Origin of the sequence: Sphingomicrobium lutaoense (assembly GCF_014195685.1) — a bacterium.
GTDB lineage: Bacteria > Pseudomonadota > Alphaproteobacteria > Sphingomonadales > Sphingomonadaceae > Sphingomicrobium > Sphingomicrobium lutaoense.
This window is the reverse complement of record NZ_JACICF010000001.1, coordinates 734041-846683: the sequence shown is the minus strand read 5'-3', so window position 1 is coordinate 846683 and position 112643 is coordinate 734041. Positions and strand designations below refer to the sequence as shown.

Genomic DNA, 112643 nt, shown 5'->3' with positions numbered 1-112643 from the left:
CGGTTCGGCAGCAAGCGCGTGGCGAAGCAGAACCTTGGCCCCGTCCCAGTCGCCCGCCATGTCACGCTGGGTGGCTTCGAGGAACAGGAGCGTCCAGTCGGACAGATTGCCCGCCCGCTCCCGTGCATAGGCCTGCGCGGCTTCTTCATGCCGTTCCATCGCGGCATAGACATCGCCGATACGCGCCTGCGCGCCCGGGCCCGAGCCGCTCTTGCGTGCCGCAACCAGCGCTTCGTCGAGCCGGTCGGCCGCCAGCAGCGCCTGCACTTCGGCATCGCGCGCCTGCGCAGCGAGTGGATCCTTGCGCCCCACGCCCGCCAGCAGCGCCAGCGCATCGTCGGGCCGGTCGAGCGCGTCGAGGAGGAGCGAGGCGATGATCGTCGCCTGGCTGTTGGCGGGGTCGGCCACCCGGGCGACTTGCGCCAGCGCAAGCGGCAGGTCGCGCCGGTTGCCGCGGTTCACATCGACCGCGAGCGCCGCGAGCAGATCGGAAAGACCCTCTGCGGGCGTATCGATACGCGCCCCGATCCCCCGCCCGCTTTCCAGTTGGCGGCGAGCGGCCAGGAGAATGGGATCGTTCCCCGCAACAAGGGCGAGCGCGTCCTCGCGCGATCCGGCGGCAAATAGGCCGTCGGCAAAGGTCAGCCGCATCCGCGCTTCGCGCCCACCGGCATCGGCCAGCGCGGTCTCGATATAGTCGAGCGCCTCGTCGGGCTGCCCGTTGGCAAGCAGGAGAAAAGCCGCCTGTTCATCCATATAGGATGCCATCGGCCCCGCCTTGTCCATCCCGGTCACGAGGCGGATCGCGGCCTGGCGGCGTTCGGGCGAGCCTTCCGACAGACCGATCCATGCACGAACGAATGGCGCCGCGAAATCGAGGCTCGCTCCCGCCTTGTCGCTCGACAGGAGAGAAAGCGCCCGTTCGGTCCGGCCATCGCGCAAGGCATCGGCAAGCAGGAAGAGCCGTCCATCGAGATTGAAGCGCTCGGCCGGTGCCGCAGCGCCGATCTGGCGAGCAAGATCGAAACGTCCGGCGATGATCGCCGAGGACATGGCATCGGCAGCCAGCGCATCATCCTTCACGCCCTGCGCCGTGACCCGGCTGTAATAGGTCGCGGCCCGGTCATGGTCGCCCAGCAGCTCGGCGGCGCGGGCATGAACGAACAGCGACAGGCGCTGCGCCTCGATATCCGCGGCCTGCGCGGGACTCGCGGCAAGCGCGGCGCCTGCCAACGCCAGCGCGAACGTCTTGCTACATGTTCGGATAATTGGGACCACCTCCGCCTTCCGGCACCACCCAGTTGATGTTCTGCGTCATGTCCTTGATGTCGCAGGTCTTGCAGTGGACGCAATTCTGGGCGTTGATCTGCAACTTGGGTTCGCCTTCCTCTTCGCCCACGATCTCGTAGACACCCGCCGGACAATAGCGCGTTTCGGGACTGGCGTAGATATCATAATTGACCGTGATCGGGATCGACGCGTCTTTCAGGGTGAGGTGGACGGGCTGGTCCTCCTCATGGTTCGTATTCGAAAGATAGACCGACGACAGCCGGTCGAAGGTCAGGACGCCGTCGGGCTTGGGATATTGGATCCGCTCGGCATGCTCCTTGCGGTGCATCTGGGTATGATCGGCATGATGCTTCATCGTCCAGGGCGTGGTCAGCCCCAGATTGTTGAGCCACATGTCGATCCCCGCGACCACCGTGCCCAGGGCGCCGCCGAACTTGGCGACCGCGGGCTGCGCATTGCGCACGATCTTCAATTCCTTGCCGATCCAGCCATTGCGAACCGACGGCTCATAATCCTCGAGGACATCGCGCGCCCGCTGCTGGCCCAGCGCGGCGAAAGCCGCTTCCGCGGCGAGCATTCCCGATTTCATCGCGGTATGGGTGCCCTTGATGCGCGGCACGTTGACGAACCCCGCCGAGCAGCCGATCAGCGCGCCGCCCGGGAAAGCGAGCTTGGGAATGGCCTGCCAGCCCCCCTCGTTGATTGCCCGTGCGCCATAGGATACGCGCTTACCGCCCTCGATCTCGGCGCGGATATCGGGATGGGTCTTCCAGCGCTGCATTTCCTCGAAGGGCGAAAGCCAGGGATTCTTGTAATCGAGCGCCACCACGAAGCCCAGAGCGACCTGTCCATTGTCCTGGTGGTAGAGAAAACCCCCGCCCCAGGCATCGTCGAGCGGCCAGCCCTGCGTATGGATGACGCGTCCCGGCTTGTGCTTCTCCGCCGGAACGTCCCACAATTCCTTGATGCCGATGCCATAGACCTGCGGCCCGCTTTCCTCGCGAAGCGAAAAGGTCTCGGTGAGCTGCTTGGTCAGATGGCCGCGTGCGCCTTCGCCAAGCAGGGTATATTTGGCATGCAACTCCATACCGGGCTGATAGTCGGGACGCTTGGTGCCATCGCGCGCGATGCCCATGTCGCCGGTCGCCACGCCCTTGACCGATCCATCCTCGTCATAAAGCACTTCGGCGGCGGCAAAGCCCGGGAAGATTTCGACACCCAGCGCCTCGGCCTGCCCCGCGAGCCAGCGGCAAAGATTGCCGAGGCTGCCGGTATAGGTGCCCTTGTTATGCATGAAACCCGGCAGGAAGAGATGGGGGATCGAGAATTGCCCCGAAGCCGACAGCACCCAATGATTATTGTCGCTCACCTCGACCTTCAGCGGGCAATCCTGCTCGCGCCAGTCGGGGATGAGTTCGTCGAGAGCCTTGGGATCGATGACCGCGCCCGACAGGATGTGCGCGCCGACTTCGCTGCCCTTTTCGAGGATGCAGACCGAGACATCGCGGCCCTCTTCCTGGGCCAGCTGCTTCAATCGGATCGCCGCCGACAGGCCGGCCGGACCGGCCCCGACGATCACGACATCATATTCCATCGATTCCCGGTCGCTCATCAATCTTCCCTTGATCGTATTTTTCTTGCCTTTCGGCTCCATACAGCCCTGCCAATGAATTGACCGCGCCGTCAACATGAAGGAACGATGCCCTATGGCGGGAATCGAACGGGACGCAGCCGGGGCGCTGCTCGAATATTATGCGCTTTCGGGCGTCGATGTCGCGACGCGCGGCGATGCGCCGGCATGGAGCGAGGTGCAGGCGCTCATGCGCAAAACCACCGCGCCGCCGCCCGAACCGCCCCGCGTCAGTGCCGCTCGCCTTCCCTCCGATCCCCAGGACGCGGCGGCATTCCTGGAAATGCGAAGCAATGCGATGAAGGCGCGCCATGTCCGCGCCGAAGGTCCGCAGGATGCACCGCTGATGCTGCTCGGCGACCGGCCCGACCGCATCGATGCCGCCGACGGCAAGCCCTTCGGTGGGAAAACGGGCGAATTGCTCGATCGGATGCTCGGCGCCATCGGGCTGGAACGCAGCGCCTGTGCCCGTTCGCTACTCGAACCCGCGCATCGTCCGGGCGAGAAGATCGTCGACGACCAGCTCAAGGATCTCGCGGCGCTGGCCCGCCTGCAGATCGCTTTCTACCGCCCCAAACGGCTCCTCCTCTTCGGAGACGCACCGGCACGAGCGCTTCTTGACGCGCCTTTGCCCCGCGCCCGTGGGCGGCTCCACCATGTCGAAGGGGTTCGTACCGTGGTCACTTTCCATCCCCGCTGGCTGCTCCAGCGACCGCAGGACAAGGCCAAGGCATGGGCGGACCTGCTCCTACTTACCGCGGAGGGTGAATGAGCCTTACATTTCTGTTGGCTGCGCTGGGCGTTCAGGCGCAGGATCCCCTTGCCCCGCTGCCGCAACCCGCTCCCCCGCCCGCGCAGGAGCGGCAAGTCGTCGCGCCGCCCGCCTATCAATTGCCCGAGCCCACGGCTCCCAACGTCCTCGGTGCGATCGCGCAGAAGCGCTGGGACATCGCCCGCGCGCTGGTGGACCGGATGGACCGGCGCGACCCGATGGAAAGCTATGTGCGCGCCGAACTCTATCTGGCCGCCGGATCGCCCGAGGTAAGCGCTGCCGAGCTCGTCTCTCTCATCGAGCGCGGACGCGACCTGCCCCAGGCCGCGCAGCTCGCTCGCCTCGCTCAACGGCGCGGCGCGGGTCCACAGCCGGTCGCCGCGCAGCAGCCGATCGTCAGCCTCGGAAGTGCGCCACGCCGCGTGCGCGCCCGCCCGGTCGATGATCCCGGCACAGAGGAAGTCCGCACCGCGATCCGTCCCTATATCGAAGCGGACGATCCCGAGCCCGCCGAAGCCATCTATCGCGATGCCCGCGACCGGTTGAGCCGCGATGCACTCGCCGAGATCGCGCAGAAAGTGGCCTTCATCTATTATGTCGTGGGCCGCGACCAGGACGCACGGAGGATCGCCGCCGACGGACGCGCCAACGGCAGCGGCGAATGGGCCGCACGCGCATCCTATCTCGAAGGGCTGGCGGCATGGCGCGCCGGCGATTGCGATGGCGCATCCTCGGCTTTCCGTTGGGCCGCACTGGCGACCGGCAACCGCGAGATCGCGGCAGGCGGCCATTACTGGTCCGCCCGCGCCGAACAGGCCTGCCGCCGCCCGCACCAGGTCGCGGCGCGGATGCGTGCCGCCGCCGAGGATGTTGAGACTTTCTACGGGCAGGTCGCCCGGCTCACGCTGGGCATGGACCGGCGCCCGCCCGAACGGGTCGAAGCGCCCCGACCCGACCATATCCGCCGCGTCGAGGATCTGCCCAATGTGCGGCGCGCGATTGCCTTCGCGGGGATCGGCTATCGCGGCCATGCCGAGGATCTGCTCAAGCATCAGGCCCGGATCGGTTCGCCCGAAGATCATCGCGCGCTGCTCGAAATCGCCAAGCGCCACTCGCTCGCCGGTGCGCAATATTGGCTCGCCACCAATGGACCGCGCGGCGCCAAAACCGACGTGGCCGACCGCTATCCCGCGCCTTCCTGGAATCCCGAAAATGGATGGCGCATCGATCCCTACATGGCCTACGCCCACATCATCCAGGAAAGCGATTTCCGCGAATGGGTGGTCAGCCCGGCCGATGCCGTGGGCTTGATGCAGGTCCGCCCCGGAACCGCGCGCGATACCGCGCGGCGGCGTGGACAGACGGTCAGCGTCGATATGCTCAAGCGCGCCGAGACCAATATCGATCATGGGCAGGAATTCATCGCCCTCACTCGCTCGGACCGCTATTTCCAGGACCAGTTGCCGCGCATCATCGCGGCCTATAATGCCGGGCCGGTGCCGGTGCGCCGCTGGAACGGCATCCGCGACAATGGCGATCCGCTCTTGTGGATGGAAAGCCTGCCTTATTGGGAAACGCGGGGATATGTCCCGGCCGTGCTACGCAATTATTTCGTCTATCATGCGCTGGCAGGCAATGAACCGTCCGCGCTGAAAGGCCTGGCGGAGCATCGCTGGCCCACCTATCCCACGCGATAAGTTCTTTTTTTGTTCACGGTGTGCGACTAGCCTGTCGCCATGCCCGTCGAATCGATTCATGGCAGGGCGGCGACCCGCAACGACACGCCCCTTCGCTTCAATCTCATGGAGCGGGTGGTCGATGGCGACTGGCTGGACAGCGTCGAGGAACTGGATGGCATTCCCAAGCGCCGGACCAGCGTGACGATCGAGCGCCCGAAGACCGTCCTTACCCGCAACCATTCGCCTGACATCGGGTTCGACCGCTCGGTCAATCCCTATCGCGGCTGCGAACATGGCTGCATCTATTGTTTCGCCCGGCCGACCCATGCCTATCACGACCTCTCGCCCGGTGTGGATTTCGAAAGCCGCCTGTTCGCAAAGCCCGACGCCGCGGGCCTGCTTCATGCCGAACTGTCGAAAAAGGGCTATGAGGCCGCGCCGATCGCGCTGGGTACCAACACCGATCCCTATCAACCGATCGAAGGCCGCTACAAGATCACGCGCAGCATCCTCCAGACGCTTTTCGAGGTGAAGCATCCCTTCACCATCACCACCAAGTCCGACCGCGTGCTGCGCGATCTCGACATCATCGCTCCTGCGGCACGCATGGGCATCGCGGCGGTCGCTATCTCGGTCACTTCGCTCGATCCCAAGGTGCATCGCACGCTCGAACCCCGCGCGCCCGCTCCGCGAAAGCGCATCGCGGCGATCCGCCAGCTCACCGAGGCGGGCGTCCCCGTCTATCTCTCGGTTTCGCCCGTCGTTCCGCACATCACCGACATGGAAATGGAAGCGATTGTCCAGGCAGGTGCCGAAGCAGGTGCCACCAACGGTTTCTTCCTTCCGGTCCGGCTTCCGCATGAAGTCGCGCCGCTCTTCAAGGCATGGCTTCAGGAAAACTATCCCGAGCGCGCGCGAAAGGTGATGGCGACGATCCGTGACCTGCGCGGCGGAAAGGACAATGACCCCCGCTTCTTCAGCAGGCTGCGCGGACAGGGCGTCTGGGCCGAACTCTTTCGCAAGCGCTTCGACAAGGCCTGCCGCGACCATGGCCTCGGGCGCCGGAAGGCCAGGCTCAACAGCGAGCTTTTCACCCCTCCGCAGGGCAAGCAATTGCGGCTCTTCTAGTTGGACGGTGACAGGCCCCTGACAATTGGCTAGCACACTCGCCCATGTTGAACATTTCCGTGCGCGCCGCGCTCCTCGCTTTCGCTTCCCCCGCCCTTCTCGCCGCTGCCCAGCCCTCGGCCGTTTCCGATGAAAAGATCGCCGAACTCCGCGAGGCCGCGCTCGAGGACGACATCGCCTATGGCATCGTCGCCGACCTCACCACCGAGATCGGACCGCGCCTTGCCGGGACCGAAGCCGAAGCACGCGCCCGCCAATGGGCGGTCCAGCGCCTCGGCGCGATGGGCTTCTCCAACGTCCGGGTCGAGGAGTTCGACATGCCGACCTGGGTGCGGGGCAAGGAAAGCGCGCATATCGTCGCGCCCTTCCCGCAGGAACTGATCGTCACCGCTTTCGGCAATTCGGGTTCGACCGGCGATGCCGGGCTCGTCGCGGAGGTGGTGGGCTTCAAGGATTATGCCGCATTCCTCGCCGCTCCGGCCAGTAGCATCGCAGGCAAGATCGTCTTCATCAGCCATGCCATGCCCGCCAACCAGGACGGGTCGGGATATGGCAATTACGGGACGCCGCGCTTCTTCGGCCCGAAAAGCGCCAGCGAACGCGGCGCCGCCGCCATCTTCGTCAAATCGATCGGCACCGACAGCGACCGCCTGCCCCATACCGGCACCATCAATTTCGGCGAGGCCGATCCCATTCCCGCCGGCGCCCTGTCGGTCCCCGACGCGCAGCAGCTCGAAAGGGTGCTCGCCCGCGGCCGCCCGGTGACGCTCAAGCTTGTCATGACTCCGCGCCAGATCGGCATCCAGAAATCCGGCAATGTCATCGCGGAAGTGCCGGGCCGCAATCCCGATGCTAAGAAGCTGCTCGTCAGCTGCCATATCGACAGCTGGGACAATAGCCCGGGCGTTTTCGACGATGGCGCGGGCTGCGGCATCGTTGCTGCGGCCGCCAAGCGGATCATGGACGCGGGCCAGCCTTATCGCACCATCGAAATCGTCTGGTTCGGTGCCGAGGAAGTGGGCATTCACGGCGGGCGCGCCTTTGCCGAAACCCGCGGCGGCGAAGACTATCATCTCGTCGCCGAAAGTGACTTTGGCGCCGATCGCGTCTGGCGCGTCGACACCAATCTCGGGGAAGATCGCAAGGAAGAGGCCGACGCCCTGCGCCTCGCTCTCTATCCCCTGTCCATCGTTCCGGGCCGTTACGACGAGGCGGGCGGCGCCGACATCGGGCCGATCATGCAGAAAGGCGCGCCTGGCGTCTCGCTGCGCCAGGACGGCAGCCGCTATTTCGACCTCCATCACACCGCCAACGACACGCTCGACAAGCTCGACAAGGAGCAGCTCGCCCAGAATGTCGCGGCCTGGACCACGATGCTGGCGGTAATGTCGGGCGGGATCGCCGAATAGCGCCGATAAAAGCTAGGCGAAAAGCCAATCTGCTGGTAGGGGCGCTCCCCTGACCTTCGGGGAGTGGCGCAGCCTGGTAGCGCATCTGCTTTGGGAGCAGAGGGTCGCAGGTTCGAATCCTGTCTCCCCGACCATCTTCTCCATGTCGCGCGTTTTTTCGCCTTTTCCAAAGGCTGGTAGGCCCGGCAGGACTCGAACCTGCAACCTAACCGTTATGAGCGGTCAGCTCTAACCATTGAGCTACGGGCCCCCGCCCCTGCCCTAACCATGGGTCAGGCAGGCTGGCAAGCCGGATCAGTCCAGTTGGGGAATGTCGAGCAGGATGGCTTCGGCATCGACGATCAGGTCGCCGCCCGCCACGCGGGCAAGACCACGCACCAGTCGCAGCGAAAAGCCGAGGCCGAGCAGCGCCTGCCCCTCGCTCTCCAGCGTCAGCGCCGGATCGAGCAGGCTCGTCGCATCGCGCCCGTTGAGAGCACGCGGCCGGCGAATGACGAAGCGGACGATGCCATCGCGTTTCGACAGGCGGACCCCGATCACTTCCCCCTTGTTCGCGGCCAGCAGGAGAGCCGAAAGAATTCGCCGGAGCAGCCGTCCCGCGATCATCCGGTCGACGGTCGGCATGTCATCCGAACCCTCGACCTCGACCTGGAGGGCAGTGCCATGGCGGTCGGCGACAGCTCGCAGATCGGGCACCATCTCCTTGAGGAGTTCGCCCGCCGCGACGGGCGCGGCCCTGTCCTCCTTCGAACCGCTACGCAGGCGTGCCGCGAAATCCAGATCGTCGATCGCGCCGAGCAGGATGCGCGCCTGCGCCACGATCTCGGCGGCGCGCTCGCGATATTTCTCGTTCGCAGGCCCCAGATACTGGCCGTCGATGATCTCGGCAAAGCCGATGATGGCGTTAAGCGGCGTGCGGATTTCATGCGCCAACTCGCGCAGCGCCTTGGGATCCGATGTCTCGGGCCGGACAAGCACATCCGGGTCATCGGGCGCAGGTGCAGGAGGCGGCGACGGCTTGGGCACGGGTTCCTGCCGCGTGGCGGGAGGCGAGACGGGCGGCGTTTCTGCGACGGGCGCCTCGACGGGCCGGGGCTCGGGCGTCGGCACGGGGCGCGGGCGGCGCGGCGGCAAGGTCGTGACTTCCGCCTCGCCATTTTCCTCCACTTCCTCGCGGCGCTTCTCGACCCGCGATACAACATCATGGAGCGACGGCTCGTTACCCGAAGGCTTGGCCAGTTGGGGGTAAAGCGTTTCGAGAAAACGGCGGCTGTCGGCATCGGCCAGGTCATAAAGTCGGCGCAGCAGCGGCTGACGGTCGGGCAACGCGGCAAGCAGAGGCGCATTCACCGCCAGGCGGTCGGCTGCGAAGACCTCGAGCAGCGCGGGGGGCACCGGACGCCCCGCGATCGCGCGCGCGGCGGCGGCACGGAGCGCCAGCGGAATGCGCGGTGCATCGGCCTTGATGACCGCGACCGCCGCGATGAAGGGAGCGCTATTCTCCTCCTCCTCGCCCGCGCGCGCGGCAACGTCGACCAGCTGCCGCCAGCGGACGGCAGTGTCATGCTCGTCCGTGCCGGGCAAGGTCAACAAGGTCGCGATGCGATCGTCGAAACGCAATTCAATCTCCGCCTCTAGGGACTTTCGATCTGACCATTTCCAGACGCGATAAGTAGGTCGACCATGTTAACCATCCCATATCGGGACAGGCGGTGCAGCGCGGAAAATTGCGCCTGATATGGTAAAGGGGCGCCAGGCTTTCGCCCGACGCCCCTCAACCTTTGGAGATGATCGGAAGATCAGCCGCGCGTATCGGCGTAGATCATCCAATATTTCGCCAGTTCGGCCTGCGCGCCGCCGACCTTGGCCAGCGCTTCCTTGGCACCGGCCTTGTCGCCCGCACGGGCGAGAGCCATGCCGAGGCGAAGCTGCGTGATGTCGCGATCGACATCCGACTTCGTCAGGGCGATGCGATACATGTCCGCGGCCTTCTGGAACTCGCCATAGCCATAATAGGCATTGCCGATGTTGAAGGCGGCACGGGCCGAATCGCGGCTGCCGGCGCGCGAGGCGTCGGTGTCGAGCGTCGCGCGCTCGGCTGCCGCGTCACCCTTCTTGGCCGCTGCGAACAGTTCCTTGTTCCGCAGGCTGTCGGGCTCGATGAGACCGGCGGCCTGGCCTTCGTTCAGCACGACGAGCGCTTCGCTCGGGCTGTTGGCAAGGATCAGGAGACCCGCGAAATCGGCATAGTCCTGGCTCCGCTTGAGCGCGCCCACGGCGTGACGAAGGCGGTAGAGATCCAGATAGACCGGGTCGGGATGGTTGGCCGAATTGTGGTAGATCGCCAGCGCCTCGCCCCAGTTGGCATCGGTCGGATAGGCGACCAGCCATTCGCGAGTGAGGTTCGCGGTTTCACGGCGACCGGCGTCATAGGCGATGCCCACGGCGCGGCGATACCAGTTTTCCTCGATCGCATTGCCGCTGGCCTTCTGGGTGGCGATTGCCTGCCCGTAATAACGCAGCGCACCATCGACATCGTCGAGCATGTTCGAGGTCTCGGCGAGGAGATACATGGCGTTGCTGTCGTCCGGCTTGATTTCGAGCGCCTTGAGGAACTGCGCCTTGGCACCGGCATAGTCGCCGTCATTGTAGCGCATCGAACCGAGCTTCACGTAGAGGTCCTGCACGACCATCGGATCGCCGGCACCCGAAGCGCGCATCATGTCGGCAGCCGCGACCATTGCGTCGGCATCGCCGGTATCGACGGCATACTTCAGCTTGAGCTGGGCAAGCGTGTATTTGTCGCCGGAGGTCGAGGCGTTGGCTTCGGCTTCGGCCATCAGCTTGGGCAGCTCGCTATAATCCTTGGCGTTGAGCGCATTCTGCAGCGGCGCGAGCGCCTTGCGGCCCTTCTTCGACAGTTCGATTGCGGGCGCGGCCTGCTCTTCGGCATCCTGGGCCATCGCGGGGGCGGCCGTCATGGTCGTACCGGCCAGCGCCAGCGCAATCGCGGTCATCGTGAACTTCATAATCAACGTCTCCTCGACAGGAATGAGGTGGAAAATCAATCGCGCAGGGCTTTACCGTCCCGCGCGTCTCTTCGCCAGTGTTGATAGGACATAGGGCCTGAATAGTGATTGAATAAAGCGGTCAGACTGCATTCCAAAACCGTTTTGACGCCGCGCGGGCGGGCCGTTAGCGATAGGCGCCATGTTGATCCTGCTTTCGCCCGCCAAGTCGCTCGATGAGACCAGCGACTATCCCGAAACCCCTACCCGCCCCCGTTTCGAGGTGCAGGCCGCGCAGATCGCCGAGGCGGCCGCGAAGCTGTCGGCGAAGGATTTGAAGAAGATCATGGGCATTTCCGACAAGCTCGCCACCTTGAACGAGGAACGCTACGCCCGCTTCGACAAGGCAAAGACGCGCCCCGCGATCCGCACCTTCATCGGAGATGTCTACCGCGGCTTCGATGCGGCGAGCGCCGAACCCGAGGTCATCGACTATGCGCAGGATCATGTCCGCATCCTCTCGGGCCTCTACGGCGTGCTTCGCCCCAAGGACCGGATGAAGCCCTACCGCCTCGAAATGGGCACCCGCTGGTCGCCCGGGAAAGGCTCCAAAGGCAAGCTCACCGACCATTGGGGCGACAGCGTCGCCAAGGCGATTGCCAAAGATCTCGAGGAAGAAGGCTCGAACATCGTCCTCAACCTCGCTTCGAACGAATATTATGAAGTGGTGAAGGGTCAACTGCCCGAAGACACCAAGGTCATCGCACCCGACTTCCGCGTGGAGACCGCCAAGGGCCTCCAGTTCCAGAGCTTCGCCGCGAAGGTCGCGCGCGGAGCGATGGCGCGCTGGGTGTGCGATGAACGGGTCGAAAAGCCCGAGGGCTTGCGGCATTTCGACCGCGATGGCTGGCGCTACCGCGAGGACGGCTCCATTCCGGAAAAGCCGCTGTTCGTCCGCGAGGGCTGACCGGAGAGCGAACCCACTTTCCGTTAACGTAAAGCGCAGTCGATTTTTTCGGCTTCCATGAGGCCTATGGGGTGGCACCCTGCTCTGTCAGCGGCTAGTCTCGCTGGCAGAGAATCGGTGCGATCCTCGCACCCTGTGCATTCGTTCATCGAAATAGGATAATTCGTGGCTTCCGAACCCCCGGTGCAAACCCCGCAAGACGATTCCATCGACCCCATCTCGATCGTCGACGAGATGAAGACCAGCTATCTCGATTACGCGATGAGCGTGATCGTGGCGCGTGCGCTTCCCGACGTGCGCGACGGCTTGAAACCGGTGCATCGCCGTATCCTCTACGCCTGTCAGGAAGCGGGCTACGTCGCGGGCCGCCCCTACCGCAAGTCGAGCCGCATCGTCGGTGACGTCATGGGTAAATATCACCCCCATGGCGACAGCGCGATTTACGATGCCCTCGCGCGCATGACGCAGGACTGGTCGATGAGTGTTCCGCTCATCGACGGTCAGGGCAACTTCGGTTCGATGGATCCCGATCCCCCCGCCGCGATGCGTTATACCGAGGCGCGCCTGGCAAAGGTGGCCGGAAGCCTGCTTGGCGACATCGACAAGGAAACCGTCGCCTTCCAGCCCAACTATGACGGTAGCGAAAGCGAGCCGCAGGTCCTGCCCGCGCGCTTCCCCAACCTGCTCGTCAATGGCGCGGGCGGCATCGCGGTCGGCATGGCAACCAACATCCCGCCGCACAATCTGGGCGAAGTGCTCGCCGCCTGCCGCGCCTATATCGAAGATCCCGCCATCAGCACCGAAGGGCTGATGGAATATGTGAAGGGCCCCGACTTCCCCACCGGCGCGCAGATCCTGGGGTCGAGCGGCATCCGCGCCGCCTACACCACCGGGCGCGGCTCGATGATGATGCGCTCGCGCGCCCACATCGAGGAAAAGGCGGGCGAGAAGCGCGCCATCGTTCTCACCGAAATCCCCTATCAGGTCGGCAAGTCCGGCCTCGTCGAGAAGATCGCCGAAGCCGCCAAGGACAAGCGCATCGAGGGCGTTTCGGACATTCGCGACGAATCGAACCGCGAAGGCGTGCGGATCGTCATCGACCTCAAGCGCGATGCCACGCCTGAAGTCGTGCTCAACCAGTTGTGGCGCCACACTCCGGCACAGAGCAGCTTCCCGGCGAACATGCTCGCCATCCGTGGCGGGCGCCCCGAAACGCTCGACTTGCGCTCGATTATCGAGAGCTTCGTGAAGTTCCGCGAAGAGGTCATCACCAACCGCACCAAGTTCGAGCTGTTCAAGGCGCGCGAACGCGCCCACATCCTGCTCGGTCTCGTGGTGGCGGTCTCCAACCTCGACGATGTCGTGGTGATGATCCGCGGCTCCAAGACCCCGCAGGAGGCCCGCGAAAAGCTGCTTTCGAAGGAATGGCCGGGCGACGAAATCCGCCCCTATATCCGCTTGGTCGAAGCGATGGATCCGGCCGCCGAAGGCACCACCTACCGCCTCTCCGAAGCGCAGGTGAAGGCGATCCTCGAACTGCGGCTTCACCGCCTCACCGCGCTGGGCCGCGACGAGATCGGCGGCGAGCTGGAGGAACTGGCCAAGACCATCGGCGAACTGCTCGAGATCCTCTCGAACCGCAAACGCCTTTATGAAGTCATGGTCGAGGAATTCGACGCGGTCGAGGCCGAGTTCGCGGTCCCGCGCCGCACCGAACTCGCCCCGGCGGTGGACGGCATCGACGATGAGGATCTCATCGCGGTCGAAGACATGGTCGTCACCGTCACCCACACGGGCTATATCAAGCGCACTCCGCTCGCTCTGTTCCGCGAACAGAAGCGCGGCGGCAAGGGCCGCGCGGGCATGAGCACCAAGGATGAGGATATCGTCACCAACCTGTTCGTCACAACGACGCACAATCCGGTGCTTTTCTTCTCCACGACCGGGCGGGTCTATCGCATGAAGGTCTGGAAACTTCCCGAAGGCGGGCCGACCGCCAAGGGCCGCCCGATGGTTAACCTGCTCCCCCTCGCCGAGGGAGAGACGATCGCCACCGTCCTCCCGCTCCCGCAGGACGAGGAGGAATGGGCCGGCCTGTCGATCATGTTCGCGACGCGCGGCGGCACGGTTCGCCGCAACAGCATGGATGCCTTCACCAACGTTCCCTCGAACGGCAAGATCGCGATGAAGTTCGACGAGGACGAGGATGGCAATCCGGCCGATCGCCTGGTCGGGGTGAACCTCCTCACCGAGGATGACGATGTCCTCCTCGCCACCCGCAACGGCAAGGCGATCCGCTTCTCCGCTACCGCGGTCCGCGAATTCACGGGCCGCAGTTCGATGGGCGTGCGCGGCATCCGCCTGCTCGACGGCGATGAGGTGATTTCGATGTCGATCCTCGGCTCGACCGGTTCGACCCGCGAGGAACGCGACGCCTATCTCAAGTCGCCCGTGTGGCGCGACAATGACGGCGCCGAAGGCTTGACCCCCGAACGCTATGCCCAGCTGGCCGAGAAGGAGCAGTTCCTCCTGACCGTCACCGAAAATGGCTATGGCAAGCGCACCAGCACCTTCGAATATCGCGTCACCAATCGCGGCGGTCAGGGCGTGGCGAACATCGTCACCTCCGAACGCAATGGCGCGGTGGTCGCCAGCTTCCCGGTCACCCAGGGCGAACAGCTCATGCTCGTCACCGACCAGGGCAAGATGATCCGCACCACCGTGGGGGATATCCGTATAGCCGGTCGCAACACGCAGGGCGTAACCATCTTCAACGTTGCCAAGAACGAACATGTGGTTTCGGTCGCGCGCATCGACGAGGACGAGGATGCCGAAAACGAAGCCGAGGAAGCGGTGGAGGCCGACCTGCAGGGCGATGACAAGACCATCGCACCCGAGGCGAACGGCGACACCGGCGAAGACGGCGCGGCGGGGCCGGAAGGCGGTAAATAGCGGAACGGCCCCCGCCTCCGGTTTGTTGGTGGCACAAGTACCAACACGTCAAAGGAGGCCTCATGGGTATCGCAAACGAAACGCTGGTCCTGGTAACCGATGGGCGCAAGATGCTGTTCTTGCGCAACGAGGGCGACGAGGAACATATGAACCTGGTCGTGGAAAAGAAGCGCGCCCGCGAGGATGCGCCTGACCGCGAACTGTCCACCGATGGTCCGGGTTCGGTTTTCTCGTCGGGTTCGCCCACGCGTTCGTCCTATGAGGAAACCGACTTCCACCAGCTCGAGGAGGATCGCTGGGCGCATGACGCGGCCGAGCGCATCAACAGCCGGGCGCTGTCCAACGATTTCGAGAAAGCGGTGGTGATCGCTGCCCCGCGCACCCTCGGCGAATTGCGCAAGAAGCTCCACAAGGAAGCCGAGAGGCGGATCGTTCTCGAAATCGACAAGGAAATGACCAATCAGCCCGTCGCCGCGATCGAGGAACTGATTGCCGAGGAAACGAAGGAAGAAGCCCCTCCCGAGATCCTTACCTGAGAATTGGGCTCCACGAAAAGGAAAGGCGGCATTCCGGTGCCGCCTTTTTTTGTGCCGCGCATCGGGCTAGAGGGCGCGGCCATGGGACATGATGTGCATATTATCGGCGGCGGCCTCGCCGGATCGGAAGCGGCCTGGCAGTTGGCCGAAGCAGGACTTCGCGTGCGGCTCTCGGAGATGCGCGGCGGCGGCGACACCACGCCCGCGCATGAAAGCGACCGGCTTGCCGAAATGGTCTGCTCGAACAGCTTCCGCTCGGACGATGCCAGCAGCAATGCCGTGGGCCTTCTCCACCAGGAAATGCGCCGCCTCGGCTCGCTCATCATGCAATGCGCCGATGCGCACCGTGTGCCTGCGGGCTCGGCGCTCGCCGTCGATCGCGAGAATTTTGCGCAGGAAGTCACCGACCGCGTTCAGAAACATCCATTGATTGAAGTGGTGCGCGAACGGATCGACCGCCTCCCCGAGGACGGCCTGACGATCGTCGCCACCGGGCCGCTCACCGGCTCCGCTCTTGCCGAAAGCATCGCCGAAAAGACCGGAAGCGACGCCCTCGCCTTCTTCGATGCCATCGCGCCCATCGTCCACAGGGAATCGATCGACTTCGACATCTGCTGGTTCCAGTCGCGCTGGGACAAGGGGGACGGCAAGGATTACATCAACTGCCCGATGGACAAGGCGCAGTATGAAGCCTTTGTCGATGCGCTCAACAAGGGCGAGAAGACCGAATTCAAGGAATGGGAAAAGGACACGCCCTATTTCGAAGGCTGCATGCCGATCGAGGTCATGGCCGAACGCGGCGTCGACACTCTCCGGCATGGCCCGATGAAGCCCGTCGGCCTCGATGACCCTCGCACCGGCCGCTGGCCATATGCGGTGGTGCAGCTCCGCCAGGACAATGCGCTCGGCACGCTGTGGAACATGGTCGGCTTCCAGACCAAGCTCAAATATGGCGCGCAGAAAGAGATTTTCCGCATGATCCCGGGGCTGGAAAAGGCCGAATTCGCCCGGCTCGGCGGGATCCATCGCAACAGCTTCATCCGCTCGCCCGAACTGCTCGATGGCGAACTGCGCCTCAAGGCACAGCCCAACATCCGTTTCGCCGGACAGATCACGGGCTGCGAAGGCTATCTGGAATCGGCGGCGGTCGGCCTGATGGCTGCGCGCTTCGCCGCCGCCGAGGCCAAGGGCGAAAGCTTTACCAGCCCGCCTCCCGAAACCGCTTTCGGCGCGCTGCTCGGCCATATCACCGGCGGCGCCGAAGCCTCGACCTATCAGCCGATGAACATCAATTTCGGCTTGATGCCGCCGATCCCGGGCAAGATGAAAAAGGCCAATCGCCGCCTCAAATATACCGAGCGGGCACGCCAGGCATTCGATGAATGGGCCAAGCGCGAAGCGGTCGAGATCGAGGCACTCGAACCCGCCGGTTGATCAGCATTTGCAGGCGGGCTTCTTCTTTCGGGGCTTGGGGGCGCTCGTCGCATATTCCTCGCGGGTCAGCAGCCCGTCGCCATTGGCATCGGCACCCTCGAACTTCTCGATGGTGCGGATCGCCCATTCCTCGAAGCGCAATTCGCCGTTGCCGTCGCGGTCGAGCTGGGCAAAGGCCTTGCGTCGCGGATGCACGATCTCGGAAAGGGTGATCTTGTCGTCGCGATCCTTGTCCACCCGGTTGAAGCGCTTCTCTTCCTTGCTCAGAGGATCGGCCTCGGGCGGCTCGGGGATTTCGGGAATGACCGGCAGTGGCTCCGGTTCGGGCGCGACCGGTACTGGCGTATCCTCGATGCGATTGTCGACTTGCTGCGCGCTTCCCTTCGAAATCAGGAAAGCACCGGCGGCGAGAAACAGGATGGCGGCGATGCCGGCGGCGATACGGGCCGTTCAAGGCTCCTCATAGTCATCGATCCGGCCCGGCCTGCCTAGCGGTTCGTCACCGCGCTGTCACCACCCCGCTCAACCGATGGCTCAACATCGCGAAAGCCCGCCCGGGAGTGGCCTCGGCTTCCACGACGCGGCGCAGGAAATCGCGCGCCGCCAGCCTCGCAAGTATGGTCAACGGGCGAAGCGGCGCGGCAAAGCGATGTCCCCGCAAGGCCCGCATTTTCTCCAGCGCCGCAGGCTTCACATCCTCGCTCGACAGCCCGCGCACCCGCGCCAGCATGGCAAGCGCACCCGCATCGGCAAGTTTCGGGTCCTCGGCGTCCAACAGGAGGGCAATCGCACCGAACAGTGCGGCGCCGCTCCGCGAAATGCGGTCAAGGTCGGGTTCGGGATCGAGAAGCGTGGCATAGCCATCCTCGATCTCGCTGAGCATCGCGCCGCTCACGCCGCGCGGAAGGCATTCGGCCGCAATCGCCGACAGGCGCGGTTCGGCGGGCGGGTCCGAATGGTCGAGCTTTTTGAGCGCCTCCCTCCACCAGGCGAGGCGGATCGCTCCCACCGCAGGCTCGGTCGTGCTCGCGACCACTTCGGCCAGCGTCGCATCGATGCGCCAGATCGCCTCGACCGCAGGGCGCAGCGCGCCGGCAAAATGGGTCAGCGCCAGCGCCCGGTCAGGCGTCAGGTCGCCTTCAGCGATAGCTCACCTTCCGCGCCGCCTCGACCACCGCTTCGGGCTTGACCAGCGCGAGCTTCTCGAGATTGGCGGCATAGGGCAAGGGCACGTCCTCGTTGGTGACGCGAAGCACCGGCGCATCGAGATCGTCGAAGCCCTCTTCCATCGCCACGGCCATGATTTCCGAGGCGATCGAGCAGGCCGGCCAGCCTTCCTCGACCACGACCATGCGATTGGTCTTGGAAAGGCTGTTGAGCACCGTCGCGGTATCGAGCGGACGAAGCGTGCGAAGATCGATCACCTCGGCTTCGATTCCATCCTCGGCCAGCGTCTCGGCGGCTTCCAGGGCTACGCCCACCCCGATCGAATAGGAAACGAGCGTCACGTCGCTGCCTTCACGGGCGATGCGCGCCTTGCCGATCGGCAGGACATAATCCTCCACGTCGGGCACGTCGAACTTCTCGCCATAAAGCAGTTCGTTTTCGAGGAAGACCACCGGATCCTCGGACCGGATCGCTGCCTTGAGCAAGCCCTTGGCATCCGCCGCGGTATAAGGCGAAATGACGACCAGGCCCGGAACGCTGGCATACCAGGGCCCGTAATTCTGGCTGTGCTGCGCCGCCACGCGGCTCGCTGCGCCATTGGGACCGCGGAACACGATCGGACAGCGCATCTGGCCGCCCGACATATAATTGGTCTTGGCCGCCGAATTGATGATGTGGTCGATCGCCTGCATGGCGAAGTTGAAGGTCATGAATTCGATGACCGGGCGCAGTCCGCCCATCGCCGCGCCCGAACCAACGCCGGCAAAGCCATATTCGGTAATCGGCGTGTCGATGACGCGTTTTTCGCCAAATTCGTCAAGCAGGCCCTGGGTCACCTTGTAGGCGCCCTGATATTGCGCGACTTCCTCGCCCATCACGAAGACGCGCTCGTCCTTGCGCATTTCCTCGGCCATGGCATCGCGCAATGCTTCGCGAACGCTGGTCGAGACCATTTGGGTGCCTTCGGGAAGGTCGGCATCGACATGGGTGACGCGCGGCTTGGCATCGACCTTGGTCAGCTCGGCCTCGCTTTCCTCGCGGCCGACATCCTTGCCTTCGCCCGGTACGTCCTCGACCGGCTCGGCTTCGGGCGCTGCAGATTCGACATCGCCCGCATCTTCGCCCTCTTCGCCGATGATCGCGATGGCGCTGCCCACGGCGACATTGTCGGTGCCTTCATCGACAAGGATCTTCAGAAGAACCCCTTCGTCAACGGCTTCAAATTCCATCGTCGCCTTGTCGGTCTCGATCTCGGCAAGAATGTCACCGGCGTTGATCTGGTCGCCTTCCTTGACGAGCCACTTGGCCAGCGTGCCCTCTTCCATCGTGGGCGACAGCGCCGGCATCTTCAGTTCGCTCGCCATCAATATTCCTCCACCAGAACATCGGTGTAGAGTTCGGAGGGATCAGGCTCCGGCGTTTCTTCGGCAAACTTGGCAGCTTCGACCATGATGTCCTTGATTTCCTTGTCGGTTGCCTTGAGCTCTTCCTCGGCAACCCCGGCCTTTTCGAGTTCGGCCTTGATCCGCTCGATCGGATCCTTTTCCTTCTTGTAGCTGTCGACTTCCTCGCGGGTGCGATATTTGGCCGGATCGCTCATCGAATGGCCGCGATAGCGATAGGTCTTGAGCTCGAGGATGATCGGCCCCTTGCCCGAGCGAGTCCATTCGAGCGCGACTTCGGCCGCACCGCGCACCGCCAGCACGTCCATGCCATCGACCTGGATGCCGGGAATCTGGAAGCTTTCGCCGCGCTTGTAAAAATCGGGCTCCGATGCCGATCGCTCGACGCTGGTGCCCATCGCATAATGGTTGTTCTCGATGGCGTAGATGATCGGCAGGTTCCAGAGCTCCGCCATGTTGAAGCTTTCATAGACCTGGCCCTGGTTCGCCGCACCATCGCCGAAATAGGCGAGGTTCACTCCGCCGTCGTCGGCATATTTATGCTTGAAGGCGAGACCGGTGCCGAGCGACACCTGCGCCCCCACGATGCCATGACCGCCGTAAAAGCCATGCTCGACGCTGAACATGTGCATCGAGCCGCCCTTGCCGCGCGAAATGCCTGCTTCGCGGCCCGTCAGTTCGGCCATGATGACCTTGGGATCGATGCCATAGGCCAGCATGTGCCCATGGTCGCGATAGCCTGTGATGACGCTGTCCTTGCCGACGGTCATCGCGCTCTGCAGGCCCACCGCGACCGCTTCCTGCCCGATGTAGAGATGGCAGAAACCACCGATGAGGCCGAGACCGTAAAGCTGCCCTGCCCGCTCCTCGAAGCGACGAATGAGAAGCATCTGCTTGTAGAAATCGAGCAGTTCTTCTTTCGACGCCTTGTAGCGTTTGGGTTCGGGCGGACGCTCCTTGTTTCCGAGCGGCGGCTGCGCCTTTTTCGAGGACGTCTTTTGCTTCGCGGTACGCGCCACGGTGACCTGTCTCCTGTTGTGCGAGCCGCTCTATAAGGGTGACGTTACGGAATTGGCAATCCGCCGATTTGACTTTGGCCGACTTCAGTCGAGCGGGATGATGATTTCGTCGTCGCGCACCAGGCCCAGGTCCTTGCGCACCAGTTCCTCGGCCATGTCGGGATCGGCCTTGCGCGGATCGAGAAGCGCCGAGCGATGCTTGAGCCGGTCGCGTTCTTCCTTGAGCGCATCGAGTTCGGCCTGCCGCTCCTCATGGTCCCGGTAATAGCCGCCCCAGGCAAGGAGGCCATTATCGCCCGCCACCGCATAACCGGCAAAATTGCCGATCACGACCGTCGCCAGCGCGGGCACCATTGCCCGGCGAAGCATCCCGATTGTCTTGCGCCCCATTCCCATGAATTCCATAGAATCAGAAAGCCCGCGCCCACGCAAGCGATTTCGCCTTATTTCCCGACTTTTAGCGCCGAACGACCGGCGTAGCGCGCCGTGCTGCCCAGCTCTTCCTCGATGCGCAGGAGCTGGTTGTATTTGGCGGTCCGGTCCGAACGGGCCAGGCTGCCGGTCTTGATCTGTCCGCAATCGAGCGCGACCGCGAGATCGGCGATGGTCGAATCCTCGGTCTCGCCCGACCGGTGGCTCATCACCGCGGTATAGCCCGCGCCCTGCGCCATCCGCACCGCCTCGATCGTTTCGCTCAATGTCCCGATCTGGTTGACCTTCACGAGGATCGAATTGGCGAGCCCGTCATCGATCCCCTTGGCAAGCCGCTTGGGATTGGTGACGAACAGGTCGTCGCCGACCAGCTGCACGGTGTCACCGATCATGTCGGTGAGGAGCTTCCAGCCCGCGAAATCGTCTTCGCCCATGCCATCCTCGATCGAGGCGATCGGATAGGCCTTGCACAGCGCTGCCAGTTCCTCGGCCATCTCTTCGGGCAACAGGCTTCGCCCCTCGCCTTCAAGCACATATTTTCCGTCCTTGAAGAATTCGGTCGAAGCGCAATCGAGCGCGATCATGACGTCATCGCCCAGCGAATAGCCTGCCTCGCGGGTCGCTTCGCCAATGAGGTCGAGCGCTTCGCGCGACGATCCGATCGCCGGGGCAAAGCCGCCTTCGTCACCCACTGCGGTCGACAGCCCCTTGGCCGACAGCGCCGACTTCAATGCATGGAAAATCTCGGTGCCGCAGCGCAGCCCTTCGGAAAAGCTCGACGCACCCACCGGCATGACCATGAATTCCTGGAAATCGATGGGATTGTCGGCATGGGCGCCGCCATTCAGAATGTTCATCATCGGCACCGGAAGCAGGCTCGCCCCCACTCCGCCGACATAGCGGTAAAGCGGAAGCGCCCGGGCTTCGGCCGCCGCTCGCGCGATTGCCAGGCTCACGCCCAGAATGGCGTTGGCGCCCAGCTTGCCCTTGTTGTCGCTGCCATCCAGTTCGATCATCGCGGCGTCGAGACCGGCCTGGTCCTCGGCCTCATAGCCAAGGAGCTCATCGGCAATCCGGCCATTGACCGCGGCCACTGCCTTGGACACGCCTTTGCCCATCCAGCGCGCACCATCGCCATCGCGAAGTTCGACCGCTTCATGCGCGCCCGTCGAAGCGCCCGACGGCACCGCGGCCCGGCCCATCGACCCATCCTCGAGCGTCACATCGACCTCGACCGTGGGATTGCCCCGGCTGTCGAGGATCTGGCGGGCATGGATGTCGACGATTGCAGTCATGGAATCGAGGCCTTTTTCTACGAATGACATGGTAGCTTCGCCCATGCCCCTAGAAGGACGCGTCAGGACGTGCAACTTTCCATCTGAAGGACCGGAACGACTGCGGGTATATTGGGTTGGTGGGATAAGAATGGAGGAAAGCGAATGGTTACCGAAAAAACGAAACTGCCGGAAGGCACCGACCAGATCGTTCCGGGGGCATCGACCACGGGCAACATGACGGACACCACCGGCACCACCGCCACCACCGGCAGCGGCACGACGACATCCCAATCGGAAGTCGTCCAGCCCACCGCCAAGGACAAGGCAGTCGCCAAGATCAAGGAAGGCCAGAAGAAGGTCGCGACCGAGGCCGCCGGAAAGGCGCGCGGAATGGTCGGCGACGGCCTCGTCAAATCAAGCGAAGCGGTCGGCAATATCGCCAAGCTGGTGAGCGACACGGCTTCGGGCCTCGATGAAAATCTGGGTGCCGAATATGGCGACTATGCCCGCAAGGCCGCGAGCTATCTCGACGATACCTCGCGCAAGCTGGCGACCAAGGATCCCGACGAGCTGATCGACGACACCCGCGAATTCGTCCGCAAGAGCCCAGGCGTTGCCCTCGCTGGCGCGGCCATCGTCGGCTTCGCGATCGCCCGACTGATCCAGTCGGGTCTCGACGCCGAAAAGACCAGCGATCGCTAGTCGAGGCCGGATGCTGGACAAGAGCGAGGATCCGCAGCAGTTCGATGCCGACAAGGGCATCGGCGACATGCTGGGCAAGGTGGTGGCAGACGCCCGCGAACTGGCCGAGGCCGAGGTAGAACTCGCCAAGGTCAAGGCGCTCAGCCATGCCAACCGCTATCGCCGGCCCGCGATCCTGTTGGGCGCGGCGCTGCTGTTCGCGATCGCGGGCGTCGTTGCGCTCATACTCACGATCGGTGCGGCATTGGCAACGCTGATCGGCCCGCTTGGCGGCGGGCTGATCGCCACTCTCATCGCCCTCGCAATTGCGGGCGGACTGGCCATGTGGGCCAAGTCTTCACTGGAGAATATCGAATGAAGACCGATCCCCGAGTGATCGCCGCCCAGAACAATGTGGAGGCCAAGCGCGCGCAGCTGATGCACAGCACCAAGCTCGCGATCGGCGAAGCCAAGCGCCGGCTCGCCCCCGATCTGGTCGCCGACCAGGTCTGGGAAGCGACCAAGAACAAGGCCGAACGCATCGCGCAGGAAGCCACCGTCGCGGCGCGCAACCGGCCCTGGCTGGTCGGCGGGGCGATTGCCGCCGCGACGCTGTTCATGGCGCGCAAGCCCGTCTCCCGCCTCGCCAGCAATGCCTATCAGCGCGTGACGTCGGACCATGACGAAAAGGCCGCGAGGCTCGCCGATGAAAAGCTCGAGATGAGTGCCCCCGAAAGCCCCGTCGCGGTGGCCCGCATGGCCAAGCGCGTCACCCCCAAGCAAGAGAAAAGGAAAGTGGAGAAGGTCAAATGAGCGTCAAGGACAAAGCCAAGCAGGCACAGGAAAAGATGAGCGAAACCGCACGCGCGGCACGCGAAAAGATGGGCGATGCCTATGACGGTGCCCGCGACAAGACCGCGGCGGCCTATGGCACCGCCCGTGAAAAGGCGATTGCCGCTTATGACTCGAGCCGTTCGAGCGCGCGTAATGCAAAAGCGAAGACCGGCGAAGGCATCCAGGAATCCCCGCTCCTCGCCCTGGGTGGCGGCCTTGCGCTGGGGATGATCCTCGGCGCGCTCCTGCCCCGCAGCGAACGCGAGAAAAAGGCCCTGTCTGACGTCGGCACCAAGCTCAACCAGCGCGCCCACAGCGCCTATGATGCAGCTCGCGACGCCGGCAAATCGACCCTCGAGGAAAAGGGCATCACCACCAGCGCGGCCGAGAATGTGGTTCGCGACGTCGTGAAGGGCCTTGGCAGCGCCGCTCGCCGTTCGGCCGACGCGGCGACGCAGGCCGTCAAGAAGTGACGCGTCTCATGGCGGCTTCGCAAAACGGCAAAATGCTGCTAGCGGGCCGCCCATGAGCAAGCTTCATTTGGTTTTCGGCGGCCGGGTGAAAGACCCGCGTGGCCTTGAATTCACCGACCTCGAATCGATCGATCTCGTGGGTCTCTACGACAATTATGCCGCCGCCGAAGAGGCTTGGCGCGGCTGTGCGCAGCGCACCGTCGACGATGCCGAGATGAAATATGTGGTGGTCCATCTGCACCGCCTCCTCGAACCCGAGGTGGACGTCGAGGCCGAACAGCCCGCCGACTAACGGCGCACCGCAGGAATGATGCCGCTGCGCCTGTCGTCAGGCGCGGCGGTATTTCCAGATTAAAAGCGGTGTGAACATCGCCATCCCCGCGACGAACCCGCCGACATGGGCGGCAGTCGCGATCTGCGGCCCCCCGCTATTCCCCAACAGGTCGATCGCCCACTGGAGAAACACCCAGAAGGCCAGCAGCCATGCCGCATTGATGAGGCGATTGAGCGCGGGCGAACGGGTGAAGGCCTTGGGCGCGCTGAACGCCAGCGCATAGGCCCCCAGCACCGCACTCACCGCGCCCGAGGCACCCACCATCGGCACGAGCCCTTCAGGCTCGGTGAGCCATTGCGCGACCCCCGACGCATAAGCCCCGACGAGATAGATGAGAACAAGGTGGAGCTTGCCGAGGATCCGCTCGACCGACATCCCGCACCATAGGAGGATGAGCAGGTTGGAGATGAGGTGCACATAATCGCCGTGCAACAGCGTCGCCGACAAGGGCGTGAGCCAGGCGGGAAGCGCGCCCGGCAGGTCAGCCAACCCCGAAAGCCGGACAGGGATCATCCCCCCGCGCATCGCGGCTTCGGGAAGAAGGCCGGCAGCCAGCACCAGGACGCTGGCGAGGACGGTCAGGACCGCGATCCAGAAAGTGACCGTCCGGGTGGCGCCGGCCCACATGCCTATTTGAATTCCACCTTGGCGATTTCGTAATAGCGGTCGCCCGCAGGGGTGGTGACTTCGACTTCGTCACCGACCGTGCGCCCGATAAGCGCGCGGGCCAGCGGCGAATTATAGCTGATCCGGCCCGCCGAAGCGTCGGCCTCGGTTTCGCCGACCAGCTGATAGACCTTCTTGTTGTCGTCCTCGTCGAGAAGCTGGACAGTCGCGCCGAACACGACCTTGTCGCCCGACAGTTCGGCGGGGTCGATCACCATCGCGCGGCTCAGCCGGTCCTCGATGTCGGCGATCATTGCCTCGATCTGGCCCTGCCGCTCCTTGGCGGCGTGATATTCGGCATTTTCCGACAGGTCGCCATGCGCCCGCGCTTCCTCGATCGCGTCGATGACCGCGGGGCGTTCGATTGTCTTCAGTCGGCGCACTTCATCCGACAATTTGCGGTGGCCTTCTGCCAGCATGGGCACTTTTTCGGTTGCCATCGCCAATAATTCCTTTGTCAAAACCTGCCCACCGCCCCCTTATGGGAGCGCATGGCGGACCGGTTGTGGTGGATAGTTCAGGTGCCGGAATAATAGGACTGAAGCGACCGAACTTCAAGAGTCTCCGGATCGGCCTTGCCGATGATCCTCGCCACCACCGCACTTGCGCCCACGGTCGTGAAATAAGGCACATGGTTCTTGAGCGCGGCTTCGCGGATCGCCTGGCTGTCCTTCAGTGACTGCCAACCCTCGGTGGTGTTGAAGACCAGCTGCACCGCCCCGTCCTTGATCTTGTCGACGATATGGGGGCGGCCTTGCGCGACCTTGTTCACCGCCTCGACGCGCACGCCGTGATCGGACAGGAAGGCCGCCGTGCCATCGGTGGCGATGATCTTGAACCCCTCGGCATCCAGCATCTGGGCGGGCGCGAGAATCTGGTCCTTGTCGCTTTCCTTGACCGAGATGAAGACGCATCCCGACTTGGGTAGCCGCGTTCCCTCGCCAAGCTGCGCCTTGGCAAAGGCAGCATCGAAACTGGCTGCGATTCCCATGACTTCGCCGGTGGACTTCATTTCCGGTCCCAAGACCGGATCGGTGCCCGGGAAGCGCGCGAAGGGGAACACCGGCTCCTTAATCGCGAAATGGTCGATCCTGCGGTCGATGGGTTCGAACTCGGCCAGCTTCGCCCCCGCCATCACCTTGGCGGCGATCTTGGCGATGGGCCGGCCGATCGCCTTGGCGACGAAGGGCACCGTGCGGCTCGCGCGCGGATTGACCTCGATGAGGTAGATGACGTCACCCTTCACCGCATATTGGACGTTCATCAGCCCCCTCACCTTGAGCGCCTTGCCCAGCGCTTCGGTCTGGCGCTCAATCTCGGCGATTGTGCGCGGCGGCAGGCTGAACGGCGGAATCGAACAGGCGCTGTCGCCCGAATGGACGCCCGCTTCCTCGATATGCTGGAGAATGCCGGTCACCGCGACATTATCCCCGTCGCAGATTGCATCGACATCGACTTCGATGGCGTCGCGCAGATAGCGGTCGATCAGCACGGGCGACGACCCCGAGACCTGCACTGCGGTATTGATATAATGGTCAAGCTGCGCGGGGCCATCGACCACTTCCATCGCGCGCCCGCCCAGCACATAGCTCGGCCGCAGGAGCACCGGATATCCGATCTTCTCGGCCACCGCGACCGCTTCATCGCGGCTGCGCGCAATGCCATTCTCGGGCTGAGTGAGGCCCAGCTTGTTCACCAGTGCGGCAAAGCGCTCGCGATCCTCGGCCAGATCGATGCTGTCGGGATCGGTGCCCAGGATGGGAACGCCATCCTCCTCTAGGTCTGCCGCCAGCTTGAGCGGGGTCTGCCCGCCCAGCTGCACGATCACGCCCTTCAGGCTGCCTGCCTCGCGCTCGGTCTCGATGATCTCGAGGACATCCTCGGCGGTCAGCGGCTCGAAATAGAGGCGGTCAGAGGTGTCGGGGTCGGTCGAGACGGTCTCGGGATTGCAGTTGACCATGATGACTTCATGGCCCTCGCCCTGGTCCTCGCCGGCCTCCTCACCGCGCATCCGCCCGAGGGCGTAAGCGGCATGGACGCAACAATAGTCGAACTCAATCCCCTGCCCGATACGGTTGGGCCCGCCGCCGAGGATCACGATCTTCTCGCGGTCCGAGACATTGGCCTCGTCCTCGGGCTCGCCGAACAGCGGCGCTTCATAGGTCGAATACATGTAGGGCGTGACCGCATCGAACTCGGCGGCACAGCTGTCGATGCGCTTGAACACCGGGCGCACGCCCAGCTTGCGGCGATGGGCGCGCACTTCGCGCTCGTTCACCCCGCCCGCCATGGCGCGCATTGCATCATGGACGACGCCCGAACCTTCCTTCTTGGTCTCGCCAAGGCTGGCATGGAGCGAATGCGCCGCCAGTTCGGCAAGCCGCGCATCGGAAAAGCCCATCGCCTTCAAGCGGCGCATGTTCGCCGCGCTCTGCGGCAGGCCATTCTCGCGCACCTCGTTCTCGGCCGCGACAATCTCCGCGAACCGCTCGAGGAACCAGGGATCGAAATGGCTGATCTGGTGGACCCGTTCGACGCTGAAACCCTGCCTGAGCGCCTCGGCAGCAGCAAGGATGCGGAAGGGCGTCGCCCGCCCCAGCGCATTCTCGATTTCGGCTTCGCTCGCACCATCCAGCTCGGGCACGCGGTCGAGGCCGGTCAGCCCCGTTTCGGTGCCGCGCAATGCCTTCTGGAGGCTCTCGGCGAAGTTGCGCCCGATCGCCATGACTTCACCCACCGACTTCATCGCGGTGGAAAGCAGCGGCGGCGTGCCCGCGAACTTCTCGAAGGCGAAGCGCGGGATCTTGGTGACGACATAATCGATCGTCGGCTCGAAGCTCGCGGGCGTCGCGCCGCCGGTGATGTCGTTGGAAATCTCGTCGAGCGTATAGCCTACCGCCAGCTTGGCTGCGACGCGCGCGATCGGGAATCCCGTCGCCTTGGACGCCAGCGCCGAGGAACGCGACACGCGCGGGTTCATCTCGATCACCACCATGCGGCCATCCTTAGGATTGACCGCGAACTGGACGTTCGACCCGCCGGTCTCGACCCCGATTTCGCGCAGCACCGCGATCGAGGCCGACCGCATCCGCTGATATTCCTTGTCGGTGAGCGTCAGCGCCGGGGCGACGGTGATGCTGTCGCCGGTATGGACGCCCATCGGATCGACATTCTCGATCGAGCAGACGATGATGGCATTGTCGGCGCGGTCGCGCACGACTTCCATCTCATATTCCTTCCAGCCGAGAACGCTTTCCTCGATCAGCACTTCGTCGGTCGGCGAGGCGTCGAGCCCGCCCTTGACGATGTTCTCGAATTCCTCGCGGTTATAGGCAACGCCCCCGCCGGTGCCGCCCAGCGTGAAGCTCGGCCGGATGATCGCGGGAAGCCCGATATCCTCGAGCACCTCCCACGCCTCGTCCATCGTATGGGCGATCGCGCTACGCGGGCTTTCCAGCCCGATCTTGTCCATCGCCGCCTTGAACTTCTCGCGGTCCTCGGCCTTGTCGATCGCCTCGGCCTGCGCGCCGATCAGCTTGACGTTGTGCTTCTCGAGGATGCCCAGCTTGTTGAGCGAGAGCGCGCAGTTAAGCGCAGTCTGGCCGCCCATGGTGGGCAACACCGCATCGGGCTTTTCCTTCTCGATGATTTTTTCGACCACCCGCGGCGTGATTGGCTCGACATAGGTGGCATCGGCCATGCCCGGGTCGGTCATGATGGTCGCCGGGTTGGAGTTGACCACGATGACGCGATAGCCCTCTTCCTGGAGCGCCTTGATCGCCTGGCTACCCGAATAATCGAACTCCGCCGCCTGCCCGATGACAATGGGACCGGCGCCGATGACGAGGATGGAGGAAATGTCAGTGCGTGCGGGCATTTATTTCATCATCCCAACAAATTTTTCAAAGAGATAGAAGCTATCCATCGGCCCCGGGCTCGCCTCGGGATGATATTGGACGCTGAAGGCGGGACGGTCGGTCAGCTCGATGCCGCAATTGCTGTCGTCGAACAGGCTGACATGCGTTTCCCGGACCGTGTTCGGCAGGCCTTCGCGCATCACGGCAAAGCCATGGTTCATGCTGGTGATCTCGACCGCGCCGTCCTCGCAGCGCTGCACCGGATGGTTGGCCCCGCGATGCCCCTGGAACATCTTCGCGGTCTTGCCCCCCACCGCGAGCGCAAGCAGCTGGTGCCCGAGGCAGATGCCGAACAGTGGCTTGCCCGTTTCCAATAGCTGCCGGATCACCGGAATGGCATATTCGCCCGTCGCCGCCGGATCGCCCGGCCCGTTCGACAGGAAGAAGCCGTCGGGTTCATGCTTCATGATGTCCTCGAAGCTCGCATCGGCGGGCACCACCGTCACCCGCGCCCCCGCTTCGACGAGATTACGGAAGATGTTGCGCTTGGCACCATAATCGATGGCGACCACATGCGGCGCCTTGGGATCGGCATGGTCGAGCCGATAGCCCTCGCCCAATTCCCAACCCCCGTCGGACCATTGGAAAAGCTGCTTGGCCGACACTTCCTTGGCAAGGTCCATGCCTTCCAGTCCCGGCCAGTCGGCGGCCATCTTCTGCAGCTTGTCGAGGTCGAATTCGCCCTTCTCGTCATGCGCGATGGCGATGGTCGGCGGCCCTTCGCGGCGCACCAGCTGGGTCAGCGCGCGGGTGTCGATCCCGGCGATGCCGATGCGGTCGTTCTCGGCCATCCAGTCGGGGAAATCGACGGTCGAGCGAAAGTTGGACGGGCTCGTCACTGGCTCGCGCACGATCGCGCCCAGCGCATGGGCGACGCTTGCCTCGACATCTTCCTCGTTCGATCCGACATTGCCGATATGGGGGAAGGTGAAGGCGATCACCTGCCGCGCATAGGAAGGGTCGGTCATCACTTCCTGGTATCCGGTCATCGAGGTGTTGAAGCAAAGCTCGCCCACCGCTTCGCCGGTGGCGCCGAAGCCCTGGCCCCAGATGGTTCGCCCGTCGGCAAAAACAATGACTCCGGTTGCGCCCTGGGGACGGGGTGCGCGCGCGTGGGTCGGCTCGGCCATGAGGGGCTGCTCCTGAAGGGGTTCGGCAATGTCGCTAAGCCGCAGCGGCTACGCGGGTTTTCAGCCAAGGTCAACGCTGTGAAATCATTGAAATTGCGGCTAGACTGAAATCTTTCCTGAAATGAGCGGAGGCGACATGATTCGCGATACGTTGAAAGCGGCGCAAATCGAGGCAATGAAGACCAAGGCGATGGAAGCCTTGCAGACCATCCGGCTCATTCAATCCGAGATCAAGAACAAGGACATCGAACTGCGCGGCAAGGAAATCGCCGACGACGATGCCCATGTCACCGCGGTCCTCCAGAAAATGGTCAAGCAGCGCCGCGAATCGGCGGAGATGTTTCGAAAAGGCGGAGCCGACGACCGCGCCGCACAGGAAGAAGCCGAAATCGCGGTCATCGAACGCTACCTTCCCAAGCAGTTGGGCGACGAGGAAGCCGATGCCGCGGTCCGCGCGGTCATCGCCGACACCGGCGCCACCTCGATGAAGGACATGGGCAAGGTGATGGCCGAAATCCGCGCGCGTCACGGCGCGGCAATCGAACCGGCAAAGGCCAGCGCGATGGCCAAGGCGGCTCTTTCAGGCCAATAAGAGGCGATGAGCCTCTCGCCTGCCTTTCTCGATGAACTGCGCGCCCGCACGCGCATCAGCCAGGTCATCGGGCAGGACGTGAAGCTCATCCGCGCGGGCAAGGAATATAAGGCCTGCTGCCCCTTCCATAACGAGAAAACGCCCAGCTTCACTGTCAATGACGAGAAGCAGTTCTACCATTGCTTCGGTTGCGGCGCGCATGGCGACGCGATCCGCTATCTTACCGATGCGCGCGGCCTCGGCTTTATGGACGCGGTCAAGGAATTGGCGGGCAAGGCGGGCATGGAGGTCCCCGCCCCCGATCCGCGAGCGCAGGAACGCGCCGAACGCCGCGCCGGACTGGTCGACGTCACCGAAGCCGCCGCCACCTGGTTCCGCGAGCAGCTGGGCGGAATCGAAGGTGCGGGTGCCCGCGCCTATCTCGACCGGCGCGGCCTCACGAAGGAAACCATCGCCAAGTTCGGTCTCGGCTTCGCACCCGACACGCGCGGCAAGCTGAAAGCAGCGCTCTCCCGTTTCGGCAATGACAAGCTCATCGAAAGCGGGATGCTCATCCGGCCCGACGACCGCGAGCCCTACGACCGCTTTCGCGGACGGCTGATGATCCCGATCCGCGATCCGCGCGGCCGCACCATCGCTTTCGGCGGCCGCATCATCGGCGAAGGCGAACCCAAATATCTCAACAGCCCCGAGACCCCGCTCTTCGACAAGGGGCGGCAACTCTACAATCTCGACCTCGCCGCCGCGGCGTGCCGCAAATCGGGGCGCATCCTCGTCGTCGAGGGCTATATGGATGTCATCGCTCTCGACCAGGCGGGGATCGGCGAAGCGGTCGCTCCGCTCGGCACCGCTCTTACCGAGGGGCAGCTCCAACTTCTCTGGCGACTGAGCGATGCGCCCATTCTCTGTTTCGACGGCGATGCCGCCGGACGGAACGCCGCGATCCGTGCCGCCGAACGCGCCCTCCCCATGCTCGGCCCGCAGCGCAGCCTCGCTTTCGTCGAACTACCCACGGGCAAGGATCCCGACGACCTCGTCAAGGAAGGCGGCAAGGAAGCCTTCGAAGCCTTGCTCGCCAAGGCCGAACCGCTGGTCGAGAGGCTGTGGCGCCACGAACGCGATGCGGCGCCGCTCACCACGCCCGAAGCGCGCGCCGGCCTCAAGCAACGTCTCTTCCAGCACGCCAAGTCGATCGAGGACGGCAGCCTCTCGCAACTTTACCGAGAAGAATGGCTCGCCCGCTTCGATGCGCTGCTCGGGCGCGGGCAAGGCGCAGCGACACCACGCTGGCAGAAGAAAGGCGGGCGCTGGACGCCCCCTCCCCCGCCCGCAAGCGCGGCGGTCAAGGACATCAGCCGGGTGGGCATCGGCGGTCCGCAGGTCGCCGCATTGCTCCGTGGTTATGCACTCTATCCCGAGGCGATTGCCGAAAGTGTCGAGACGCTGGCAGCGCTTCCGATCGCCGATCCGCTGCTCGCGCGGACCCGCGACCGGCTCGTCGATGCGGCTTTTTCCGGCGAGTCGCTTGATCGCGAGGCCATTGCCACCATATTGGCAGCCGATGGCTTGGGCGGACCGCCCAGACCGTCGATGGGATTCAGTTTCACGCGTCCCGAATCCGATGCCCCGACGGCGCGGAGGGACCTGGGCCTGGCTCTCGAGGCGATCGCTGCAACCGCGGAGATCGAATTGGCATTGGACGAGGCAACGAAACGACTGGCAGGCGGCGATGCGGACGCCTTTGCCGAGCAGCAAAAATATCATGCCGCTCGCGCAGAGATGAACGACAGGCTGGCATCACTGGCAATAGGCGACTAAGCGGCACAAGATGGCAAAAAAAGACAACGCAAAAGCGGACGACGGCGACCAACCGCTGATCGACCTCAACGACGCGAAGATCAAGAAACTCATTGCCCGTGGCAAACGCCGCGGCATCCTCACCTATGACGAGGTCAACGAGGCGCTGCCCTCCGACCAGATGAGCCCCGACCAGATCGAGGACATCATGTCGGCCATCTCCGAGATGGGCGTCAACATCGTCGACAGCGACGAGGAGGACGAGGAAGAAGTCGAGGCCATCGACGAGAAGGACGGCGCCAAGAAAGACCCCAAAGCGGTCAAGGCGACCACCAACACCAAGGAACGCGCCGACCGCACCGATGACCCGGTGCGCATGTATCTGCGCGAAATGGGCGCGGTCGAACTGCTTTCGCGCGAAGGCGAAATCGCCATCGCCAAGCGAATCGAGGCAGGCCGCGACACGATGATCTGGGGCCTTTGCGAAAGCCCCATCACCTTTAACGCCATTATCGAATGGTCGAACGCCCTCAACGAGGAAACCATGCAGCTGCGCGAGATCCTCGATCTCGAAGCGATGATTTCCAAGGGCCCCAGCGCCGAGCAGCTCGCCAAGTCCGAAGAAGAGGATGACGACGGAGAGATCAGCGAGGAAAATGCCGGTCCGACCATCACCGACGATGACGACGACAGCGACGAAGAAGAAGGCGAAGAAGGCGAAGAAGGCAAGACCGACGCCAGCGGCCGCCCCAAGCGCGAGGAAGAAGAAGAGGATAACACCCTCTCGCTCGCGCAGATGGAAGAAGCGCTCAAGCCCGTCGCTCTCGAAAAGTTCGCGGAAATCACCGCGCTTTACAAGAAATTCTCCAAGCTGCAGCGCGAACGGCTGGCGGCTCTCGAGGCCGGGGACGAATTCCCCAAGGCCAAGGAAACCCGCTACCAGAATCTGTCGGGCGAACTCACCGCGCTCGTCGAAAGCGTGCAGTTCCACAATGCCAAGATCGAATATCTGGTCGATCAGCTCTACGGCTATAACCGCCGCCTGATGGCGCTGGGCGGCCAGATGCTGCGCCTCGCCGAACGGCACAAGGTCAAGCGCGCCGACTTCCTCAAGCAGTATGAAGGCAACGAGCTCGACGACCAGTGGCTCAAGACGGTCGCCAAGATCGACGCCAAGTGGAAGAAGTTCGCCACCAGCGAAGCCGAGACGGTCGAGCGCATCCGCGGCGAGATCGCCGAGATCAGCCAGCTTACCGGCATGAGCCTGCCCGAGTTCCGCCGTATCGTGAACCAGGTCCAGAAGGCCGAACGCGAAGCGCGCATCGCCAAGAAGGAAATGGTCGAGGCGAACCTGCGTCTCGTGATTTCGATCGCCAAGAAATACACCAATCGCGGCCTGCAGTTCCTCGACCTCATCCAGGAAGGCAATATCGGCCTGATGAAGGCGGTCGATAAGTTCGAATATCGCCGCGGCTACAAATTCTCGACCTATGCGACCTGGTGGATCCGCCAGGCGATCACCCGCTCGATCGCCGACCAGGCGCGCACCATCCGCATCCCCGTGCACATGATCGAAACGATCAACAAGCTGGTACGCACCTCGCGCCAGTTCCTGCACGAAACGGGTCGCGAACCCACGCCCGAAGAACTGGCCGAACGGCTCTCGATGCCGCTCGAAAAGGTTCGCAAGGTGATGAAGATCGCCAAGGAACCGATCAGCCTCGAAACCCCGATCGGCGACGAGGAAGATTCGCATCTCGGCGATTTCATCGAAGACAAGAATGCGGTCATCCCGGTCGATGCCGCGATCCAGTCGAACCTCAAGGAAACGGTCACCCGCGTCCTCGCCAGCCTTACGCCACGCGAAGAACGTGTGCTGCGTATGCGCTTCGGGATCGGCATGAACACCGACCATACCCTCGAAGAGGTCGGCCAGCAGTTCAGCGTGACCCGCGAACGCATCCGCCAGATCGAGGCCAAGGCGCTCCGCAAGCTCAAGCATCCGAGCCGCAGCCGGAAGATGCGCAGCTTCCTCGACCAGTAATCGACCCAACGTCACGACAGGGCCGGTCATTCCTCACGGGAGTGGCCGGCCTTTTCTTCGCCGTCGACGATTGGCGTAATTCCCCAACCCGATTGGGGAACCTCCCCAATCCCCGATAGTTAGGTTTCGACTTGAAACGGGGATTATCGCTCTTATCTGCGCTTTTCGCCGCTTGGCACGTGCTATGCATCATCCTCGCCATGGCCAGCGTCATGGCATGAGGAAAAGGGATCGTTCGATGAAAGAGAATTTGCTGACCCGCAACGACACGCTGCTCGGTATCTGCCAGGGCCTTGGCGAGGATTTCGGCTTCAACCCCCTGTGGCTGCGCCTTGCCTTCATCGCGCCGCTCTTCTGGTTCCCCGCGCAGATGGTCGCGCTCTATCTCGGGCTCGGGCTTGTCGTTCTGGTTAGCCGTCTTCTCTTCCCGGCGCGTCGCGATGCCGCCGAGACAGGACCGCTGCTCGTCGCATCCAATCCCGCCGATCCGTCGGCCGACGCCGACGAGCCGACCGAGGTTTCCGAAGCCGCCTGAACGGGTCGCAGGTCAAGCGGTCGGCTCCAGGCGGGTCGACCGCGCAAAAATGTCCCGATCTGGGCCAGAAATTAACTTGCCTCACCAAATAGTGAACGGCGCATAAACCCCGTCTTTACGCGCCTTGGGTAAGGACTGTGGCTTAGAGCGATGGCGATCATCGGAAGTCACCAGGAAGGAGCAGGTTTGATGGCGGGAAATGCGGCAGTCGATCAGAGCGCGCCGGGCGTTGCCGACACCCAACTGGCACGCATTGCCGCGGACGGAAGCCGCGTCCATGACCATGCCCTCCACCTCCAGGCCGCCGACGGCCCCAGCGCCGCCCGCGACCTCGCCGACGCAGTGCATCTCCTGTGCAGCATCTATGGCCGTCATCCCGGCATGATCGAGCTGGCGCTGGCGACCACGCCCGCCGGTCCGATCCGCGAATGGATGATGGGCGCCGCCGACGCGTTCGAGCGCGAACGGCTGTTCCTCGTCCGGCTGACCGCCGCGGTCGGCCCCCTGCCCTCGACGCCAGGGGCGCATGAAACCGAAGCGGTGCTGCGCGCCCAGCGCCGCGCCGTCGAAACGCTCGCCCAGTCCGAACGCCAGGGCTGCGCATTGGGCGCCGCCACCGCGCTCACGGGCGACTGGCCCGTCATCCGCGCAATCCTCGACCGCTGCGCCGCGCGCGTCGGCGTGGACGCCCCCGAATCGATCCTGCCCGGCGACGATGACAGCGCCGCGCTCATCCGCGAACATATCGTCGGCCCCGGCCCGGAACGGGCGCTGGCTTTCGGCGCCGAACAATTGCTGCTCCAGCACCGCGGCCTGTTCGACCTGCTCGAAGCCCGCGCCGGCGCGCGCGACAAGGCCGACGGCATCGGCTGACTTGCCTATCGCCCGCCCGCATCTTAGGGCGGCAGACATGAAATTCGATGGAACGTCCGACTATGTCGCCACCGAGGACCTGAAGGTCGCGGTGAATGCTGCCGTGGCGCTACGCCGCCCGCTTCTCGTCAAGGGGGAGCCCGGCACCGGAAAGACCGTGCTGGCCCATGAGATCGCCAAGGCGATCGACGCCCCGCTCATCGAATGGCACGTCAAGTCGACGACGCGCGCGGTGCAGGGCCTCTACGAATATGACGCGGTCGCACGCCTGCGCGACGGCCAACTGGGCGAAGAGCGGGTCCATGACATTTCCAACTATATCCGCAAGGGAAAGCTGTGGGAGGCCTTCACATCGGAAAGGCTGCCCGTCCTCCTCATCGACGAGATCGACAAGGCCGACATCGAATTTCCGAACGACCTTCTCCAGGAACTCGATCGCATGGAATTCCATGTCTACGAGACCGGCGAGACGGTGAAGGCCAAGGACCGGCCGGTGGTGGTGATCACCTCCAACAACGAAAAGGATCTGCCCGACGCTTTCCTGCGCCGCTGCTTCTTCCACTATATCGCCTTCCCCGGCCGCGAGACGATGGAAGCGATCATCGACGTGCATTTCCCGGGCATCCAGAAGATGCTGGTCCGCAAGGCGCTCGACATATTCTACGCCGTGCGCGACGTGCCAGGCATCAAGAAAAAGCCCTCGACCAGCGAACTGCTCGACTGGCTCAAGCTCATCCTGCACGAAGACATGCCGATGGAGGTCCTCGCCGACGCCGATCCGCGCAAGGCGATCCCGCCTCTTCACGGCGCTCTTCTCAAGAATGAACAGGACGTGATGCTGTTCGAGAAGCTCGCCTTCATGTCGCGGCGCGACCGCTGATCCGATGGGCGGGGGTCGGCGAAAAACCGAAACGCGCCTCATCCATCCGGACGCCCATGCGTCGCGCGACTTCGAGGCGGTCCCGACGCCCATCTACCGCGCCTCGACGGTCTTTTTCGACAGCCTCGCCGAAGCCTTCGATCATGGCGAGGACCATTACCGTTATGGCGTCAACGGCACCCCCACCACGCGCGAGCTTGAGCTGCGCATGGCAGGTATCGAGGGTGCTGCCGGTTGCATCCTCGCGCCCAGCGGTCTCGCCGCGATCGCCCTCACCTATATCGCCTGCTGCCGCCCCGGTGATCATGCGCTGCTGCCTGCCTCGGCCTATGCCCCCAACAGCCGGATCGCCCGCTTCCTCGCCGATTTCGGGATCGACGTTCAGATCTACGACCCTTGCATCGGCGCCGGCATCGAAAGCCTCGTGACCGACCGCACCCGCCTCATCTGGTGCGAAAGTCCGGGCTCGATCAGCATGGAAGTGCAGGACATCCCCGCGATCTGCAAAATCGCGGCACGGCACGACATCCTGGTGGCGGTCGACAATAGTTATGCCGCGGGCCTGCTTTTCAATCCGCTGACCCATGGCGCAGATCTGTCGGTCCATGCCCTCACCAAATATCCGGGCGGCCATGGCGATGTGCTGATGGGCTGCATCAATGCTCGCAGCGATCGGATGGCGAAAAAGATGCGCGATACCGCGCGCCTCCTCGGCATTTGCGTCTCGCCCGACGATGCGGCGCTGGTGCTGCGCGGCCTGCCAAGCATGGCAATGCGCATCGCCCATGTCGAACGCCAAGCGCTCGATCTCGCTCGTTGGATGCGTGATCAGCCATGCGTCGAAAAAGTGCTGCATCCCGCCTTTCCCGATTGTCCGGGCCATGAAATCTGGAAGCGCGATTTCTCGGGCTCGGCGGGCATCTTCTCGGTCATCTTCCTCGACTGGTCGCGGGCGCAGGTCGAGGCCTTCGTCGACAGTCTCGAACTGTTCCGCATCGGCTATAGCTGGGGCGGCCCGGTCAGCCTCGCGATGGCCTATCGCGGTCTCGACCGCCCCACCCCCGAAAAAGGCGCGCGCCTCGTCCGGTTCAGCGTGGGCTTCGAGGATGTCGAGGATTTGCGCGCCGACCTCGCCCGCGCCATCGAGCGGGCCAGCGGCTAGGCGGCCTGCTCATCCACTGCCATGCAGTCGAGAAGATCGCCGGGTTTGCAGTCGAGTTCGGCGCAGATCCGTTCGAGCGTCGCGAAGCGGATGCCCTTCACCTTGCCCGAGCGGAACAGGCTCATCTGGGTTTCCGATATGCCGACACGCTCGGCCAGTTCCTTGCCGGTCATCCCGCGCCGCGTCAGCATCCGGTCGAGCGTGACGATGATCGGCATCAGACGAACTCGTCCAGTTCGCGGCGCACTTCGGCGGCTTCGCTGAGGTGGCGCGAGAAGATCGTGAGCCCCGCACCCAGCACGCCCACCGTGATCGCGGTCAGGTCAAAAATGAACAAGGGTCCGCCCTCACCTAGCAACTGCGCAAGCAGCGCGACCCCGAAAACCTCGAGAAGGCTGCCGATGAACAGGGCGATGCCCACTCGGCGAAGCAATCGTCCGATTACGCCCTGCCGCCGGTTTTCGGACAGCGCCACCAGCGCGCGCCACACCGCCCCGATCGCAAAGATGTAGAGCGGCATTGGAAGCAGGGAGGCATAGAAGAAGGGCCGGTCGACCGCGAGATAATCGGCGCCGACGACCTGCGCGGCGAAAAGAAGGATGACGGCGATGAGAACGAGGAGCGTGGCGGTTGCCAGCCATTTGCTCCGTTCGACCATGCGCGCCCCCTCCTGCGATTTTGGAATACCGAGTCACTCGCGGAACGCCCGACTAGCCTGCCACGAGAGAGGTTAAGCGCCCCTCGGGCCGGCGGTCAAGCGATCAGACGCACTCAACCGTCGTCGCGATAGGCCAGTTCGTAATTGCCCCAGCGCTTGCCCTTGATGAACAGCGGCACGTAGACATTCTTCACCGGAATGGCTTCGTCACCGCGCGTCATCAGGTAGCTCATCAGTGTCAGCTGGTCATTGCCATGGGCATAGCGGGTCTGCTCGTCCATCAGGATGCGGCGATTGCGACAATGAGCGTCGTTCCAAACAGGATCGCTTCCCTGCGGCTGCGAACGGTCGCTGGTATGGGTCGGGAGGAAGCCGTTGGGGTCCCCGATGGTCGTGCCGATGATCCGGTTGTCGCCCGCCATGATATGGTCGAGGATCGGCCGGATGTGCCGGTCCGCGGTCTCGCAGAAATCGGTGTCATATTGCTTGGGATCGCTGCCCGGCTGCTCGCGATAATTGCGGTCGAACACCTGTTCCAGGGTGATTTCGCCTTCGTCGATCGCCTTTTCGATCACCGCCTGGATATCGCGCATATTCTGCTGCGCCTTGAGGATCATCGGCGTGTCGTCGATCTCGGCGCCCGAATTGGCGAGCGTGTTGAGCATGGTGTTGGTCAGCATCTCGAGATGTCCGAGCCGCTTTTCGGCTTGCACCAGCTTGCCGCCATTGTCGCGCGCATCCTCGGCAAATTCGCTCAGGCCCGCCTGCACCCGGTCGACGCTCGACTGGATGAGGCTGGTCGAATGGGCAATACCCTCGGTCTGTCGGTCGACCATGCCGACAAGATCGCTCACTTCGCTCATCGTGCCGCCGATGATGTCGAACCCGGTCTGTGCGGCGCGGCTGCGCTCGACGCTGTCGTTGATTTCGGAAGTCACCGCCCCCGCCTCGCGGGTGAGTTCGCCGATCGTCTCGGCGATCTGGCTGGTCGCCGAGCGCGTGTCATGCGCCAGCTTCTTCACTTCGGCGGCGACGACGGCAAAGCTGCGCCCCGCCTCGCCCGCGCGCGCCGCTTCGATGGTGGCATTGAGCGCGAGCATATTGGTCTTGCGGGCGATCACCTCGATGGTCGAGGAGACATTCTGGACCTGGTGCATGGCCGAGGCGAAACCCGCCATCCGTTCGCCCAGCTGGACGATCAGTTCGGTCAGCCCCTTGAACCCCGCGATCGTGTCGTCGATCGCTTCGCGGCCTTCTTCCAGCTTGGTCTTGGCCTGTTCGGACAGGAGGCGCGCTTCGTCGGTCGAATCGGACACCCGGGCCTGGTCGGTCAGAAGCGTCTTGGTGACTTCCTCGAGTTCGTCGAGCTTGCCTAGATGATCGCTGATCCGCCCCGCGACCGCCTCGACATAGCCCGCGACATCGCTGCACTCCATCGACAGGGAGCCACAGTCGCGCGCGACCTTTCGGATCGCATCTTCGGTAATCTGCTGAATGCCCTCGGTGGCCATGACCTCGCTCACTCCGATCTGGATGAATTCAAGGGTCACATAAGCGGCAAATCGCTACTTCTTCGTTAACCACGCGGGCAGAGTGTTTGCCCTCCCCCTCGCTCGGGGATAGAAAGACGCCATGTTCATTTCCTTCGTCGATGCATTGCGCGCCGCGGGCATCCCCGCGAGCCTCAAGGAGCATCTCACCCTGCTCGAAGCGCTCGACAAGGAAGTGATCGCCGCCGATCCCACCCAATTCTATTATCTCGCCCGCGCCACCTTCGTGCATGACGAAGCCGCGCTCGACCGCTTCGACCAGGTATTCGGCGAGGTCTTCAAGGGCCTCGAACGCGCCGAGGGCGAGGAACTGGCGCGCGACCTTCCCGAAGACTGGCTGCGCGCCGTCGCCGAACGCTACTTCACCCCCGAGGAAATGGCCGAGATCGAAAGTCTCGGCAGCTGGGACGAGATCATGGAGACGCTCAAGAAGCGGCTCGAGGAACAGGAAGGCCGGCATCAGGGCGGCAACAAGTGGATCGGCACCGGCGGCACCTCGCCCTTCGGACACGGCGGCTACAACCCCGAAGGCGTACGCATCGGCGGTCCCGGCAAGCATGGCCGGGCGATCAAGATCTGGGAAAAAAGGCTGTTCCGCGACCTCGACGGCGAACGCGAGCTGGGCACGCGCAACATCAAGGTCGCGCTCAAGCGCCTGCGCCGCTTCGCCCGCGAAGGCGCCGCCGAGGAACTCGATCTCGACGGCACGATCGACGGCACCGCCCGCCAGGGCTGGCTCGACGTCCGGATGCGCCCCGAACGGCACAATGCCGTCAAGCTACTGCTCTTTCTCGACATCGGCGGATCGATGGACGCCCATGTCCAGCAGGTCGAGGAGCTATTCTCCGCTGCGAAGAGCGAGTTCAAGCATTTCGAACATTATTATTTCCACAACTGCATCTACGAAGGCGTGTGGAAGGAAAACCGCCGCCGCTGGGACGGGCAGACCCCGACCTTCGACATCCTCCACAAGTTCGGCCCCGAATATAAGTTGGTGATCGTCGGCGACGCCTCGATGAGCCCCTATGAAATCACCCATCCGGGCGGCGCGATCGAACATTATAACGAGGAAGCGGGCCTCACCTGGATGAAGCGCCTCACCGACGCCTACAAGAGCGCCGCCTGGCTCAATCCCGTTCCCGAGCAATATTGGGACCACTCCATGTCGACGCGCATCCTCAAGGAAGCGATGAACGACCGGATGTATCCGCTCACATTGGACGGCCTCGACGAGGCGATGCGCGAACTCAGCCGAAAGCATTAGCGATGCTCGCGGGCAGGCTCCTCAGCGATAGAGAAGATAGGGCTGCCGCTCTTCGGTCCAAGCATCCTCGTCCGGCGAACTGATCGCGTCGAGCTCGCCGGGCCCGGCTGCCTTGTCGTCCACCCATTCGCGAAGACCGGTGCCGCCATTGATCACGTCGATGGCAAGCACGTCCTCGGTATATTCATATTTAAAATCCTTGCCCCGCCAGATCTCATAGTCGGGATAAAGCGAACGGATCGCCTTGAACGCCAGCGCCTGCAGCCGCCACGGCCGGAACTTATCATGCTCGTAGAAGCGCCCCTCGGCATGCACCATGACGCCATTGCACAACTGGCCCGCATGCTTGTGAAAGGTCGGCTCGAACCAGCATTCGCGTAGCGCGCATCCCGCCAGCCAGTTGGGCGCGATCCGCTCCATCTCGGTCAGCACCGCCCGCGCGTCCACATCGGGCGCGCCGAACAGCACTTCCAGGGGCCGCGTCGTTCCCCGCCCCTCACTCAGGGTCGCTCCTTCGAGCATCACCGTTCCCGCATAGGCCCGCGCCATGTTGAGGCTCGCGGCATTGGGCGACGGGTTGATCCACAGGCGACTCTCGGGCCAGCCATGCCCGGGCGCGCCATCGGGCGCATAGCCCTCCATCGAGATCACCCGATATTCCACGTCGAGCTTGAAATGGTCGATGAACCACGCCCCCAGTTCGCCCAGCGTCATCCCGTGCCGCATCGGAATGGGCCCCGCGCCGACAAAGCTTTCCCACCCGGCCTTCAGGGTCGTCCCCTCGATGGGCCGCCCCGCGGGGTTGGGCCGGTCGAGCACCCACACCGCCTTGCCATGCTCGGCAGCGGCCTCGAGAATGTAGAGCAGCGTGGTGATGAAGGTGTAGATGCGGCAGCCAAGGTCCTGCAGGTCGACCAGCACCACGTCGAACGTACTCATCATCTGCCTGGTCGGGCGGCGCACCTCGCCATAAAGGCTGAAAACCGGGATGCCATGAACCGGATCCATCTCGTCCGGCGTCTCGACCATATTGTCCTGCTTGTCGCCCTTGAGGCCATGCTGCGGCCCGAAGGCAGCGGTCAGCTTGACGTCATCGAGCGCCGCCATCGCATCGAGACTATGGACCAGATCTTCGGTCACCGATGCAGGATGCGCGCACAAGGCCACGCGGCGCCCTACCAGCGGCGCGCGCAGCGAGGGATCGGCCAGCAGGCGGTCAATGCCCAGTTTCATCAGATATCCTCGATTGGCAGGACGAAGCCCGCAGGATGGTGGAAATCGGGATGGCCTTCGGGATGCGCCAACGCCCAATAGCTTTTGGTGCCGTCCTTCTCTTCGATCACCGCAGTCAGCGCAAGCGCATCGACCTTGCCGAGATTGGCCGACAGCCGTGCCGACAGATGATATTCGCCGGGTGCCTGCCCCGTCTCGATCGACACCGTCGCCGCGGCATCGCGCTGCCCGTGACGATAGTCGTCAAAAGCATAGGCCGCATAGGAACCCGAGGGCGAAAAGTTGAATTCTCTGTAGGACTTGTCCTCGCACGCAGCGAAACATTCGAAGCAGCTCTGCTCCCACAGTCCGTCGCGACGCACCGGCTCTTCGGGCGGCGGCAAATCAAGCTGCGCGACATCGCCTTTCACCCGATAATCGAAATGCCAGATGCTGCCTTCGCAGCGCACCTCGGCCTCGATCGCCTCGATGGCGCGCGGGGGATGGTCAGGATGAGGGACAAGCTTGGGCATGGCCCGCTTTCTCGCCCTCTCCATCGGGTGTGGCAAGCGGCAATTTGCGCTGCTAGGGGCAAGGCATGAAATATCAGAGCAGCCTCCTGCAGCTTCTCGAAAGCCGCGACTATATCCACCAGCTCACCGATGCCGAGGGCTTGGACGCCCTCGCCGCGAAGGAACAGGTCACGGGCTATGTCGGCTTCGACGCCACCGCGCCCAGCCTCCATGTCGGCAGCCTCGTGCAGATCATGCTGCTGCGCCGTCTCCAGCAGGCGGGCCACCGCCCGATCGTGCTGATGGGCGGAGGAACGACCAAGGTCGGCGATCCCTCGGGCAAGGATTCAAGCCGCCAGCTGCTCTCGGAAGAAGCGATCCAGGCCAACATCGCCTCGATCCGCAAGGTGTTCGAACGCTTCCTCGATTTCGACGGGCCGAACGGCGCGATCATGGTCGACAATGACGACTGGCTCTCGACCCTCTCCTATCTCGAGCTTCTGCGCGACGTCGGCCCCCATTTCACCGTCAACCGCATGCTCACCTTCGACAGCGTGAAGCTGCGGCTCGACCGCGAACAGCCGCTTACGTTCCTCGAATTCAATTACATGATCCTCCAGGCCTATGATTTCCGCGAACTCTATCAGCGGCATGGCTGCCGGCTTCAGATGGGCGGCTCGGATCAATGGGGCAATATCGTCAACGGGATCGAGCTCACGCGGCGCATGGGCGGCGAGGAGGAATTGTTCGGCGTCACCACGCCGCTGATCACCACCGCCGATGGCAAGAAGATGGGCAAGACCGCGGCGGGCGCGGTCTGGCTCAATCCCGACCAGCTCGGCCCCTACGACTATTGGCAATTCTGGCGCAACACCGCCGATGCCGACGTCCTCAAATTCCTGAAGCTCTTTACCGACATCCCGCTCCAGACCATTGGAAAATATGCGGAATTGGAAGGCCAGGAAATCAACGAGGCAAAGATCGCGCTGGCCGACGCGGCAACCGCCATGCTCCACGGCGAGGAAGCGGCGCGCATGGCCAACGAGACCGCCCGCAAGACCTTCGAACAGGGCGCGAGCGACGACAATCTCCCCAGCATCGCTTCGAACGGCTCGATCTCGGTGCTCGATGCCCTCACCGGCCTCGGCTTCTGCGCCTCGAACGGCGAGGCCAAGCGCAAGATCAAGGAAGGCGCGGTCAAGCTCGACGGCGCGCCCGTCACCGACCCGCAACTCCTGATCGCGGTCGTCGGCCAACCCGCCAAACTGTCACTGGGCAAGAAAAAGCACGGATTGCTGCTCCCCTAGTGCCTGCGCAATCGTCCCGGCCCCGCTTATCGGTGGCTTTGGGGTGGGAAGCGGACGTTTAATCGCGGCTTGAAGGCAGTTTGAGAAATTCACTTACCAAGGACTTGTCTTTCAAAACCTCATGCATGGTTCTTCCCTTTAGAGAGACCTTCCAAAGATTTATGGACGTGAGCGCCGTAGTAAGTGTTGGGAATTGACAGCCGAGACTTTCGAGCTTTGCAATTCGTCGCTTGTCCATTCTCTGAGTTGCCTGCCACGTATCCCAATGAAGTAAGCAAACGTAAGCGGCGAAGCCCGCAAGGACCGGGAGGAAAATGATCGAGGGAGTGCGAAACCATCCGAGCATATCCGGGATGGCCAAGAGGCCAATTGCGACCACGCCTTTCGTAAGTTGCCACCTTAGCCAGTAACTCAGGTCCCTTGTGTCGCGCCGATAGCTTGATCGGATGATTGACCGGCTGCGCACATAGCGCCGCCACCGCGAGATCGGGTTCAACTGCATGGATCAATAATAGCTCTGCTGGAAAAATTGTAACAGCTGATGAATCCTCAAATGTCCGGCATGGGGTCGTTAGCAGACCGCGCATCAACCCCCTTTCAGAAGCCCGACCGCCGCATCACGCTCGAATAGGTAAAGACAAATCCGCGCAGCCTGGCCGCGTTCGCTTTCCAGCCCTCCATCGCGCTCGATCAGCAGCCGCGCATCTCCCTGTGCCGCCGGGGCAAGCTCCACCACGTCTTCGGGGGCGGCGAGGCGGAAACCCTGTTCGCCCGACTGGCGCGTACCGAGGATCTCGCCCGGGCCGCGTAGCCGAAGATCCTCCTCGGCGATGCGAAAGCCGTCATTGGTCTCTCGCATCAGCGCAAGCCGCGCCCGCGCGGTCTCGGAAAGGTCGCTTCCACGTAGCAGGACACAGCGGCTCTTGCCCTCACCCCGCCCCACGCGGCCACGAAGCTGGTGCAGCTGCGCCAACCCGAACCGCTCGGCGCCCTCGATGATCATCAGCGTGGCGTTGGGAACATCGACCCCCACCTCGATCACCGTGGTCGCGACCAGCACGTCGATCCGCCCTGCGGCGAATGACGTCATGACAGCATCCTTCTCCTCGCCTTTCATCCGGCCATGTACGAGGCCCACCCGCGCATCGCCAAAGCGCTGGCGAAGCACCCGCGCCCGCTCCTCGGCGGCAGCCGCATCCACCGCCTCGGATTCCTCGACCAGCGGGCACACCCAATAGGCCTGCCCCTTGGCGTCCATATGCCGCCCCAGTCCCTCGATCACGTCGCCCAGCTTGGAATCCGAAACCACCAGCGTCTCGATCGGCTGGCGCCCGGGCGGCAGTTCGTCGATCTGGCTGACATCCATCTCGCCATATTGGGTGAGCGTCAGGGTGCGCGGAATGGGCGTTGCGGTCATCGCGAGGAGATGCGGCGGATGCCGCCCCTTCTCGGTGAGCAACAGACGCTGCGACACGCCGAAACGATGCTGCTCGTCGACCACGATCAGTCCGAGGTCATGATAATCGACCTTCGACTGGAAGATCGCATGGGTGCCGACGAGGATATGGATCGACCCGTCGGCAAGACCCATCAACACGCTTTCACGCGCCTTGCCCTTCTCGCGCCCGGTAAGGATCGCGACATTGACGCCAATCGCCTCGCATTGCCGCTTCAAAGTCTCATGATGCTGGCGCGCAAGAATTTCGGTGGGCGCCAGCATCGCCGCCTGCGCCCCGGCCTCGACCGCGTGGAGCATCGCCAGAAGCGCGACCAGCGTCTTGCCCGACCCCACATCCCCCTGCAGCAGGCGCAACATCGGCCGGTCCTGCGCCATGTCGCCGCGGATTTCCCCGATCACCCGCGCCTGCGCCCCGGTCAGCGAGTAAGGGAGCGACAGCCTGGCAGAAATCGACCCGTCCCCGTCGAGGGGACGCGTACGCCGCCGCCGGCTCGCCTGCCGGATCAACAGCAGCGCCAACTGGTTCGCGAAGAGTTCGTCATATACCAATCGGTTACGCGCCGTTTCGGATGTCTCGTGCGAATGCGTCCTGGCCAGCGCGCTGCGCCAGTCTGTCCAGTCCTTTCTCTGCTTGAGCGAGGGCTCGATCCATTCGGGTAGCTCGGGCGCTCGCTCCATTCCCGCCTGCACCAGTTCACGCATCCTTTTGTTGGTCACCCCTTCGGTCAAGGGATAGACCGGCTCGCGAAGCAACGGCTCGGCACCCTTTTCCAGCACCTCGGGATGCACCATCTGCAATTCCTCGCCATAGGCGTCGAGCTTGCCCATCACGGTGCGGGTCTCGCCCATCGGCAATTGCTTCTTCGCCCATCCGGGATTGTGGAAAAAAGTGAGCGTCAGCACGCCATCCTCGCCGTCCCGGGCAAGAATGCGGGTCGGCGCGCGCCCCCTTCCCTCGCGGATCTGGAACGGAGTGACGTCAACGATCACGATCCGCCCGACCAGCGAATGGCTCACCGCAGGCGCGCGCACCCGCTCGATCGTCCCGCTAGGCAGATGGAAGACGAGGTCAAGCGCCCGGACGATCTTCAACCGCGCCAATGCCTTGGCAAGACGCGGCCCCACCCCTTTCAGGGCTTCGACTTCGGCGAACAATGGCTGGAGAATCTCGGGCCGCATCGGCTCATCCCTAGCGAAAAGCTGGACGAACGCCTACATGGCGCGCGTGGCGACCCGCTGGCAATCCTGCCTGCGGGCATTTTGGCATGGGATCGAACGGCATATGGACGAGCTTCGCAGGGCGTTGAGATATCGGGCATGGCATCGCGGCACGCGCGAAGCCGACATGATGATCGGCGGCTTCTTCGATGCCCATAATGCCGATTGGGATTCGCACGATCTTGCTCTCTTTGCAGCGCTGCTTACCGAAAGCGATGTCGACATCATGGCCTGGGCGATCGGAACCCAGCCCGTTCCCGAACGCTATCAGGGTTCGATGATGGAAGCCCTGAAAAAACTCGACTTCATTGAGCTTCCCCGGTGAGCGAGCCGCTCCCGCGCATCCTCGAGGCGACCGGGCCGCTCACGCTTTCCAGCGTCCCTACGGGCTATCTTCCCTGGCTCGCGACCGACCTCGCCCGCGCTGCCGCTCGCAAGGGCGGCCGCGCCGTGGTCATCGCTTCGGACGAAGCCGCGATGCGCGCGCTCGCCGACACCGCCCCCGTCTTCGCGCCCGATGTCGAGATCATCGGCCTGCCCGCCTGGGACTGCCTCCCCTATGACCGCTCCAGCCCCGCGCTGCGCGTCATGGCCGAGCGTCTCGGCGCGCTCGCCGCGCTGGTCGACAAACCCGCCGGCCCCCAGCTCCTCGTCACCACGGTCAACGCGGTCAGCCAGCGCATGCTCGCGCCCGACCGCGTCGCCGCGCTTACCCGCCGCCTCGAAGAAGGCATGGAGCTCGACCGCGACGAGCTGATCCGCATCCTCGCCGCCAATGGCTATGCCCGCGTCGACAGCGTCCATGACGCCGGCGAATATGCCGTGCGCGGCGCGATCGTCGATCTCTTCCCCGCGGGCGCCAAGCAGGGCGTCCGGCTCGATTTCTTCGGCGACGAGATCGAGACGATGCGCAGCTTCGACCCCGCCGACCAGCGCTCGAGCGGCCGCGCTCCCGCCTTCACGCTCATGCCCGCTTCGGAAGCGATGCTCGACGAAGACAGCATCAAGCGCTTTCGCACCGGCTATCGCGAACGCTTCGGCGCCACGGCGACCAGCGACCCGCTCTACCAGTCGGTAAGCGAAGGCCGCCGCATGGCGGGCATGGAACATTGGCTACCGCTGTTCGAAGAGAGTTTGGCCGATTTCGGCGACTATCTGCGCGACGATGACGTCATCCTGCGCGATGCCAATGCCGACCAGGCGATGACCGCACGCCTCGAAAGCGTGCGCGACTATCATGACAACCGCAAACGGGTCGAAGCCGCCGAAGCCGGCAGCTACCGCCCTCTCCCGCCTGACGCGCTCTATCTCTCCGAAGAGGAATATGAAGCGCTGAAAAAGGACGCGCCCGTCCACCTCGCGTCGCCCTTCCCCGAGCCCGAAGGCGAAACCACGGTCGATTTCGACGTCGCGGGCCCCCGCGATTTCGCCGCCGAGCGCGCGCAGGGCGCCAATGTCTACGAAGCGGTCGCCGCCCATATCGACAAGCTGCGCGGCGACAAGCGCAAGGTCATCCTCGCCAGCTATTCCGAAGGCGCGCGCGAACGGCTCTCGGGCCTCCTACAGGACCATGGCGTCACGTCGCAGAAGATGGCCGACAACTGGCAGGAAGCCCTCGGCGCCAAGGTGCCGACGCTGATCGTCCTCCCGCTCGATCATGGCTTTACCACTCCCGAGGTCGCGGTCCTTTCCGAACAGGACATGCTCGGCGACCGTCTGGTGCGCCGTCACAAGCGCCGCAAGAGCGCCGATGCCTTCCTCGCCGAACTTTCCGCCATGACGCCAGGCGACCTGGTGGTGCATGAGGAACATGGCATCGCCCGCTACGAGGGCCTCACCACCATCCAGGTGATGCAGGCACCCCACGATTGCATCGCGCTCGAATATCATGGCGGCGACAAGCTCTACGTGCCGGTCGAGAATATCGACGTCCTCACCCGCTATGGCGGCGGCGACGAAGCGGTCGCGCTCGACCGGCTCGGCGGCGAGGCATGGCAGCGCCGCAAGGCGCGGATGAAGGAGCGCATCCGCGAGATTGCGGGCGAGCTCATCAAGGTCGCCGCCGCGCGCGCCACCCGCAAGGGCGAGGTCGCCGAACCCGACAGCGCCTTCCCCCAGTTCGTCGACCGCTTCCCCTATGAGGAAACCGACGACCAGGAACGCGCCATTGCCGACGTGCTCGAGGATCTGGGCAGCGGCAAGCCGATGGACCGGCTGGTCTGCGGCGATGTCGGTTTCGGCAAGACCGAGGTTGCCCTTCGCGCGGCTTTCGTCGCCGCGATGGAAGGCATGCAGGTCGCGGTGATCGCCCCCACCACCCTGCTCGCGCGCCAGCACCACGCCAATTTCACCGAGCGTTTCCAGGGCTTCCCGATCAACATCGGCCGCCTTTCGCGCCTCGTCCCGGCCGCCGAGGCCAAGCAGGTTCGCGAAGGCCTCGAAAAGGGCAATGTGGATATCGTCATCGGCACCCATGCGCTCCTCGGAAAAACGGTCAAGTTCAAGAAATTGGGCCTCGTCATTGTCGACGAGGAGCAGCATTTCGGCGTCGCCCACAAGGAACGGCTGAAAAAGCTCAAGAATGACGTCCACGTCCTCACGCTCACGGCAACGCCCATCCCGCGCACGTTGCAAATGGCGATGAGCGGGCTGCGCGAACTGTCGGTAATCCAGACCCCGCCGGTCGATCGCCTCGCGGTGCGCACCTATGTCATGCCCTTCGACCCGGTGGTGATCCGCGAAGCCCTGCTGCGCGAACATTATCGCGGCGGGCAGAGCTTCTATGTCGCTCCGCGTATCGCCGACCTGCCCGAGATCGAGGAGTTCCTCCGCGAAGAGGTTCCCGAGGTCAAATATGTCGTCGCCCACGGTCAGATGGGCGCCAGCGAGGTCGAAGAGAGGATGAGCGCCTTCTACGACCGCAAATATGACGTGCTCTTGTCGACCACGATCATCGAAAGCGGGCTCGACATCCCCACTGCCAATACGCTCATCGTTCACCGCGCCGACCGCTTCGGCCTTGCCCAGCTCTATCAGCTGCGCGGCCGCGTGGGCCGGTCGAAGACGAGAGCCTATGCCTATCTCACCACCCCCGAACAGCGGCTGGTGAGTGAAAGCGCGGCCAAGCGTCTCCAGGTGCTTGCCAATCTCGACAGCCTCGGCGCGGGATTCCAGCTCGCCAGCCACGATCTCGACCAGCGCGGAGCGGGCAATCTCCTCGGCGACGAACAGTCGGGTCATATCAAGGAAGTGGGCTTCGAACTCTACCAGTCGATGCTCGAGGAAGCGATCGCGCAGCAGAAGACCGGCGGCGATGACGACCGCCCCTCGCACCTCAGCCCGCAGATCAATGTCGATGCCCCGGTGCTCATCCCCGAGGATTATGTCGCCGATCTCGACCTTCGCATGGGCCTTTACCGCCGCCTGGGCGAACTGGAGGACCGCGCCGCGATCGACGAGTTCGCGGCCGAGCTCATCGACCGCTTCGGTAAGCTTCCGCACGAAGTGCAGAACCTGCTGCAAGTCATTGAGACCAAGATCAATTGCCGCACCGCGCGCATCGCGAAACTCGACATCGGCGCCAAGGGCGCGGTGGTCACCTTCGCCGAGGACGGCTTTCCCAATCTCGAAGGGCTGCTGGCCTATATCGAACGGCTCAAGGGCTCGGCCAAGCTTCGCCCTGACCAGAAGCTGCTCGTCAGCCGCAACTGGTCGACCGAGCATGAACGACTGGAAGGCGCTCTCAATCTCTCACGCGGCCTTGCCCGCGTGGTGAAGCATGGGAAGAAGAAAGCCGCCTAGGAGGTCCCGTGTGTCGAAGAGGGGAACATACCTCCTAGGCGGCGAGCGAAGCTGAAACGAAGCGGCCCAATTCCTCTTCGTTCAAGGCTTCGGCACCCAGAAAACCCTGGTAGAGATCGCCGCCCCAGCTGGCGATCAGTTCAAGCTGCGCGGCGCTCTCGACCCCTTCGACCACCACGTCGAGGCCCAGTTCATGCGCCAGATGGATCATCGCTCGCACCACGATCCGGTCGCGCGATCCGCCGACGATGTCGGTAATCAGCCCCCGGTCGATCTTGAGGCAGTCGATCGGCAGGCTGGTGAGATAGGCAAGGCTCGAATAGCCCGTGCCGAAATCGTCGATGGCAATGCTCACCCCTGCTTCGCGCAGCCGCGACAGGCGGTTGGCGGCCGCCTTGGGATCGGCGACAAGGCTGTTCTCGACGATCTCGACGGTAAGGCGCGACGGCGCCAGCCCGCTTTTCTTCAACCGTGCGAGCAGATCGTCGATCATTTCGTCGCCGGCAAATTCGCAGGGAAGCAAGTTGATCGAGAGGCCGACCTCGGCAAGCGCCCCGGTCCAGCGCGCCGCCCGGCGCATTGCCTTGTCCTGCACCGAACGCGAGACGCATTTTTCAAGGCCCGCGCGGCGCGCCCGTTCGAACAACGGCCCTGCCCCGCCCTCCCAGCGGGCCAGGGCCTCAACCGCGATCACCCGACCGCTGGCAGGCTCGATCTGCGGTTGAAAAAGAATGGAGATGGCATCTTCCTCGATCGCCTTGTGCAGGGCGACGTCGACAAGTTCGGCGCTTCCGCTGCGGCGTTCGGCCACGCGGCGTCCATGTTCGGGAAGAAGGTCGTGATGGGGCATGGCGATCTTCTGGCACCGCCCCGCGCGGGGAGGCAACGCGCCGTCCCCCACCTGCCCCGCATCGGGACAGTGGCGCTTTCAGGCAAAATGCCTATGGTCGCGGGCATCATGATCACGCTCGACCGCATTGCCCTTCTCGCTTCGCAGCGCGCCACCGCCCAGGAAGCGCGCGCCGAGCTCGAAAGCCGCTACCGCTTCGCGCCCGTCGAGGATGCCGAAAAGGTGCTCGCACTGGGCGGGGACGGCTTCATGCTCCGCACGCTCCACCAGATGCTTGAAACCGGCCTTCCCAATCTCCCGGTCTTCGGCATGAACCGCGGCACGGTGGGCTTCCTGATGAACGAATGGCGCGACAATGACCTCGCCGCCCGTCTCGCCGCCGCCAAGCCGATCAAGATCACGCCCCTCTGCATGGAAGTCGAGACGGTCAGCGGGAAGAGCGTCCGCCATGCCGCGATCAACGAGGTCTCGCTGCTGCGCGAAACCGGCCGCACGGCGAAGATCGCCATCACCGTCGCGGGCCGCCCCGCGATCGATGAACTGGTATGCGACGGCGTGATGGTCGCGACGCCGGCAGGCTCGACTGCCTATAATCTCTCGGCGGGTGGGCCGATCCTGCCATTGTCCGCGAACATGGTCGCGCTCACTCCGATCAGCCCCTTCCGCCCCCGCCGCTGGCCCGGCGCGATCCTGCCCGAGGACACGGCGGTGCGCTTCGATGTCCACGATCCCGACGACCGCCCGGTCGCCGCGGTCGCCGACCAGTTCGAGGTGCGCGACGTGCGCTCGGTCGAGGTCAGCCTCGACCCCGAACGCAAGCTCACGCTGCTCTTCGACCCCGACCACGCCCTTGATGAACGCATCGCGCTCGAACAATTCGCCGTCAGCTAAACTGATGGTTGCATGAGCCGCGCGAATCGTTATACGCCCTCTTCACCGCCTTCGGGCCGCTCCCCGATAGCTCAGCGGTAGAGTAGGTGACTGTTAATCACTTGGTCGTTGGTTCGAATCCAACTCGGGGAGCCATTTTTCTCAAAGCACCGATGCATAGCGAAAGCGACGCGAAGCAAGCGTCGCTATGCGAGAGATGCTGCGAGCGGACGGCCTGCGCGCCATAGCGCGACAGGACCGACGGGGTCAGGCCGCCCTGACCCCGCTCTCACCTCCCGAAAAATTCAACGCAGAAGCCGCGCTCGACCCTACCCCTCGATCGCCGCCATCAGGCTCGCATTGCCGCCTGCGGCAGTCGTATCGACACAGGTCACGCGCTCGGTCGCGAAACGGGTCACATAATGGGGTCCGCCCGCCTTGGGCCCGGTGCCGCTCAATCCCTCGCCGCCGAACGGCTGGCTTTCCACCACCGCACCGATCTGGTTGCGGTTGATGTAGAGATTGCCCACCCGCGCGAGGCGCTCGACGATGCGGCGGTTGTTCTCGATCCGGCTCTGCAACCCCAGCGTGAGGCCATAGCCGGTGCGGTTGATCGCATCGATGACCTTTTCCAGGTCGCCCGCCTTCCAGCGGATGACATGGAGGATCGGCCCGAAATTCTCCTGCGTCAGCTGCTCGAGATGCTCGATCTCGTACATCGAGGGCGGCACGAAATAGCCATGTGCCAGGCCTTCGGGCAGGTCGCGGCGAACGATGCACTTGGCATGATGATCGAGCCAGTCGAGGTGACGGCGAAGCGACTGGCGCGCAGCCGCATCGATCACCGGCCCGACATCGGTGCGAAGATCGCGCGGATCGCCGATCGTCTGCGCTTCCATCGCGCCCGCGATCATGCGGATCATCTCGTCGGCAACATCTTCCTGGATGTAGAGAACGCGAAGCGCACTGCACCGCTGCCCCGCCGACTGGAAACTCGACGCCACGACGTCACGCGTCACCTGCTCGGGCAAGGCCGAGGAATCGACGATCATCGCATTCTGCCCGCCGGTTTCGGCGATCAGCGGCACGATGGGCCCGTCGGTGCGCTCGGCAAGCGACCGGGCGATCAGCCGCGCGGTATCGGTCGAACCGGTAAAGGCCACCCCGGCAGTGAGCGGATGGCTGGTCAGTGCCGCCCCGACGCGCCCGTCGCCCGGCGTCAGCTGGACGATGTCGCGCGGGATCCCCGCTTCATGCATCAGCCAGATCGCATAATCGGCAATCAGCGGGGTCTGCTCGGCAGGCTTTGCCATCACCGCATTGCCCGCCGCAAGTGCCGCCGCGACCGGCCCGGTGAAGATCGCCAACGGGAAATTCCACGGGCTGATGCAGGTCCATACCCCGCGCCCGTGCAGACGCAATTCGTTCAATTCGCCCGTCGGGCCGGGAAGCGGCACCGCATGGGTGAACTTCGCCCGCGCCTCGGAGGCATAATAGCGAAGGAAATCGACTGCCTCGCGCACTTCGAGGATCGCGTCGGGCAGCGTCTTGCCCGCTTCGCGCATGCACAGGCTGAAGAAGACTTCGCGATGCTCCTCGAACAGGTCGGCCGCCTTGTCGAGCCGCCGCGCCCGCTCCTCGCCGCCCAGTGCATCCCAGGCAGGCTGCGCCTTGGCCGCGGCGGTCAATGCGGCATCGATCGCCTCGTCGGTCGCTTCATGCGCCACGCCCACTTCGATCCGGTCGTCATGCGGGCTGGTGATGCGGCGGATGGGATGCTCGCCGCGATTGCGCTCGGTCGGCCGCGCTTCGTGGGTACGCTCCTCGAGCTTGGCGAGACGCTCCATCAGGGGCTCACGCACCAGCGGGTCGGAAAGGTCGATGCCCGCGCTATTGGGACGTGCCGGCCCGAAGATCTGGTCGGGCAGCGGGATCATCGGATTGCGCTTGGGCTCGAGCGTTTCCAGTTCGCCCACCGGATCGCGCACCAGTTCCTCGGCGGTGAACTTCTCGTCGGCAATGCGATTGACGAAGCTCGAATTGGCGCCATTTTCAAGGAGCCGCCGGACGAGATAGGCCAGGAGTTCCTTGTGGCTCCCAACCGGCGCATAGATGCGCACCGGGGTCGGCTGTTCGCCAATCCCTTCCTCGAGCGCGCGCAGCTCGGTGTAGAGGTCATCGCCCATCCCGTGCAGCCGCTGGAATTCGAACCCGGGCTCGCCCCCGCGCGGCCCCGCGATCGCCTTGATCGCCCCGATGGTGTTCGCATTATGCGTCGCGAAAGCGGGAAAGATGACGTCTGACGCATCAAGCAGCACCTTGGCGCAGGCCAGGTAGGAAACGTCGGTGGTGATCTTGCGCGTGAACACCGGATAATCGTCGAGCCCCGCCACCTGCGCGGCCTTGATCTCGGTATCCCAATAAGCGCCCTTCACGAGGCGGACCAACAGCTTGCGGCCATATTTGCGGCCAAGATCGGCGGCCCATTGGCAGGTCGGCACGCCGCGCTTCTGATAGGCCTGGATCGCCATGCCGAAGCCTTCCCAGCCCCCGGCGAACAAGCCATCGTCGGCCGCGATCGCCTCGATGATGTCGAGCGAAAGTTCGAGCCGGTCGGCTTCCTCGGCGTCGACGGTCAGATGGACATTGGCCGCCGCGGCCTTCTCGCACAGCCCGCGCAGCACGGGGACGATCGCCGCCTTGGCTTCCTCGGCATGGCTCCATTCGTAGCGCGGATGGAGCGCCGAGAGCTTGACCGAGATACCCGGCGCGCTCTTCCAGCTGTCATCACCGCGCGCTTCCCTGGCGATCCGCTCGATCGCGGCGTCATAGGCCTCGGCATAACGCCGCGCATCGGCATGGGTCATCGCCGCTTCGCCGAGCATGTCGAAACTGTGCGTCAGGCCCCGCGCCCGCTCGGGGGCCGCGCGCTTCAACGCTTCGCCGATGGTCCGGCCGAACACGAACTGCTTGCCAAGGATCCGCATCGCCTGGCCGACCGCGGTGCGGATGACAGGCTCGCCGAGCCGACCGACCGCCCGGCCCAGCGTCGCCTTCCAGCCATCGGCCGTGTCATTGGCCTCGTCGAGCACCCGCCCGGTAAGCAGCAGCGAAAAAGTCGCCGCGTTGACGAAGGTAGAGCGCGACTGGCCCAGCTTCTCGGCCCAGTCCGGCCCCGACAATTTGTCGTGGATGAGATCGTCGATAGTCTCCGCATCGGGAATACGAAGCAGCGCCTCGGCAAGGCACATCAGCGCGACGCCTTCCTCCGAACCGAGGTCATAGGCCTGCAAGAAGGCATCGAGCCCCTTGGCCTTGTGCTCGCGCATCGCGTTGACGAGGCTCGTGGCCAGCGCTTCGGCTTCGCGCTGCTGGGTTTCCGAGAGACGGGCCTCTTCGATCCGTGCGAGCGCAAGGGCGTTTTCCTCCGCCCGATAGGCCAGACGGAGCTGATGACGATCGATCATGGTGGGGGACTTCCGAAAATGGATACTCAGGCGACGGCGCCGTGGCAGTGTTTGTACTTGCGGCCAGAACCGCACGGACAGGGCGCATTTCGGCTCGAAGGCGCAGGCACCTCGTCCTTGCCCGAACCCTCGGGCATTTCGGGACGCGGGCTCTGGCGCGGCGGCAACCGGCTCATCACCGCGCCGGTATCGGCGTCCACGTCGGCGGTGTCGTCATCGCCGGACAAGGGGTCGAAATGGCTGGTGATGAAGTCGGGCAGGTCCGGTACGGTCGCCGGCTCGGGCTGCTGGATGCGCACCTTCATCAGCGCGCGCGTCACTTCCTCGCGGATCGTGATCAAGAGCCGCTCGAACAGCATGAAGGCTTCCTGCTTATATTCGTCGATCGGCTTGCGCTGGGCATAGCTGCGAAGGAAGATCGCCTGGCGAAGCGCGTCGAGCGTCGCGAGATGCTCCTTCCAGTGATAATCGAGCGTCTGGAGCATCTTCTGCTTCTCGAACAGCGGCCAGCGCTCGGGATCGGCCTGCGCCTTCTTCTCGGCCATCTTGGCATCGGCCATTTCGGAAAGGCGCTCGATCAGCAGTTCCTGCTCGACTTCCTCCTCGTTGAGCCAGTCCTCGATCGGCGGCTGGAGGTCGAGCACGTCATCGACCGCTTCCTTGAAGCCCTCGACATTCCACTGCTCGGGATAGGTGCCCGGCGGGCAATGGGTCGTGACGATCCCGGCGATGGTGTCGGCGCGGAAATCCTCGACCACGTCGGAGACATGGTCGGCATCCATCACTTCCTCGCGCTGCTCGTAGATGACCTTGCGCTGGTCGTTCATCACATTGTCGAATTCGACGACCTGCTTGCGGATGTCATAGTTTCGCGCCTCGACCTTCTTCTGCGCGGTCTCGATCGCCTTGGAAATCCAGGGATGGGTAATCGCCTCGCCATCCTCGAGATTCTTGTTCATTAGGCGCGAAAAGGCCGTGTCGGGGCCGAAGATGCGCAGGAGGTCATCGTCGAGGCTGAGGTAGAAACGGCTCATCCCCGGATCGCCCTGGCGACCCGAACGGCCACGCAGCTGGTTGTCGATGCGGCGGCTTTCGTGCCGCTCGGTGCCGAGCACGAACAGGCCGCCCGCCTGCTTCACTTTCTCGCGCTCCTCGGCGACTTCGGCCTTGATCCGCTCGATCGCCTTGTCCCGCTCGGGGCCGGGCTCCATGTCCTTCAGCTCGTCCTCGATCCGGAAATCGACATTGCCGCCCAGCTGGATGTCGGTCCCGCGACCGGCCATGTTGGTCGAGACGGTCACCGCGCGAAGCCGGCCCGCCTGCGCCACGATATGCGCTTCGGTCTCGTGGAAACGGGCATTGAGGACGCTATGCTCGATCCCTTCCTTCTGGAGGAATTCGGACAGCATCTCGGATTTCTCGATCGACACGGTACCGACCAGCACGGGCTGACCCTTTTCCTGGCGCGCCTTGATCTCCTTGGCGATCGCCGCGAACTTGTCGTGGATATTCTTGTAGAATTCGTCGTCCTCGTCGATCCGCTGCACCGGCAGGTTGGTGGGGATCGAAACGACATTCATCCCGTAGATGTCGAAGAATTCGGGCGCTTCGGTCAGCGCGGTACCGGTCATGCCCGACAACTTGGGGTACATGCGGAAATAGTTCTGGAAGGTGATCGAGGCGAGCGTCTGGTTCTCGGGCTGGATCTCCACCCCTTCCTTGGCCTCGACTGCCTGGTGCAGGCCGTCGGACCAGCGGCGCCCGTCCATCATGCGGCCGGTGAATTCGTCGATGATGACGACCTTGTCGTCCTTGACGATATAGTCGGTGTCCTTCTTGAGGCGCTTCACCGCCTGCAGGGCCTGGTTCACATGGTGGACCACCTGCGTATTCTCGACCGCATAGAGATTGCCGCCCTCGATCAGACCCTCGGATTCCAGGAGGCGCTCGACCTTTTCGGTCCCGTCCTCGGTCAGGACGACGCTGCGCTGCTTCTCGTCGAGCTCATAATCCTCGGGCTCGAGCTGCTTCACCAGCTTGTCCACCGCGATATAAAGCTCGGACTTGTCCTCGGTCGGACCGGAAATGATCAGCGGCGTGCGCGCTTCGTCGATGAGGATCGAGTCCACTTCGTCGACGATCGCGAAGTTGAAAGGCCGCTGGACCATCTGCTCGCGGCTCATCTTCATATTGTCGCGCAGATAATCGAAGCCCAGCTCGTTGTTGGTCGCATAGGTGATGTCGGCCTGATAGGCTTCCTTGCGCTGGAAATCGGGGATGTTGGGCACGATCACCCCGACCGTCAGGCCGAGGAAATTATGGACCTGCCCCATCCATTCGGCATCGCGCGTGGCGAGATAGTCGTTGACCGTGACGACATGGACGCCCTTGCCCGGAATGGCATTGAGATAGGCCGCCAGCGTCGAGACCAGCGTCTTGCCCTCGCCGGTGCGCATCTCGGCGATCTCGCCGCGATGGAGCGCGATGCCGCCGATCATCTGCACGTCGTAATGGCGCTGCCCCAGGGTGCGCTTGGCGGCTTCGCGGACCGTCGCGAAGGCCTCGGGAAGCAGATCATCGAGGCTTTCGCCATTTGCGTGCCGCTCGCGGAAACGGGCGGTCTGCGCCTTCAGTTCGTCATCGCTCATCGCCTCCATCTGCGGCTCGAAGCCGTTGATGGTATCGACGATCCTCTGCAGCTTGGCGACATAACGGTCGTTGGATGAGCCGAAGATGCTCTTGGCGATGGCGGAAAACATCGAAATTCCTCAAAATGCAAAGCGCGGAATGCAGCGTTTCGCCGTCACCCCCGCGCGCGCGAAAAAGATGGGGCGCGATGTAGGGTGCGCCCCACCGTTCGTCAATCGAAGTGACAGCGGACTAAAGCTCGCTTTCGACCCACTGCTGGATCTGTCCGCGCGGTGCCGCTCCGACTTTCTGCGCCACCACTTCGCCATTCTTGAACAGGAGCATGGTGGGGATGCCGCGAACGCCATATTTGGCGGGTGCTTCGGGATTTTCGTCGATATTCACCTTGGCCACGGTCAGCTTCTCGCCAAGATCGTCCGAGATTTCTTCCAGCGCGGGGGCGATCATGCGGCACGGGCCGCACCATTCCGCCCAGAAATCGACGAGCACGGGCTTGTCGGAGGAAAGGACATCGGACTGGAAACTGTCGTCGGTGACGGTCTTGGTAGCCATGGATAATATCTCCTGATTGGATGTTCGCGGGCCGATATGGGGGTGAACGCCCCATCTCTCAACCCGCGAGCGTAACGAGACGCGGTCCGGCAGTGTACAGAAGCGCCGCCTCGACCGTCCTGCCGGGGAAGATGACCTGCAGCGCCGCGGCATAGGCCTGCATCTGCCGCCGGTGATAATCGGGCACCGCGCCGGGATCCTCGGGGACCATGCGCCCGGTCTTGAAATCGACCACCAGAACCCGCTCTTCCTCGACGAGCAGGCGGTCGACCGTCCCCGCGATCACCCTTTTGTCGGGCAGCACCGCGGCAATCGGCGCCTCGGCGAGCGCTCCGGGCCCGAAAATCTCGGCAAATTCGCTATCCTCGATGATCCGCAGCGCCGCCTCGACGATTTCCTCCCGCGCCGCCTCGTCAGCCACCCCGCCACTGCTCGCCAGCCAGTCGAGCGCGACTTGCCGCCTGTGCGAAGGCTCTACCGGAGGCAGCCGCTCGAACAGCGCATGGAGCAGGCTGCCGCGCCGTGCGGCTTCGCGTGCCGCCGGCCCCGGCGGGGGAAAGCTTTCCTCCTCGCCCTCTTCGCTGGCGGACGGCGCGAGTGGCCGCGGCGGCTGCGCTTCGGGCGGCGCGGCCTGGTGCAGCCAGTCGGGCGTGACGATCTCGTCGGATGCAAGGCTCCGCTTCGCCCGCGCCCGCCGCCCGCTGCCGCTTTCATGGACCCAGCCCCGCTCGCCCCAGGGCGCATCGAGCGGCACTGCTCCGGCATCCTGCATCGCCTGCTCGACCGCCAGCCACCAGCAATCCTTGTGCAACTTGCCCCGCGCAGGCGCGGTCCCGGTGACGATCAGCCGCCGCGCCGCGCGCGTCATCGCGACATAAAGCAGCCGCATATGCTCCTCGCGCTCGCGATCGGCCATCGCCTCCATCGTCGTCGCGAACGGCTCGACCAGCTGGTCCGAGCGCGGCTTGACCATCGGCACCTTTCCGATGCTGCCCAGCTCGAACAGCATGATGTTCCGGCTGCTCGGATCGCCGAGCTTGCTATAATCCCCGGTCGCATCGGCGAGGATGACCACCGGAGCCTCCAGCCCCTTGGCACCATGCACGGTCATGATGCGCACGCTGTCGCCCGCCTCGGCGGCCTCGCGCTTCACATCCACATCGCCCTGCTCGAACCAGCCCAGGAAACGGTCGAGCGAAGCGCCTTCCTCCTGCTCGAACTGCAGCGCGACATTCATCAGTTCATCGATCGGGTCGCCCGCTTCCTCGCCAAGCCGCGCCACCAGCTTCGCCCGCCCGCCGATCGGCCCCGAGAGGATCGTCTCGAGAAAGGCCGCCGGCCCCGCATAATCGGCCATCGCCAGCAGGCCCGACAGCCCGGCAAAAGCCTCGGCGAATTGCGCATCCTCGTCACGCCGCCCGCGCAGCGCGTCCCACAAGGCTCCCTTTCGCCCGAAGGCAAGCCGGTGCAGCGCCTCATGGTCCCAGCCAAACAGCGGCGAGACCAACAGGCAGGCCAGGTTGAGATCGTCGAGCGGCTGCGAGGCAAAGCGCATCGCGGCAATCAGGTCGCGCACCGCGAGCGGCTGCGAAAGAAGCAGCCGATCGACCCCCGCCACCGGCACCCCCTCGCCATAGAGCCGCGCGATGATCAGCGGCGCCAATTGCCGCGACCGCAGGAGAATGAGGACGTCGCCCGCCTCGACATCGTCGGGCCCCTCGATCAGGGCTTTCACTTCGCGCGCCAGCTTGCTCGCGAACATGCGGTCGCGTTCGGGATTCCAATCCTCCTCGCCTTCCTCCTCGAATTCCTCCTCCACCGCGAAAGGCGGCCACAGTTCGACCCGTCCCTTGAGCGTCGGGTCATGCGACTCATGCGGCGGCGGCGCGCGGTCGAGCCCCAGCGCCTCGGGCGTCTTGCCAAGGATGAAGGCATTGACCACGTCGAGGATCGCCTGCGCCGAGCGATAGCTGGTCGAGATGGTCAATTCCTCGAAGGAGCGCGGCGCCGTCCCTTCCCCGCTTTCCTGCCAGGCTTCCCGCTGCTGCCGCGCCGCCTCGGCGAACCGGCTGCTCATCCTCACGAACTGCTCGGGCTCCGCTCCCTGGAAACGGTAGATCGCCTGCTTGAAATCCCCCACCAGGAAAGCCGTGCGGAAGCGCCCTTCCTCCTCGGGGCTTCCCGAAAAGAATTCCTCTGTCAGCTTGGCGACGATGAACCATTGGTCGGCATTGGTATCCTGCGCCTCGTCGACAAGGATATGATCGATCCGCTGGTCAAGCTTGAAGCGCACCCAGTCGCCAATTCCGTCCTGCGCCAGCAGCATGTTGCTCCAGCGGATGAGATCGTCGAAATCGGCCAGCCCCTCGGCTTGCTTGGCATCGCCATAGGCACGGGCAAAGCGCGCTCCGGCCCGCAGCCCCGCCGCCTGCACGGCCGCCAGCTCGGCCCGTGCCCTCAACCCCTGCAATTCGCCCACCCGGTCGGCGAGAGCCTGCGCGGCCTCCTTGTCCTTCTGTCGGAAATGCGGCCGGCCATCCTGCGTCACCACGCCCTTGGCCATCAGGGGAAGCCGCCCCGCCCGATCCGCGTCGCAGCAGAGTAGCCAGCTTTCGAGCCGTCCGGCGATCTCCAGGCCCGACTTGGTGCCCCATTCGCGATTGACCGCGATCAGCCGCTCGACCAACGCCCGGTCGAAATCGGGATCGCTGCACGACGCGGCAATCGCCTCCTCGACATCGCCCTCGGGCAATTCCATCAGTTCGCGCAACGCAGGCTCGATCAACGGTTCGGCAGGCAGCCTGGCCAGCGACGGCCCATATTCGCCGCACCGCGCCAGATATTTGAGCGCGCCTTCCTCACCCAGCCTGCGCGACAGCGCGCTGAGATCGGAAAGAAACTGCCGGTCCCCCGCTTCCTCGGCATCGCTCGCCAACTCGGCGAGCACTTCGCGCGCTAGCGCCTTCTGCTGCCGGTCGTCCATTGCCTCGAAGCCCGGGCTGATTCCCGCTTCGGCAGGAAAGGCACCGAGCAATCCCTGCGCAAAGCTGTGCAATGTCTGGATCTTGAGCCCGCCCGGCGCATCGAGCACCCGCGCGAATAGCCGCCGCGCCCGCGCGATCATGTCGGGCGAAGCCGGCTCGCCGAGAGCGCGAAGGTCGCTGCGAAGCTGGTCCTCCTTCAACCGCACCCAGGAGGCGAGCCGCGCACCGATCCGGTTCGACATCTCGGCCGCCGCCGCCTTGGTAAAGGTAAGGCAGAGGATCGATTCGGGCGCTACCCCCTGCAGCAAAAGCCGCAGCACGCGCGAGGTCAGCACATGGGTCTTGCCCGTCCCCGCCGAGGCCGAAAGCGCGGCATGGATGGAAGGGTCGGACGCCGCTTCCTGGTTGCCGGTCAAGGGCTTGAGCCGATCGACACTTCTCATCGGCCCGCTCCCATCGCCAAATCCCCCTTTGCAAGCCCGCTTCGCCCGCCTACATCGCGCCCGAACCCGCCATCCAGACGAGAGTTGTCATGACGAAGAAATCCGACCAGCCCGAAAAAGCCAAGGACAATGGCAAGAGCATGAAGACCGTCGGCATGGCCGCGGGCATCGGCTCGGCGGCGCTGGTCGCGGCGCTGCTCTACGCCAAGCGGCGCAAGAAGAAGAAATAGCCCCATCAGCCTCGCCCGTACCATTCGTCGCGGCGCATCAGCTGGTCATAATCGCCATAAGGCGAATATTCGGGATGGAGCATGGCGGTGAAAGGCGCATCGCCCGTCAGATAGCTGGTCGCCAGCCCCTCGAATTCCCGCGCCATCTTGCCGAGAAGATCGCCCAGTTCCATCTTGTTTGAGGCGTTACGGCGATATCCCGGTGACCCGTTTTTATCCTTCGCGAGCGACCAATACTCAAGTGCGCCAACTGCCCCTCCGTGCGCGCCGAAACCGCCGCGCTCGGAAATGATGCCGAGCAGGCTCAACTGCAGCGCGAACCCTGCTCCCACTGCCTTTTGACTTGGCGGGTCGCCCGTCTTGTAGTCGAGAATGGCGATCTTCCCGTCGGCCATCCGGTCGATGCGGTCGGCCTTGCCGCGCAATTCGACCCCGGCGAAATCGATCCCCCCATCGATCTCGGTGCCGAGCGGCGCACGGCCCTTCGCCGCATCACGCTCGACTTCCGCGGCTATCCATTCGATCGCTTCCATCAGCCGGGGCCGCCACAGCGCGCGCAGCATGGGATGGAGCGCCTCTTCGCCGATCATCGCCTCGGCCCGCCGGAGAAGCGCGCCCGGCTCGCAATTGTCCTTTTTGTACCATTGGTCGAGAACGTCATGCACCGCGCTCCCCTTCCAGGCCGCATGATGATCGGCATCGATGGGATCGAGTTTGCGCAGCGCCAGCATCGACTTGGCATAATAGGCAAAGGGGTCGGCCTTCAGCCGGTCGACATCGGTGACATAGATTTTGCGCGGCCGGAGCGCGGGCGCGGGCCGCGGCGCGGGGCGCAGCGAAGGCGCGATAGCGTCGATCCGGTCGATCTCGCGAACGAGCGCGGGAATCTCTTTCTCGCGCGTCACGCCTCCGGTCATCGCTTCGAGCCTCAGCCACAGGCGCGACGCCACGGTGGGCGCTCCGCTCGCTTTCTCGGCCCGGCTCAAAAGTACCTGCGGCGCTCCCAATGCGCTCATCAGGTCATGCGCCGCCAGCCCGATCCGATATTCGAGCGGGGGCAGCCCCAACAAACGCCGCAGCTTGGGCGCAAGCCAGGGATCGGGGCTCGGAGCGGCCGGCCAGGACCCTTCGTTCAACCCACCGAGGATCATCAGGTCGGCCTGTTGCAACCGCGCTTCGAGAAGGCCCCAGATGAACAGACGCGGGTGCCCGCCATAGCTGGGACGCACCGCAACTTCGCGAAGCATTTGCTGGACGAGGCGCGGCCATTCGGACGCCCCGGCTTCCAACCGCGCGGCATCGGGCGCATTCTCGATCCGCGACAGGAGATCGCCCGCTTGCGCGCCGGCACTCCCTTTCCAGGCCGCCGGACCCGCCAGCGCGTCGATCGCTTCGCGAAGCGCACTCATCAGCGCGGACAGGTTCTTCGCCTGGCCCAGTGGGGCCAAGGCTTCGAGCGAGGGCCGAAGCGCTTCCCATGCCTCGCGGGTCGGCACTCGCAATCTCTCATGCCGAATCGTCTCGACATGGCGGTCGATCCCTTCAAGACCGGGTTCGGGGCGCGGCCCGCGTAGGCCGAGGTCGAGACGGCGTACCCGTGCAAGCCATTCGCCGCGCGCTTCGCCCTGCCCGCCAATGAGCGGATGCTTGAGCAAGGCGACCAGCGGCAATGGCGAGAAATCGGCGGCAACCAGTTCGAGCATCGCCATCATCAAGCTGCCGGGCGGCGTCAGGTGCAGCGGCGTGCCCGCGCTGTCGTCGGCCTTGATCTGCCACCGCTCGAGGATCGACGCCACGCGGCGCGCCAGTTCGCGGTCGGGCGTGACCAGCGCGGCGGTCCTGCCTTCTTGATCCAACGCGCCGCGCAGCGCGATGGCAATCGCCATGGCCTCGCTCGCCGGATCGGGCAATTCCATCGCGCGCACCCCCGACAAACGCCGCTCGCTGTCGGCAAGCGCTTCCCATTTGTCCGAAAAGCGTGCGGATGCCATCGCATTGGCAGCGGCCCGTCCGCGCTCGGCGCGCGATGCCCCGCGCCCGCCCGCGCTCCAGGTCTCGACTTCCCCTCGGGCGATCCCCATGCGGTCGAGAAGCAGGCGCAGATGATATTGCGGATGGGTCGGCTCTCCCGCCCCTTCCTCGGGGCGCAGCGCCTCCCATTCCTCCTCGGGCATCTCGCGCTCCATCGCGAGCGCGGGGAGAACCACCATTCCCTCGGGCATGCGCGCCACCCTCCCCAGCAGCCCCGCGACCGCGGGCGCGGTGGTGCTGATCCCGGCCGCCACGGTGAAGCCCGGGGGCGGATTGTCCTTCCACCGCTCGGCAAGCCCGCGAAGCAGGAGATTGCGCCGCCGCGCCATGTCGACATGGCCGCTTTCCTCCAGCACCCGGGGCCAGCGGTCGAACAGCAGGGCCAGCTCGCCCAGCATCCTTTCCCAATGTTCGGCCAGTTCGGGCGTGTCCTGCTGCAAGGCCCGCAGCTGCGCGGGCGTGACCTCCTCGACCTCGAGCGCATCGAGCGTCCGGCCGAGGTTGGCGGCCAACCGCATCGCTTCGCCCGCCCCCTTGCCGCCTTCGCGCAGCATCACCGCCAGCTTGAGCTGCCGTTCGAGCGGAGGGATCGCGGGAGGAAGCAGCGCTTCGGCGGGATCGAGCGCCGCCCCGATCCGGTCGCCGATTTCCGGATCGCCGATCGGAACCATGCGCGGCAACAACAGTCCGCCGTCGGACAGGCGGACGAAGGCCTCGGTCACGCTGCGCACCGCGCGGTTGGTGGGCAGGAGAATGCGTCCCCTCGCCAGTCCGTCGCGACCATATTGCTTGAGAAGACCCGACGCGAGCGCGTCGGCGAAACTGCGATGGGCGGGGATCGAATAGACCCTAGCCATCGATAAGCGCGGCCTCGGTATCCTTGATCGACTGGGGGCGCCCGACATCGAACCACAGTCCCTGGTGCACCGCTCCGAAGCAGCGCCCCTCACCGATCGCCCGGTCCCAGAGGATATTGGTCGAGAAAGGCCCCTCGGGGACATCGCGGATGAGACGCTTGGACATCATCTGGATGCCCGTGAAGACATAGGGCGCGACCTTGCCGCGCTCGCGCCGCGTCAGCCGCCCCTTGCGGTCCATGTGAAAATCGCCCTTGCCCGCATGGTTGAAGGCCCGCGCATGGGGCACCAGTAGCAGCAGCGCATCCATCGTCTCGTCATCCCAATGCGCGGCAAGAAGGCGAAGCGTGTCGGCAGGCCCGTCGATCCAGAAATTGTCGCTGTTGCACGACAGGAAGGGATCGCCCTCGATCATCGGCAGCGCCTTGGCGAGCCCCCCGCCGGTTTCGAGCAATTGCTCGCGCTCGTCCGACACCGCGATGTCGAGCCCGCGCACCCCTTCGAGATGCCCTTCGAGCGCATCGGCAAGATAATGAACATTGACGACCGCTTTTTCGACTCCCGCGGCGCGCAGCCGGTCGAACACATGATCGATCATCGGCTTTCCGGCCAAGTCGATCAGCGGCTTGGGCCGGGTCGCTGTCAGGGGCCGCATCCGCTTGCCGAGGCCCGCGGCCATCACCATCGCGGTCTTCGGAACCGCGGCCTTGATATTGGGACGAAGCGACAGGGCGCGCTTGGGCTTCATTCTTCACTCCAGGCTGCTGCCCGCTTGTCGGCGGGAACATGCTTTTCATACCAGCGCGCCACCGGCGCCAGCGCTTCATGCGCCAGGTTGCGCTCGAGCAATCCCCACACGCGCGGCTGCAACGGCAGATAATGGCGCTTGCCGTCGCGCTTCCACAGGCGAGTGAAAATGCCGAGAATCTTGCTGTTCCGCTGCGCACCCAGAAGCTGGTAATCGGCAAGGAAAGCCTCGCGGTCGGCAATCCGCGATTGGTCGAGAAAATACTTGATCATCCGCGCTTCGAGCTCGGGCGACACGTCGCGCCGCGCATCCTGCAACAGCGAGACCAGGTCATAGGCCGGGTGCCCCGCCAGCGCGTCCTGGAAATCGAGAAGCCCCAACCCCCCGTCGCGCAACAGCATCAGATTGTCGGCATGATAGTCGCGCAGCACCAGCACCGGTCGCTCGAGGCTCCGCGCCGCAAGCGACGGTAGCAGTTCGCTCCACGCCGCAAGATAGCTTTCGCGGTCAGGATCGAGGTTCACCGCGCCCATATACCAGTCGGGAAACAGTTCGACTTCGCGCCTAAGCTGCGCCTCGTCATAGGGCGGCAGATCATCGGGCAACGGTCGCTCGTGAAGCTCGACCAGCGTATCGACCGCCGCCTTGTAGATCGCTTCCTCGTCCCCTTCGCCCTTGGCCAGCACCGGGCCCACGCGGTCGTCCCCGAAATCCTCGAGCAGCAGCAACCCGCGCTCGACATCGCGCGCCAGGATACGCGGCGCGCGCAGGCCATGGCGGTCGAGATGGTCGGCAATCGAAATGAAGGGCCGCACATCCTCATGCTCGGGCGGCGCATCCATCAGCACGGCATCGCCGAGCTTTTCGTGGCACACGCGGAAATAACGACGGAAGGAAGCATCACCGGCAAGCGGCAGGATCTCGGCGCCCTGCCAACCCGCACGGGTCAGGAAATCGGGCGCCGAAGCGGGGGGAATCATGGCCATCTGCCCTCCCAACCGCTCGGCACGGTCCAAGTCAAGCGGCGCATGCCCTCGCCTTCCTCCATTGCGATATTCAGCCGCAGGGCATCGGCAAATGCCCCTTCCCCGCCATGCTCGGGCCATTCGATCAGCAGCACCCCGTCCCCCATCATGTCGAGGCCCAGCTCCATCAGTTCCTCGGGATCCTCGAGCCGATAGAGATCGACATGGAGCACCGGCGGATTGAGATGCTCATAAGGCTGCACGATCGCAAAGCTCGGGCTCGGCACTTCGCCCTCATGCCCCAGCGCGCGCAACATGCCCCGCACCAGCGTGGTCTTGCCCACGCCCAGTCCACCCGACAGGGTAATGACATCGCCGGGCCGGAGCCGCCGCGCCAGATTGGCGCCCAGCTCGGCCGTCGCCGCTTCGTCCTTCAGGATCATGGCGCCTCGCGCGGCACGGTGATGGTGACGGTCGTGCCCTCTCCCTCGACCGAGCGCATCCCAACGCTCCCGCCATGCGCCTCGATGAACTGCCGCGTCAGCGGAAGACCCAGCCCCAGCGCGCTTTCGCCCCGGCGGCCATGGGTCTTGTGGAACCGCTCGAACACCCGCGGCAATTCCACCTCGGGAATCCCGGGCCCATTGTCGCTCACGGTGATGATCACCCGCTCCTCGGTGCCGCGCGCCTCGACCTCGATCCGCCCCTCATTGTCCGAATAGTCGACCGCATTGCGCAGCACATGTTCGAGCGCCTCGCGCAGCCGCCGCGCATCGCCCGACACCACTCCGGTCGAACCGTCCACCTCGACCGACAGCTGCTGCTCCTTTTCGGCAATCCGCGGCTCGATCGCACTGGCGGCATTGCGCACCAGCCCCGCCATGTCGACCCGCTCGCGCTCGATCGGCAGCCCGCTCCCCTCGGTGCGCGTCAGATCGAGCACATTGTCGATAAGCGTGGAAAGGCGCCCCACCGATTCGATGATCGCCGACACATAATCGAGCGCCGCCGGCTCGAGCTTGCCCGCATATCCCTGGCTCAGCATCTCGGCGAACCCGCCGATGGAGGTCAGCGGCGTGCGCAGTTCATAGCTCATATTCTCGACGAAATCGGTTTTCACCAGGTCGGCTTCCTCGAGCGCGGCCGCCCGCTCGCGCAGCGCGGATTCGATCCGCGTCGAATCGGTGATGTCGATCATCGTGAACAGCGCATTCCCATCGGGAAGCGGCACGGCGGAAAATTGGAAATTGCGCCCGTCCGTAAAGGTCACCCGACCGCTCCCCGACTTGCGCCCGGCAGTCGTCGCGCGGATCTGTTCGCGCACCTGCGCCGCCGCCGTGGGATTGACGAGCGAGCGCGCGATCGCGGGCACCAGCTCGTCGACGCGCGGATGCTCGGCGAGCCATGCCTCGTCCAGCCCCCAGGTCTCGCAGAACCGGCGGTTCCAGAGGTACAGCCGCCCGTCCGAAGCAAACACCGAAATGGCCTCGAACAGATTGTCGAAAGTCGCCGAGCGCACGCGCAGAAGCGTATCGCGCGCCGAGGCAAGCCGCACCTGCTCGGTCCGGTCCTCGAGCACGAGGCGCAGCCCGCCATCGGGCAAGGGCTGGCCGAGGATTCGCAGATGGTCGCCATTGGCGAGGATCCAGTCCTCCTCGATCGCTTCGTCGGTCGAGACGAACCATTCCGCCCGCTCCCTCTTCCAGGCCGGAAAGTCGCGCGTCTCGGGCGTGCGCCCCTTCTCCCGCATCGCCTCGAGCAAACGCTCGAAATGCGGCCCGTCATCCAGCACGTCGGGATCGAGCCGCGCCATGATGGCAAAGGGCTGGTTGTAGAAATCGAGCCGCCCGTCGGCATTGAACTGCGCCGTGCCCGCTGTCATGCGGTCGGCAAGGTCGCGCTGCGACTGGATCTGCCGCGCCAATTCGACCCGCGCGTCCTCAAGGTCCTGGATGTCGATTGCGAAGCCTGCCACCGCGCCCCCTGGCAAGGGGACGTCGACGAGGCGAAGCATCCGACGTTCGCCCCCGATGGTGGCCGGCTGAACGCGCGAGAAGGGCTTGCCGGTCTCGAGCGCCTTGACCGCCCCGGCCCGCGCACCTTCCTCGCCGCCCCCGTCGATCAGTTCGCTTCCCCGCGCGATGACTTCGGCGGCGGTATCCCCTTCGACCGCGGTCACGAAGGCCGCGTTGACCAGGCCCAGCGACAGGTCGGGGCCGCGATACCACATCGGGAAAGGCGCGTTCTCGATGAGCTGCGTCAGGCTGTCGAGCGCGCCTTCGGTCTGCAACAGTCGCCGCGACAGTCGCTGGCGCTGGTCCTCGGCGGCAGTGGTGTCGAAAAACCAGAGCAGTACCGCCTGCTCATGGTCGGGATCGTCGGCCATCCCGCCGCGGATTTCATAGACACGGCTCGCGTCCGGGAAGGTGATTTGCAGATCGACCGGAGCGCCCGAAAGCCGAGCCGCATCGACCGCCTGCATCAGCCGTTCGCGGTCCTTGTCGGAAAGGCTGGCCGCGCTCGCCAGTTCATCGAGGCTCGCGGGTCGCTTCGCCAGACCGAGGTCATGAAGCAGCGCCTGGTCGGGATCGATCGCACCGCCTTCGCTGACGAGCAGGGGGCGCGCCGGTGCCGCGCTCAACAGCTTGGACAAGGAACGCGCCGCGCCCAGCACCTTGTTGGCGCGCGACATCCGGCGCCCGGCCACCACCAGCAGCATCGCCGCCAGCGCAAGCCAAAGCGCCCCGATGACGATGATCGCGGCCGACAGGGTCGGGCTGAGGGTCATGGCCGAACGGCTCCGGGAATCATGCCTGATGTGTAGCAGGCTCTAGGCAAAGAAAAAGGGCGGGGAGAAAAGCTCTCCCCGCCCCGATCCTGACATTGAAGTCCGGGTCTTAGAAGCGTGCGCGCACGTTGGCGAACACCCGGCGACCCAGGATGTCGTAGTAGGAACCAAGCAGCGCCGTCTGACCGAACGAAGCGATCGGCGAGAAAGCGGTCGAGACCTTCGGCGGCTTGTTGTTGAAGATATTCGACATGCCCAGCGTGAACTGGAAGCGGTCGTTGATATCCACGGTACCCGACAGCGAGTGGTAGAACTGCTCGTCCAGCTCGTAGACCGGGCAGACCGGACCGCCGAGCGCAACGCTCTCGGGGCAGATCGTACCGCGGGCATCGAGAAGATCCTGCAGATCCGACGTCCCGCCGATCACGTCCAGACCGTAGAGAATGGTGACCTTGTCCTTGTTCCAGGTCAGGTTGAAGTCGCCGACCCACTTGGGATCGCCGCTTTCACCATTGGTCGAGGTCGTGAAGCCGTCGAACAGCGTGAACTCGTCGTCGAGCTGCCAGGTCATCTGCGCCAGCATCGAGAGGCGACCCATGTCACCCAGATCCTGCGAGAAGCGACCCGTGAAGTCGATCGACTCGTTGGCTTGCTTGTTGATGTTCAGATAGGGATCGCGAACGAAGTCGATGCCGCCGGCAAAGCCGGGGTTGAGACCATCGGGCTCACGAGTGAACAACGAACATTCCGGCGTCGGGAACTGGTTGGGTTCCGCGAAATAGCACTGGCTGATGATGTTGTTCGGGCCGATCTGGGCGATCTGGCCCTTCACCGCGATGTCGACATAGTCGACCGCCAGGCTCATTCGGAAACCGTCCCAGAACCATGCCTGCGGGGTGAAGATCGCGCTGACGGTGAATGCATCCGAGGTTTCGGATTCGAGCACGCCGATACCGCCTTCCGAGGAGATTTCCGCCGAGGAGGAAGCACCCTGGAAGTTCGGGCTCACATTGTCGGCAGCACAGCGGTCAGCCAGCTGCTGCGAAATGTTGCCGTTGGCGAGTTCCTGGCCCCAATCCACGCAGGGATCGGCGACAAAGGAGAAGCCCGTCTGGCTGGCGAGGAACTGCTCGAACAGCGCCGGAGCGCGGTAGGAGGTGCCGTAGGTCGCGCGGAAACGCAGCCAGTCGTTCACTTCCCAGTTGGCACCCAGCTTGTAGGTCCAGTTGCCCTTGTCCGAATCGGTCACGCCGTCCTGCCGCTCGGCATAGTTGTTCGTCAGACGCCCAGCGGCGTTGAACGTGAGCGACTGGATGCCGGGCGTGTTGTAGATCAGCGGGATATCGATTTCGCCGAACAGTTCGGTCGAACGGGTGAAACCGGCGGTCACACCCGCGCTGGTCGATGCGAAGGACTGGCCGTCCTGCACTTCCTGGCTCGGGGTGTCCGTGATTTCGTCACGACGCCACTGGAAACCGACCGCAGCCGAAAGCGGACCAGCGGGAAGCTGGAGGATCTGGTTGCCAAAGATCGCTTCGAACGTGTCCTGGCGATAGATCGTGTTGCCCACGGTGCTACCGAACAGGAAGGCTTCCTCTTCCGGCGTGAAATTGCCGTTCAGGACGCGCGGATCCGAGAAGTCGATGTCGACGCAGGGCGCACCGCGATAGGAGGTGGTCCGGCCGTTACAGGCTTCCTGGCGCCACTGGACGAGGTCGATGGCATCCTGCCAGATGATGTCACGGGCATAGTCGCCATCCGAACGGCTGTACTGGTAATAGCCTTCGTAATAGGCGTTCTCGAGCCAACCGCCCGAACCCGCGAAATCGCCGCGCAGACCCACGACACCGCGATAATAATCGACGGTGGTGGAGGAGTCATAGACGAACGGAATGACCGGAAGCAGACGATAGTCGCCGCCGATCGAGTTGACGGGGTCACCGCCGCCGGCCGGATCGCAATCCACACCGAAGAGGACGCAGACAACGAACACCGAGGTGCTGGCATCGCGCGAGAACTGGTTGAAGAACAGCTGGCGTTCCTGCTGCGCGACATTCTCGCGACGGTTATAGAGACCCTCGACGAAGATCTCGATATTGTCGGTCAGTTCGTAGGCCGCATCCGCATAGAGCGTGTAACGCTCGGTGCGCGGAATGCGCGACACGTCATAGGTGTTGACCGACTTGTCGTTGATCAGGCCTTCCGAATAATATTGCGTGATCTCGTCCTGGTTCGAGGTCGGGATGCCGCCATAGTTGACTTCATAGAAGCCGCGCGGAAGCCCGCCGCCCTGGATTTCCGGAAGGAATTCGTCGAAGCGGTCGCCCGGATCGTTATACTGGATGTCCGCGCTGCGCGGGTCCTGGAAGACCGACGGCTGACCGAAGAACCAGGGATAGTCGAACACGCGGATGACCGGGCCGAAGGTGTTGCCGCAGGTCGGCAGGCCGGTGCGCGGATCGAGCTGGTCGGCACGGGTCACGCCGTCCGGACGGAAGAGATAGTCTTCGCCGCAACGGAAGAAGTCACGATCGCCACGCTCGAGTTCGGTGCGCTTGAAATAGTCGCCGCCGACCTGGAAGTGTCCGCGGTCGAACGTCTTACCGTAGAGCGCCGAGACATTGTAGGTGTCGCCGCCACCTTCATCGGTGAGCGAGGTGAAGGCACGAAGGTCGAGACCGTCGAATTCCTTGTTGGTGATGAGGTTGACCACGCCCGCGATCGCGTCCGAACCGTAGATCGACGAAGCGCCGGTCTTGAGGATTTCCACCGAACCGATGGCGGCCGAGGGAATGACGTTGAGGTCGAAGGCCGAAACGGCACCGCGCGTACCCGCGGGACCGGCGCGACGGCCATTGACGAGAACCAGCGTGCGGTTGGCGCCGAGGCCGCGCAGCGACAGCGTCTGCGCACCCGGACCGCCGTCGGTCACGAAGTTGGTCGAAAGGGCCGAAGTGATCTGCGTCGAACCCGCGGCGAGCGGCGACTGCTGCAGGATCTCGGCGGTTTCGACATCGCCTTCCTGCATCGAGACTTCGGGGCTCACGATCTGGATCGGATCGGGGCTGGTGAAGTTGTCGCGGCGGATGCGCGAACCGGTGATGACGATGGCGTCTTCGCTGACGGCCTGCGCCGGAACGAGATCTTCCTCGATCGTCGCGGCTTCACCCTGCTGGGCCAGCGGCTCTTCTTCATCGACACGCTCGAGGCATGCCTGCTTTTCCTGCTCGTCGGTATAGACGGCGCAGTCTTCGGTGGTGTCCTGCGCGAAAGCAGGCGTGGTAAAGAGGGCCAGCGAGACTGCCGCAAGCGACGAGCCGGCTAGCGCCTTGACGTGAGTTCTACGCATAAAGATTGCCCTTTGGGTTGGAGTAGTGACCTTTTGCAGGTCACCTTCCTAGGGCAAAGTCCGGAAAAGAAAACGGCTCGGCAGAGCTTGAACGGCAAATGAACGGCGACTGTGCTATCGGTGCAACAGTCGCCGTAACCATAACAGAACAGGCGATAAACCTCTCCGGTTTAGCCTGGATTAATAACGATAATGTTCGGGCTTGAACGGCCCCTTGCGGTCGACCCCGATATAATCGGCCTGTTCCTGCGAAAGCTCGCTCAGCTGCACGTTGAGCTTGGCGAGATGCAGTTCGGCAACTTTCTCGTCGAGATGCTTGGGCAGGACATGGACGTCATTGTCATATTCCTCGCCCCGCTGGAACAGTTCGATCTGGGCCAGCACCTGGTTGGTGAAACTCGCCGACATCACGAAGCTCGGATGGCCGGTGGCGTTGCCGAGATTGAGGAGGCGACCCTTGGACAGGAGGATGATCCGCTTGCCGTCCGGAAACTCGACCATGTCGACCTGCGGCTTGATCTCGGTCCACTTCATGTTCTCGAGCGCATCGACCTGGATCTCGTTGTCGAAGTGGCCGATGTTGCCGACGATCGCCATGTCCTTCATCTCGCGCATGTGATCGAGCGTGATGACGTCCTTGTTGCCGGTGGTGGTGACGAAGATGTCGGCGCGCTTCACGCCTTCTTCCATGGTCACGACCTCGAACCCGTCCATCGCCGCCTGCAGCGCGCAGATCGGATCGATTTCGGTGACGATCACGCGCGCCCCGGCCCCGGCGAGCGATGCCGCCGAGCCCTTGCCGACATCGCCATAGCCCGCGACCAGCGCGACCTTGCCCGCCATCATGACGTCGGTGCCGCGGCGGATGCCGTCGACCAGGCTTTCCTTGCAGCCATATTTATTGTCGAACTTCGACTTGGTAACGCTGTCGTTGACGTTGATCGCCGGGAAGGGAAGCTTGCCCGCCTTGGCAAGCTGGTAGAGCCGGTTGACGCCCGTAGTGGTTTCCTCGGACACGCCGCGGATATTCTTGACCGTCTCGGTGAGAAAGCCCGGCTTCTTCTCGACGAATGCTTTCAGCGCCTTCTGGAATTCGCGCTCTTCCTCGTTGGTCGGCGCAGGCATTTCCTCGCCCGCCTCGATCCGCGCGCCCCACAGAGCGAACATGGTGGCATCACCACCATCGTCGAGGATCATGTTGCAGGTCTCGTCGCGCCAGTCGAAGATGCGCGCGACATAGTCCCAATATTCCTCGAGCGTCTCGCCCTTGATCGCGAACACCGGAATGCCCTGCTCGGCGATCGCCGCGGCGGCATGGTCCTGCGTCGAATAGATGTTGCAGGTGGTCCAGCGCACTTCGGCACCGAGCGCGATCAGCGTCTCGATCAGCACCGCGGTCTGGATGGTCATGTGCAGTGACCCGGTGATCCGCGCGCCCTTCAGCGGCTGCTTCTCGCCATATTCCTCACGCAGGGCCATCAGGCCCGGCATCTCGGTTTCGGCAATTTCGATTTCCTTGCGCCCATAATCGGCGAGCGCGATGTCCTTGACGATATAATCGGCCACGAAAGTCTCCACGGGATTTGAAGTTTGCGCGCGGCCCTAGCCGGTATCGTCCGCCGGTGCAATCAGGGGCCCGTCAGGCCGCTCCGGTTTCCCCGACGAGCAGCGCCGGATCGATGCCCTGCGCCTTGAAACTCTCCGCCCAGCGCTCGCCGGTGCCGGTCTCGAACAGCAACTCGCGCGATGCCGGCGCGGCCTGCCAGCCATGCCGCGTCATCTCCTCGTCGAGCTGCCCCGCTTCCCACCCGGCATAGCCGAGCGCGACGAGGAACTGCGACGGCCCCTTGCCCGCCGCGATTGCCTTCAGAACATCGAGCGTCCCCGACAGCCCGCACAGTTCGCCGATCTGCACGCTGTCCTGCCCGGCCCAGTCGAGCGAATGGAGAACGAACCCCCGCCCCGGCTCGACCGGCCCGCCATGATGGATGGCGACATCGGGCGCTTCGCCCGGATCGATCTCTAGATCCTTCAGGAGCCCGCGCAATGTCATCCCCGCCAGCAGCGACCCTACGCCGATGCCGAGCGCCCCGTCCTCGTCATGCGCGGCCATCATGATCACCGCCTGCTCGAAGCGCGGATCGCCCATGCCGGGCATCGCCAGGAGAAACTGGCTGGTCAGGAATTGGGCTTGCTCCATGCCGCCATAGTGCCGGAACCATCCCCCTTTCCACAAGTCTTGTTGGCAGGGGGCCACCATCCTATGTCGGCTCCTTCGAAAAAAGGAGAATATCAAGATGACCATCAAGGTTGGCGACAAGCTTCCCGACGTGCAGGTGACCCTGGCCACTCCCGAAGGCCCCATTCCCACGAGCACGGGCCAATATTTCGCCGGCAAGAAAGTCGCGCTCTTCGCGGTCCCCGGCGCCTTCACGCCGACCTGCTCGGTCAAGCATCTCCCCAGCTATGTCGAAAAAGCGGACGAACTGAAGGCCAAGGGCGTCGACGAGATCGTCGGCACCGCGGTCAACGACGCTTTCGTGATGGCCGAGTGGAACAAGCAGCAGGGCTCGGACGACATCGTGATGATCTCGGATGGCAATGCCGCCTTCGCCGAAGCGCTCGGCCTCGACTTCGACGCTTCCAAGTTCGGCATGGGCAAGCGCTCGCAGCGCTATTCGATGGTGGTCAATGACGGCGTCGTCGAACAGCTCAATGTCGAAGAGCCCGGCGATTATTCGGTATCGGGTGCGGAGACGATGCTCGGCCAAATGTGATCGGCCAACTGTGATCCGGCTGCGACAGGCAGAGGAGACAATGTGTCACTGCCGCGTTGGTGTCATGAATTTCAAATCGGGAGAAAATGCATGACGAACAAGACGACCAGCCAGCAGAGCAGCCAGACCACCAGCCAGAGCAAGCAGAGCGAAAGCTCGCAGAACAGCTCGACCTGGCAGAATCTCGCTGAGCGTAACGATTTCGCCGGCCAGACCTATCGCACGATCCGTGACTATCCGAAAACCAGCGCCGCAATCGCGACCGGCGTGGCGGCCGCGGCCGGTGCGGGCGCCTTCCTTCTCAACCGCAAGAAGAAGGTGGGTACCGCTTTCGGCCACGCCAGCTCGAATGACAAGATCGTGAGCGAAGTCGAACAGATCAACAAGAAGGGTGTCTCGGACGCGAAGTCCTAAGGCCCTCGCCTGTTGACCGATTGGGGGCGCGCTTCACCGAACGGGGGGCGCGCCCCTTCTCTTATGATCTTCCCCCCATCCTCTTCCAAGGAGACCCGATGAACGCCGCCACGAACGATCGCCAGGAAACCACCCCCCTCGCCCACCGCGCCGCGCAAGGCATCCAGGACAATCCCCTCGGCTCGGCCCTCGCGCTCGCGGGTGTTGCCGCGCTCGCCGGTGCCGGTGCCTGGTGGCTGCGCCGCCGCAAGGCATGGGACGCGCTCGACGACATCACCGATCCGCTGGTCGACCAGCAATTGCACGCCGGTGCGGTCGCTTATTGAGCGCCCCGGACCCAGCATGAAAAAGGCCCCGCCGGAAACGACGGGGCCTTTCTTTTGCCGGGGCTCGGAGAAAGCCTAGCTGTTCCAGCCGCAATTCTTGCCCTGGTTCTGTTCCTTGAGCCAGGTATGGAGCGGCGCGAAATATTCGACCATCGGCTTGGCCGTCATCTGGCGCGTGCCGGTGAAGCTCTCGAGCGCGTCGGGCCAGGGCTTGGACGCCCCCATCTCGAGCATCGCGTTCAACCGCTGGCCGACTTCCTTGTTGCCGTAGAAGCTGCAGCGGTGCAGCGGCCCGTCCCAACCGGCCATGTCGCAGGCCGCCTTGTAGAATTGAAACTGGAGGATGCGCGCGAGGAAGTAGCGCGCATAGGGCGTGTTGCCCGGGATATGATATTTGGCACCCGGATCGAAGGCATCGGGACCGCGCGGTACCGGCGGGACGATGCCCTGGTACTGCTGCTTCAGCCCGACCCAGCTGTCATTATATTGCGCGGGCGGGGTCGAACCGTCGAATACCCCCCAACGCCATTTGTCGACCAGCAGGCCGAACGGAAGGAAGGCCACCTTGTCCATCGCCTGCGACAGGAGGAGGCCGATATCCTTGTCGGCGCTCGGCACCTTGTCGGCATCGAGAAGCCCGATCTGCACCAGATATTCGGGCGTCACCGACAGCGCGACGAAATCGCCGATCGCTTCGTGGAAGCCGTCGTTGGCGCCGTTGAGATAGAGATAGGGCTGCTGGTTGTAGGCGCGCTGGTAATAATTGTGGCCCAGTTCGTGATGGATGGTCACGAAATCGGCTTCGTTGCGCTTGATGCACATCTTGATGCGCAGGTCATCGACATTGTCGACATTCCATGCCGAGGCATGGCACACCACTTCGCGGTCCTGCGGCTTGATGAACTGGCTCTTTTCCCAGAAGCTTTCGGGCAGCGGGTCGAGCCCCAGCGAGGTATAGAAACGCTCGCCGATGCGGACCATCTCGACTTCATCGACATCGTTGGCGATGAGGAGGTCGGTAAGGTTATAGCCGAGGTCGCCCGCGCCTTCGGGCGCGACGATGTCATAGATGGCGCCCCATTCCTGCGCCCACATATTGCCCAGGAGATCGGCACGGATCGGCCCGTTGGCGGGCTGCACGTCATCGCCGTAGAACTCGTTGAGTTCGCTGCGCACATAGCAGTGCAGATCGTCGTAGAGCGGCTTGGTCTCGGCCCACAGCCGGTCGTACATCGCCGAGAATTCCTGCGGCGTCATGTCATATTGGCTGCGCCACATGTTGCCGGTGTCGGCATAGCCCAGTTCACGCGCGCCTTCGTTGGCGATCGCGACCATGCGCGCATAATCATCCTTCATCGGCTTGCCGACATTGTCGTGCCAGCTGGTCCACAACTGCTTCAGCTTCGCCGGATCGCGCAGCGTCGCCATCATTTCCTCGGCATCGACGCCCGGCACTTCCTTGCCATCGAGTTCGGCCTTGCCCTTGCCGTACATCGACTGGAGCTTGGTCGCGATTTCATTGAGTTCCTTGGCCGCACCGTCGCGGCTGGGCGCCGCGAGCGTCAGGCTGCCGCGCAGGATGTCGAGCTTGCGCGCGGTATCATAGTCTAGCCCTTCGACTTCGGCATATTTGGCCGCCTTGCTCGCATATTCGACGCCCTTCTCGGTGAAGATGGTGCCGAAATAGGCCGACAGCCGGTCGCTGTCGTCGAGAATATAAGTCGAATTGATCCAGGCAGCGCGCCCGGCAATGTCGCTCAGTTCGAGAAATTCGGCTTCGACTTCCTCGACGAAGGCCTTGGCACCGGCGGGCGTCAGCGGATGCTCGAGATCGGCATCGGCAAGAAGAGGCTCGGGCACCGGCTCGGCGCTCGCCCTGGCGACGGGCGCATCGGATGCGGTGGTGCAGCCGGCCAGCGCCAGCGCGGCAAGCGAGATGGTGGCGGATAGGCGTTTCACTTGTTCACTCTCCTCGACAGATCGGGTCATGCGGGACACTATCCCGCGCACTTCCAAAATCAAGCGGCCGTCAGGAAACGCACGAGCGCCTGCCCGAGGTCCTTGTGCGTCACGCTCGACATATGGGTGCCGGGGATCGGCATATATTCGCCATGGGGCAATGCATCGGCCAGTGCGGGCGCCGAGCCATTATCTTGATCCTCTGTCCCGCAGATGACCGCGGTCGGCATGGTGAAGGCTTCGAGCCACTGGCTTTTCGCATCGGTGAAACTCGGCAGAAGGTGCCGCGCCGCGACGCGGTCGACCCCCATTGTCTTCATGAAACTCACCGCCATGAAATGCGGATCGCCGCGCTTGACCTCGTCGAAATGGTCGATTGCCTCGATGAAGAATTGCTGGCGCCGGTCCCATCCGGTCAGTCCTTCGAGCCCCATGCCCGACAGGATGGCGCGGCGCGGCTCCAATCCCGCGCCCACCGCCTGCACCGTCGTCCGACTGCCCAGCGAAAATCCGCCGAGGTCATATCCGCCCTGCTCCAGCCCGAGCATCTCGACCATTTCGCACAGGTCGCGACCGAGGATGCCGTCGGGATAGGCTTCGGGATCATGCGGCGCATCCGACAGGCCGTGCGCGCGAAGGTCGGGCATCAGCACGCGGAACCCCGCTTCGACCAGCATCGCGGCATGGCCAAATTTGATCCAGTTGGTGAGCCCGTCCGAAAACAGGCCGTGGACGAGAATGACCGGCGAACCATCTTCCTCGCCCATCGCGCGATAGGCGAGCGAAACCCCGTCGCTGGCTTGCCAATAATGGACTTCGACTTCGCTCACTTCTTTCTCCGCAGATAGAAATGCGCCGCGATCATCGCCGCCAGCGTCCCGAAGGCAACTCCCGCGGCGACCCACGCCAGCGGGGCGATGCGCGGCTCGATCGTCACGACGAGAAAGATGAGCGCACCACCGATGGCCCAGCGGATCGCCCAGCGCTTGAGGCGGGCGGCAAGTTCAGGATCGATCATGCGACCCGCCTTGCCTCGCGCGGCGCATCGCGGCAAGGGTTGAAGCCATGTACCGGATCCTTCCCCTGCTCGAACCCGCCGAGATCGACCGCCTACGCGCCATCGCCGCCGATGCGCCCTTCGTCGACGGGCGGATCACCAATCCCGCCAACACCGCCAAGCAGAATCTCCAGCTGCACGACGCGAAGATCTACGAACAATCATCCTCGATCGTCCGCGATGCCATGCTGCGCAGCCCCGAATTCATGGAATTCACCTTTGCGACCGCGCTCGCGCCCCCGCTTCTCACCAAATATGAGAAGGGGATGAAATATGGCACGCATGGCGATGCGGCCTATCTCCAGCTTCCCAAGGGGACCGTGCGCTCGGACCTCAGCTGCACCGTCTTCCTCAACGATCCCGACAGCTATGAAGGCGGCGCGCTACGCGTCTGGCTCGGCGAAGGCTCGATGGACTTCAAGCTGAAGCCCGGCGAAGCGATCATCTATCCCTCGAACGCGCTCCACGAAGTCACCGAGGTCACGAAGGGCGAACGGCTCGTCGCGATCAGCTTCATCCAGAGCCGCGTTTCGGATCCCTTCAAGCGGCACATGCTCTTCGAACTGGGCGAAATCGCCGCCCTCGAAGGCGACAAGATGGACCATGAAAACCACATGAAGCTGCGCTTCGTGCGCGAAAGCCTCTACCGCTACTGGTCGGCACTCTAGTCGCGCAGATCCTCGATCCGGTCGCCCTCGATCACGCGGCTCCCCTCGACATCGATCGGCCCGCGCTGCCCACGCGGAATGCGCTTGCGAACGAAACGGATGAGCATGAGCCGCACCAGGAGCGATACGCCCCCGATCGCCGCCGGCACCCAGAAGATCCACGAATAATCGGACAGCACGATGCCGATGAGAAAGGCGATCGGCAGGATGATCAGCCAGCGCCGCGCCCAGCGCCGCAGGATCTCGAAAGCCAGCAGCCCGCTCGCCGCCCGCGCCCCCGCATAGGGATCGACCGGCGGCTCATATCGCTCGGTGCTCATCTTCAGGCCTTCTGCAGGTGGCGCCGGCCCAGAAGCTCGGCGATCTGCACCGCGTTCAGCGCCGCACCCTTCCTGAGATTGTCCGAAACGCACCACAGCGACAGCCCACTGTCGACCGTCGGGTCCTCGCGCACCCGGCTCACGAAGGTCGCATAGTCGCCGACACATTCGACCGGCGTCACATAACCCCCGTCCTCGCGCTTATCGACCAGCATCACGCCCGGTGCCTCGCGCAGGATCTTCTGCGCTTCCTTGGCCGAGATTTCCTCGGCAAATTCGACATTCACCGCTTCGGAATGGCCAACGAACACCGGCACCCGAACGCAGGTCGCGCTCACCTTGATCTTCGACCCGAGGATCTTCTTGGTCTCCGCGACCATCTTCCATTCCTCTTTGGTCGACCCGTCCTCGAGAAAGTCGTCGATATGGGGAATGACATTGAACGCGATCTGCTTGGTGAACTGTTCGGGCTCGGCCGGATCGCCGACGAAAATGTCGCGGCTCTGCTTGAACAATTCGTCCATTGCCGCCCGCCCCGCGCCCGATACCGACTGGTAGGTCGCCACCACCACCCGCTTGATCGTCGCCGCATCGTGAAGCGGCTTCAACGCCACCACCATCTGCGCGGTCGAGCAATTGGGATTGGCGATGATATTGCGCGCCTTGTAGCCGTCGATCGCCTCGGCATTCACCTCGGGCACGATCAGCGGCACATCGGGGTCCATCCGGAACAGCGACGAATTGTCGATCACCGTGCAGCCCGCCTTGGCAGCCTTCTCGGCATATTTCTTCGACACTTCGGAGCCCGCCGCGAACAAGGCGATGTCCCAGCCTTCAAAATCGAAATGCTCGAGATTGCGGACCTTCACTTCCTTGCCGCTGTCACCAATGTCGATCCGCTCCCCCGCCGAGCGCCCCGACGCCAGCGCCGCGATCTCGTCAAAGGGAAATTCCCGTTCGGCCAGGATGGCGAGGATCTCGCGCCCGACATTGCCCGTCGCGCCGACCACGGCGACCTTGTAACCCATTTCGCTTCCTTCAAATTCTCAGGCTCGCGGGCGACATAAGGCCGCCCCCGCCAAAATCAACGCGCGCCGCCGGGAACCCCGTGGACATGGAGAAAGTCCATGATCGTGTTCCACAGGTGGACCGACACGTTCGGCCCCCGCACGCCATGGGCATGCCCCGGGTAGAACATCATCTGGAACGGAATCCGCGCCTCCTGCAGCTTGGCCGCCATCATCGTCGAATTGTCGAGTACCACATTGTCATCGCTCATCCCGTGAATGAGCAGCAGCGGGTCGTCGATCCGCTCATATCCATCGAAGGTCGACGCCTTGTCATAGGCCGCCTGCACCTTGCGCGGATCGCCCATGTAGCGCTCGGTATAATGGGTGTCGTAAAGCTCCCACTTGGTCACCGGAGCGCCCGCGACCCCCGCGGCATAAAGCCCCGGATCGCGCGCCAGCATCTTGAGCGTCATATAGCCGCCATAGCTCCAACCATAGGTCGCGATCCGCTCGGGATCGACATAGTCGAGCGTCTTGAGCCATTCGGCCCCGACACGCTGGTCATCGACCTCTGGCCCGCCCATCGCGCGATAGATGGCCTTCTCGAAGTCGACCCCGCGACCCGCGGACCCCCGATTGTCGAGCTGGAAGAAGATATAGCCCTGGTCGACGATCCACTGGCGAAGCGCCCCGCCCCAGGACTGGCGGACGGTCTGCGCGTGCGGCCCGCCATAATGCTGAAAGAAGACCGGATAGCGCTTGCCCGGCTCCATGTCGGCCGGAAGGATCATCTCGTAATGCAGCCGCGTCCCGTCCGGCCCCTCGATGGTCCCGAACCGGCTCGGCTCATGGCTGTCGAGATAAGGCGCATAGGGATGGTCGGCATCGAGCGCATTTTCCTCGATCCAGGCAATCCGGTTGCCCGAGGCATCGGCGAGATAGGACTGGCTCGGCCGCTCGCTGCTCGACCGTTCGATGATCGCGCGCTTGCCCTTCTTGTCCATCTTGGCCTTGTGCGTGAAACCTTCCTCGGTCAGCCGCACCGGCTCGGAGCCTTCGCGAACATAATCGAGCGCATAAAGATGCTGCTCGATCACATTGTCGCGATTGGCGGTGAAGAAGAGCCGCCCCGCATCCTCGTCGACACCGTCCAGTTCATCGACGACCCAAGGCCCTTGGGTCAGCTGCCGCCAGCGCCCGTCGGGGCTGCGCAGGTAAAGATGCCCGAAACCGTCGCGCTCGGACCACCAGACGAGCGACCCGTCTTTGAGGAATTTATAGGCGTCCGAAAGGTTGATCCAATGCCCCTCGGCGGCCCGTTCGCTGAACAGGAGTTCGCTTTTCCCCGTCGCCGGATCGACCGCAAGAAGGTCGAGCCGCGTCTGCGCCCGGTCCTGCCGCTGGACATAAAGCGTCTTGCCGTCGGGCGCCCAGTCGACCCGCGCGAGATAAATGTCCTTTTCCTCGCCCAGGTCGACCTTCACCCGGTTGCCGCCATCGGCATCGATGATGAAAAGGCCGGTAAGAACATTGTCGGTTCCCGCGGCGGGATAGCGCTGGTCATAGGTCGAGGTGCCCTCGGCCCCGATCGAGGTGCGGGTGACGATTTTCACCGGCGCCTCGTCGAACCGCTGCACCGCGATCCGCCGGTCATCGGGGCTCCACCAATAGCCGGTGGTGCGGCTCATTTCTTCCTGCGCGACGAATTCGGCTTCGCCCCAATGCACCGTCTCGTCGATCTCGAGCGGCGTCACCGCCTCGACTTCGCCGCCCACCGGCCCGACAAAGAGCCGCCGGTCGCGAACGAAGGAAAGATAGCGCCCCTCAGGGCTGATCGCGGGATTAAGTTCGCCTTCCTCGGTGTCGGTCAGGCGAGTGATCGTCCCGTCGGTCCCGGCCAGGTAGAGATCGCCGTCGAGCGGAACGAGGATGCGACCGTCGCGCGTCCACTGATAGGCGACGATGCCCTTGAGGCCGCCGATGCGCGCGCGCTCGCGCTGCATCTTCTCGGCTTCGGACAGCTCGGCGCCTGTTCCCACCTTCTCGCTGTCGACCAGCATCCGCCACTCGCCGCCATCGGCATCCATCGCCCACAGGTCATAGCGCTGCCGGTCCTCGGGACGCGGCAACAACAGGGTGAGCAGCGAACCGTCGGGCGCCAGTTCGGGGCTGCGCGGGCTCGGCCCGTCGAGATCGGGGCTGGCGAAGACCCGCTCGAGGGTCAGTTCCTCGGCGCTGGCAGGGCTCGTCATGGCAAGCGTGAAGGCGAATAGGGTGGCAAGACGCATGCATCCTCCGGAAATAAGAAAAAGGGGCGCCCGGCACTGATGCCGGACGCCCCCATGTCGATCAAGCCGGTCGCTGGCCTGACTTCAAGGTCACTCGCCCTTGGCGGGGCGGTTGTCCTTGCGCTCGGCGATACGAGCGGCCTTACCGGTGCGACCACGCAGATAATAAAGCTTGGCGCGACGCACGGCGCCCTTGCGCACGACCGTGATGCTGTCGATGTTCGGCGAATAGAGCGGGAACACGCGTTCCACGCCTTCACCGAAGGAAATCTTGCGAACCGTGAAATTGCTGTTCACGCCACGGTTCGAACGGGCGATGCACACGCCTTCGAAATTCTGGACACGGGTCCGTTCGCCTTCGGTCACGCGCACACCGATGCGCAGCGTGTCACCCGGGCGGAATTCGGGAATCTTCTTGTCCTTGGTAAGCTCGGCAATCTGTTCCTGCTCGAGCGTCTGGATCAGGTTCATGACCTAACTCTCTTCTTTTCGCCGCGCGCCAGAGGGCGACTGGTCCCGAGCGTCCCCATGACGCTCCATCAGGTCCGGCCGCCGTAGCCTTGTATCCTCGATTGCCCTTGCCTTGCGCCAAGCGGCAATCTTCGCATGATCCCCAGATCGCAGCACTTCGGGGATCGTGCGCCCTTCCCATTCATAAGGTCGGGTATAGTGCGGATATTCCAGGAGACCTTGCTCGAAGCTCTCCTCCTCTCCGCTGGAGGCCGCGCCCATTACCCCGGGCAGCAGCCGAATGCAAGCATCGAGAAGCACCATCGCCCCCAGTTCGCCGCCCGACAGCACATAATCGCCGATCGACACCGGCTCGACATCGCGTGCCTCGAAAATGCGCTCGTCGAAACCCTCGAAGCGCCCGCACAGCACGATCGCCCCCTCGCCCGCCGACAGGTCGCGCACCCGCGCCTGGTCGAGCGGCTTGCCCCTCGGGCTCATTGCCAGCATCGGCCGCCCGTCGGCGACGCTGTCCAATGCAGCGGCCAGAACGTCACAGCGCAGCACCATACCCGCTCCGCCCCCGGCGGGCGTGTCATCGACGGTGCGGTGCTTGTCGGCGGCAAAGTCGCGGATGTTGGTGACATCGAGCGACCATTTGCCGTCCTCCAGTGCCCGCCCCGCGAGCGACGCGCCCAACGGCCCCGGAAACATGTCGGGATAGAGCGTCAATATGGATGCACGAAAGGTCATGCGCGGCGCATAGCGCAAGCCTTGCCCTCGTGCGACCCCGTAAGCCCTATGGTTCGAGAACGACGATCCGGTCGGGAATGATCGTGCCTTCGCCTTCCATGCAGAAAGAGGCATCGGCCATTTCGCCGACCACTTCGAGCCGGGTGCCCGGCGCATAATCGCCGCCGCTTCCCAGCGACAGGGCGAAACGCCGCCCGTCCTCGGTTTCGAGTACCGGACATTCGGTTCCCTGCCGCACGGTGCCGCGCACGGTGAAGCTGGCGGGCTCGCCCGCGGGCCGCGTTCCCGTCGTATTGTCGGGAACGGGCATCCCCTTGCTGTCGCTCACCACCTCGCCCTCGCCGCTGGCGACCTCGCTCGGCGGCGCTTCGCCATTTTCGGTGCCTTCGCTCGGTGCGCATCCCGCGACCAGTCCCGTGGCGAGCAATAAGAGAATTTCCCTTCGCATCCTGAACCTCCATCCTGCCGACAGCTTTCAACGAGCGCGCCTGCCCCGCCGTTCCCTCGCCCGGCGGAACAGAAGCGCCGGGCGCGGCATTGGCTGGAAATGGACAAGACCCTCGATTGCCTCGTGGTGGGCGCCGGTCCCGCTGGACTGACCGCGGCCATCTACCTCGCGCGCTATTATCTCGACACGGTAATCGTCGACGGAGGCGACAGCCGCGCCGCCTGGATCCCGCGCAGCCACAACCATGCGGGCTTTCCCGACGGCATCAACGGCAAGGAATTGCTTGACCGGATGAAGGAGCAAGCGGTCCGCTACGGCGCCGAGATCAAGGACGGGCAAGTCACCCGGCTCGATCTGGACGAGGACGGCATCTTCACCGCCGAATGGGGATCGGGTCCAGTGCGCGCGCGCACCGTATTGCTTGCCACCGGCGTCACCAACCGCCGCCCGCCGATGCTCGAACGCGAAGTCCATGACGAAGCTATGGCACGCGGCCTCATTCGCTACTGCCCGATCTGCGACGGCTATGAAGTCACCGACAAGCCAGTGGGCGTGATCGGCACCGGCCATCATGGCGCCGCTGAGGCCAATTTCATTCGCGGCTACACCGATGACATCATCCTCATCGCCCCCGGCGGCCCGCACGAACTCGACGCAAAGGACCGCAGGATGCTCGACGAGGCGGGCATCCGCACCGTCGACGGGCCAGTCGAGGCAATCGACCCCGCCAAGGAAAAGATCTGCGTGACGACTGCCGATGACCGGACGATGGCCTTCACCAGCATCTACCCCGCGCTCGGCTCGGACACCCATGTCCAGCTGGCCGAGATGGTCGGGGCAAAGCTGAAGGGCGATGGCTGTCTATGGGTCGACGATCACCAGCGCTGTAGCGTCGAGGGCCTCTATGCTGCGGGCGACGTGGTGATCGGTCTCGACCAGATTTCCAATGCCATGGGCCAGGGCGGGGTGGCCTCGACCACGATCCGCAACGATCTGGCGAAGGAGCGCCCGCTCCGCCGCTAGTTCATTCCTCGGCAAAATCCCTGGTCACGACGAGACGTTCCTCGTCCCATTCGGGCACCGCTTGGGGGATCAGCGGCACCATGAAGCTCTTGCCGCTCGGGCGCTCGATCTCGACCACGTCGCTCGCCCCGAAATTGTCCACGCTCCGGACCGTGCCGATCGCCTCGCCATCCTCGTCGACGACCGCCAACCCGATGAGGTCGGAGAAATAATATTCGCCTTCCTCGAGCGGCGGCAGCTCGTCGCGGTCGATCTCGATCAATTGGCCGCGAAGCGCCTCGGCGGCATCGCGGCTTTCGACGCCCTCGAAGCGCGCGATCACGGCCTTGCCGCCCGCGCGCACCGAGAGAGGCTTGCGCTCGACTCCGCCAACAAAAAGCGAGGCCGCTTTCTTTAAGCTGTCCACCCCTTCGGCAAACAGCTTCAAGCGGACCTCGCCCTTGATACCATGCGCTCCGGCGACCGCGGCCAGCGCGACGCGCCCCGCCGATGCCGCCGGTGACGTCATGGCTGTTATTCGGCCTTCTCGGCGTCTTCCGACGCTTCCTCGGCCTTGGCTTCGTCAGCCGGAGCTTCTTCAGCCTTGGCTCCTTCAGCCGGAGCTTCGTCAGCCTTGGCTTCTTCCGCCGGTGCTTCCTCGGTAGCTTCTTCCTTGGGCGCTTCGGCTTCGGCCTTCGCCGCTTCTTCGGCTTCCTTGGCGTCGGCTTCCTTCTGGGCCTTCTCTTCGAGACGCTCCTTGGCCTTCTCGCCCGGCTCGGCCTTCTGCGGATTGTTGCGCGCCGGACGCTCCATGATGCCCGCGGCATCGAGGAAGCGAAGCACGCGGTCCGACGGCTGCGCGCCGACCGACAGCCAGTGACGGATGCGGTCCTGGTCGAGCTTCACGCGCTCGGGATCGTCCTTGGCGAGCAGCGGGTTGTAGCTGCCGACGCGCTCGATGAAACGACCATCGCGCGAACGACGGCTGTCGGCCACGACGATGCGGTAATAAGGCCGCTTCTTGGCGCCACCACGGGCGAGACGAATTGCAACTGCCATTTTCTTCTTCCTTCTAAAAAATCAGGTCTATTTCTTTGAAAACTTGTCAAAACCGGGCGGCAAGCCACCAGGCGCCCCGGGACCGCCAAGCCCCGGAAGCCCGCCAGGCAGCGCACCGCCGAGATCGGGCATCCCATCCCCGCCGGGCAGCCCCTTGCCCCCACCGAACATCGCCGCGAGTTTCCCGAAGCCGCCCATCTTCTTGAGCTTCTTCATCGCGCTTTCCATCTGCTGGTGCATCTTCAACAGCTTGTTCACGTCCTGCACGGTCGTGCCCGAGCCCTTGGCGATCCGGATCTTGCGCTTGGCGTTGATGATCTTGGGCTTGGCCCGCTCGCCCGGCGTCATCGAGCTCATCATCGCCTCGAGCCGCGTCAGCGCCTTCTCGTCGACATCGCCCGCCGCCTTCATGCCTTTCATCCCGGGCATCATCTTGGCGAGCGCCCCGACGCCACCCATCGCCTGCATCTGCTTGATCTGGAGAGCGAGGTCGTCGAGATCGAACTTCCCCTTCTCCATCTTCTTCGCAAGACGCTCGGCATCCTCCATCTTGACCGTCTCGGCGGCCTTCTCGACGAGGCTGACGACATCGCCCATGCCGAGGATGCGCCCGGCGACGCGGTCGGGATGGAACGGCTCGATCGCATCGAGCCCCTCGCCCGTCCCGGCGAACTTGATCGGCTTGCCCGTCACCTTGCGCATCGACAGCGCCGCGCCGCCGCGCGCATCGCCGTCCATGCGGGTGAGGATGACGCCGCTCAATTCGACTTCGGCGCCAAAGCCCTTGGCGACATTGACCGCGTCCTGGCCCGTCAGACTGTCGACAACGAGCAAGGTCTCGGCCGGCTTGGAGGCCGCCGCGATGGCGTTCATCTCGTCCATCAGCTGCTGATCGACATGGAGACGACCCGCCGTGTCGAGCATCAGGACGTCGTAGCCCTGCAGCCGCGCGCTCTCGAGCGCCCGCTTGGCGATATCGGTCGGCGACTGGCCCGCCACGATCGGCAGCGTGTCCACCCCGGCCTGCCGCCCGAGCACCGCGAGCTGCTCCTGCGCGGCCGGACGCGCCACGTCGAGCGAGGCCATCATGACCTTCTTGCGGTCCTTCTCCTTGAGCCGCTTGGCGAGCTTCGCCGTGGTGGTCGTCTTGCCCGAGCCCTGCAGACCGACCATCATCACGACGGCGGGCGGGCTGGTGTTGAGGTCGAGTTCGGCATTGGTCGAACCCAAAAGCTCGACCAGCGCATCGTTGACGATCTTGACGACCATCTGCCCCGGCGTGACCGAGCGGACGACTTCCTCGCCCACCGCGCGCTCGGTGACTTCCTCGACGAATTCGCGGGCGACGGGGAGAGCGACATCGGCCTCGAGCAGTGCCACGCGCACTTCGCGCATGGCGGCGCGCACTTCGGTTTCCGACAAGGCGCCGCGTCCGCGGAGCTTGTCGAACACACCGGAAAGGCGGTCGCTCAGGCTGTCAAACATTCACTTCTCCCTATCGATCGAGGCCGTAACGCAAGAAACGCCGGCGGACGAAACCTCGTCGGCCAGCGTGCGCCATAAGCGCTGCGGTTCTCGATCTGTCGTACAATCGACGAGCGCGCCTCTAGGTGAGACCGGCCGCCACGTCAAGCGGATCGCGCTCCCCGCCTCCCGCGTTGACCCATCGAAACCACCAGGGAGGAAATATCATGCCCGCCAAGTCCGCAGCCCAGCAGAAAGCCGCCGGCGCCGCATTGTCAGCCAAGCGCGGCGAGACCAAGGTCTCCGAACTGAAAGGCGCCTCGAAGGAAATGTATGACAGCATGACCGAGAAGGAGCTGGAGGAATTCGCCTCGACCGACCGCTCGGACCTGCCCGAACATGTCGACGAGGACTGAGCTTCTTTAGCGCAGCGCCATCACCACCCCATAGACGCTGGTAAGCGTCAGGACGACACCGACTACCATCAAAAGCGTCTTGGCGCTCACTCGCTTGGCAAGCATCGCCCCGAAGGGCGCGGCGATCATCCCGCCGATGAGAAGCCCCACCGTCGCGGTGGTGAAGGCTGCCCAGCCCAGCGCCGCGATGAAAGTCGCCGAGACCGCGACGGTCAGGAAGAATTCGGCGGCGTTGACCGATCCGATCACATGGCGGGGGCTCGCGCCCTGGACGAGGAGATTGCTCGTCACCACCGGCCCCCAGCCCCCGCCGCCCGCAGCATCGAGGAAACCGCCGACCAACCCCAGCGGCTCGACCACCTTGGGACTCTTCTCGCTCGGCGGATAGCGGAAACCCCGCCACAACAAGGTGACCCCGATCAGCGACAGGTAGGTGAGCACGAAAGGCCGAGCGATGCTCGCATCGACCTGCGTCAACAGATAGGCACCCAGCACCCCGCCGATCACCCCGGGGATCATCAGCCGCAGGAACAGCTTCCAGCGCACGCTGCGATGCCACACATGGCTCGCCGCCGAGGCGCCCGTGGTAAAGGTTTCGACGACATGCACTCCCGCCGACGCTGCGGCAGGCGGCATCCCGATGCTGATGAGCAGCGTGTTCGAGATCACCCCGAATGCCATCCCCAGCGACCCGTCGACGACCTGCGCGGCAAAACCGATGGCGATGAAAGGCAGCAATGCCTCGATCAGGGGTTCGATCACCGGAGCGCCTCGGAAAAATCAGGACTGGCGGCAGCACAACCGCCCGCGCGTCGCCCCGTTCCCGCCGCGCTCAGAAAGCCGCTCCCCCTTCGAGCGCGATCCGCTCCTCGGCGGTGCTCGTCCGGCCCAGCGCTTCGTTCCGCCCGGGGAAACGTCCGAAATCGGCGATCTGCTGGTAATGGAGATGCGCGAACTTGTCGCGACCCTCCTCGCTCATCGCATCGAACAGCCGGACACTCTCTTCCTGGTCGTCCAGATCCTCCGAATGCATCAGCGGCATGTAGAGAAAGCGGCGTTGCTCCTTGCTCATCCGCTGGTCCCACCCCTTGGCGATTGCCCGCCGCGTCAAGCGGCGCGCCAGCCCATCGGCCTCGAACGCCTTGGCCGACCCGCGATGGATATTGCGCGAGAACTGGTCGAGCAGGATGACCGCGGCAAGGATCCGTCTCGGCCCCTCGCGCCACACCCGTCCTTCCTCGTCGATCACCCGCTGGCGAAGCGCGCCCCATTTCTCCTTGATCTCGGCATCGCGTGCGGGATCCTTGGTGAACCAGCCCTCGGGTCCTACTTCGTCGAACCAATAGTCGATCACGTCCTGCGCCTTCTGGCGCAATTCCGTGTCGATCGGCGCAAAGGCATTGCTCATCCGCGCCGTTCCCCGTCCTGCATGAAAACTGCATCCCCCGATTGGTTCGTCACTTGCTCACCATCGTCCAATTCTCCGGCGGGGGCAATCGGCGAGCGCGACGAAATCACTCCTCGCGCGGTTCCTTCTCCAGCCTGTGGCCGCGCCGCACCATCTTCTCGGCAATCCCCAGCAAGGTGATCATCACCACGCTGATCACCGTGCCGATCAGGACCAGCGGCCATTGCCCCGCGCCGCAGGCGATCCCGATCACCGCGGTCAGCCACAGATGCGCGGCGGTGGTGAGATTATGTACCCGCCCCTTGGAAAAGATGATGAGACCCGCCCCGATGATCCCGATGAAGGCGCCCGCCGCCTCGAACAGGCGCAGGGGGTCCATCCGCGCGGGCCCCAACTGGAGATAGATGGCCATCACCGAAATCGTCATCGCCGCCGCCGACACGCAGACGATGCCATGCGTTCGCATCCCGGCCGCATGACCGCGCAATTCCCGGTCGAACCCAAGGAGCAGGCCGATCAGCGCGGCCAGGCCGACGCGGAGCAGCAGGTCGGCATCGAGTCCGTCGATCGCGATAGCGGGATTGAGTTCCATGCGCATCCCAACGCACTGCGCTGCGATTGTTTCAACGAACCGACCCCGGAAAAAGCGCCGCCATTGCCCTGAAGGCCGGGCATCACTAAGTCGCTCACTCCATGAAGCTTCGCTTTCACAAGATGCACGGTCTGGGCAATGACTTCATTGTCATCGACGCGCGCCGGCAGCCGGTCGATCTCGGCGGGGCGCAGGTGCGCGCGCTGTGCGACCGGCGCGAAGGCGTGGGCTGCGACCAGCTCATCCTGATCGAACCGGGCGAGAAGGCTGAGGTGCGGATGCGCATCTGGAATCCCGACGGAAAGCCCGCCAGCGCCTGCGGCAACGCCGCACGCTGCGTGGTGTCGCTCACCGGCGCCCCGACGATCGAGACCGAGGGCGGCTTGCTCACCGGCGTAACCGTCGACGACATGGTCAGTATCGAACTGCCCCCGCCGCGCTTTGCGCATGACCAGATCCCGATTGCCGATCCGGTCGACACCCGTCCCCTGCCGATGGCCTGGGACCAGCTTTCGGCCCCCGATGCGGTCAATGTCGGCAATCCCCACCTCGTTTTCTTCGTCGATGACCTCGATGCCGTCCCGCTTGGCGACCTCGGCCCGCGCATCGAGACCGATCCCGCCTTCCCCGACCGGATCAACGTCAATGTCGCCGAGGTGAACGATGGAAAGGTGCGGCTGCGCACCTGGGAACGGGGCGCGGGGCTTACCCGTGCCTGCGGAACCGGCGCCTGCGCCACCGCGGTCGCCGCAATCGGTCGAAAGCTCGCCATCTCGCCGGTCGAGGTGGAAATGGACGGCGGCACGCTCGAAATCAGCTGGGCGCCGGGCCAGAACATTCTGATGCGCGGCCCTGCCACCCATGTCTTCACCGGCGACATTGACATGGACGCGCTGGCATGAGCGTCGAGACCATCACCCTCGGCTGCCGGCTCAACTATGCCGAAAGCGAGACGATGAAGCGCGCGCTCGATGCCAAGGGCGAACAGGATCTCGTCATCGTCAACAGCTGCGCGGTCACCGCCGAGGCGGTGCGCCACACGCGCCAGGCGGTCCGCCGCGCTCGCCGCGACCATCCCGATGCCCGGCTTCTCGTCACCGGTTGCGCGGCGCAGATCGAACCTGAGACCTTCCGCGCCATGCCCGAGGTCGATGCATTGCTCGGCAATGCCGACAAGCTGCACCCCGCCAAAATCGCCAATGCCGTCAAGGACTTGCCCTCTGACGTCATGACGGCAAAGGCCGATCCGGTCGCTGCGGGCTTCCAGGGCAAGGTGCGCAGCTTCGTGTCGGTGCAGAATGGCTGCGACCATCGCTGCACTTTCTGCACCATCCCCTATGGCCGGGGGAACAGCCGTTCGCTTCCCTATGACGAGGTGCGCCGCGCCGTCGCCGCCGAACTCGATCGCGGGGTGGCCGAAATCGTCATCACCGGCGTCGATATCACCAGCTATGACGATAATGGCGCGACCCTTGGCGCCATGCTCCAGAGGCTGCTCGCCGACGAACCGCGCCTCAAGCGCCTGCGCCTCTCCAGCATCGACAGTATCGAGATCGACGGCCCGCTCTACGAACTGCTCGCGGGAGACGAGCGCCTCCTGCCCCATTTCCATCTGTCGCTGCAGGCAGGCGACGACATGATCCTGAAGCGCATGAAGCGCCGCCACAGCCGCGCGCAGGCCGTCGCGATCGTCGACAAGATCAAGGCCGCACGCCCCGAGACCACGATTGGCGCCGACCTCATCGCGGGCTTTCCCACCGAAACTGAGGAAATGGCGCTTAACACGCTCAAATTGCTCGACGATTGCGACATCGTCGCCGCGCATATCTTCCCCTTCAGCCCGCGCGAAAAGACCCCCGCCGCGCGCATGCCCCAGCTCGACCGCCAATTGATCAAGCGCCGTGCCGCCCGGCTGCGCCGCCGCGCCGCCGAACGGCGCCGCGCCTGGCTCGATGCGCAGGTCGGCACCGTCCAGCCAGCGCTCATCGAAAATCACGGCAAGGGCCATACCGACGCCTTCGCGCCGATCATGGTTGAAGGTGCCGCTCGCGGCGCTTACGGCAAGGTGCGCATCACCGGCGCAACCGACAGCTTTCTGACAGGGACATTCGAATGAGTTGGCTTGACCGCCTCACCGGCGGCTTTCGCAAGACCGCGGACCGCATCGGGGAAAATATCTCCGGCCTGACCTCGAAAACCGCGCTCGATACCACGACCCTCGACGATATCGAGGAAGCGCTGATCGCTTCCGATCTCGGCCCCGAGGCCTCGAAGCGCATCCGCGACGCGATCGCCGCGCGCCGCTTCGAACAGCTCGATGAACGCGGGCTGCGTACGATCCTCGCAGAAGAGATCGAAAAGATTTTAACGCCGGTCGCCAAGCCGCTCGATATCCACGGATTTCCCCGCCCCCACGTCATTCTCGTGATCGGCGTCAATGGCTCTGGCAAGACCACCACGATCGGCAAGATCGGCCATCATCTGATGGAACAGGATTATGGCGTCCTCCTCGCCGCGGGCGACACCTTTCGCGCCGCCGCGATCGAACAGCTGAAGATCTGGGGCGAACGCATCCACGCGCCGGTGATCGCGGGCAAGGAAGGCGGCGATCCCGCATCGATCGTCTTTGACGGCGTCAAGCAGGCCACCGAGACCGGCATCGACGTGCTCATCGTCGACACCGCGGGCCGCTTGCAGAACAAGCAGCACCTCATGGACGAATTGTCCAAGGTTCGCAGGGTGTTGGGCAAATTGAACGAAGCCGCTCCCCATGACGTCATCCTCGTCCTCGACGCCACCACCGGCCAGAACGCCTTGAACCAGATCGAGGTCTTCCAGGAAACCGCCGGAGTGACCGGCCTCGTCATGACCAAGCTCGACGGCACCGCCCGCGGCGGCGTGCTCGTCGCCGCCGCCGAAAAATTCGGTCTTCCCATTCACGCCATCGGCGTCGGCGAAGGCGTCGACGATCTTCGCCCCTTCGACCCCCGCGCCGTCGCCCGCGCCATCGCAGGACTTCCTCCCCAATGAACGACATCAATCCCGGCCCCGCGATCGAGGCGGAGAAGAAAAAGCTGTCGGCGGGCAAGCAGTTGCTGCTCGATCTCGGCCCGCTCCTGCTTTTCTTCCTCGCCAACTGGCGGTTCGACATCTTTACCGCCACCGCGGTCTTCATGGTCGCGATCCTCACCGCGATGATCATCAGCTATGTCGCGGTCCGTCACGTGTCGGGCCTGCAGCTTTTCTCGGCGGTATTGGTACTGGTTATGGGCGGTCTGACGATCTGGCTGCAGAGCGAGACCTTCATCAAGATCAAGCCGACACTCTTCTACGGGTCGGCGGGCAGCCTGTTGCTGTTCGGCGTCCTGACCGGGCGGCCGCTTCTCAAATCGATCTTGGGATCGGCCTATCCCGGCCTTTCGACCGAGGGATGGATGAAACTCTCGCGCAACTGGGCCTATTTCTTCATCGCCATGGCGGGTCTGAATGAGATCGTCTGGCGCACCACGTCGACCGATTTCTGGATCAGCTTCAAGATCTGGGCGATGCTTCCCCTCACCTTCATTTTCGCCGCCGCCAACATGCCGATGCTGATGCGCCACGGGCTGAAGATCGAGGAGAAGGAGTGAACGTCCTCGAGATCGAGAACCTTCGCAAGGTCTATGCGGGCGGTTTCGAAGCCCTCAAGGGCATCGACCTCACTATCCGGAAGGGCGAGATTTTCGCGCTCCTGGGCCCCAACGGAGCGGGCAAGACCAGCCTCATCTCGATCGTTTGCGGGATCGTCACCAAGAGTGGCGGAACGGTCCGCGTCCACGGCCATGACATCGAAAGCGATTATCGCGCCGCGCGCGAACATGTCGGTCTCGTTCCGCAAGAGCTGACCACCGACGCCTTCGAGACCGTGTGGGACACGGTGCGCTTCACCCGCGGCCTGTTCGGCAAGCCCGGCGATGATGCCTATCTCGAAGACCTGCTCAAGCGGCTGACGCTGTGGGACAAGCGCAAGAGCCGCATGATGGAATTGTCGGGCGGAATGAAGCGCCGGGTGATGATCGCCAAGGCACTGTCGCACGAGCCCGACATCCTTTTCCTCGACGAACCCACTGCCGGCGTCGATGTCGAATTGCGCCGCGACATGTGGGAGCTGGTGCGTAGCCTGCGATCGGGCGGAACCACCATCATCCTCACCACCCATTATATCGACGAGGCCGAGGAAATGGCCGATCGCGTAGGCGTGATCCGCAAGGGCGAGATCGTCGCCCTTGGCGAGAAGGATGAGCTGATGCGCCGAATGGGTCGCAAGACGCTCAAGATTTTCCTCGAAACGCCGCTCAACGCGATTCCGCCTTCGCTGTCGGACTGGGATGTCCATCTCGACGATGACGGATCGACACTTTGCTATGATTTCGATGGGCATGCCGAAGAAAGCGGTATTCCTCGGCTGATGCGGCGGCTCGATGAAAGCGACATCGCCTGGAAGGACCTGACTACCCGCCAGTCGAGCCTCGAGGATATATTCGTGACGCTTGTCAATGAGGAGAAGCAGGCATGAACCTGCGCGGCGTCGCAGCGATCTATCGGTTCGAGATGGCGCGCTGGCGCCGCACGCTCTGGCAAAGCCTCGTGGCGCCGGTAATCACCACCGCGCTCTATTTCCTGGTGTTCGGATCGGCAATCGGCAGCCGCATGAGCGACATGGCGGGGATCGACTATGGCAGCTTCATCGTGCCGGGCCTCATCCTGCTGTCGGTGCTGACCCAGTCCATCTCCAATGCCAGCTTCGGCATCTATTTCCCCAAGTTCACGGGCACCATTTACGAAATCCTCTCGGCCCCGCTCTCGCCGTTCGAGACGGTCAGCGCCTATGTAGGCGCAGCCGCGACCAAGTCTGTAATCCTCGCGCTCGTCACCTTGCTGACGGCGACGCTGTTCGTCGATGTCGAGGTGCAGCATCCTGCGCTGATGCTGCTGTTCCTCGTCCTGATCGCGCTCGGGTTCTGCCTGCTCGGCTTCTTCATCGGGCTGTTGGCCAACAATTTCGAGCAACTGCAGTTCGTCCCCCTTCTCGTGGTCACTCCGCTCACGTTCCTCGGCGGGGTTTTCTATTCGGTGAGCGCGCTCGCCGAGCCCTGGCGCACGGTCACGCTCGTCAACCCGATCATCTATCTTGTCTCGGGCTATCGCTGGACCTTTTACGGGGTCGCGGACGTGCCGTTGGGCGCAAGCATCCTCGGCATGATGCTGACGATCCTCGTCCCGCTCGCAGCGATCACCTGGATCTTCCGGACGGGCTACAAGCTCAAAAACTAAGGGCGGCGACCACCGGTCACCGCCCCTTGGAAATCGACAGATGGCGAAGCTCGATCAGCCCATCTGGTCGGCGCGCTGCACGCCTTGGCCGTCAAGGTTTTCGCTGATGAAATCCCAGTTGACGATATTGTTGAGCACGCTCTTCAGATAGTCGGGCCGCGCATTGCGATAGTCGATGTAATAGGCATGCTCCCAGACATCGACGGTGAACAGCGGGGTCATGCCATGGGCAACCGGGCTGTCGGCATCATGGAGTGACGTCACTTCGAGCTTGCCATTGTTGAGGATGAGCCAGCCCCAGCCCGACGCGAAATGGTTGGCGCTTTCATTCTGCAGCGCTTCCAGCATCTTGTCGGTCGAACCGAAGTCGCTGTCGATCATCGATTGGAGTTTTTCCGAAGGTTTGGTCGAGCCTTCGGGCGCAAGGCCCAGCCAGAAGAAACTGTGGTTCCAGATCTGGGCGCTGTTGTTGAACAGACCCTTTTCGCCCTTTTCCTTGGCGGTCTTGATCACCGTGCTGAGGCTGGCGCCTTCGAGCCCATGATCGCCGAGCATGCCGTTGGTCTTGTCGACATAGGCCTTGTGATGCTTGCCATGATGGTAATCGAGCGTTTCCGCCGACATGTGATCGCCCAGCGCGTCTTTGGCAAAAGGCAGGTCGGGAAGGATGAAGGCCATGGGATGCTCCTGTTGCTAGATGTTCGTGTCGCCAACGCGCCTAAGCCATCCATGTTGCACGTCAAGGGCAGGCGAGCGCTTCAGGCTGCGTCGGCGTTGAGCTTGAGCCGTTTCATCGCATGGCGAAGCTGGTCGTAGCTCAGCCCCAGGGCCTCCGCGGTCGCCCGCTGGTTGAAGCGATGCTTTTCGAGCGCAGTGCCGATGAGGATCTTTTCATATTCGGCGACGCTGGCCTTGAAGTCTTCGGTTTCGACCTCGATGCGGGCGGCGTCCTCCCCTTCGTTCGCGGCCGCGCCCGGGCGCGCAGGTTCGCGCATTTCGCCGTCGTCGGCCGCTTCCAGCTCGGAAGAGGACAAGGGTGTCCAAGGCGAACGGAAGGGATTGAACTGGATTTCCTCCACGGGCCGTTCGGGGTCTTCGGCGCGATAGACCGCCCGTTCCACGACATTGCGTAATTCGCGCACATTGCCGGGCCAGGGATAGGTCTCGAGCCGTTCGGCGGCCTTGGGCGAAAAGCCCGGCCAGTTGGGCCAGTCGAGCTCGACCGCCATGCGCCGCCCGAAATGTTCGGCGAGAAGGAGAATGTCGCCTTCGCGGGCGCGCAGCGGTGGCAGGGTCACCACCTCGAAGGACAGGCGGTCGAGAAGATCAGCGCGGAACTGGCCACGCTCGACCAGGTCGGGAAGATGTTCGTTGGTGGCGGCGACGATACGCACATCGACGGAAATGGGCTTCGAGGCACCGATCCGCGTGATCTCGCCATATTCGACGGCGCGGAGCAGCCGGTCCTGCGCCGCCGACGAAAGCGTCGCCAATTCGTCGAGGAAGAGCGTGCCGCCGTCGGCTTCCTCGAAACGGCCCTGGCGGGTTTTGGCAGCGCCGGTGAAGCTGCCGGCTTCATGCCCGAAGAGTTCGGCCTCGATGAGATTTTCCGGAAGCGCGGCGCAGTTCATCGTCACCAGCGGACCCGACCAGCGCGTCGAGAGGTGATGCAGGCGTTCGGCGATGAGTTCCTTGCCGGTACCGCGCTCACCGATTACGAGAACGGGACGGTTGAGCGGCGCGGCACGGCTCGCGCGTTCGACGGCGTCGAGAAAGGCGAGGCTTTGCCCGACGAATTGATTGGTCCGTTCCATGCCCAATCATTGGTGGGAAATCCCACCAGTTGGCAAGAATTTTCGCGCCGCCGTTGGTCGAAAAATTGGCGCTTTTCCGCAAAACTGCGCTATCCCATGTTCTGGCATGGTTCTGGCATAAATAAATGCGAACGATCGTGATATGGAGTGATCTATGGCTATCTTTTCCCGTGTCAGGGATATCTTTGCAGCCAACATGACGGAAATCCTGGACCGTGCCGAGGATCCGGCGCGCATGATCCGGATGATCATTCTCGAAATGGAAGAAACGCTCGTCGAGGTTCGCGCCAGCGCCGCTCGCTCGATTGCCGACGGCAAGGAAATGCGCCGCGCCTATGCACGGCTCGAGGAAATGCAGGAAAGCTGGACCGAGAAGGCCGAGCTTGCGCTGTCGAAGGACCGCGAGGATCTCGCCAAGCAGGCGCTGGTCGAGCGGCAGAAGGCCGCCGAAATGGCCGAGGGCCTCAAGCAGGAAATCGAGGCGATCGACGAGACGCTCAAGACCTACGAAGCCGACATCGCCAAGCTGCAGGCCAAGCTGCGCGAAGCGCGCGCTCGCCAGAATGCCATCGCCACGCGCCTCGAAAGCGCGGTGACGCGCGCCAAGGCGCGCGAGCTTCTGAATGGCGGGCGGACCGAGGACGCTTTCTCGCGCTTCGACATGCTCGAGAAGCGTGCCGATCTTGCCGAGGGCCATGCCGACGCGCTCGGCATGACCGGCCCCAAGAGCCTCGAAGAAGAAATTGCGGGCCTGCGCGCCTCCGACAAGGTCGATGCCGAACTCGAAGCGATGAAAGCCGCGCTCAAAGCCAAGAACAAGTCGTAACTGCCCGTCGGGCAAAAGGGGAATTGAAATATGGACGAGTTGATTCCGGTGATCGCCATCGTGTCGATTTTCATCGGCCTGCCGTGGTTGATCTTCCACTACATCACGCGGTGGAAGAGCCAGGCGACACTGACCGTGCCCGACGAGAAGCTGCTCGAGGAACTGCATGACGCGGCGCGGCGCCTCGACGAACGCATCTGCACGATCGAGCGGATCATGAATGCCGAGGATCCCAACTGGCGGCAGAAATGCCTGACGGTCGACCGCAACCGCGACCAGGGCCTCATTGGCCGGGCCGACGAACTGCTTGCCGAACATGAGGCCCTGATGGGCCGCGAGAAGGAGCGCCGCTGATGCCCCAGCCCCCGAGCCGCACCAAATTCTACAAGGACAAGCGCAACGGCAAGGTGATGGGCGTGTGTGCCGGGATCGCCGATTACACGGGCTTCGACGTCACGCTCGTCCGGATCATGTTCCTGATGACCGTCTTTATGTCGGGCGGTTCGACCGTGCCGCTATACTTCATCGCCGGCTGGATCGCCGACAATCGCCCCGAAGGCATCAGCAGCAGCGACGAGGAAGAGCGCCGTTTCTGGCAGGGGGTCCGCGCCAGCCCGCGCAAGTCGGCGCGCCAGATCCACTCGCAATTCCGCGACATCGACCGCCGCCTCGCCGATATCGAGAGTTTCGTGACCAGCGAGAACCGCGTGCTGGCCCAACAGATCGACGATCTTCGCTAGGAGGGCGGCATGGACGAAGAACTGGTCGCCATTCTCCTGTTCGTGACGATCCCGACCATTCTTTTCTTTACGGTCGTCCATCGCTGGCTGAAGATGAAGGAACGACGCCTCGAACTGGAGGCCGAGCAGGCCAAGACCGCCCGGCACCAAGGAAAAGGTGACCGCGAACTGGAGCAGCGCGTGCGTGTATTGGAACAGATCGTCGTCGACAGCGGAGCACAGACCGCTTCTCAGATCGATGCCCTGCGCTCCCTCCCCCGCATGGAAAGCGAGCCTGATCGATGAACCCTTTTTCCTTTGTCCTGTGGATCATTCTCATCGTGACGGCAGGCAAGATCGTGATGAAATTGCTCGAAGGACGCCCGTCGAAAGCCGACCCGCGGCTCGAGCATGAAAATCGCGAACTGCGCAAGGAAATCGAAGAGATGCGCGACCGGCTGAAAGTGCTCGAGCGGATTACCGTCGAGAAGGAAAACAGCCTGGCGCGCGAGATCGAGTCGCTCCGCGACAAGCCGGGCCAGATGCAGTAAGGATGATCACCATGTTCGACTTGCCTTTCGTCTTCGTTTTCATCCTCTTCATCGTCGGCGGCTGGTATGCTCTCGAGGCCTATAAGGTGAAGCATGGCTATCCGATCACCGGTGACGATGGCGAGCCGCTGCATCGCCAGTCCCGTCCCGAAGACGAAGCCGAGATTCGGCGCCTCAAGGCAGAGAATGAGGATCTGCACGAACGGCTGAACCGCATCGGCGACCGGGTGGCGACGCTCGAGCGGATCGCGACCGACAAGCCTTCGCGGCTGGCCGCCGAAATCGACGCGCTCGCCGCGCTCTCCGACCAGAGCGAGGAAAAGGTCGCGCGATGAACGTGTTCGAAATGGTTGTTGCGATCGTACTTATCGTGATGTGCACGGTGACGATGATGGTCCGCGCCAAATATGCCCAGCGACGAGCCGTGTCCTCGGATGCGGCGGGTTCGGCGTCGAGCAATCTCGCGCTCGAGAAGGAAGTCGAACAGCTGCGCGACCGGGTGAAGGTGCTCGAACGCATCGCGGTCGAGAAGGAAGACACGCTGACCCGCGAGATCGAGCAATTGCGCGAGCGGTGAACAGGCGGCTATGGCAGGTGCGATGACCCTTCCCAGCCTTTCCGACATTGCCGACGAATATGAATTTCTCGACAGCGAGGACCGCTATCGACTGCTGATCGATCTCGGCCGAAAGCTCGACGAGATGCCCGATGCACTCAAGACCGATGCCACCAAGGTCCGGGGCTGTTCGGCCAGCGTGTGGGTCTATCCCACCCAGCTCGAGGACGGCCGGCTGCATTTCCTTGCCGACAGCAATGCGGCGATCACCAAGGGGGTGGTCGCACTCGTCCTCTCTGCGGTGCAGGACAAGCCCGCCAGCGAGGTCGCACAAACCGACATCGCCGCCGCGCTCGAACCTTTCGACCTCAAGCGGGAATTGTCCTCCAATCGCACGCAAGGCGTTCCCAACATGATCGCGCTGGTGCGCGAGACCGCCGAGCGGCTGGCATGAAATCACCCACGAGCGCGGAGGCCGATGCGCTGACGCGCGGCGATTTCGACATCGAGCGCTTCGTCGGCCTCGCGGGCAATTTTGGTCATGGCAAGGCAGTCGGCTACCGCTACCGCGACCATGGCGACAATTGGGTCGAACTCGAACTGCCTTCCCGTCCCGAACTGGTCGGCGTGCCCGAGCAGAATATTCTCGCGTCGGGGGCGATCTTCAGCCTTGTCGACATGTGCGGGGGCGCCAGCGTCTTTCAGACCATGGGATTGTTCGAACCGATCGTGACCATCGATCTGAGGCTCGACTATCTCCGCCCAGCCCTGCTTGGCGACAGCGTTTTCGCGCGCTGCGAATGCTACAAGATGACCAGCCGGGTCGCGTTCGTGAGAGGCACGGCCTTTCTCGACGAGGAACGGCAGCTTGCCAATGTCACGGGCACTTATATGCGCAGGCCCTAGCCTAGCGCCTGGCGCTGCTCTTCGGCTTTCTTGAGAACGTCATAGGCCGCCTGCACCTTCTGGAATTCCAGTGCGGCTTCCTCGTCATCCGGATTGACGTCGGGATGGAGTTGCTTCGCCATCGCCCGATAGGCCTTGCGGATTGTTTCGAATTCCGCGTCGGGATCGAGACCGAGGATATCGAGAGCGCGCATTTCGTCGCGGCTGCGGCTGCCATCGCCCGGCCCGGCCCATTGATAGTGGGCCGACTGGCGGAAGGCGGAAGCATCACGATTTTCCTCGGCGGCGCGGCGCGCGGCCTCGTCCTTGTCGAGGCCCGCGAAATAGTTCCAGCCCTTGTTATATTCGCCGGCATGTTTCTCGCAGAAATACCAGCGTTCGGGCTTGTTGGGAGCCTTGGGCGCCGGGCAGGTACCGGGTTCGTTGCAATTGACCCGGTCGCACAGACGCACCTTGGCGGCCTCGCTGCCCTTGTCGCCATAGGAGCGCCAACGGGGAAAGCCCCAATCATCGGATCTGCGTTGACGCGCCATAAGGGTCACCTAGGCACGATCCGCGCGACTTTCCAGCCCCTTGGGGCCGGACAGGCAGTGAACGGGGAAAAAGCGCCAGGGGACCTGTAAGCCGGGTTCTGTCCACCCCATGAAGGGGATGGGCGACCATTCCTCTAGCCCTGCTCTTGCAAGCAGGGTCAAGCAACCAACCCGGGCGACGAGCCGGAAAAGCTCATATGCCGCCCCTATTCGGTCTTGCACCCGGTGGGGTTTACCGTGCCGCGTCCGTTGCCGTCCGCGCGGTGCGCTCTTACCGCACCCGTTCGCCCTGACCGGCCCGAAGACCGGCGGGATGCTTTCTGTGGCACTGTCCCTGACTCCCGATAAAGGAGCCGCCGGGCGTTACCCGGCACCGTTTTTCCGTGGAGCCCGGACTTTCCTCGCCCCTGCCTTCTGGCAGGGCCGCGGTCGCCCGGTCCCCTGGCAAGAGCGATATGGGTTATTGTGGCCGCGGCAGCAAGAGGGCAAGCAGCTTGGCACGGCATTCACCGTCGATGATCCCGTCGATCATGTCGGGGCGGAACCGGCGCTGGAAGGCGATCACGGCCTTTTCAGGGTCGGTGACGTCATAACCGAAGCGCTCGAGCGCCAGCATGAAGCCCGCATCGGTCCAGAAAGGATCCATCAGGTCGCGGACCGGGCTGGGAAGCGCGAGGCGGCGCTTGGCCAGCTCCCACCAGGGAAACAATTCGCCCGGGTCTTCCTTGCGCGCGGGCGCGATGTCCGAATGGCCGACGATATTGCCCCGAGTGATGCCATGCCGGTCCTTGATGTCCGCCAACAAGGGAAGGAGCGCGGCGATCTGCTCGTCCGGAAAGGGGCGGTAGCCGAATTCATGCCCGGGATTGACCAGTTCGATCCCGATGCTCGCCGAATTCACATCGGTAATGCCGCGCCAATAGCTCTTGCCCGCATGCCAGGCGCGCTTCTTCTCGTCGACCAGCCGATAGACCGTCCCGTCCTCGTCGACGCAATAATGGGCCGACACCTCGGCATCGGGACTGGTCATCCGGTCGAGCGCGGCCTCGGCCGTGGCCATGCCGGTATAATGCAGCACGATCATCGAGATCGGGAGCTTGCGATCATTATGGTTGGGCGATGGCCGCTCGATCATGGGCTAATGCTTGGCGCACAGCCGGGGCCGAAAATCAAGTCCCGGTGGCCCGTCGCGCGGGTGCCTGCAAGGCTGCCGGGCGGTAGATGCCGCGAATGTCGCGATCGGCGGCAAAGGCTTCGGTCTGGCCGATCACCGTTTCCCCGGCCCCCAGGAGCAAGGCCCCGTCGGAGGCGATTACCGAGGCGAGCCGATCGAAGGCCTGGCGGCGCTTGTCCTTGCACAGGTAGAGAAGCACATTGCGGCACAGGACGAGATCGAACTGCCGCGCACCTTGCGGATCGAGGAGGTTGCGCGTTTCGAAGCGCACCATCGATTTGAGGTGCGGAGCGACCGTCCAGCCATCCTCTTCCTCTTCGAACCAGCGGATCGTCTGGCGAATGGCGAGCCCGCGCTGGACCTCGAACTGGGTGTACCGACCCGCCCGCGCCTTATCGATCACCTTCTGCGAGACATCGCTGCCGAGGATCTCGATCTTCCAGTCTTTCCACCGCTCCCTGTCCTCGTCGAACAGCATGGCAAGGCTATAGGCCTCCTGCCCTGTCGAGCAGCCCGCCGACCAGATGCGCAGGCGGCGCTGGTCACGGCGGGCATGGGCAAGCTGCGGAAGCACATCGCGGGCGAGTACGTCGAAAGGGGTGCGATCGCGGAAGAAATAGGTTTCGTTGTTGAGCAGCGCTTCGACCACCTCGTCGGCAAGGAAAGGATCCTCCTTGGCAATCAGCATGGAGATAAGCCGGTCGAGCGTGGGAATATTGCGTTCCCGAAGAACCGATGAAAGCGCGGTCTCGATACGCCAGCGCCTGCTCATCGTGAGCTGCTGGCCTGTGCGGGACTGGAGCAAGGCGGCCAGGACGCGGCTGCTGCTGTCGGAAACCTGCATCAGTTCCCTTCCAGCCGGTCTGCCACTCTGCGGGCGAGACCCACGGGATCGTCGATTGCCGCGGCAAGCCCCGCATCGGCGATCGAGCGGGGCATCCCCCAGACCGCCGAGCTCTGCTCGTCCTGTGCCATTACGGCACCCCCAGCACCCACGAGCATCGCGGCCCCGGTCGACCCGTCGCGGCCCATGCCGGTGAGGACGATGCCAAGCGCGCCCGGCCCGAAACATTCGGCGGCGCTTTCGAACATCGGATCGACCGACGGGCGACATCCCGAAGGCACGCTTTTCTGCGACAGCCGTGCCGCCAGTCCCGAACGGCGCAATTCGCAGCACAAGTGCGCGTCGCCGGGCGCCACATAGATCTGCTCTGCGCGCAGCGGCATATTGTCGATCGCCACATGACAGGGCCGACCCGACGCCGCCGCCAGCTGGCGAGCGAACACCGCCATGAAGGCGGGCGGCAGATGCTGGGTGACGAGGATGGGCACGCCCGTCGTTCGCGGAAGTGCGGCGAACAGGTTGGCGAGAGCATGGATGCCCCCCGTCGATGCACCGATCGCCAGCAGTTCGAGCGGCGCATCGGGCATCTCCCGAAGCGGCAGTTCGTGCGAACAAGGGATCGGCGCGATGGTGGGCGCCGGGCGACCCGGTTGCCGGTCCGCGATCATGTTGCGCGCAAGGTTACGCAGCCGTTCGACGAGGATTTGCGAGAAGGAGCCGTTGAAACGACCGGTCCCGGGCTTGGGAAGCGTATCGGCGGCGCCCATCGCGAGCGCCTCCACGGTTTCGCGCGCGCCGCTTTCGGCCTGCGAGGAGACGATCAGCACCTGCGCGCCCCGAGCGGCCGCCAGGATATCGGGAAGAAGTTTCAGCCCCCCGGCGCCCGGCATTTCGAGATCAAGGAGGATGATATCGACATCGGTATGGCCGAGCGCGACGATCGCATCTTCGGCAGTCCCTGCGACGGCGGCAATCTCGAACATCGGATCGCTCGCTACCATCCGCGACAGGACAGCGCGCGCGACCATCGAATCGTCGACGATCATCAGCCGCACGGTCGCCGCGGGGCGGCGCTCGCGCGTCTGGCTGGAGGGCATGGCTCCGGCCATGGGGGCGGACCTAGGCGACGCCGACGAGCTGGAGTTTGACCTGGAGCGTTTCCCGGTCGAACGGCTTCATCACATATTCGTCGGCCCCCGCATCGAGAGCTGCGCGAATGTGCGCCATGTCATTTTCGGTGGTGCAGAAGACGACCTTGGGCTGGTCGGCATGGCCCGACTGGCGAAGCAGCTGGAGAAACTCCATCCCGCTCATCACGGGCATGTTCCAGTCGAGAAGGACGACATCGGGCATGTCTTCCTCGCAACGCGACATGGCTTCGCGCCCGTCGCCCGCTTCCTCCACCTGGAACTGGAGCGTTTCGAGAATATGCCGGGCAACCTTTCGGATGACCTTGCTATCGTCAACGATCAAACAGCGTTTCATGCAGAAATTGCCCCTCGAAATTCCGGTTTCCAACTTGCCGTAGCGCGAAGTGGTAACGATTAGATTAAGCGACTGCCCGTTCCTGTGCCTCGGCGCCGATCAGGGCCGTGATATCGACGAGCAGCAGCGGCCCTTCGCCGGTTTCCACCATCCCGCGCGCGACACGTTCCCAGCCCTCGCCCATCGCCGCCTTGACCGGCTGGAGATCGGAGGAAGCCTCGATCACATCCTCGACCGCATCGACCGAGAGGGCGTAATGGTGCCCCTCGACCTCGACCACCGCGGCTTCGTTGATGCCGTCGGAAAAGTCGCTGACGCCTAGCCCCAATGCGCGCTGGCAGTCGATGACCGTCAGCACCCGGCTGCGAAGCGCCGAAAGGCCCGCGACATGCGCGGGAGAGCGCGGCACCGGGATGAGCGTGTCGAGTTCGATCACCGATTCCACCGCCGAAGCGGGAAGCGCGACACGGCTGCCGGCGATCGAGACGATGAGAAGCAACTGGTTCATCAGGCCACTCCATTCTTGAGCGCGAGCATCAGCCCCGCCCGGTCGTAGCGGTAGATGCTGTCGGCGCTGCCGTCAGGGCGCGCCCGGATGACGAGCTTGCGCGCCGATGCGGCTGGTACGTCTTCCTCGTCCTCGCTCATGATCACGAGGTCGGGAACGGCATCGCCATCACTGCCCGAAATGATTTCATAGCCGGCGGCTTCGACCATCGGGCGAAGCATATGCTGGATCCAGGGGTCGCCTGCCGGAAGGCGGCAGCGGGGGCGAGCGGTCGAACGCACGGTCGCGGCTCCGATGAGGTCAGCGAAGAGCCAATGGACATCGATCAGCTCGGCAGGTTCGTCGCCCAACAGGGCGACGCCCGCGACCTCGCCCGGCGTATCGGCCGCGATCACTTCATGGTCGAGCTTGAGCTGGTCGACCACACGGTCGAAGGCATAGCCAATTTCCTGGTCGCCGTCGGTCAAGCGGAAGACGCGCAACTTGCTGCCATCCAGCTCTTTGGGATCGGCGATGCCCGCCAGCGGAAGGATGCGCTCGCCGATCTGGACGCGCGTCCGGCCCGCGGCAAATCGCACCGCGCCTGCTTCGACTTCCTCGATGCGGTCTACCAGCGCCAGATGCACCGCTCGCCGCGTTCCATCGATGGCGTGGAACACCAGCATGTCGGCGAAGTCGTCATTGGCGGCGACCTGCTGGTCCTCGTCGTTCGCTCCGGCAGCGGCAGCATTGTCGAAGCGGATGCCACCCACCGAGGCGAGCCCCGCGGCATCGAACAGGAGGATGGGGCTGCCGTCATCGGCCAGCGTGGTTCCGGCGTAGAGTCCGGTTCCCATCACCGCAGGCGCGGCGGGCTTGACCACCAGTTCCTCATGGTCGTGGATGCGGTCCACCGCGAGCGCATAGATGTCGCGGCCCGTGGGTCGCAGCAGGACGAGCGTACGGTCCTCGTCGGCCATGTCGCTCGGAAGGTCGAGAAGATCGCTCAAGGTCACGCGCGGCATGCGTTGGCCGCGAATGGTGGCGACCCCTGCCCCGCCGACGGTCTCGAGCTTCACCGAATGGCCATTGGCGCGCACGATCTCGACGATGGCGGTGCGGGGAATGGCGAAATGCTGTCCCGCGATCGAAACGGTCAGCGCGGGCATGATGGTCAGCGTCAGGGGTACGCGAAGGGTCATGCAGGTGCCTTCGCCAACGGTCGATTCCACGTCGACCACGCCGCCGATCTTCTCGATATTCGAGCGGACCACGTCCATGCCGACGCCGCGGCCCGAGACCGAGGTGACTTCGCGAGCGGTCGAAAGGCCCGGCGCGAAGATGAGCTGGAGCTTCTGCGCTTCGGTCATGCTGTCGCGCTGCGCCGCGTTGATGACGCCATTCTGGAGCGCTTTTTCGACCAGCCGTTCGGCATCGATGCCCGCGCCATCATCGATGATGTCGATCAGAATCTGGTTGCCCGACTGGCGCGCCGCGACGCGGAGCATGCCGATTTCGCGCTTGTCCTTGGCGAGGCGGTCGGCGGGCTTCTCGATCCCATGATCGACCGCATTGCGGATGATGTGAGTAAGCGGATCGCGGATCATTTCGATCATTTCGCGGTCGAGTTCGACGTCCCCGCCGTCGATGTCGATCATCACCTGCTTGCCGAGATCGGTGGACAGGTCGCGCACCAGCCTCGGAAGGCCCACGAAGAGATTTTCGATGCGCTGCATGCGCGTCTGGGTGATGGCGTCCCGCATTTCGGCGATGATCGAGGAAAGCCGCTCGAAGGCGCCCGCGACCTCGACATCCTCGGGAGCCTCGCGGAGCCGCCGCGACAGTTCGTTGCGGGCGAGGACCATGTCGGAAACACCCGACATGACACGGTCGAGCAGTTCCACCGATAGCCGGATCGTGCGCGGAGCCTGCGCCTGGTGCGTGCTGGGCGTATCGCCCTCCCCCTGGACGGGCTCGACCGGTGCGGGTGCCTCGCTCTCGTGCGCGGCATCGCCCGGCGCGGCCAGCGCGGCGATCAATGCGCGATCGGACCCGGCGGGGATTTCCTCTCCGCGCGCGATGATCTCGATGAATTCGCCGATCCGGTCGATGACGCCGAGCACCGCGCTCACCAGCGCATGGTCGGCAACCCGGTGCCCGCTGCGCACATCGGCAAGCGCGTCTTCCGCTGCATGGCTGAGAGCCTCGAGGCGCGGAAAGTCGAAAAATCCGCAATTGCCCTTCACCGTGTGGACAAAACGGAAGATGTTATCGAGCCGCTCGCGATTGTCGGGCTGGGCTTCCCAGGCGATGATTTCACCGCCCAGCGCTTCCAGCATTTCCCGACATTCGGCGACGAAATCGGCAATCAGATCATCCATGCACTCAACCCCACTCCCGGCCGGTTCGGGAGCGACTGTTGCGCAGAAGTGGTTAAAGCCTCGTTAGCGACCGCCGGGAAGAGGTCGGCTCAGCCCTTGAGCGAAACGCCCAGCACGAGAAGTTCGTCGGCCGGGTCGGACAGTTGGATCGTGCCTCCGCCTTCGCTGGCCAGGCGGTGCGCCATATAGGCGGCCGCGGTGCGCGGCTCGACCTTCGCCATGTCGCTGCCCTTGGCGAGCATCTCGCGCAGTGCCGGATCGATGACCATGCGCGGACCTTCGGCGCGGATCGCGATATCGATGCCCCCGTCGTGCCGTTCGGCACCGACATCGAGCCGCCCGCCACGCACCAGCCCGTCGCCCGCGATCATCGCGAGGTTGAGGAGCAGCTTCAATGCCTCCTTGGGAAGTTTGGCCTCGCTGACCATCCAGCCAAGCTCGATGCGCTTTTCCTCACCGAACAGCCCTTCGAGAGCCGCCTTGGCCTCGCCGGTGTCGATCTCGCTGCCATATCCCCCGGCCGCACCGAAGGCGAGACGGAAGAATTTGAGCTTCGCCGCGGTCGAGCGCGCGCTGTCGGACAGCAGCTGCAGGCAGCGCTCGCGCATTTCGGGGTCGGTCTCGTCAGCGAGCAGTTCGATCCCGTTGTTGAGAGCACCGACGGGCGAGAGCAGGTCGTGACACAGGCGGCTGCACAGCAGCGACGAAAATTCGATATCTTCCATGGTTGCGATGGATGAGCGATTGCCGCTCGCTTCGCAACCCCCGTGCATCGCGCGGTCATTGAACGGTCACAGGCCGCGCCCATATAAGAGTCCATGGCGGGGGAAATTCATGACATCGCGCTCAGCGAGCGGCATGCCGGTTGGCGGGTGGACCGCGCCGTTGCCGATGTCATGACGTCACTTTCGCGCGAACGGATCAAGAAGCTCATCAGCGAAGGCAGCCTTGAGGGCGAAACCGGACCGCTGCGCGATCCCAAGACCAAGATGAAGGGGCATGAGCGGTTCCGCCTGTCGGTCCCCGAACCCACCCCGCATCACGCCGTTCCGCAGGACATCCCCCTCGTCATCGTCCATGAAGACGATGCGCTTCTCGTCGTGGACAAACCCGCGGGCCTCGTCGTCCATCCTGCGGCGGGCAATGCCGACGGTACGCTCGTCAACGCGCTTCTCCATCATTGTGCGGGGCGGCTCTCGGGCATCGGCGGCGTGGCGCGCCCGGGCATCGTGCACCGGATCGACAAGGATACGTCAGGCCTCCTCGTGGTCGCCAAGACCGACCAGGCACATGAAGGCCTCGCCCGGCAATTCGCCGCGCACAGCATCGACCGGCGCTATATCGCGATCGTCTCGGGCATCCCGAAGGAGAGCGAAGGCAGGGTCGAGACCCAGTTGGCCCGCTCGCCCCACAACCGCAAGAAGATGGCGGTGGCACCGGCGGGAAAAGGCAAGCATGCCGTAACCCATTGGCGAAAGCTGACGAACCTTAGAGAAGCGGCCATGGTCGAATGCCGTCTCGAAACGGGACGCACCCATCAGGTCCGCGTCCACATGGCCCATATCGGCCATCCTTTGGTCGGCGACCCTGTTTATGGAAGGAGCAAAGCTTCCCATCGCACGTTATTGAAAGAGTTGGGTTTTTCCCGACAAGCCCTGCATGCCGCGCGACTGGGTTTCACGCATCCGACAAGCGGTGACCGTTTGTCGTTCGAGAGCGCCCTTCCGTCGGACATTCAGGAACTGGTCAACCGACTTGGCGTATAGGAAATGGACGGCTAATAAGGCTGGTCCCGAATTGGCGGCCGTCAAGGCGCGCCGGACAAGGAGCGAGAATGGCTAAAGCGACTGCGGCGATGTCGATCCCCGCAACCGGTGGAGAGAATGGACTCAACCGTTATCTGACGGAAATCAAGAAGTTCCCGATTCTCAAGCCGGAAGAGGAATTCAAGCTGGCGAAACGCTGGAAGGACCATGGCGATACCGACGCCGCGGCCCAGCTCGTCAACTCGCACCTCCGCCTCGTGGCCAAGATCGCCATGGGCTATCGCGGCTATGGCCTGCCCGTGTCCGAACTCATTTCCGAGGGCAATATCGGCCTCATGCAGGGCGTGAAGAAGTTCGAACCCGATCGGGGTTTCCGTCTCGCCACCTATGCCATGTGGTGGATCCGCGCCTCGATCCAGGAATTCATTCTTCGCTCGTGGAGCCTCGTGAAGATGGGCACCACCGCCGCGCAGAAGAAGCTCTTCTTCAACCTGCGCCGCATGAAGAACCAGATCGAGGCCTTCGAAGAAGGCGACCTCCATCCCGACGATGTCGCAAAGATCGCGACCGAACTGGGCGTGAGCGAAGACGAAGTCGTGTCGATGAACCGTCGCATGTCGATGGGCGGCGACAGCTCGCTCAACTCGCCGCTCCGCACCGGCGACGGCGAAGGCGAAAGCCAGTGGATGGACCTCCTGGAATCGGAAGCCCCGCTGCAGGACGAGATCATTGCTGACGACGAGGAAGCGCAGGTCCGCCACGAACTGCTCGTGAAGGCCATGGATGCCCTTAACGAGCGCGAACGGCACATCCTGACCGAGCGGCGGCTGTCGGAAGATCCCAAGACGCTGGAAGATTTGAGCCAGGTCTATGGCGTCAGCCGTGAACGCATCCGCCAGATCGAGGTGCGCGCCTTTGAAAAGCTGCAGGCCGCTCTCGTGAAGATGGCCGAGGAACAGCGCTACATCACCGCCGACGCATAATTTTTCGGGTCCCCACCCTAGACAAAAGCCAAGGATAGGCAGACGCTATCGGTTTCGCGAAGCGCCTGCCGCTTCCCATTGCGACTCGCGCTTCGTTCACTCGGAGCCA

At 64.0% G+C, this 112643-nt stretch carries 107 protein-coding genes, 3 tRNA genes and 1 other RNA gene (1 of these 111 running past the window's edge); 51 read left to right on the top strand and 60 right to left on the bottom strand.

Going from position 1 to position 112643, the window contains the following annotated elements; all coding sequences use genetic code 11:
- Both FHS50_RS03945 and FHS50_RS03940 read right to left on the bottom strand, forming a co-directional pair.
- Positions 1-1233, bottom strand: the 5' portion of a protein-coding gene (locus FHS50_RS03945; RefSeq protein ID WP_183933073.1) for a tetratricopeptide repeat protein. The gene continues 381 nt to the left of window position 1, outside the view; only the first 1233 of its 1614 coding nucleotides appear in the window; it begins with the start codon at positions 1231-1233; its stop codon lies off the left edge, out of view.
- Positions 1234-1252: 19 nt separating this feature from the next.
- On the bottom strand, positions 1253-2902 hold the full coding sequence (locus FHS50_RS03940) for an electron transfer flavoprotein-ubiquinone oxidoreductase (protein ID WP_183933072.1): 1650 nt from the start codon (positions 2900-2902) through the stop codon (positions 1253-1255).
- Positions 2903-2996: 94 nt separating this feature from the next.
- Between FHS50_RS03940 and FHS50_RS03935 the strand changes: the two genes are divergently transcribed.
- From FHS50_RS03935 to FHS50_RS03915, 5 genes are all read left to right on the top strand, one after another.
- On the top strand, positions 2997-3692 hold the full coding sequence (locus tag FHS50_RS03935) for a uracil-DNA glycosylase (RefSeq protein WP_183933071.1): 696 nt from the start codon (positions 2997-2999) through the stop codon (positions 3690-3692).
- On the top strand, positions 3689-5389 hold the full coding sequence (locus FHS50_RS03930) for a lytic transglycosylase domain-containing protein (protein WP_183933070.1): 1701 nt from the start codon (positions 3689-3691) through the stop codon (positions 5387-5389). Before FHS50_RS03935 ends, FHS50_RS03930 begins: the two co-directional genes overlap by 4 nt.
- A gap of 39 nt (positions 5390-5428) precedes the next feature.
- Positions 5429-6499, top strand: a complete 1071-nt coding sequence (locus tag FHS50_RS03925) for a PA0069 family radical SAM protein (RefSeq protein WP_183933069.1) — start codon at positions 5429-5431, stop codon at positions 6497-6499.
- Positions 6500-6543: 44 nt separating this feature from the next.
- On the top strand, positions 6544-7908 hold the full coding sequence (locus tag FHS50_RS03920) for a M28 family peptidase (RefSeq protein WP_183933068.1): 1365 nt from the start codon (positions 6544-6546) through the stop codon (positions 7906-7908).
- Between the two features lie 57 nt (positions 7909-7965).
- Positions 7966-8042: transfer RNA gene (locus tag FHS50_RS03915), tRNA-Pro, on the top strand.
- 40 nt (positions 8043-8082) lie between these two features.
- Here FHS50_RS03915 and FHS50_RS03910 read toward each other — a convergent pair.
- From FHS50_RS03910 to FHS50_RS03900, 3 genes are all read right to left on the bottom strand, one after another.
- Positions 8083-8158: transfer RNA gene (locus tag FHS50_RS03910), tRNA-Ile, on the bottom strand.
- Positions 8159-8202: 44 nt separating this feature from the next.
- Complete coding sequence (locus FHS50_RS03905) at positions 8203-9528, bottom strand: sensor histidine kinase (RefSeq protein ID WP_183933067.1); 1326 nt, start codon at positions 9526-9528, stop codon at positions 8203-8205.
- Positions 9529-9707: 179 nt separating this feature from the next.
- The gene (locus tag FHS50_RS03900) at positions 9708-10937 is read right to left on the bottom strand and encodes a tetratricopeptide repeat protein (RefSeq protein ID WP_183933066.1); all 1230 of its coding nucleotides are present in this window, start codon (positions 10935-10937) and stop codon (positions 9708-9710) included.
- A 181-nt stretch (positions 10938-11118) separates the two neighbouring features.
- Between FHS50_RS03900 and FHS50_RS03895 the strand changes: the two genes are divergently transcribed.
- From FHS50_RS03895 to trmFO, 4 genes are all read left to right on the top strand, one after another.
- Complete coding sequence (locus tag FHS50_RS03895; RefSeq protein WP_183933065.1) at positions 11119-11883, top strand: YaaA family protein; 765 nt, start codon at positions 11119-11121, stop codon at positions 11881-11883.
- Between the two features lie 165 nt (positions 11884-12048).
- Positions 12049-14835, top strand: a complete 2787-nt coding sequence (gene gyrA, locus FHS50_RS03890; protein WP_265568982.1) for a DNA gyrase subunit A — start codon at positions 12049-12051, stop codon at positions 14833-14835.
- Positions 14836-14897: 62 nt separating this feature from the next.
- A complete protein-coding gene (locus tag FHS50_RS03885; protein ID WP_183933064.1) occupies positions 14898-15371 on the top strand; it encodes a host attachment family protein in 474 nt (157 codons plus the stop codon).
- A gap of 81 nt (positions 15372-15452) precedes the next feature.
- Positions 15453-16805, top strand: a complete 1353-nt coding sequence (trmFO, locus tag FHS50_RS03880; RefSeq protein ID WP_183933063.1) for a methylenetetrahydrofolate--tRNA-(uracil(54)-C(5))-methyltransferase (FADH(2)-oxidizing) TrmFO — start codon at positions 15453-15455, stop codon at positions 16803-16805.
- On the opposite strand, the gene FHS50_RS10820 is transcribed toward trmFO, so the two are convergent.
- The 6 genes from FHS50_RS10820 to eno form a co-directional block, all read right to left on the bottom strand.
- On the bottom strand, positions 16806-17042 hold the full coding sequence (locus tag FHS50_RS10820; RefSeq protein WP_265568980.1) for an EF-hand domain-containing protein: 237 nt from the start codon (positions 17040-17042) through the stop codon (positions 16806-16808).
- A 262-nt stretch (positions 17043-17304) separates the two neighbouring features.
- Positions 17305-17841, bottom strand: coding sequence for a hypothetical protein (locus tag FHS50_RS03870; protein ID WP_183933062.1), 537 nt, complete (start codon positions 17839-17841; stop codon positions 17305-17307).
- 103 nt (positions 17842-17944) lie between these two features.
- Positions 17945-19336 carry a pyruvate dehydrogenase complex E1 component subunit beta gene (locus tag FHS50_RS03865; protein WP_183933061.1) on the bottom strand — a complete coding sequence of 464 codons (1392 nt, stop codon included), beginning with the start codon at positions 19334-19336 and terminating at the stop codon, positions 17945-17947.
- Positions 19336-20394 (bottom strand): pyruvate dehydrogenase (acetyl-transferring) E1 component subunit alpha, encoded by a 1059-nt coding sequence (gene pdhA, locus FHS50_RS03860; RefSeq protein WP_183933060.1) that lies wholly within the window; start codon positions 20392-20394, stop codon positions 19336-19338. Before pdhA ends, FHS50_RS03865 begins: the two co-directional genes overlap by 1 nt.
- 84 nt (positions 20395-20478) lie before the next feature.
- Positions 20479-20784: an FtsB family cell division protein gene (locus FHS50_RS03855; RefSeq protein ID WP_246332944.1), complete on the bottom strand. Its 306-nt coding sequence runs from the start codon at positions 20782-20784 to the stop codon at positions 20479-20481.
- 53 nt (positions 20785-20837) lie between these two features.
- Complete coding sequence (gene eno, locus FHS50_RS03850; protein WP_183933059.1) at positions 20838-22121, bottom strand: phosphopyruvate hydratase; 1284 nt, start codon at positions 22119-22121, stop codon at positions 20838-20840.
- Positions 22122-22265: 144 nt separating this feature from the next.
- On the opposite strand from eno, the gene FHS50_RS03845 reads away from it, so the two are divergent.
- From FHS50_RS03845 to FHS50_RS03825, 5 genes are read left to right on the top strand one after another with little or no spacing between them, the layout of a single operon-like run.
- Positions 22266-22805, top strand: coding sequence for a hypothetical protein (locus FHS50_RS03845; protein WP_183933058.1), 540 nt, complete (start codon positions 22266-22268; stop codon positions 22803-22805).
- Positions 22806-22815: 10 nt separating this feature from the next.
- Positions 22816-23163 (top strand): phage holin family protein, encoded by a 348-nt coding sequence (locus tag FHS50_RS03840; protein ID WP_183933057.1) that lies wholly within the window; start codon positions 22816-22818, stop codon positions 23161-23163.
- The gene (locus tag FHS50_RS03835; protein WP_183933056.1) at positions 23160-23597 is read left to right on the top strand and encodes a hypothetical protein; all 438 of its coding nucleotides are present in this window, start codon (positions 23160-23162) and stop codon (positions 23595-23597) included. The genes FHS50_RS03840 and FHS50_RS03835 overlap by 4 nt, the downstream gene beginning before the upstream one ends.
- Entirely contained in the window at positions 23594-24091 is a 498-nt protein-coding gene (locus FHS50_RS03830) for a DUF883 family protein (protein WP_183933055.1), read from the top strand. The genes FHS50_RS03835 and FHS50_RS03830 overlap by 4 nt, the downstream gene beginning before the upstream one ends.
- 52 nt (positions 24092-24143) lie before the next feature.
- Complete coding sequence (locus FHS50_RS03825) at positions 24144-24383, top strand: DUF4170 domain-containing protein (protein ID WP_183933054.1); 240 nt, start codon at positions 24144-24146, stop codon at positions 24381-24383.
- Positions 24384-24419: 36 nt separating this feature from the next.
- On the opposite strand, the gene FHS50_RS03820 is transcribed toward FHS50_RS03825, so the two are convergent.
- The 4 genes from FHS50_RS03820 to carA all read right to left on the bottom strand — a co-directional run bounded on the left by FHS50_RS03820 (position 24420) and on the right by carA (position 30138).
- Positions 24420-25052 (bottom strand): rhomboid family intramembrane serine protease, encoded by a 633-nt coding sequence (locus FHS50_RS03820; protein ID WP_183933053.1) that lies wholly within the window; start codon positions 25050-25052, stop codon positions 24420-24422.
- 2 nt (positions 25053-25054) lie between these two features.
- Positions 25055-25531, bottom strand: coding sequence for a transcription elongation factor GreA (gene greA, locus FHS50_RS03815; protein ID WP_183933052.1), 477 nt, complete (start codon positions 25529-25531; stop codon positions 25055-25057).
- Positions 25532-25608: 77 nt separating this feature from the next.
- Positions 25609-28968 carry a carbamoyl-phosphate synthase large subunit gene (gene carB / locus FHS50_RS03810; protein WP_183933051.1) on the bottom strand — a complete coding sequence of 1120 codons (3360 nt, stop codon included), beginning with the start codon at positions 28966-28968 and terminating at the stop codon, positions 25609-25611.
- Positions 28969-30138, bottom strand: a complete 1170-nt coding sequence (gene carA / locus FHS50_RS03805) for a glutamine-hydrolyzing carbamoyl-phosphate synthase small subunit (RefSeq protein ID WP_183933050.1) — start codon at positions 30136-30138, stop codon at positions 28969-28971.
- 136 nt (positions 30139-30274) lie between these two features.
- Between carA and FHS50_RS03800 the strand changes: the two genes are divergently transcribed.
- From FHS50_RS03800 to metC, 7 genes are all read left to right on the top strand, one after another.
- Entirely contained in the window at positions 30275-30730 is a 456-nt protein-coding gene (locus FHS50_RS03800; protein WP_183933877.1) for a GatB/YqeY domain-containing protein, read from the top strand.
- A 6-nt stretch (positions 30731-30736) separates the two neighbouring features.
- Positions 30737-32548, top strand: a complete 1812-nt coding sequence (gene dnaG, locus FHS50_RS03795) for a DNA primase (protein WP_183933049.1) — start codon at positions 30737-30739, stop codon at positions 32546-32548.
- Between the two features lie 10 nt (positions 32549-32558).
- Complete coding sequence (rpoD, locus tag FHS50_RS03790) at positions 32559-34571, top strand: RNA polymerase sigma factor RpoD (protein ID WP_183933048.1); 2013 nt, start codon at positions 32559-32561, stop codon at positions 34569-34571.
- Between the two features lie 238 nt (positions 34572-34809).
- A complete protein-coding gene (locus tag FHS50_RS03785; protein WP_183933047.1) occupies positions 34810-35106 on the top strand; it encodes a PspC domain-containing protein in 297 nt (98 codons plus the stop codon).
- Positions 35107-35295: 189 nt separating this feature from the next.
- Entirely contained in the window at positions 35296-35979 is a 684-nt protein-coding gene (locus FHS50_RS03780; protein WP_183933046.1) for a DUF6975 family protein, read from the top strand.
- Between the two features lie 37 nt (positions 35980-36016).
- Positions 36017-36859, top strand: a complete 843-nt coding sequence (locus tag FHS50_RS03775) for an AAA family ATPase (protein ID WP_183933045.1) — start codon at positions 36017-36019, stop codon at positions 36857-36859.
- Positions 36860-36863: 4 nt separating this feature from the next.
- Positions 36864-38021 (top strand): cystathionine beta-lyase, encoded by a 1158-nt coding sequence (metC, locus tag FHS50_RS03770; RefSeq protein ID WP_183933044.1) that lies wholly within the window; start codon positions 36864-36866, stop codon positions 38019-38021.
- Here metC and FHS50_RS03765 read toward each other — a convergent pair.
- The 3 genes from FHS50_RS03765 to FHS50_RS03755 all read right to left on the bottom strand — a co-directional run bounded on the left by FHS50_RS03765 (position 38018) and on the right by FHS50_RS03755 (position 40229).
- The gene (locus tag FHS50_RS03765) at positions 38018-38239 is read right to left on the bottom strand and encodes a helix-turn-helix domain-containing protein (RefSeq protein ID WP_183933043.1); all 222 of its coding nucleotides are present in this window, start codon (positions 38237-38239) and stop codon (positions 38018-38020) included. The genes metC and FHS50_RS03765 overlap by 4 nt on opposite strands.
- On the bottom strand, positions 38239-38679 hold the full coding sequence (locus FHS50_RS03760; RefSeq protein ID WP_183933042.1) for a DUF2975 domain-containing protein: 441 nt from the start codon (positions 38677-38679) through the stop codon (positions 38239-38241). Before FHS50_RS03760 ends, FHS50_RS03765 begins: the two co-directional genes overlap by 1 nt.
- Positions 38680-38792: 113 nt before the next feature.
- Positions 38793-40229, bottom strand: a complete 1437-nt coding sequence (locus FHS50_RS03755; protein WP_183933041.1) for a methyl-accepting chemotaxis protein — start codon at positions 40227-40229, stop codon at positions 38793-38795.
- Positions 40230-40311: 82 nt separating this feature from the next.
- On the opposite strand from FHS50_RS03755, the gene FHS50_RS03750 reads away from it, so the two are divergent.
- Positions 40312-41493, top strand: coding sequence for a vWA domain-containing protein (locus FHS50_RS03750; RefSeq protein ID WP_183933040.1), 1182 nt, complete (start codon positions 40312-40314; stop codon positions 41491-41493).
- 21 nt (positions 41494-41514) lie between these two features.
- Here the strand turns inward: FHS50_RS03750 and FHS50_RS03745 are convergent, their stop codons facing one another.
- Positions 41515-42726: an exo-beta-N-acetylmuramidase NamZ family protein gene (locus FHS50_RS03745; RefSeq protein ID WP_183933039.1), complete on the bottom strand. Its 1212-nt coding sequence runs from the start codon at positions 42724-42726 to the stop codon at positions 41515-41517.
- Positions 42726-43238, bottom strand: a complete 513-nt coding sequence (locus FHS50_RS03740) for a DOMON-like domain-containing protein (protein WP_183933038.1) — start codon at positions 43236-43238, stop codon at positions 42726-42728. The genes FHS50_RS03745 and FHS50_RS03740 overlap by 1 nt, the downstream gene beginning before the upstream one ends.
- 65 nt (positions 43239-43303) lie before the next feature.
- Between FHS50_RS03740 and tyrS the strand changes: the two genes are divergently transcribed.
- Positions 43304-44524: a tyrosine--tRNA ligase gene (tyrS, locus tag FHS50_RS03735; protein WP_183933037.1), complete on the top strand. Its 1221-nt coding sequence runs from the start codon at positions 43304-43306 to the stop codon at positions 44522-44524.
- Between the two features lie 586 nt (positions 44525-45110).
- Here tyrS and recG read toward each other — a convergent pair.
- Positions 45111-47162, bottom strand: coding sequence for an ATP-dependent DNA helicase RecG (gene recG / locus FHS50_RS03730; protein WP_183933036.1), 2052 nt, complete (start codon positions 47160-47162; stop codon positions 45111-45113).
- A 103-nt stretch (positions 47163-47265) separates the two neighbouring features.
- On the opposite strand from recG, the gene FHS50_RS03725 reads away from it, so the two are divergent.
- Together FHS50_RS03725 and mfd are read left to right on the top strand one after the other, a co-directional pair.
- On the top strand, positions 47266-47526 hold the full coding sequence (locus tag FHS50_RS03725; RefSeq protein ID WP_183933035.1) for an FAD assembly factor SdhE: 261 nt from the start codon (positions 47266-47268) through the stop codon (positions 47524-47526).
- The gene (gene mfd, locus FHS50_RS03720; RefSeq protein WP_183933034.1) at positions 47523-51002 is read left to right on the top strand and encodes a transcription-repair coupling factor; all 3480 of its coding nucleotides are present in this window, start codon (positions 47523-47525) and stop codon (positions 51000-51002) included. Before FHS50_RS03725 ends, mfd begins: the two co-directional genes overlap by 4 nt.
- Before the next feature lie 34 nt (positions 51003-51036).
- Here the strand turns inward: mfd and FHS50_RS03715 are convergent, their stop codons facing one another.
- On the bottom strand, positions 51037-51852 hold the full coding sequence (locus FHS50_RS03715) for an EAL domain-containing protein (RefSeq protein WP_183933033.1): 816 nt from the start codon (positions 51850-51852) through the stop codon (positions 51037-51039).
- Between the two features lie 87 nt (positions 51853-51939).
- Between FHS50_RS03715 and FHS50_RS03710 the strand changes: the two genes are divergently transcribed.
- Positions 51940-52743, top strand: a complete 804-nt coding sequence (locus FHS50_RS03710; protein ID WP_407696048.1) for an NAD kinase — start codon at positions 51940-51942, stop codon at positions 52741-52743.
- A 60-nt stretch (positions 52744-52803) separates the two neighbouring features.
- Positions 52804-52878 (top strand) — tRNA-Asn (locus tag FHS50_RS03705).
- A 173-nt stretch (positions 52879-53051) separates the two neighbouring features.
- Here the strand turns inward: FHS50_RS03705 and putA are convergent.
- The 4 genes from putA to addA all read right to left on the bottom strand — a co-directional run bounded on the left by putA (position 53052) and on the right by addA (position 62817).
- The gene (putA, locus tag FHS50_RS03700; protein WP_183933032.1) at positions 53052-56189 is read right to left on the bottom strand and encodes a bifunctional proline dehydrogenase/L-glutamate gamma-semialdehyde dehydrogenase PutA; all 3138 of its coding nucleotides are present in this window, start codon (positions 56187-56189) and stop codon (positions 53052-53054) included.
- A gap of 26 nt (positions 56190-56215) precedes the next feature.
- A complete protein-coding gene (secA, locus tag FHS50_RS03695) occupies positions 56216-58948 on the bottom strand; it encodes a preprotein translocase subunit SecA (protein WP_183933031.1) in 2733 nt (910 codons plus the stop codon).
- A 121-nt stretch (positions 58949-59069) separates the two neighbouring features.
- Positions 59070-59390, bottom strand: coding sequence for a thioredoxin TrxA (gene trxA, locus FHS50_RS03690; protein ID WP_183933030.1), 321 nt, complete (start codon positions 59388-59390; stop codon positions 59070-59072).
- Positions 59391-59448: 58 nt separating this feature from the next.
- Positions 59449-62817 carry a double-strand break repair helicase AddA gene (gene addA, locus FHS50_RS03685; RefSeq protein WP_183933029.1) on the bottom strand — a complete coding sequence of 1123 codons (3369 nt, stop codon included), beginning with the start codon at positions 62815-62817 and terminating at the stop codon, positions 59449-59451.
- Between the two features lie 89 nt (positions 62818-62906).
- Between addA and FHS50_RS03680 the strand changes: the two genes are divergently transcribed.
- Positions 62907-63047, top strand: a complete 141-nt coding sequence (locus FHS50_RS03680; protein ID WP_183933028.1) for an LPXTG cell wall anchor domain-containing protein — start codon at positions 62907-62909, stop codon at positions 63045-63047.
- A 5-nt stretch (positions 63048-63052) separates the two neighbouring features.
- On the opposite strand, the gene addB is transcribed toward FHS50_RS03680, so the two are convergent.
- From addB to FHS50_RS03640, 8 genes are all read right to left on the bottom strand, one after another.
- Positions 63053-65935 carry a double-strand break repair protein AddB gene (gene addB / locus FHS50_RS03675; RefSeq protein WP_183933027.1) on the bottom strand — a complete coding sequence of 961 codons (2883 nt, stop codon included), beginning with the start codon at positions 65933-65935 and terminating at the stop codon, positions 63053-63055.
- Entirely contained in the window at positions 65928-66683 is a 756-nt protein-coding gene (locus tag FHS50_RS03670; RefSeq protein WP_183933026.1) for a nucleotidyltransferase family protein, read from the bottom strand. The genes addB and FHS50_RS03670 overlap by 8 nt, the downstream gene beginning before the upstream one ends.
- Positions 66680-67663 (bottom strand): aminoglycoside phosphotransferase family protein, encoded by a 984-nt coding sequence (locus tag FHS50_RS03665; RefSeq protein ID WP_183933875.1) that lies wholly within the window; start codon positions 67661-67663, stop codon positions 66680-66682. The genes FHS50_RS03670 and FHS50_RS03665 overlap by 4 nt, the downstream gene beginning before the upstream one ends.
- Positions 67660-68091, bottom strand: a complete 432-nt coding sequence (gene tsaE / locus FHS50_RS03660) for a tRNA (adenosine(37)-N6)-threonylcarbamoyltransferase complex ATPase subunit type 1 TsaE (protein WP_183933025.1) — start codon at positions 68089-68091, stop codon at positions 67660-67662. The genes FHS50_RS03665 and tsaE overlap by 4 nt, the downstream gene beginning before the upstream one ends.
- A complete protein-coding gene (locus FHS50_RS03655; protein ID WP_183933024.1) occupies positions 68088-70436 on the bottom strand; it encodes a PAS domain-containing sensor histidine kinase in 2349 nt (782 codons plus the stop codon). Before FHS50_RS03655 ends, tsaE begins: the two co-directional genes overlap by 4 nt.
- 109 nt (positions 70437-70545) lie before the next feature.
- Positions 70546-73785, bottom strand: coding sequence for a TonB-dependent receptor domain-containing protein (locus FHS50_RS03650; protein WP_183933023.1), 3240 nt, complete (start codon positions 73783-73785; stop codon positions 70546-70548).
- A 180-nt stretch (positions 73786-73965) separates the two neighbouring features.
- Entirely contained in the window at positions 73966-75363 is a 1398-nt protein-coding gene (ahcY, locus tag FHS50_RS03645; protein ID WP_183933022.1) for an adenosylhomocysteinase, read from the bottom strand.
- Positions 75364-75424: 61 nt separating this feature from the next.
- Positions 75425-75985 (bottom strand): YqgE/AlgH family protein, encoded by a 561-nt coding sequence (locus tag FHS50_RS03640; RefSeq protein WP_183933021.1) that lies wholly within the window; start codon positions 75983-75985, stop codon positions 75425-75427.
- A 97-nt stretch (positions 75986-76082) separates the two neighbouring features.
- Between FHS50_RS03640 and FHS50_RS03635 the strand changes: the two genes are divergently transcribed.
- From FHS50_RS03635 to FHS50_RS03625, 3 genes are all read left to right on the top strand, one after another.
- Positions 76083-76562: a peroxiredoxin gene (locus FHS50_RS03635; RefSeq protein WP_183933020.1), complete on the top strand. Its 480-nt coding sequence runs from the start codon at positions 76083-76085 to the stop codon at positions 76560-76562.
- A 90-nt stretch (positions 76563-76652) separates the two neighbouring features.
- Positions 76653-76976, top strand: a complete 324-nt coding sequence (locus FHS50_RS03630) for a hypothetical protein (protein ID WP_183933018.1) — start codon at positions 76653-76655, stop codon at positions 76974-76976.
- A gap of 98 nt (positions 76977-77074) precedes the next feature.
- Positions 77075-77302 (top strand): LPXTG cell wall anchor domain-containing protein, encoded by a 228-nt coding sequence (locus FHS50_RS03625; RefSeq protein ID WP_183933016.1) that lies wholly within the window; start codon positions 77075-77077, stop codon positions 77300-77302.
- A 75-nt stretch (positions 77303-77377) separates the two neighbouring features.
- On the opposite strand, the gene FHS50_RS03620 is transcribed toward FHS50_RS03625, so the two are convergent.
- From FHS50_RS03620 to FHS50_RS03610, 3 genes are read right to left on the bottom strand one after another with little or no spacing between them, the layout of a single operon-like run.
- Positions 77378-79261 (bottom strand): M2 family metallopeptidase, encoded by a 1884-nt coding sequence (locus FHS50_RS03620; protein WP_407696047.1) that lies wholly within the window; start codon positions 79259-79261, stop codon positions 77378-77380.
- A 59-nt stretch (positions 79262-79320) separates the two neighbouring features.
- Positions 79321-80091, bottom strand: a complete 771-nt coding sequence (locus FHS50_RS03615) for an alpha/beta fold hydrolase (protein ID WP_265568968.1) — start codon at positions 80089-80091, stop codon at positions 79321-79323.
- Positions 80088-80279: a hypothetical protein gene (locus FHS50_RS03610; RefSeq protein ID WP_183933013.1), complete on the bottom strand. Its 192-nt coding sequence runs from the start codon at positions 80277-80279 to the stop codon at positions 80088-80090. The genes FHS50_RS03615 and FHS50_RS03610 overlap by 4 nt, the downstream gene beginning before the upstream one ends.
- A gap of 47 nt (positions 80280-80326) precedes the next feature.
- Here FHS50_RS03610 and FHS50_RS03605 point away from each other — a divergent pair, with 47 nt between their 5' ends.
- Complete coding sequence (locus FHS50_RS03605; RefSeq protein ID WP_183933011.1) at positions 80327-80986, top strand: Fe2+-dependent dioxygenase; 660 nt, start codon at positions 80327-80329, stop codon at positions 80984-80986.
- On the opposite strand, the gene FHS50_RS03600 is transcribed toward FHS50_RS03605, so the two are convergent.
- The 6 genes from FHS50_RS03600 to FHS50_RS03575 form a co-directional block, all read right to left on the bottom strand.
- Positions 80983-81306, bottom strand: coding sequence for a hypothetical protein (locus tag FHS50_RS03600; RefSeq protein WP_183933010.1), 324 nt, complete (start codon positions 81304-81306; stop codon positions 80983-80985). The two genes, FHS50_RS03605 and FHS50_RS03600, sit on opposite strands and share 4 nt — an antisense overlap.
- A 2-nt stretch (positions 81307-81308) precedes the next feature.
- Positions 81309-82334 carry an aspartate-semialdehyde dehydrogenase gene (locus tag FHS50_RS03595; RefSeq protein WP_183933008.1) on the bottom strand — a complete coding sequence of 342 codons (1026 nt, stop codon included), beginning with the start codon at positions 82332-82334 and terminating at the stop codon, positions 81309-81311.
- Positions 82335-82390: 56 nt separating this feature from the next.
- The gene (locus FHS50_RS03590; protein WP_183933007.1) at positions 82391-84604 is read right to left on the bottom strand and encodes a S9 family peptidase; all 2214 of its coding nucleotides are present in this window, start codon (positions 84602-84604) and stop codon (positions 82391-82393) included.
- 90 nt (positions 84605-84694) lie between these two features.
- A complete protein-coding gene (gene rplS, locus FHS50_RS03585; protein ID WP_183933006.1) occupies positions 84695-85075 on the bottom strand; it encodes a 50S ribosomal protein L19 in 381 nt (126 codons plus the stop codon).
- Positions 85076-85078: 3 nt separating this feature from the next.
- Positions 85079-85807, bottom strand: coding sequence for a tRNA (guanosine(37)-N1)-methyltransferase TrmD (trmD, locus tag FHS50_RS03580; protein ID WP_183933005.1), 729 nt, complete (start codon positions 85805-85807; stop codon positions 85079-85081).
- A gap of 46 nt (positions 85808-85853) precedes the next feature.
- Complete coding sequence (locus FHS50_RS03575) at positions 85854-86255, bottom strand: DUF5818 domain-containing protein (RefSeq protein WP_183933004.1); 402 nt, start codon at positions 86253-86255, stop codon at positions 85854-85856.
- A gap of 99 nt (positions 86256-86354) precedes the next feature.
- On the opposite strand from FHS50_RS03575, the gene FHS50_RS03570 reads away from it, so the two are divergent.
- The gene (locus tag FHS50_RS03570; RefSeq protein ID WP_183933003.1) at positions 86355-87278 is read left to right on the top strand and encodes an NAD(P)/FAD-dependent oxidoreductase; all 924 of its coding nucleotides are present in this window, start codon (positions 86355-86357) and stop codon (positions 87276-87278) included.
- 1 nt (position 87279) lies between these two features.
- Here FHS50_RS03570 and rimM read toward each other — a convergent pair whose 3' ends face one another.
- Genes rimM through ffh form a run of 3 tightly spaced genes read right to left on the bottom strand, consistent with a single transcriptional unit; the run spans position 87280 to position 89801 of the window.
- Positions 87280-87786 (bottom strand): ribosome maturation factor RimM, encoded by a 507-nt coding sequence (gene rimM / locus FHS50_RS03565; protein ID WP_183933002.1) that lies wholly within the window; start codon positions 87784-87786, stop codon positions 87280-87282.
- 5 nt (positions 87787-87791) lie between these two features.
- Positions 87792-88316, bottom strand: a complete 525-nt coding sequence (gene rpsP, locus FHS50_RS03560; protein ID WP_183933001.1) for a 30S ribosomal protein S16 — start codon at positions 88314-88316, stop codon at positions 87792-87794.
- A 27-nt stretch (positions 88317-88343) separates the two neighbouring features.
- A complete protein-coding gene (gene ffh / locus FHS50_RS03555; protein WP_183933000.1) occupies positions 88344-89801 on the bottom strand; it encodes a signal recognition particle protein in 1458 nt (485 codons plus the stop codon).
- Between the two features lie 206 nt (positions 89802-90007).
- On the opposite strand from ffh, the gene FHS50_RS03550 reads away from it, so the two are divergent.
- The gene (locus tag FHS50_RS03550) at positions 90008-90196 is read left to right on the top strand and encodes a DUF3008 family protein (protein ID WP_183932999.1); all 189 of its coding nucleotides are present in this window, start codon (positions 90008-90010) and stop codon (positions 90194-90196) included.
- A gap of 6 nt (positions 90197-90202) precedes the next feature.
- Here the strand turns inward: FHS50_RS03550 and FHS50_RS03545 are convergent, their stop codons facing one another.
- The 3 genes from FHS50_RS03545 to FHS50_RS03535 form a co-directional block, all read right to left on the bottom strand.
- Positions 90203-90958 carry a sulfite exporter TauE/SafE family protein gene (locus FHS50_RS03545; RefSeq protein WP_183932998.1) on the bottom strand — a complete coding sequence of 252 codons (756 nt, stop codon included), beginning with the start codon at positions 90956-90958 and terminating at the stop codon, positions 90203-90205.
- Between the two features lie 70 nt (positions 90959-91028).
- On the bottom strand, positions 91029-91604 hold the full coding sequence (locus FHS50_RS03540; RefSeq protein ID WP_183932997.1) for a DUF924 family protein: 576 nt from the start codon (positions 91602-91604) through the stop codon (positions 91029-91031).
- A 106-nt stretch (positions 91605-91710) separates the two neighbouring features.
- The gene (locus tag FHS50_RS03535) at positions 91711-92196 is read right to left on the bottom strand and encodes an MgtC/SapB family protein (RefSeq protein ID WP_183932996.1); all 486 of its coding nucleotides are present in this window, start codon (positions 92194-92196) and stop codon (positions 91711-91713) included.
- Between the two features lie 101 nt (positions 92197-92297).
- Here FHS50_RS03535 and dapF point away from each other — a divergent pair, with 101 nt between their 5' ends.
- From dapF to FHS50_RS03505, 6 genes are read left to right on the top strand one after another with little or no spacing between them, the layout of a single operon-like run.
- Entirely contained in the window at positions 92298-93098 is an 801-nt protein-coding gene (gene dapF, locus FHS50_RS03530; RefSeq protein WP_183932995.1) for a diaminopimelate epimerase, read from the top strand.
- Complete coding sequence (gene mtaB / locus FHS50_RS03525) at positions 93095-94312, top strand: tRNA (N(6)-L-threonylcarbamoyladenosine(37)-C(2))-methylthiotransferase MtaB (RefSeq protein WP_183932994.1); 1218 nt, start codon at positions 93095-93097, stop codon at positions 94310-94312. The genes dapF and mtaB overlap by 4 nt, the downstream gene beginning before the upstream one ends.
- Positions 94309-95226, top strand: a complete 918-nt coding sequence (gene ftsY, locus FHS50_RS03520; protein WP_183932993.1) for a signal recognition particle-docking protein FtsY — start codon at positions 94309-94311, stop codon at positions 95224-95226. Before mtaB ends, ftsY begins: the two co-directional genes overlap by 4 nt.
- Positions 95223-95825, top strand: a complete 603-nt coding sequence (locus tag FHS50_RS03515) for a septation protein A (RefSeq protein ID WP_183932992.1) — start codon at positions 95223-95225, stop codon at positions 95823-95825. The genes ftsY and FHS50_RS03515 overlap by 4 nt, the downstream gene beginning before the upstream one ends.
- Complete coding sequence (locus tag FHS50_RS03510; RefSeq protein WP_183932990.1) at positions 95822-96751, top strand: ABC transporter ATP-binding protein; 930 nt, start codon at positions 95822-95824, stop codon at positions 96749-96751. Before FHS50_RS03515 ends, FHS50_RS03510 begins: the two co-directional genes overlap by 4 nt.
- Complete coding sequence (locus FHS50_RS03505; RefSeq protein WP_183932989.1) at positions 96748-97509, top strand: ABC transporter permease; 762 nt, start codon at positions 96748-96750, stop codon at positions 97507-97509. The genes FHS50_RS03510 and FHS50_RS03505 overlap by 4 nt, the downstream gene beginning before the upstream one ends.
- 54 nt (positions 97510-97563) lie before the next feature.
- Here FHS50_RS03505 and FHS50_RS03500 read toward each other — a convergent pair whose 3' ends face one another.
- A complete protein-coding gene (locus FHS50_RS03500; protein ID WP_183932988.1) occupies positions 97564-98187 on the bottom strand; it encodes a superoxide dismutase in 624 nt (207 codons plus the stop codon).
- Between the two features lie 80 nt (positions 98188-98267).
- Positions 98268-99323 (bottom strand): phage shock protein operon transcriptional activator, encoded by a 1056-nt coding sequence (pspF, locus tag FHS50_RS03495; RefSeq protein ID WP_183932987.1) that lies wholly within the window; start codon positions 99321-99323, stop codon positions 98268-98270.
- A gap of 154 nt (positions 99324-99477) precedes the next feature.
- On the opposite strand from pspF, the gene pspA reads away from it, so the two are divergent.
- From pspA to FHS50_RS03450, 9 genes are read left to right on the top strand one after another with little or no spacing between them, the layout of a single operon-like run.
- Complete coding sequence (pspA, locus tag FHS50_RS03490) at positions 99478-100149, top strand: phage shock protein PspA (protein WP_183932986.1); 672 nt, start codon at positions 99478-99480, stop codon at positions 100147-100149.
- A gap of 30 nt (positions 100150-100179) precedes the next feature.
- Positions 100180-100503 (top strand): envelope stress response membrane protein PspB, encoded by a 324-nt coding sequence (gene pspB / locus FHS50_RS03485; RefSeq protein WP_183932985.1) that lies wholly within the window; start codon positions 100180-100182, stop codon positions 100501-100503.
- On the top strand, positions 100503-100889 hold the full coding sequence (gene pspC / locus FHS50_RS03480; protein WP_183932984.1) for an envelope stress response membrane protein PspC: 387 nt from the start codon (positions 100503-100505) through the stop codon (positions 100887-100889). The genes pspB and pspC overlap by 1 nt, the downstream gene beginning before the upstream one ends.
- Positions 100890-100898: 9 nt before the next feature.
- Complete coding sequence (locus FHS50_RS03475) at positions 100899-101174, top strand: hypothetical protein (protein ID WP_183932983.1); 276 nt, start codon at positions 100899-100901, stop codon at positions 101172-101174.
- Positions 101171-101419, top strand: a complete 249-nt coding sequence (locus FHS50_RS03470; protein ID WP_183932982.1) for a hypothetical protein — start codon at positions 101171-101173, stop codon at positions 101417-101419. The genes FHS50_RS03475 and FHS50_RS03470 overlap by 4 nt, the downstream gene beginning before the upstream one ends.
- An 11-nt stretch (positions 101420-101430) precedes the next feature.
- Complete coding sequence (locus FHS50_RS03465; protein ID WP_183932981.1) at positions 101431-101754, top strand: hypothetical protein; 324 nt, start codon at positions 101431-101433, stop codon at positions 101752-101754.
- Entirely contained in the window at positions 101751-101996 is a 246-nt protein-coding gene (locus FHS50_RS03460) for a hypothetical protein (protein ID WP_183932980.1), read from the top strand. The genes FHS50_RS03465 and FHS50_RS03460 overlap by 4 nt, the downstream gene beginning before the upstream one ends.
- Before the next feature lie 22 nt (positions 101997-102018).
- Entirely contained in the window at positions 102019-102429 is a 411-nt protein-coding gene (locus tag FHS50_RS03455) for a SufE family protein (protein ID WP_183932979.1), read from the top strand.
- Complete coding sequence (locus tag FHS50_RS03450) at positions 102426-102881, top strand: PaaI family thioesterase (protein WP_183932978.1); 456 nt, start codon at positions 102426-102428, stop codon at positions 102879-102881. The genes FHS50_RS03455 and FHS50_RS03450 overlap by 4 nt, the downstream gene beginning before the upstream one ends.
- Here FHS50_RS03450 and FHS50_RS03445 read toward each other — a convergent pair.
- The 9 genes from FHS50_RS03445 to FHS50_RS03405 all read right to left on the bottom strand — a co-directional run bounded on the left by FHS50_RS03445 (position 102878) and on the right by FHS50_RS03405 (position 110510).
- Positions 102878-103414, bottom strand: a complete 537-nt coding sequence (locus FHS50_RS03445) for a J domain-containing protein (RefSeq protein WP_183932977.1) — start codon at positions 103412-103414, stop codon at positions 102878-102880. The genes FHS50_RS03450 and FHS50_RS03445 overlap by 4 nt on opposite strands.
- Positions 103415-103485: 71 nt before the next feature.
- An RNA gene (rnpB, locus tag FHS50_RS03440) (RNase P RNA component class A) lies at positions 103486-103859 on the bottom strand.
- 15 nt (positions 103860-103874) lie between these two features.
- Positions 103875-104549 (bottom strand): N-acetylmuramoyl-L-alanine amidase, encoded by a 675-nt coding sequence (locus tag FHS50_RS03435; RefSeq protein WP_183932976.1) that lies wholly within the window; start codon positions 104547-104549, stop codon positions 103875-103877.
- A 34-nt stretch (positions 104550-104583) separates the two neighbouring features.
- The gene (locus tag FHS50_RS03430; RefSeq protein WP_246332942.1) at positions 104584-105360 is read right to left on the bottom strand and encodes a CheR family methyltransferase; all 777 of its coding nucleotides are present in this window, start codon (positions 105358-105360) and stop codon (positions 104584-104586) included.
- A gap of 71 nt (positions 105361-105431) precedes the next feature.
- Positions 105432-106541 carry a chemotaxis-specific protein-glutamate methyltransferase CheB gene (gene cheB / locus FHS50_RS03425; RefSeq protein ID WP_246332941.1) on the bottom strand — a complete coding sequence of 370 codons (1110 nt, stop codon included), beginning with the start codon at positions 106539-106541 and terminating at the stop codon, positions 105432-105434.
- 10 nt (positions 106542-106551) lie between these two features.
- Positions 106552-106917, bottom strand: a complete 366-nt coding sequence (locus FHS50_RS03420; RefSeq protein WP_183932974.1) for a response regulator — start codon at positions 106915-106917, stop codon at positions 106552-106554.
- A gap of 64 nt (positions 106918-106981) precedes the next feature.
- Complete coding sequence (locus FHS50_RS03415) at positions 106982-107425, bottom strand: chemotaxis protein CheW (RefSeq protein ID WP_183932973.1); 444 nt, start codon at positions 107423-107425, stop codon at positions 106982-106984.
- The gene (locus FHS50_RS03410; protein WP_183932972.1) at positions 107425-109785 is read right to left on the bottom strand and encodes a chemotaxis protein CheA; all 2361 of its coding nucleotides are present in this window, start codon (positions 109783-109785) and stop codon (positions 107425-107427) included. Before FHS50_RS03410 ends, FHS50_RS03415 begins: the two co-directional genes overlap by 1 nt.
- A gap of 89 nt (positions 109786-109874) precedes the next feature.
- Entirely contained in the window at positions 109875-110510 is a 636-nt protein-coding gene (locus FHS50_RS03405) for a histidine phosphotransferase family protein (protein WP_183932971.1), read from the bottom strand.
- Positions 110511-110603: 93 nt separating this feature from the next.
- On the opposite strand from FHS50_RS03405, the gene FHS50_RS03400 reads away from it, so the two are divergent.
- Both FHS50_RS03400 and rpoH read left to right on the top strand, forming a co-directional pair.
- Positions 110604-111551, top strand: a complete 948-nt coding sequence (locus FHS50_RS03400; RefSeq protein WP_183932970.1) for an RluA family pseudouridine synthase — start codon at positions 110604-110606, stop codon at positions 111549-111551.
- 68 nt (positions 111552-111619) lie between these two features.
- On the top strand, positions 111620-112534 hold the full coding sequence (gene rpoH / locus FHS50_RS03395; RefSeq protein WP_183932969.1) for an RNA polymerase sigma factor RpoH: 915 nt from the start codon (positions 111620-111622) through the stop codon (positions 112532-112534).
- The last annotated feature ends 109 nt before the right edge of the window (positions 112535-112643 follow it).

What these genes read in the sequence shown, in the direction of transcription:
- FHS50_RS03600 (WP_183933010.1), bottom strand. Translation starts at nt 81,306, where the DNA reads ATGAGCACCGAGCGATATGAGCCGCCGGTCGATCCCTATGCGGGGGCG.
- recG (WP_183933036.1), bottom strand. Translation starts at nt 47,162, where the DNA reads ATGCGGCCCGAGATTCTCCAGCCATTGTTCGCCGAAGTCGAAGCCCTG.
- trmD (WP_183933005.1), bottom strand. Translation starts at nt 85,807, where the DNA reads ATGACCTTTCGTGCATCCATATTGACGCTCTATCCCGACATGTTTCCG.
- FHS50_RS03885 (WP_183933064.1), top strand. Translation starts at nt 14,898, where the DNA reads ATGGGTATCGCAAACGAAACGCTGGTCCTGGTAACCGATGGGCGCAAG.
- tyrS (WP_183933037.1), top strand. Translation starts at nt 43,304, where the DNA reads ATGAAATATCAGAGCAGCCTCCTGCAGCTTCTCGAAAGCCGCGACTAT.
- dnaG (WP_183933049.1), top strand. Translation starts at nt 30,737, where the DNA reads ATGAGCCTCTCGCCTGCCTTTCTCGATGAACTGCGCGCCCGCACGCGC.
- FHS50_RS03725 (WP_183933035.1), top strand. Translation starts at nt 47,266, where the DNA reads ATGGACGAGCTTCGCAGGGCGTTGAGATATCGGGCATGGCATCGCGGC.
- FHS50_RS03640 (WP_183933021.1), bottom strand. Translation starts at nt 75,985, where the DNA reads ATGGAGCAAGCCCAATTCCTGACCAGCCAGTTTCTCCTGGCGATGCCC.
- FHS50_RS03835 (WP_183933056.1), top strand. Translation starts at nt 23,160, where the DNA reads ATGAAGACCGATCCCCGAGTGATCGCCGCCCAGAACAATGTGGAGGCC.
- FHS50_RS03670 (WP_183933026.1), bottom strand. Translation starts at nt 66,683, where the DNA reads ATGAAGCCCAAGCGCGCCCTGTCGCTTCGTCCCAATATCAAGGCCGCG.
- FHS50_RS03745 (WP_183933039.1), bottom strand. Translation starts at nt 42,726, where the DNA reads ATGAAACTGGGCATTGACCGCCTGCTGGCCGATCCCTCGCTGCGCGCG.
- FHS50_RS03595 (WP_183933008.1), bottom strand. Translation starts at nt 82,334, where the DNA reads ATGGGTTACAAGGTCGCCGTGGTCGGCGCGACGGGCAATGTCGGGCGC.
- FHS50_RS03940 (WP_183933072.1), bottom strand. Translation starts at nt 2,902, where the DNA reads ATGAGCGACCGGGAATCGATGGAATATGATGTCGTGATCGTCGGGGCC.
- cheB (WP_246332941.1), bottom strand. Translation starts at nt 106,541, where the DNA reads ATGGCCGGAGCCATGCCCTCCAGCCAGACGCGCGAGCGCCGCCCCGCG.
- rpoH (WP_183932969.1), top strand. Translation starts at nt 111,620, where the DNA reads ATGGCTAAAGCGACTGCGGCGATGTCGATCCCCGCAACCGGTGGAGAG.
- FHS50_RS03590 (WP_183933007.1), bottom strand. Translation starts at nt 84,604, where the DNA reads ATGCGTCTTGCCACCCTATTCGCCTTCACGCTTGCCATGACGAGCCCT.
- dapF (WP_183932995.1), top strand. Translation starts at nt 92,298, where the DNA reads ATGAAGCTTCGCTTTCACAAGATGCACGGTCTGGGCAATGACTTCATT.
- mtaB (WP_183932994.1), top strand. Translation starts at nt 93,095, where the DNA reads ATGAGCGTCGAGACCATCACCCTCGGCTGCCGGCTCAACTATGCCGAA.
- FHS50_RS03430 (WP_246332942.1), bottom strand. Translation starts at nt 105,360, where the DNA reads ATGAGCAGGCGCTGGCGTATCGAGACCGCGCTTTCATCGGTTCTTCGG.
- FHS50_RS03475 (WP_183932983.1), top strand. Translation starts at nt 100,899, where the DNA reads ATGGACGAAGAACTGGTCGCCATTCTCCTGTTCGTGACGATCCCGACC.
- pspA (WP_183932986.1), top strand. Translation starts at nt 99,478, where the DNA reads ATGGCTATCTTTTCCCGTGTCAGGGATATCTTTGCAGCCAACATGACG.
- FHS50_RS03935 (WP_183933071.1), top strand. Translation starts at nt 2,997, where the DNA reads ATGGCGGGAATCGAACGGGACGCAGCCGGGGCGCTGCTCGAATATTAT.
- FHS50_RS03710 (WP_407696048.1), top strand. Translation starts at nt 51,940, where the DNA reads ATGCCTATGGTCGCGGGCATCATGATCACGCTCGACCGCATTGCCCTT.
- FHS50_RS03825 (WP_183933054.1), top strand. Translation starts at nt 24,144, where the DNA reads ATGAGCAAGCTTCATTTGGTTTTCGGCGGCCGGGTGAAAGACCCGCGT.
- FHS50_RS03760 (WP_183933042.1), bottom strand. Translation starts at nt 38,679, where the DNA reads ATGGTCGAACGGAGCAAATGGCTGGCAACCGCCACGCTCCTCGTTCTC.
- FHS50_RS03785 (WP_183933047.1), top strand. Translation starts at nt 34,810, where the DNA reads ATGAAAGAGAATTTGCTGACCCGCAACGACACGCTGCTCGGTATCTGC.
- FHS50_RS03820 (WP_183933053.1), bottom strand. Translation starts at nt 25,052, where the DNA reads ATGTGGGCCGGCGCCACCCGGACGGTCACTTTCTGGATCGCGGTCCTG.
- FHS50_RS03450 (WP_183932978.1), top strand. Translation starts at nt 102,426, where the DNA reads ATGAAATCACCCACGAGCGCGGAGGCCGATGCGCTGACGCGCGGCGAT.
- trmFO (WP_183933063.1), top strand. Translation starts at nt 15,453, where the DNA reads ATGGGACATGATGTGCATATTATCGGCGGCGGCCTCGCCGGATCGGAA.
- FHS50_RS03865 (WP_183933061.1), bottom strand. Translation starts at nt 19,336, where the DNA reads ATGGCGAGCGAACTGAAGATGCCGGCGCTGTCGCCCACGATGGAAGAG.
- FHS50_RS03650 (WP_183933023.1), bottom strand. Translation starts at nt 73,785, where the DNA reads ATGCGTAGAACTCACGTCAAGGCGCTAGCCGGCTCGTCGCTTGCGGCA.
- eno (WP_183933059.1), bottom strand. Translation starts at nt 22,121, where the DNA reads ATGACTGCAATCGTCGACATCCATGCCCGCCAGATCCTCGACAGCCGG.
- FHS50_RS03455 (WP_183932979.1), top strand. Translation starts at nt 102,019, where the DNA reads ATGACCCTTCCCAGCCTTTCCGACATTGCCGACGAATATGAATTTCTC.
- FHS50_RS03930 (WP_183933070.1), top strand. Translation starts at nt 3,689, where the DNA reads ATGAGCCTTACATTTCTGTTGGCTGCGCTGGGCGTTCAGGCGCAGGAT.
- FHS50_RS03800 (WP_183933877.1), top strand. Translation starts at nt 30,275, where the DNA reads ATGATTCGCGATACGTTGAAAGCGGCGCAAATCGAGGCAATGAAGACC.
- FHS50_RS03920 (WP_183933068.1), top strand. Translation starts at nt 6,544, where the DNA reads ATGTTGAACATTTCCGTGCGCGCCGCGCTCCTCGCTTTCGCTTCCCCC.
- rpoD (WP_183933048.1), top strand. Translation starts at nt 32,559, where the DNA reads ATGGCAAAAAAAGACAACGCAAAAGCGGACGACGGCGACCAACCGCTG.
- FHS50_RS03410 (WP_183932972.1), bottom strand. Translation starts at nt 109,785, where the DNA reads ATGGATGATCTGATTGCCGATTTCGTCGCCGAATGTCGGGAAATGCTG.
- FHS50_RS03610 (WP_183933013.1), bottom strand. Translation starts at nt 80,279, where the DNA reads ATGATCGATCCTGAACTTGCCGCCCGCCTCAAGCGCTGGGCGATCCGC.
- FHS50_RS03505 (WP_183932989.1), top strand. Translation starts at nt 96,748, where the DNA reads ATGAACCTGCGCGGCGTCGCAGCGATCTATCGGTTCGAGATGGCGCGC.
- FHS50_RS03855 (WP_246332944.1), bottom strand. Translation starts at nt 20,784, where the DNA reads ATGGGGCGCAAGACAATCGGGATGCTTCGCCGGGCAATGGTGCCCGCG.
- metC (WP_183933044.1), top strand. Translation starts at nt 36,864, where the DNA reads ATGGGCGGGGGTCGGCGAAAAACCGAAACGCGCCTCATCCATCCGGAC.
- FHS50_RS03655 (WP_183933024.1), bottom strand. Translation starts at nt 70,436, where the DNA reads ATGACCCTCAGCCCGACCCTGTCGGCCGCGATCATCGTCATCGGGGCG.
- FHS50_RS03665 (WP_183933875.1), bottom strand. Translation starts at nt 67,663, where the DNA reads ATGATTCCCCCCGCTTCGGCGCCCGATTTCCTGACCCGTGCGGGTTGG.
- FHS50_RS03635 (WP_183933020.1), top strand. Translation starts at nt 76,083, where the DNA reads ATGACCATCAAGGTTGGCGACAAGCTTCCCGACGTGCAGGTGACCCTG.
- FHS50_RS03460 (WP_183932980.1), top strand. Translation starts at nt 101,751, where the DNA reads ATGAACGTGTTCGAAATGGTTGTTGCGATCGTACTTATCGTGATGTGC.
- putA (WP_183933032.1), bottom strand. Translation starts at nt 56,189, where the DNA reads ATGATCGATCGTCATCAGCTCCGTCTGGCCTATCGGGCGGAGGAAAAC.
- addA (WP_183933029.1), bottom strand. Translation starts at nt 62,817, where the DNA reads ATGAGAAGTGTCGATCGGCTCAAGCCCTTGACCGGCAACCAGGAAGCG.
- FHS50_RS03405 (WP_183932971.1), bottom strand. Translation starts at nt 110,510, where the DNA reads ATGGAAGATATCGAATTTTCGTCGCTGCTGTGCAGCCGCCTGTGTCAC.
- rimM (WP_183933002.1), bottom strand. Translation starts at nt 87,786, where the DNA reads ATGACGTCACCGGCGGCATCGGCGGGGCGCGTCGCGCTGGCCGCGGTC.
- secA (WP_183933031.1), bottom strand. Translation starts at nt 58,948, where the DNA reads ATGTTTTCCGCCATCGCCAAGAGCATCTTCGGCTCATCCAACGACCGT.
- FHS50_RS03625 (WP_183933016.1), top strand. Translation starts at nt 77,075, where the DNA reads ATGAACGCCGCCACGAACGATCGCCAGGAAACCACCCCCCTCGCCCAC.
- FHS50_RS03740 (WP_183933038.1), bottom strand. Translation starts at nt 43,238, where the DNA reads ATGCCCAAGCTTGTCCCTCATCCTGACCATCCCCCGCGCGCCATCGAG.
- trxA (WP_183933030.1), bottom strand. Translation starts at nt 59,390, where the DNA reads ATGGCTACCAAGACCGTCACCGACGACAGTTTCCAGTCCGATGTCCTT.
- pspC (WP_183932984.1), top strand. Translation starts at nt 100,503, where the DNA reads ATGCCCCAGCCCCCGAGCCGCACCAAATTCTACAAGGACAAGCGCAAC.
- FHS50_RS03540 (WP_183932997.1), bottom strand. Translation starts at nt 91,604, where the DNA reads ATGAGCAATGCCTTTGCGCCGATCGACACGGAATTGCGCCAGAAGGCG.
- pspF (WP_183932987.1), bottom strand. Translation starts at nt 99,323, where the DNA reads ATGGAACGGACCAATCAATTCGTCGGGCAAAGCCTCGCCTTTCTCGAC.
- FHS50_RS03400 (WP_183932970.1), top strand. Translation starts at nt 110,604, where the DNA reads ATGGCGGGGGAAATTCATGACATCGCGCTCAGCGAGCGGCATGCCGGT.
- FHS50_RS03550 (WP_183932999.1), top strand. Translation starts at nt 90,008, where the DNA reads ATGCCCGCCAAGTCCGCAGCCCAGCAGAAAGCCGCCGGCGCCGCATTG.
- FHS50_RS03775 (WP_183933045.1), top strand. Translation starts at nt 36,017, where the DNA reads ATGAAATTCGATGGAACGTCCGACTATGTCGCCACCGAGGACCTGAAG.
- addB (WP_183933027.1), bottom strand. Translation starts at nt 65,935, where the DNA reads ATGGCTAGGGTCTATTCGATCCCCGCCCATCGCAGTTTCGCCGACGCG.
- FHS50_RS03605 (WP_183933011.1), top strand. Translation starts at nt 80,327, where the DNA reads ATGTACCGGATCCTTCCCCTGCTCGAACCCGCCGAGATCGACCGCCTA.
- FHS50_RS03830 (WP_183933055.1), top strand. Translation starts at nt 23,594, where the DNA reads ATGAGCGTCAAGGACAAAGCCAAGCAGGCACAGGAAAAGATGAGCGAA.
- FHS50_RS03715 (WP_183933033.1), bottom strand. Translation starts at nt 51,852, where the DNA reads ATGCCCCATCACGACCTTCTTCCCGAACATGGACGCCGCGTGGCCGAA.
- FHS50_RS03420 (WP_183932974.1), bottom strand. Translation starts at nt 106,917, where the DNA reads ATGAAACGCTGTTTGATCGTTGACGATAGCAAGGTCATCCGAAAGGTT.
- FHS50_RS03575 (WP_183933004.1), bottom strand. Translation starts at nt 86,255, where the DNA reads ATGCGAAGGGAAATTCTCTTATTGCTCGCCACGGGACTGGTCGCGGGA.
- FHS50_RS03445 (WP_183932977.1), bottom strand. Translation starts at nt 103,414, where the DNA reads ATGGCGCGTCAACGCAGATCCGATGATTGGGGCTTTCCCCGTTGGCGC.
- rpsP (WP_183933001.1), bottom strand. Translation starts at nt 88,316, where the DNA reads ATGGCAGTTGCAATTCGTCTCGCCCGTGGTGGCGCCAAGAAGCGGCCT.
- greA (WP_183933052.1), bottom strand. Translation starts at nt 25,531, where the DNA reads ATGGCAACCGAAAAAGTGCCCATGCTGGCAGAAGGCCACCGCAAATTG.
- FHS50_RS03465 (WP_183932981.1), top strand. Translation starts at nt 101,431, where the DNA reads ATGTTCGACTTGCCTTTCGTCTTCGTTTTCATCCTCTTCATCGTCGGC.
- FHS50_RS03840 (WP_183933057.1), top strand. Translation starts at nt 22,816, where the DNA reads ATGCTGGACAAGAGCGAGGATCCGCAGCAGTTCGATGCCGACAAGGGC.
- FHS50_RS03900 (WP_183933066.1), bottom strand. Translation starts at nt 10,937, where the DNA reads ATGAAGTTCACGATGACCGCGATTGCGCTGGCGCTGGCCGGTACGACC.
- tsaE (WP_183933025.1), bottom strand. Translation starts at nt 68,091, where the DNA reads ATGATCCTGAAGGACGAAGCGGCGACGGCCGAGCTGGGCGCCAATCTG.
- FHS50_RS03535 (WP_183932996.1), bottom strand. Translation starts at nt 92,196, where the DNA reads ATGGAACTCAATCCCGCTATCGCGATCGACGGACTCGATGCCGACCTG.
- FHS50_RS03570 (WP_183933003.1), top strand. Translation starts at nt 86,355, where the DNA reads ATGGACAAGACCCTCGATTGCCTCGTGGTGGGCGCCGGTCCCGCTGGA.
- FHS50_RS03750 (WP_183933040.1), top strand. Translation starts at nt 40,312, where the DNA reads ATGTTCATTTCCTTCGTCGATGCATTGCGCGCCGCGGGCATCCCCGCG.
- FHS50_RS03435 (WP_183932976.1), bottom strand. Translation starts at nt 104,549, where the DNA reads ATGATCGAGCGGCCATCGCCCAACCATAATGATCGCAAGCTCCCGATC.
- rplS (WP_183933006.1), bottom strand. Translation starts at nt 85,075, where the DNA reads ATGAACCTGATCCAGACGCTCGAGCAGGAACAGATTGCCGAGCTTACC.
- pspB (WP_183932985.1), top strand. Translation starts at nt 100,180, where the DNA reads ATGGACGAGTTGATTCCGGTGATCGCCATCGTGTCGATTTTCATCGGC.
- FHS50_RS03415 (WP_183932973.1), bottom strand. Translation starts at nt 107,425, where the DNA reads ATGAACCAGTTGCTTCTCATCGTCTCGATCGCCGGCAGCCGTGTCGCG.
- FHS50_RS03515 (WP_183932992.1), top strand. Translation starts at nt 95,223, where the DNA reads ATGAACGACATCAATCCCGGCCCCGCGATCGAGGCGGAGAAGAAAAAG.
- FHS50_RS03630 (WP_183933018.1), top strand. Translation starts at nt 76,653, where the DNA reads ATGACGAACAAGACGACCAGCCAGCAGAGCAGCCAGACCACCAGCCAG.
- ffh (WP_183933000.1), bottom strand. Translation starts at nt 89,801, where the DNA reads ATGTTTGACAGCCTGAGCGACCGCCTTTCCGGTGTGTTCGACAAGCTC.
- FHS50_RS03470 (WP_183932982.1), top strand. Translation starts at nt 101,171, where the DNA reads ATGAACCCTTTTTCCTTTGTCCTGTGGATCATTCTCATCGTGACGGCA.
- carA (WP_183933050.1), bottom strand. Translation starts at nt 30,138, where the DNA reads ATGGCCGAGCCGACCCACGCGCGCGCACCCCGTCCCCAGGGCGCAACC.
- FHS50_RS03765 (WP_183933043.1), bottom strand. Translation starts at nt 38,239, where the DNA reads ATGCCGATCATCGTCACGCTCGACCGGATGCTGACGCGGCGCGGGATG.
- FHS50_RS03680 (WP_183933028.1), top strand. Translation starts at nt 62,907, where the DNA reads ATGACGAAGAAATCCGACCAGCCCGAAAAAGCCAAGGACAATGGCAAG.
- FHS50_RS03895 (WP_183933065.1), top strand. Translation starts at nt 11,119, where the DNA reads ATGTTGATCCTGCTTTCGCCCGCCAAGTCGCTCGATGAGACCAGCGAC.
- FHS50_RS03500 (WP_183932988.1), bottom strand. Translation starts at nt 98,187, where the DNA reads ATGGCCTTCATCCTTCCCGACCTGCCTTTTGCCAAAGACGCGCTGGGC.
- FHS50_RS03780 (WP_183933046.1), top strand. Translation starts at nt 35,296, where the DNA reads ATGGCGGGAAATGCGGCAGTCGATCAGAGCGCGCCGGGCGTTGCCGAC.
- FHS50_RS03925 (WP_183933069.1), top strand. Translation starts at nt 5,429, where the DNA reads ATGCCCGTCGAATCGATTCATGGCAGGGCGGCGACCCGCAACGACACG.
- carB (WP_183933051.1), bottom strand. Translation starts at nt 28,968, where the DNA reads ATGCCCGCACGCACTGACATTTCCTCCATCCTCGTCATCGGCGCCGGT.
- ftsY (WP_183932993.1), top strand. Translation starts at nt 94,309, where the DNA reads ATGAGTTGGCTTGACCGCCTCACCGGCGGCTTTCGCAAGACCGCGGAC.
- FHS50_RS03845 (WP_183933058.1), top strand. Translation starts at nt 22,266, where the DNA reads ATGGTTACCGAAAAAACGAAACTGCCGGAAGGCACCGACCAGATCGTT.